Below are 115,343 nucleotides of genomic sequence, written 5' to 3' on the forward strand. Positions count from 1 at the left end.
TCCCGTCTTACAGGAAATGAGATATCGCCGTGGGGGGGATTTATCCGGCGGGCAACAACAACAACTGGCGATTGGCCGAGCACTGGCTTGCCAACCTCGCTTGCTTATTCTTGATGAACCAACAGAGGGAATTCAACCCTCTGTGATTAAGGAAATAGGGTTAGTCATCAAGAAATTGGCAGCTCAGGGAGATATGGCTATCTTATTGGTAGAGCAATTTTATGATTTTGCCGCAGAACTGGCGGATAACTATTTAGTCATGTCCCGAGGCAAAATTATCCAGCGTGGACAGGGCACTGATATGGAGCTTGATAGTGTCCGTGGGCTGGTTGCTATTTAAGTTATCTTATGGCAATTGAGTGTCTTCAATTGGCAGTGACTCAGATGCCCCCCATTCAGCCCAAGAGCCATCATACAAAGAGACTGAAGATGCATTTACTGCCGCCAGCCCCAGAGCAACCACCGCGGCAGTAACCCCTGAGCCGCAACTGGTAATGATGGGTTTGGTTAAGTCCACACCTTGGGCCATAAAAATACTTGTCAGTGCTTGTTGTGATTTCAGATTGCCATTTTCGACCATGCTCCCCCAAGGGATATTAATACTGCCGGGGATTCGGCCCAAGCGCAGCCCAGGTCGAGGCTCTGGTTGTTGTGCTTTAAATCGACCTATTGGGCGCGCGTCTAAAATCTGTACTTCGCTGTCGCCAAGCAAAGCTAAAACTTGATCTACACTTTTGACCGCAGTCGCATCGAATGTTGTGTTGAAAATTTGTAGCGTTGGTCTTGCAGGCCCACTTTCTAACGCCAATCCGGCTTGTTGCCAGCTACTGATACCACCCGCCAATATGCGCACATCTTTTGCACCAAATGTACGGAACGTCCACCAAACCCTTGGCGCAGAAAATAAATTACCGTCATCATAAATGACTATAGTCTGCTGCTCATTCACTCCTAATTGACCTGCCATTTCACTGAATACCTCAGGGGATGGCAACATATGAGGTAAGTTTGTGCTGTGGTCTGCTACTGCATCAATATCAAAGAAAACCGCGCCGGGAATATGCCCTTGCTCAAACTCAGCCCGAATATCCCTCTTCGGTATCAACCCCGGAGGTGACATTCTGGCATCCAGAATAACGATATTGGCATCATTAATATGAGCTGCCAGCCATTGTGGTGTTACCAGAAAAGGTGAGTTCATAACAAATTACCTATCCAAATTATAAAGGGGCCGCTTCGTGAGCGCTTCATCGTGGTAATCACTATATAGCGAAATCACCGCATTGAAACCTAGAGTTGTCAGTGATGCGTAATGCTTCGCAAATTATGAAATTTAAGATTCATTTTGTTTCATTAAAAAATAAAATGATTCATTAATTCAATATTGTATTTTGGTTTTGTGAAGTAAATAGTTAGTTTTACACTGCATCTATGCAAGTTTCATCAAGCAAGCAACATTATTCGTAGCGCCTCGCAAAAAGAGATTTTCATTCTGATAATGACTTGAGCATGAAATTTTTATTTCGTATAACTATTGACCAGCAAGGTTCTGAATTGGGACTTTATCTTCAACAGACAAGGGGAATAGAATGCAAAAAGTTCGAGTTGGGCTTATTGGTACTGGTTATATTGGCCGTTGTCATGCCATTGCTTACGCGCAGGTCGCGACTGTTTTTCCTTTAAAAGGGCGACCAGTATTAGAAATGCTGGCAGAAGTCACACCAGAATTGGCTCAACAACGCGCTGCTGAATTTGGTTTTTTCCGTTTCACTGCTAATTGGCGAGAACTGGTTGCTGACCCAGATATTGATGTAGTGGATATATGTGCGCCAAACTTCTTACATAAGGAAATGGCACTTGCTGCTATTAGTCATGGTAAGCATGTTTATTCAGAAAAACCATTAGCTCTTAATGCCGCAGATGCTAAAGAAATGGTTGAGGCCGCGAGAGCAAAAGGCGTAAAAACATTGGTAGGGTTCAATTATATGAAGAACCCGACAAGCCAGTTGGCACGTGAAATTATTGCCAATGGAGAGATTGGTGATGTTGTGCATTTTTACGGAACGCACAATGAAGATTATCTGGCTGACCCACAAACCCCATTAGATTGGCATTGTACTAAGGCGCAGGCAGGGCTAGGAGCATTAGGGGATTTAGCTGCACATATTGTAAATATGGCTCATTATTTAGTTGGCGATATTACTAATGTGTGTGGCGATATGCAGACAGTCATAAAGCAACGACCTGACCCGCAAAACCCCTCATTATTACGTCCAGTAGAAAATGAGGATCAGGCCAGTGCACTGGTGCGTTTTGCCAATGGAGCCATGGGAACAATAGAGACATCACGTATTGCTTGTGGCCGTAAAATGGGGCTGACATATGTGGTCACTGGCACCAAAGGTACCATCAGTTATTCTCAAGAGCGCATGGCGGAATTACAGCTCTATTGCCATGATGATCCTCAGTCCAGACAAGGGTTTAAAACACTACTTACCGGGCCTAAACATCCTGACTATGCTGCTTTTTGTGTGAGCGCAGGGCACGGAATTGGCTTTAATGATCAAAAAACGGTCGAGATCCGTGATTTAATTAACGGAATTGCCGCAGGAGATCGCATGTGGCCAGATTTTGAAGAAGGCTGGAAAGTCTCGAAGGTATTGGATGCTATCGCTGTTTCAGCTCAAGAACAATGTTGGCGAGAGGTTTAAATAGTCAATTCTTTGATAGGGATAACTCGTTAAGTTAGTGAACTGCTTTATTCAACAGTATTGTCTAAATTATGCCAAGCATGAGTTTTACGTATTCTGGCTGCTAATACGGAATCTAATTACCGCGGCCGCGCTCGAGGCTGTTTTTTTCTTAGCAAGCAGCAACGAGTGCAGATAAAACAGCTATCTCGCACTTGGGCATGGCAGCTTTAGCTGAATTAGTGCTCCATTGGGTAGATAACTATGGCATTTCAGCCGTTTTCAGCGTTTTGGTTGTTAGCTACCCTGCGCAGTCTCTTCATCATTGAATAATGTCTGTATGGGCATCGCATCTGCTATTTCTAAACCTCAATTAATATCTGGTTCATCATGATTTATCTGCCCCGACTTGTGATGGTTCGCGGCAGACTTATCTGAAAAATAGTGTTCAAGAGCCGCATCGCCGCGGATACTTTGTAATGAACGGCTATACTTTACGACTTGAAGCATTGGTTTTTATCGCCTTAGAAATAGAAATTCATCTTGTTTTCTATAGTCAAAGTTATCCTCTGTGGGATAGAGGGGCATGAGATGACTGCCATGGCAGTCAGTGCTCTGGCTTAATATCTAATTAGTGTAAAAAACCACGGTGTTATTTGTAGCCGTAAAATGTATGAACTTTTTGCGCGCACCTACAATGCACTGTTGTTATATACAGCAACTTGTGTAATCTTAATAGCATCTGTTGTTAGTTGAGTTGTTTTGAAACACTTAGCTATCATGTGCTTATCTATAAAGTTGATAGGTTGGCTAATTAGCTCTATTGTAAATAATATATTTAATATCAATTAGTTATTTTTATTGTTTTGGGCTAAATCTAAAAAGGTTACTGATTCGTTATGGTTGTTGAGTTGCTGCTTTACTGACAGGCGTGTTTTAAGACATTAACGATTTAACTTTCTCTAACCCTTATATACATAGAGGTAAACATGGCAATAACCTTAAGCCGTAGCCGGATTTTTGTGTTGTCCGCAGTGATGCTGGCTGCATCTGGTGGTGTATCTCAAGCGGCGGATAGCGTTCGTGTTGGCTCAAAAATTGATACTGAAGGCTCCTTGTTGGGCAATATTATTGTGCAAGTTCTGGATGCCAATGGCATTAAAACCACAAATAAATCACAGTTGGGTGCGACCAAAGTCGTGCGCGGTGCTATCACAGCTGGCGAGATTGATATTTATCCTGAATATACCGGTAATGGGGCCTTTTTCTTCTCAGATGAAAAAGATCCCGCCTGGAGGGATGCCAAAGCGGGTTATGAAAAAGTAAAAGCACTGGATTATGAGAAAAATAAGCTGGTCTGGCTTTCTCCCGCCCCAGCAAATAATACCTGGACGATTGCGGTTCGTCAGGACTTAGCAAAAGCGAATAATTTGAAAACGCTAGATGATTTAGGCCGGTGGATTAACGCCGGTGGAAAATTCAAATTAGCGGCTTCTGCCGAGTTTATTGAACGCCCTGATGCATTACCTGCCTTTCAGCAAGCATATGGTTTTAAATTAAATCAGGATCAATTGTTATCATTGGCGGGCGGTGACACTGCGGTAACAATAAAAGCTGCAGCAGAGCAAACCTCAGGTGTTAATGGTGCTATGGCTTATGGTACTGATGGCCCAGTGGCTGCTTTGGGGCTACAAACGCTGGAAGACACTAAAGGTGTACAGCCTATTTACGCGCCAACCCCGATAATCCGCGAAGCCACTCTTAAGGAATATCCCAACATACCTGATTTACTTAATCCCGTATTTGCCACACTCGACGGCCCAACGTTACAAAAACTGAATGCGCGTATTTCAGTTGAAGGGCAGGATGCGAAAAAAGTCGCAGCCAATTACCTGAAAGAGAAAGGTTTCATTAAAGGATAACGATGGGTAGGGATATCGCTATTACTATCTCTTTTACCTCGGCATTAAATAAGAAAGTAATAGATTATGATGACAAAGCATACTTGCCATGGAGATGGATTTTTATGGCTATAAAAAATAGGGTTTTGCTAGCATTGACTATTCTGTTGGTTTTATCTGCTATAGGACTTTCTTTTATTAGCCATGCGCCTAATCGGTTGATTTCAGGACAGGGAGTCTCCCTATTTTCATTAATAACAGGGCCGGTTTGGTGGAGCTTAGTTCCTATACTGATGTTGTTTGCCTTTGTTTTTTGTAAACAAAATGCGTTGGTGTGTTGGTCTACGGTTTTAGTCGCCGAAACGTTATTTTTTGCTCTGCTATTACTGGCAGGTACAGCAGCAACACAATTTTCTGGCGGCGAAGAAAGCCTCGCGCGCACTTCACTCGACGGCGGATTCTGGCTGATGAGTGGGCTGAGTATATTGATTGCTGTTGATAGCATGTCCCGTGTCATCGTGAATCCAGTTTGGCGCGGTTTGGCTAATATTTTGCTGGCTCTTCCTGTTGTGATATTGCTGGCAACTGGGCAACTTGATCATTTGTCTTTGATGAAAGAGTATATTAATCGGCAAGATGTGTTTGAAGATGCATTATGGCAACACCTGCAGATCCTATTCACAACCTTGATACCCGCTGTCGGTCTGGGCATCCCCCTCGGTATATTTTGTTTTCGCTCTCCTCGTTTTCAAGGCGCTATTTTTTCAACATTGAATATTATTCAAACCATTCCCTCGATTGCCTTGTTTGGTCTGTTAATTGCGCCTTTGGCCGGGTTGGCAGCGGTTATTCCGTGGCTGGCAGAGCACGGCATCAGTGGTATTGGGTTGGCTCCGGCGATTGTCGCATTAGTGCTTTATGCTTTATTACCCTTAGTACGCAATGTGGTTGCTGGGTTAGAGGCTGTACCTGATAGCGTTGTAGAGTCGGCCCGAGGTATGGGGATGACCCGCAGCCAGCTATTTTTTCGGGTACAAGTCCCGATTGCTATGCCACTTATCTTATCGGGTATTCGCATTATTGCGGTACAAACAGTGGGCTTGGCCGTGGTAGCCGCACTGATTGGTGCGGGTGGATTGGGCGCGATTGTATTTCAAGGCCTACTTAGCAGCGCATTGGATTTAGTTCTGTTGGGTGTGATACCTGTGATAATAATGGCGGTAGTCGTTGATTCGCTATTTAAATTCATCGTTATTTTTATGGATACTTCACATCGATGATTCATTTCCATCAAGTAAGTAAATATTTTGCCGGTAAACGAGCAGTAGACAACCTTACGCTACAGATTGCGAAAGGAGAATTTACTGTATTGATTGGGACTTCAGGGTCAGGGAAGTCGACCACACTAAAAATGATTAATCGGCTTATTGAACATGATGAAGGAAAGATTCATTTTGCTGGGGAGGAAATCCGTAACTATAAACCTGAAGATTTACGACGGCGGATGGGTTATGCCATCCAGTCTATTGGTCTGTTCCCTCACTGGACGGTGGAGCGTAATATTGCCACGGTGCCACAATTACTGAAATGGCCTAAAGAGCGTATCCGTCTGCGGGTTACTGAGCTGCTGGAGTTGTTGCACCTGGATCCAGAACAATTCCGGCATCGTTACCCTCATCAACTCTCTGGTGGGCAACAACAGCGGGTCGGTGTCGCGCGAGCTTTAGCGGCAGATCCTGAAGTGCTGTTAATGGATGAGCCATTTGGGGCGCTAGATCCCGTAACGCGCTCGGCATTGCAATTTGAAATCACCCGTATTCATCAATTGTCTGGCCGGACTATCGTGCTGGTTACTCACGATATTGATGAGGCTTTAAGTCTGGCTGATCGCATAGTTTTAATGGATGAGGGAAGGGTGATACAGCAAGGCACGCCCCTTGAAATGCTAACTCAGCCAGCTAATGATTTTGTTCGCGATTTCTTTGGCCGCAGTGATCTGGGTATTAAGTTGTTATCCCTTGGGCTGGCTTCACAACGTGTCCGGCGCGGTGAAACGTTGGTTGGCCCATCAATATTGGGTACAACCAGCCTGCGCGAGGCACTCTCTTTGTTTGTGTCTTGCAAGACCGATAAATTGCTGGTTACCGACGAGAATGGGCAACCATTGGGTGTGCTTTATTTTGCGGATTTAATTGCGGATGCAGCTAAGGGGGGGGAATGAAACCTGCTGCAACCAAAGCCCAACAGATAAAACATACGTCTAGAGTGACATCCGGCCTACTGCACGTTTTAAAAGACCCTCTCTACTGGGCATTGCTATTATTGCTAGGTTTGGTTTTTGGCATGACCTCCTTGCATAACTTATTCTCGGTATTATTTCCTGAACTTGATAGGCCCATTTATGTTCAGGATACATTTTTATCATTGGTAGTTTCCCATGTATTACTGGTGCTAATTTCCAGTATTATCGCCGTTTTTATTGGTGTAAGTGCGGGTATTGCAGTAACGCGTCCGGCCGGGAAAGAGTTTAGATCGGTAGTAGAAACGGTTGTTGCTATGGGGCAGACTTTTCCACCTGTCGCCGTGCTTGCTATCGCCGTACCAGTAATGGGGTTTAGTGAGAAACCGGCCATTATTGCTTTGGTGCTCTACGGTTTATTACCTATTTTACAGGGAACGATCACCGGTATTGAATCTGTATCCCAAGATATCCGTGAAGTGGCACAAGGTGTGGGAATGAGTGCCTGGCAAATTTTATGCCGGGTTGAGTTGCCGTTAGCTGCACCAGTGATTGTTGCGGGTATCCGGACATCGGTCATTATTAATATTGGTACTGCTGCTATTGCTTCCACTGTGGGCACAAAAACCTTGGGTTCTCCAATAATTATTGGGCTAAGTGGTTTTAATACGGCTTATGTTATTCAGGGGGCTGTGGTGGTTGCCTTGCTGGCGATTATTACTGATATGATTTTTACCCGTTGGAATCGGCGATTATCACGTTGGCGAGAATTACAATCCTTCCCTTTAGCTAAGTAATCACAACTGTTACTTTGGATTTATGCTGCTTTTCATAGTAAAACGCTATGAGCTGAGCCATTAGGCTGCCAAAGAGCGTTTGGTTTAAGTTTTAGCCGACTTTCATGCAGAGGTTTTGCTCTTACTTTTTTGTTGCCCCCGCCGCTCATAACTTTTTTGAACGGGTCAGGGGCTGTACCGGTATTTTTGCAGCAGCAGTGTCAGGATAAATGTGTGCTTATGGTGATTCCTGACCATTGTTGGACAAGCCCTCAGGGCCAATATCAGACATTGGGGTAGATTCTGTGGCTGGTGTTTCATATGGCGTGGTTGAACGGGTATAGATATTCAGCCCGGCAAGAAAAACACCGCCTAACGAACTCAGAGCCATTACCGCAATCAGGATAATGAGTGCTTTTTTCAGCATAGTTTTTTTCACTTTTTATCAAAACAGCAAGAATTATAGCCCGTTCATTCAATGAAACAACTATGTTGCATTCTTGCTGTGCAGGTATTAACGAGATTTAAACAGAAATTTCCCCAAAGTGACCAATACTACTGCAGAAACTATGATGGCTAACGCCCACCATTCAGTAGTCGATAAACTTTCACCGGCAAAGCCAATACCCAGTAAAACTGCAACAACCGGATTGACATAGGCATAGCTGGTTGCTACTGCAGGGCGAACATTTTTCAACAAAAACATATAAGCGCTGATAGCGAGCATAGAACCGAAAATTATCAAATACAGTAACGAAAGAATTCCTCCCATAGTCGGCATTTGGTTCAGCTCTTCGCCGCTAATGGTACTGGCTAGCAATAAGACGACCCCGGCAACCAACATTTGGGCTGCGCCAGACATCGCCCCACTAGGCAGAGCCAAACGCGAACTCCAGACTGATCCGAATGCCCAACTGGCTGAAGCTACCAATATCAGCAGTGCTCCCAGTGGATTGCCTAATAAGTTACTGCCGGTGTTGAGTAATATGATACCCACCAACCCGAGAGCAATTCCCGACCATTCCAGTTTAGTGTTACGCATTCCCCATAACATGCTGAAACACAAAGTGAATAGTGGAACAGTTGCCACCATCACAGCTGCAATTCCAGAGGGAACATGCTGGTGTTCTGCAATGGTAACCAGCCCATTACCGATAGCTAATAATAAAATGCCTATGGCACTGGCTCCCATCCATTGCCGTAAAGTTGGCAACGCATGACCACGAATAGCTAAAAAGCTGAATAATAATATGCCAGCAATCAAGTAACGTAATCCGGCCATCATCAAGGGAGGCCAGCTTTCGACCCCAATGCGAATGACCAAATAGGTTGAACCCCAGACGAAATATAAGGTGAAAAGTGAACCGATCAACAACCACAGATTACGACTATTTTGCTTGAGCATAATTATTCAATTGGCAAGGAACAGTAAAATAGGGATGTATCAGTAAACATGAGAATAGTGATCCTTAGCAAAGTTTTTTATCATTTTTTTGCGTTTTAATTTTTCGTCTAAATTTTGCGCTAAAACAGAGGGTTATTCTTGTTGGTGGCAATGATTAGCTTAATGAATAGTGACTAAAACTGCCCTTATTATGAAAGCACAAAAGGTTTTAGACATGATGCATAAAACCAGCAGCACCATTGAGCCAATATTTCGGATTATTAGGCATTACAGTTGGCTTTATTCGCAGAAACTGGGGGCATAGCCATTACTGCATAAAAAGAAAGCCAGGAGTTGTCTCCCGGCAAAGTGATAATTATAAAACTAATAAAATTCACAAATCACGATGAAGCATTTAAACAATGAGGAAAATACCGATACAGCGCTTTTAGAACTGATAAACCAAACCGACAGCAACAACGTTGTCTGTATTCAGTTTTAACTTGTTATCGTCGTTAAGCTGATTGATTTTATAGTCCACATAGGTAGACATATTTTTATTGAAGTAATAGTAAGTGCCAATGTCAATATATTTTACCAAATCAGCATCACCGATCCCTTCAATATCTTTACCTTTTGATTGAATATAAGCCAAAGAAGGTTTCAAACCGAAATCGAACAAGTATTGTGCTACTAACTCAACGTTTTGAGTTTTATTTGCGAATCCACTCACGCTGGTTGACACATTATTAATAACCGCAGTGCCAGAAATTGGGGTCATATTACGCGTCTCGGCATAAGTTGCACCTAAATAGACACCGTTATCATCATATTTCAGGCCAGTCGTCCAGGCATCGGCTTTATCACCTTTACCAAAAGCACTGTTTTTCTGAGCGGTGGTGCGGTTAGATGAAGCATAGGCGGCACCGACACTGACACCGGCACCAATCAAGTAGCTGGAAGATAAACCAAAACCGTCGCCATTCTGTTTGGCTATATCTGCACGGCCATTATTGGTGTCGGATTCGCTGCCATTCTTGCCTTGATATTGCAGGGAGAATTTCAGACCATCAACCAAACCGAAGAAATCTGTGTTGCGATAAGTTGCAACGCCAGTTGTACGGCCAGTCATAAAGTTATCCGTTCTGGTATAGCTGTCATTACCGAATTCCGGCAACATATCAGTCCAGGCGGCGATATCATATAACACACCGTAATTACGGCCGTAATCGATTGAGCCTAATTTCCCATAACGTAAACCTGCAAACGCCAAGCGTGTTTTATTGTCTTTTGTTTCTTGGCTTTCAGCGTAGTTAGCCGCAATGTTATATTCCCATTGACCGTAACCGCTCAATTGGTCAGTGATTTGGGTTACACCTTTAAAACCAAATCGGACGTAAGATTTATCGCCATCGCTTTTATTATTATCAGAGAAGTAACGCAACCCTTTTACTTTTCCATATAAATCGAGTTTATTGCCATCTTTGTTGTAAATTTCTGCTGCATGTGACGTGGTGGCAACTAATAAAGCGGGTATCAAGATTGCCAGAATATTGCGTTTCATATTTTTTGCCCTGTTTATCTTATTTAAAAAGACGCGAGTCGTAGATTTCTTTGCTGTATTCAATATCTGTCTGAATTCGTCCAGCGCAGAATTTTTACCGCATCTGTGTGATATATTTATGACAAATAATAAATAACTGCGATATTCGGTAAATTTCATTTTAAGGTTATTGGCGCCAGCAAGTGTTTTCGGCTATGCCAAGGGTGCTTTCGGGCTGACGGGAGCCTTGTGGTGTGGGACAATAGGGCAACATTCAGTTTAGATAAGATATGCATGGCGTTGTCCCCAGCAGTAAAAACACAAATTAGTCAGTGGTATAAGGCGCTTTCGCAGCAGATCCCAGATTTTATTTCTCGGGCGCCACAGCGCCAGATGATAGCTGAAGTGGCGAAAACCCTGGCCGGTGATGCAGGCCGTCATTTGGCGATTGAGGCACCGACCGGTGTTGGCAAAACGCTGTCTTATCTGATCCCCGGAATTGCGATAAGTCGCGCAGAAAGCAAGCCGTTGGTGGTGAGCACCGCGAATGTGGCACTACAGGATCAGATTTACAGCAAAGATTTACCGCTACTAAAGAAGATTATTCCCGATCTTAAATTCACCGGTGCCTTTGGGCGCGGGCGGTATGTTTGTCCGCGTAATTTGGCGGCGATGTGCACGGATGTCTCTGGGCAAGGGGATTTATCACTGTTTCTCGGCGATGAGCTGGCACCTGCCAATGGTGAGGAACAGGCGACATGTCTGGCGCTGTCTAAGTCGTTGAATAGCCATGTTTGGGACGGGTTGCGAGACCATCATCAGTTATCACTCAGTGATAGTTTATGGGCCAAGTTGAGTACGGATAAAGCCAATTGTCTGGGGCGTAATTGCCATTATTTTCGGGAATGTCCGTTTTTTATTGCCCGCAAAGAGATAGAAACTGCTGATGTGGTGGTCGCCAACCATGCATTGGTAATGGCCGCATTAGAAACTGAATCTGTGCTCCCTAATCCAAAAGATCTGCTGTTGGTATTGGATGAAGGCCATCATTTACCTGATGTGGCGCGCGATGCTTTGGAAATTGAAGGTGAGATCACCGCCGTTTTTGCCAATATGCAATTGGATATGATTGTGCGGCTGGTGGATCAATGTATGGTGCAATATCGGCCTAAAAACCCACCGGGTTTAGCTAATCCAGAGCGCTTGAAAGACCATTGTGAGCAGTTGCGTGAGCTGATGCTGAGTGTCGAACAGCACGTCAGCCAATACTTACCCACTGATGGCAGCCCCGCAGTGCACCGCTTTGAAATGGGGGCGTTGCCGGGCAATTTGACAGAAGATTGCACCAAATTATTCAAGCTGACCGATGCTTTGCGCGGTTTAGCCGAGTTTGTCCTGAATGATTTGAGCGAACAAACAGGTAAGCACGATATTGTGCGGCTACATCGTGCGATTATCCAAATGAGCCGAACTTTGGGCTATCTGGAGGCTATGAGTAAACTGTGGCGGTTGGCGGCATTGGAAAAAGCCTCGAATGCGCCAATTTCCAAATGGATAACCCGTGATTATCGCGAGAACCAAACACATCTTTATTTCCACTGTGTGGGAATACGGGTCAGTGATCAGTTGGATAAAATGCTGTGGCGCAAAGTCCCCCATGTGATTGTGACATCAGCCACCTTGCGCTCCCTTAATAGTTTTGCTCGCTTACAAGAACTCAGTGGATTGAGTGAAAAAGCCGGTGACAGGTTTGAATCATTATCATCGCCGTTTAATCATATCGAGCAAGGAAAGTTGATTATTCCCAAGATGCGCCATGAGCCGACTATGGCACATGAAGCCGAGCATCTGGCTGAAATGGCACAGTTTTTCCGCGCGCAACAGGCCAGCGGGCGGCATAAAGGTATGCTAATTTTGTTTAGCAGCCATCGGGCGATGCAAACTTTCCTCAGCCATGTTACGGATCTGCGTTTGATGCTGTTGGTTCAAGGGGATCAACCGCGCTATCGGTTGGTCGAGGAGCATCGCAAGCGGGTGAGTAAAGGGACGGCCAGTGTTTTGATTGGCTTGCAATCTTTTGCCGAAGGGCTGGATTTGAAAGGCGAATTGCTGACCCAAGTACATATCCACAAAATTTCGTTTCCACCTATCGACAGCCCGGTGATCCTGACTGAAGGTGAATGGCTGAAATCATTAAAGCGCTATCCATTTGAAGTTCAAAGTTTACCAAGTGCTTCATTTAACTTGATTCAGCAGGTTGGGCGGTTGATCCGCAGTAATCAATGTCATGGTGAAATTGTTATTTATGACCGGCGTTTATTAACCAAAGGTTATGGTTCGAGGTTGTTGGCTGCCTTGCCGGTGTTCCCAATTGAGCAACCGGAAATGCCAGAGGGCGTGATTATTCCTGCCGCAGTTGCCAAAACACCGGCTAAGTCAGGGGCGAAGAAAGGGCGGCGGAAACGGGCTACTTTATAATGGTATTTGGGTGATAATTCATACCTTTAATTCCCCCGAAATAACGAATAATCGATAAAAATAACTGTTTAATCTGTAATCTTTCCCAATGGGGATAAATCCAGTGACTAAGCTTAAATAAGCCGCTGGTGAGCTGAACCTAACAAGTCAAGCCTGGCAGTACCGCCGGTGTAATTTGCTGGTTATTAGTTAGCGGCAACGTTGACTGTTATCGACATCTTTAGCGGGCGGGGTGAGGCAGTATGAAACAGCTAATGGCAGAGTTTATCGGCACTTTTTGGCTGGTGTTAGGCGGGTGTGGCAGTGCGGTGTTGGCGGCCATGTACCCGGTGGCAGGGATTGGTTTTCTCGGTGTGGCGTTGGCTTTCGGGCTAACTGTGGTCACGATGGCTTATGCATTGGGGCATATCTCTGGTGCGCATTTTAACCCCGCAGTTTCTCTTGGTTTATGGGTGGGGGGGCGTTTTTCCGGTGCACAATTGATTCCGTATATTGCGGCTCAGGTACTTGGCGGATTAGCCGGGGCGGCGATTTTGTACTTAATCGCCAGTGGTAAAGCCGGTTTTGACGTGAGTGCCGGGTTCGCCAGTAATGGTTTTGGTGTGCATTCTCCAGGGGGATATAGCTTACAAGCAGTATTAGTTGCAGAAGTGGTTTTAACTATGGGATTCGTGATGGTTATTATGGGGGCGACGGATAAAAATGCATACCCGGCAGCCGCCCCACTGGCTATTGGGCTGTGTCTAACGCTAATTCACTTAATCAGTATTCCGGTGGACAATACGTCGGTCAATCCTGCGCGCAGTACCGGGGTGGCTATTTTTGCTGGCGGTATTGCCTTGCAGCAATTATGGGTATTCTGGCTGGCCCCGTTGGTCGGGGGGGCATTAGGCGGCGCTATCTACCGCATCTTGTTTAGCCCGCCGGAAGAAGTAAAACCTCAAGAGTGATAGACAGGGCGCTGCTGCGATTCATACTCAGCAGCGCCCTGTTTCCCCGCCAGCATCTTTCTCCGCGACTTATTTATTCGTCAATTTGGTTCTTTTTCCCTATTGTTGTCCATCATCAGATGGTGGCTGTTATTCATCCACAGCCCCGATGGAGTGGCTCTCAACTGACTTTTTCATTTGCCGCGATGCCAATTTTTCGGGCATAGCTATCACTATCAATGATAAAGTTTAAGAAATATTCAGCCTGATTTATCTTTACCGAATTCGGACAGGGGAAATACCGCACCATGGATTACAGCAAAATTATTAAAGAGATTGGCCGTGGTAAAAATCATGCCCGTGATTTGAGCCAGGAGACCGCCTATGAACTGTATAAAGCCATGCTCGCGGGGCAAGTACCGGCGCTGGAGTTGGGCGGCATCCTGATTGCGTTTCGTATTAAAGGTGAATCTGAGCAGGAAATTCTGGGTTTTTATCAGGCAATGCAAGAACAAATTATGCCCTTGCGCGCGCCGCAGGGCCGCCCCATGCCGGTAGTTATTCCCAGCTACAATGGGGCTCGCAAGCAAGCTAACCTCACGCCATTATTAGCATTGTTGCTTGCACGCCTTGGTTTGCCGGTGGTGGTGCACGGTGTAACAGAAGATAGCAGCCGGGTAACCAGCGCCGAGATTTTCCAACAGCTCAATATCCCTTGGTCACTCAATTCGGCAGAGGCGCAACAGCGCCTGAATAATGGATTGCCGGTATTTATTCCAGTATCGGCATTATCTGCTCAATTAGAGGGGCAATTGCAGCAACGCTGGCGTATGGGAGTGAGAAATAGCAGCCATACACTGGCAAAGCTGGCAACTCCCTTTATTGATGACCACGCATTGCGTCTGGCCAGCGTTTCTCATCCTGAATATATGCAAAAAGTGGGCGGTTTCTTCCAGGCGATCCATGCTCCGGCGCTATTGCAGCAAGGCACGGAAGGAGAGGTTTATGCCAATCCATTACGCTGCCCACCAATTCACTATATTAATGGTGGTGAGCAGAAAATCTTGTTGGATCGCCCAACAGAGCCCGCGGAGCTTAATTTGCCAGCATCAAAAGATGCCGCCATCACCGCCGCCTGGATTGAAGGTTGCCTGGCAGGCGAACTGCCTATCCCCGAGTCTATCCAAAAACAACTGGCATGTTGTTTGGTTGCGGTCGGGCAGGCGGATACTGTCGAACAAGCCCTGCAACAGATAAAAATCGCCTGATTTTGTGCTATCTGACAGTGCTAGACTGAGAAAAGGTTATAACTTTTCTTACTCGAATATTGCTGAAAAGGAACATTATGCAACAGGCTTTGAACTACTTGACTGCTCTGAACAAGGATTATCTGGCTGTCCATCAAGCCAAAGAAGATCTTTTCTGGCAGAACTACATGGGGTTGGGTAGTGATGATGTTACGCAGCAATTTTCCGCAGCAGAAACGGCTTATAAACGTTTTATCGCCCAAAGTCATCGATTAAAAGAGCTGCGCGACCTGATTAATACCTTGGAAAATCAACCTGCTACCACGGAACATGATGCATTGGTACATGGTTTACAGGGCTGGTATCGTTTTTTTGATTGTAATGCGATTGAAGATCCCAACACTCAAGTTTTGCTTGATGAAATTATTGCTGCTGAATCAGATCTTTATCAGCGGCGTAAAGCCTTTACTCTGACACATTTAAATGCGGCCGGTGAGCGGGTTCCTGCTTCGCTGGGCGAGCTGTTGACCAACCAAAGCACTAATGAAAATGCAGAGTGTCGCCACAGTTCGCATCTGGCATTGCGCGAGCTGGAGCAATGGTTGTTACACAATGGATTGCCGGAATTAATTAATTTACGTAATCGATTTGCCCGAAAAATGGGTTACCGCAATTACTTTGATTACAAAGTGAATAAAACCGAGCGGATGACGCCCGAACAGCTGTTCGCTATTTTAGACAGTTTCGAAGAACAGACCCGAGTGGCTAATCAACGCAGTTTACAGCAATTAGTCACAGAAAAAGGCCCAGAAGCTCTGGAGCCCTGGAATATTCGCTATGCCAGTAGTGGGGATGTTACCCGCCAATTAGATCCTTATTTCCCTTTTGCCGAATCACTTGATCGCTGGGTTAATAGCTTTAAACGGCTACATATTGGTTTTCGCGGCGCGCAGATGAATTTAGACTTGCTGGTGCGGCCAGGAAAATATGAAAATGGTTTTATGCACGGCCCCGTCCCGGCTTTTATTGACCAAGGGAAATGGATACCGGCGCGGATAAACTTCACTAGTTTGGCTAAACCAGACCAGGTTGGGAGTGGGGCTTCGGGGTTAAATACGTTATTTCATGAAGGTGGTCATGCCGCGCATTTTGCCAACATTGTCCAGAATTCGCCTTGTTTCTCTCAGGAATTTCCACCTACATCAATGGCTTATGCCGAAACACAATCTATGTTTTGCGATAGCCTGCTTGATGATGCCGACTGGCTAAAGCGCTATGCTAAAAATAACCAAGGTGCGGCTGTTCCTGATACTTTGATTCAAGAAAGTATTCAGGCGCGGCAACCGATGCGGGCATTTAATGAGCGGCACATATTATTAGTCCCCTATTTTGAATGGCAGCTTTATCAATGGGATGACGAGCAACGCACGCCACAGGCTATTACTCAATTGGCCAGAGATATTGAGCTAAAAATTCTGGGAGTCAGTGGTAGCCCGCGGCCAACATTGGCCATTCCTCATTTACTGTCGATGGAGTCAGCCTGTTCTTATCAGGGCTATTTACTGGCACTGATGGCGGTTGAGCAGACGCGCGCCTTCTTCCTCAATCGTGATGGTTACTTGACCGATAACCCAGCAATTGGCCCGGATTTGGCACAACATTATTGGCGACCCGGCAACAGCGTCAGCCATGATGAGACACTGCGCAGCCTGACAGGAGAAGGTTTCAATCCTGATTATCTGGCAAAAGTCTGTAATCAAACCGTGGATGAAGCTTGGCGTGAGGCTCAGCAAAAAATTGAACAGGCCGCTATACGCCCGCAACTGCCAGCTGATTTCGACTTAAATGTTACTCTGCGAATAGTAGATGGAAATAAATTGCTGGCTGACAATCAGCAGGGTGATGAGGCGATGTGCCGCGCATTTGCCAGGGCAATAAACGCGCTGCTTGAATAAGTGTGAGTTTGGTATTTTGTCAGCAAAAAAAGCCCATCAAGCACTGATTAACACAGTACTGATGGGCTTTTTCTTTTGCAGCAGTGATGCGGGCAGTATAGCGATGTGAATACCGCTAACACTGCTGTAAATGCAAGGATAACAAGCCGATTAGTTATAAATAACCGCAGTGCCATGCATCAAGTTATTCCCAGTTGCTGAGGTGATGGTGAAGGCTTTAGCACCCGCAGCATCTGCTTTTTCGGCCAGTTGCGCTTTCAAGCTGCTCAGGTCAGTTACCCCGCTGACAGAGACCACGCCAACTTGTTCTAATTTTGCGGCGTCTTGGCTGTTAACGTATTCTGCGGCAAAGCTACCGAAAGACAGTGTAGAGAGGGCAATAACTGCAACGAAATTTTTGATGTTTTTCATGATGTATTCCTATTCGGTTTTAAGGTTGAAAGGGTGTTTCCTTTCGATAAGACCCATAGTACGCCATTGTTGAAACTTTAAAACCGGATAGAACTGAGCTAGTAATTCAAAATATTTGAACGATTATTTCCGGGGCTGAGTCCCCTCTGGTCGCTGTAAGTCAAAGCGTAAATCATCAGAGACCTGGTAATAAGCAGTAGGGCCGCCACCACGTAAAATGGGTTGTGCCGCCATCGCTTGATAAATTCCCTCTGCATTTATTAATTCATTACTAATATGTACTGCAATTACTTCGCCTAGCACTAGCCAGTTATCAATAGTTGCTCCGTCAGCATTTGTTAGCTGGATGCATTGCGTCAGTTTACATTCAAAATTTACCGGGCTTTCTGCCACACAATCGACATCGACACGACGGCCCGCTCTGGGGGTTAAACCCGCAAACAGGAATTCATCGTGCTCCGGTGGCAGGGTAGCTGAACTGTTATTCATGGCCATCGCTAATGGGCGAGTTGCCAAATTCCAGACAAATTCGCCAGTCTCGGAGATATTAGCGACGCTATCCTTCCAGCCACTGCTGGAAAAACCAATAATAGGTGGGCGGTCACTAAAGCAATTAAAGAAACTATAAGGTGCGAGATTACGTTGGCCTGCACTATTTACAGAAGATATCCACCCGATAGGGCGTGGGCCAATAATTGATTTCAGAGGATCATGAGCCAGACCATGGCCCGCAGCGGGTTCGTAGTAATAATAATTTTCAGTACTCATACATTCCTACCATTGCACTATGGTTAGATGAGGCCAGAACGCGCTATTCCGTCAGCTATTCTGGCTAAAAATAAATGGGCTAGCGGCGAGCAGTCTCTTTAGCCACTCGCCCGCTGAAGGCTAATTTATGCTATCTTACGCGCCAGAAAATGCCTACCAGAGAGTCAGTACGATGGAAAACAAAAAAGTATTCCCGAAAGAAAAAAGTGGATTGCACCCTAGAAACCGTCATCGCTCGCGTTATGATTTTGATGCTCTTTCAGTGAGTTGCCCTGAATTAATCCCTTTCTTGGCACCGACCGCCTACGGTGATATTTCTATCGATTTTGCTGATCCTTTGGCAGTGAAAATGTTGAACAAGGCATTGTTAAAACATTTTTATGGCATCGAATATTGGGATATTCCCGCTGACTTCCTCTGCCCACCTATTCCCGGGCGTGCGGATTATGTGCACCATTTGGCCGATTTATTAGCTAGTTGCAATGGTGGCGTTATCCCGCAGGGAAAAAATATAGCGGTGCTGGATATTGGTGTTGGTGCTAACTGTATATACCCGATTATTGGTCAGCGCGAATACGGCTGGCGTTTCACCGGAACAGACATTGACTCGCAAGCACTCAGCGCGGCGAAAATGGTTGTCTCCATGAACCCCACTCTGAAAAATACGTTGCGATTGAAACAGCAAAAAGATCCTCAAGCTATATTTGAGGGTATTCTGGCGGTGAATGAACGCTACGATGCCACATTATGTAATCCTCCGTTTCATGGTTCCGCCGAAGAAGCCGCAGCCACTACCCGCCGCAAGCTACATAAGCTGGGTAAAGGTGAAGTTGCCGCTAAGCCGGTGCAAAATTTTGGTGGCAAAAACAGTGAGTTGTGGTGCGATGGGGGTGAAGAGGGTTTTGTCAGCCGCATGGTGGCGGAAAGCGCAACCAAGGCACAAAACTGTTTCTGGTTTACGGCTTTGATTTCCAAGAAGACCACATTACCGGCAATATACCATGCTCTGCGTTATGCCAATGCAGTTGAAGTTCGCACCATTGATATGGCGCAAGGTCAAAAAGTGAGCCGTTTTGTCGCCTGGACATTCCTCACACCAGAACAGCAGGCTGCCTGGGTGGCTGAACGCTGGTAATTTTTCTGATTGTTATTTTGAGCAGTATTTGATCAAATACAGATTAAATACTGCTATTCACATCATTTCCTACTGTTACAATCAAATAACCTTTATTTTTGTATTGTTTTTTCCAATGTTACATTCTATTAAATGCTGATTTTTTAAAAAAATAATTTATAAAGCACTATTTTTTTGTTACTCAAAGACCTTACTGTCAATTATTGTACTTTGGTCTACTATTATTAGATAAATATTATCTCAGTATTATTTTCAACAAAAGATATTTTTATATTACTTGGTGCCCATTGCTTTCTATTTAATTAATTCATCGTTACGGGTGAACAGCAAAACACAAAAGCAGTATTTTTTATTGTTGCCTTTGTATTTTAGCGTATGTAAAAAAATACTAATAATCTTATTCCCAATTTTCCTTTCCTTCAAAGGACTCGCACATATGAAATTAAACCTCTGGCCCTCTCAGGCACTCTGGCGTTCAGAAATGGCGGCCATAGACAACGCCGTCCCAATGATTATGTTCAAGCCCGACGGGACGGTAGTACAAGCTAATAAACTGTTTTTACAAGCAATGGGTTACGAATCTGAGGAGGTGACAGGCAAACATCACAGCCTATTTTGCAGTCCACAATATGTCGCTACCGAGGCTTATCGCAAGCACTGGCAGCGGCTAAATGCCGGGCGTGCGATAACGGATAATATTAAACGAGTCCGTAAAGATGGCAGCATAATTTGGTTGCAAGGCACCTATACGCCAGTATTTGATAAGTATGGCAAGGTAATCGAAATTATTAAAATTGCCAGTGATGTTACTGAGCGTATTTTACAATCTCAGGAACACCAAAGTTTGTTGAACGCACTCAATCGTTCAATGGGTCTTATTACATTTACTCCGCAAGGGATTATTTTGGATGCTAATGACAATTTACTTAATTTAATTGGTTATTCACTGGCAGATATTCAGAATAAATCCCATCAAATACTCTGTACGCCCGAATTTTCCCAATCTGACGAATATCGACAACATTGGCAGCGGTTAGCCAGGGGAGAGTTTATTATTGGCCGGTTTGAGCGAGTTAATCGCCGTGGCGAGCGGGTATGGTTGGAGGCCAGCTATAACCCCATTATAGATGATGATGGCAAGGTGTTGAAAGTGGTTAAAATTGCACAAGACATCACCCAACTCATGCTGCAGCAAGAGCATGAGGAAAACCTTTTCCGGAATGTTCATGATTTATCTTTAAATACCGACCGCTCAGCATCGCAAGGAGCCGCTATTGTTCAACAAGCGGTTCGTGGCATGCAAGAAGTTGAATTAATCGCCCGCGAGACCTCTGACGTGGTCAGTAATTTGGGGCGTTGTTCGCAGGAAATTGGCACTATCGTTGAGGCCATCCGCAAAATATCATCGCAAACTAACCTATTGGCGATTAATGCTTCAATTGAAGCGGCTCATGCTGGCGAGCATGGTAGAGGTTTTTCTGTGGTAGCCAGTGAAGTTCGGTTATTGGCAGAGCAATCGCGTAAAGCAGCGATTGAAATTGAGCAAATGACCAAAACTATTCAAAGTGGTGTGACCGCCGCAATCAAAGGGATGGGGACTTGTGTCCAGCAGGCGGGCGGTGGCGTAACACTCACTCAAGATGCCGGTGACGTTATTAATCAGGTCAATATTGGTATGCAAGATGTGGTGAAATTGATGGCTGAATTTGCTCAAGCAAAAAATCAGCAGGTATTAATGTGAGTAAATCGCTGAAATGATGTTTTATGCTACATTTTTATAAAGCCATCAGGCGGTTATCAATACAGATATCCGCCTGATGAATTTTAAGTGCTATCAGGAAACGTGCTGCAAGAATTCCCGTAACCGGTCGCTTGGTGGATTTGAAATTAAGGTGTCAGGGTCACCATCTTGCGCCACTCGGCCTTTATCAATAAAGATCAGGCGCGACGCCACTTTTTGCGCGAAGCCAACTTCATGGGTCACGATAACCATGGTCATGCCTTCCTCGGCTAAATCTTTCATTACCGTCAAGACTTCATGGCGCAATTCTGGATCCAGTGCAGATGTTGGCTCATCAAACAACATTAGCTTAGGTTTTACCGCCAATGCACGGGCGATAGCTACACGCTGCTGCTGACCACCAGAAAGTTCTGCCGGATAATGATGTGCGCGCTCTTCCAGACCCACTTTCGTTAATAAGTCCATTGCGAGTTTATTGGCTGCTTCCTTCGATGCCCCACGCACTCGAATTGGGCCAAAAGCCACGTTTTCCAGTGCAGTGAGATGTGGAAACAGATAAAACTGCTGGAACACCATGCCCGCTTCCTGGCGGATCAGGCGTTCATCGACTTTCGGGTCATTAACATCCAGGCCATCGACAATCAGTTGACCACTGGTAATCACTTCCAGCTTATTGATACAACGCAGCAGGGTAGATTTACCCGAGCCGGAAGGGCCAATAATAACCACCACTTCTCCCTTGGTGATATTCAGATTGATGTCGTGGAGCACCTGGGTTTTACCAAAGTGTTTGGAGACGTTTTTGAATTCAATCATATTATTTTCAGTTTTCTTTCTAACCGGCGCAGAACGAAGCTCAGAGCTAAGGTGATAATCAGGTAGATAACCGCAACTGCACTCCATATTTCCATGGCGCGGAAGTTACCGGCAATAATTTCCTGACCTTGACGAGTCAGTTCGGCTACGCCAATCACGATAAACAGTGAGGTGTCTTTGATGCTAACAATCCATTGGTTACCTAATGGTGGCAACATGCGGCGCAGGGCCAATGGCGCAATCACGTAACGTAAGGTATCGCGTTTGGATAAACCCAGTGCCAGACCTGCTTCACGGAACCCATTATGAATTGAGAGCACCGCACCGCGAGTGATTTCCGCGATATAAGCACCGGAGTTAATCATGATGGTCACGACAGCGGCTGAGAAGGGGTCGATGCGCATCGGCATCATCATCGGCAAGGCAAAATAGATAAACATCACCTGCACCACAATTGGCGTGCCACGGATCAACTCAATAAACACTAATGCAATATTTCTACTTAGCCAACCGCCATAGGCGCGGGCAAAACCTGCTGTAACCCCAATAATCAGGCCGCCAAGCAACCCTAGAACCGAAATCCATAGGGTTAACTTGGCGCCTTCAAGCAGGATTGGGATGGCGGGCCAAATAGCGCTCCATTCAAACTGCATGGATAATCTCCTGGTCTAAAAACGGCAAAAATTAATTACTTAGGTTCTACACCGAACCATTTTTTATAAATTGCAGCATAAGTGCCGTCTTCTTTCAGGGATTTCAGGGCTGCGTTAACTTTTTCGCGCAGGTCACTGCCTTGCGGGAATGCAACACCGTATTGCTGAGCTTTAATGGAGTCGCCAACGGCTTTGAACTGACCATTGCCGGCTGTTTTGATGAAGTACAGGATGTTTGGTGTGTCATGCAAAACCGCATCAGCACGGCCAGTACCTAACTCCAGATAGGCGTTGTCGATATTTGGGAATTGGCGCAGGTCTTTGGTTTTGATGTTAGCTTTAGCATAATCAACTGAGCCAGTGCCGCTTTTCACTGCCAGCACTTTGCCAGCCAGGTCAGCTTCGCCTTTGATGTCATTATTATCAGCTTTTACCATGACCAGCAGGCCGCTGTTGTAATAGCCATCAGAGAAATCAACCGCTTTTTTACGTTCGTCGGTGATAGTGATGCCAGCTAATGCCAGGTCAACGTTTTTAGTTTGCAGCGCAGGAATGATGCCACTGAAATCCATTGGTTTCAGGGTGTATTTCAGATCCAGTTTCTTCGCGATGGCATCCCATAAATCGATATCGAATCCGACATATTTATCCCCTTGTTTGAACTCAAAAGGAACGAAAGCGGTATCTGTAGCAACAATCAGTTCTTTTTCTGCGGCGTGGGAGCTAACGGCAAAGGCCAGCGCAAGTGCGGCCAATGAAACTTTGACAAGTGACTTCATAAGTGGGAGTTCCTTTGTGCTTTTGTGGATATACCCTGTGTTCTTGATATTGCAGTCAATTTGCAGTGCCAATAGCGAGGGGCATGAAGATCCATTTTTATATATCAGAGTGCAATATGAAAAGATCGTGCCAGAAATGCAAGCTATTTAAAAACAAGGATTTTATTTAAATCAATTTGCAAACAAATACTTAGCTGGCACTAACTGCACCGAAATGACTCACCAAAAAGGTGCGCGAATATCATTTTGGTGCAATTAGTCTATTGTTTACTTATTATTAACTTGTTAGTCAATAACAAACAATAGACAATCAACACTAATGTAACAATATTGTTAACTGCATCGGATTTTTGTTTGAAAAGAGTGCAGAAGGGGCTATCTGAGTTGACTATCTTTACTGCCACGGCGGTTATACCCAGCATGCGTTGCCAGATGTTTATCTAATTCCTGCTGGCAGGCCAGACAAGTTTTTACACCCGCCAGCGCGTTGCGACGTGCTTCGGGAATGATTTTTCCGCACTCCAGACAATATATCTCACTGACACCTGTGCCAAGAGCTTGCCGAGCACGTTGGACTGCGTCTTCCAGAGTGGAGTCAATTTGATCTTGTACTGCGCCGTCTCCGGCCCATCCACTTGCCATATGACCTCCGGGAACAGAGCCGGAGAACCGGCCCTGTCTATTCGTCATAGTTCAATAAGCAGCGTTTTGGCTGTTATCACTCAATCCAAGTTATTGAATTGATTTAGTTACCAGTTAAATGCAACAGGAAATCTATTGGCTAAACTGTGTTAATTACTCAAGATTAGCTTCGATAAACCACAGGAATTTATCCAGGTCACGCGATGCGGCAGTGAACATATCTGCGCTGGCTTCATCATCGACTTCGGTTATTGCTTTACGCAGGAAATTCGCAACCACCCCGTAGCGATCTCCTAACTCTTTCAAGTGTTCTTGCACACTATGAATATGGGTTGGATAGCTCTTCAATGGGGTTTTCTCAGTAACCAGCTGCGTAGTACCGAGCGCAACCCCACCTAATTGTACGGCGCGTTCTGCAAAGGTATCTAAGTGATCATTAATAGCGGTGCGGAAGCCATCTAGCATTTCATGGACCGCGATAAAGTTAGCACCGCGCATATTCCAGTGAGCTTGTTTGGTGATAAGTGACAGATCGATAAACTGAATAACCAGTTGGTTTAATAGCTTTATTGTAAGCGCTTTAGTATGTTCATCAACATCATTACGTGTGTAGATCAGTTCGGAAGATTTTGCTTTTACCAGTTTTGCTGTACTCATAATAGGTATCCCTTTATTGAGTTGATTGCTAATTTCTTCACCGCAATAAGTATAACAAAGATATTTAATTTTGCAGGTTAGAAAATACCTATTAATTAAATAGGTTATTGCAGGTGATGTTTATAAATGTAATTTATTATTTCCTAATGAAATTAATGTTTTTTATTTGTTTTTGCTAATTGATAATAACTATCACTGTGATTTATATGTTTTTTTATTTAAATATTCTTAATGTTATATTTAAGGGGGGCTTTATGTTGCAGAAAAATAATGCCGAGTCATTATTTTAACCGGCATTATCTGGGGGCTACTGTGGTGCTCGGGCCACAATAAATAGCCGCGGAAATGCCAGTACGCGCCGGCCATCAATTTGTGGCGGATATGCTTCTTCAATAATTTTTAAATAATCTTGTAGAAAATTCAATCTGATAGCGCCAGAGAGTGGCTCAAGGAATGGCCGTAAACCTGTTGCGCGCAGCCAGTCGACTATGGCTTGTGCTGAGGGCATTGGGTGGTAATAAGTTGTGCGCCAAATATCGACTTGTTCAGCGAGAGGCGCTAACAAATCATAATACTGATTTGCAGTGAGGACTTTTGCCCGTACCGCTCCAGCTTCTGCTAGCGTTTGTTGCCACGGGCCATTCTCAGCGACTGCCTGCATCGCTCTATGACTAGGTTCCGCCAGATTATCGGGCATTTGAACAGCAAGAACGCCATTGGGGGCGAGTTTAGCAAATAAGCTTGGGAAGAGTTGCTGGTGGTCAGTTAGCCACTGGAGTGATGCATTGGCATAAATAAGATCTTGCGGCTCAGAAGGTTGCCACTGATGGATATCTGCTTCGAGGAACTCGCAGTCAGGTAGGCGCTGCTGCGCACTGAGTAACATGGCTCTCGAATTATCAACCCCGACCAACTGAGCATGGGGAAATCGCTGGCGCAGCAATTGAGTGGAATTACCCGGCCCACAGCCTAAATCACTGATACGCTGTGGTGTTGCAATAGCAATATGTGTCAGTAGGTCATTAGCAGGGCGGGTACGTTCGGCTTCAAATTGGCGGTATAAATCAGGATCCCAGTCTTGCATGCATGGCCTCCGGCGGAAAAAAACGGAATAATATAGCTGAGTAACTGCCGCTCTCTTTCCTGCAAAATTAATGAATAAATTGTTTCATGACTCACTGAATAATATCCTCAAGTTCAGTGAGATGCTGCACCCAGTATAGTCGGATTTTATTTAAGCATCAGGACAGCGGCCATAATGTCGGTCACTGCATTTTTTTGCCGTCTGTGAAATAACAGGATTGGCGTTGATAAATTGAAGCAAGCTTGAGGAATATACCGGGCTATTAGGGTTGATAAGGTTCCAGCGCGCGATGCATAACATAGGCATCCACATAACCGAGTTGGCTATGGTTAAATGCTTTTGGCAGGGTAGCTATGATGGTAAAACCTAATTTTTGCCACAGTGCAATGGCCAAAGTATTGGTGCTGACCACAAAGTTAAATTGCATTGCCCGGTAACCAAAACATGTCGCCTGTTCAATACAATGCAGCCCAAGTGCTTTCCCTATCCCCAGACCACGAGCTTGGCTATCAACCATAAATGATGCATTTGCCACATGCGAGCCGAGGCCGCGTTGGTTATCGATTAACTTATACATACCGACAATCCGTTGCTGATGTAGCGCGACAAAGCAGCGAACGCCGACACCAAACCAGTAGTCATAGGCATCTTGCTCAGGTGTGTCTGGAGTGAACACGTAAGTATCACCACCGCGGATCACCGCTTGGAATAATGGCCAGATCTCGGCAAAGTCTTCGCGGGTCGCAACTCTGATTTCCATTTAGGGTTCCTTTCAAGCCACAGTATCAATTTTGGGTTTAGGTCTAATGGTGAGAGTCGCCCCGATAGAGGCAATAATAATGGATACCAGCGCCAGCCATTGAATTAATGTCAGATGTTCATTTAAGAATATCAGCCCAGAAATTGCTGCCAATGCGGGTTCTAAACTCATCAATGTTCCGAAAGTTCGCGTGGGAAGACGAGTCAGAGCCACCATCTCAAGAGAGTAGGGTAATGCAGTAGACAAAATGGCAACCGCCAAAGCAACGGGTAAAATAGCCGGGTCAAATAGCGCCAAACCATTATAAGCTACACCAATTGGGCAGAAAACCAGCGCGGCAATCAGCGAGCCAATTGCTACCGTGCCCGGCCCATGGTCTCCTCCGGCTTTTTGGCCTGAAACAATATAAATAGCCCAGCAGACCCCAGCACCCAGTGCACAAGCGGCCCCAAATAAATCAATGCTGCCGATATTATTTCCCAGCGGTAATAGGAACCATAGCCCCAAAACGGCCAATCCGACCCAGATAAAATCTACCGGGCGGCGTGAAGAGAGCATGGCTAATGCCAAGGGGCCGGTAAACTCCAGGGCGACGGCAATACCTAATGGCACGGTTTTTAATGACAGATAAAACAGAAAATTCATTCCACCCAATGTCACCCCATAAATAAGCAGAGGTAAACGACTGCCTGCTGCAAATCGCATCCGCCAGGGTTTAAAAATAATAAACAATATTAACGTGCCAATGCCAAGGCGCAGTGAGGTTATTCCTTGGGCACCGACCAGCGGGAATAGGCTTTTTGCTAGTGAAGCGCCACTTTGTATGGAGATCATGGCGATCACGAGTAAGAAAATGGGTAATAGCGGAAGTGAATGTTTGGATGAAGGAGACAAAGACATCCTGTAGCGCCTCAAATAAAGTATTGGATGACAATCTTCGCCAGTGTAAATGAAATGTCAGTGAAGTGTATGAAAATCACCAAAGGTGGAGGTGAAGAAGCGAAAAAATAATTATTTTTTCTGAGGTGCTGTTTTTTAACGCTATTTATGTCGCTAATTTAAGCACTAAAACTAAGAATAATCCGGAATGGCTTTTAGTGATGGGTGTCACGAAATAGAGTAATATAGCGGAAAATCGTAAGCGTATTAGTAGGATAGAAGATGCTTGAAATTACTTGTTACACCAAATAAATGGTTAGACAATCATTATCAGGCAGAGTTTCTAACTGTTTATTGTTATAATTTCATGGTGTTTTTTGCTTTACCTAAAAATTTGCGTTTTTCGAGGTGGTTATGAATAAAATTACATGTCTTTCAGCTGTAGCAGCTTGTGTATTAGCAGTGACTGCAGGTTCAGCTTTTGCAGGTCAAAGCACCGTTTCTGGTGGTTATGCCCAGAGCGATTACCAAGGTGTAGCTAACAAATCTTCAGGTTTCAACCTGAAATACCGTTACGAGTGGAGTGATTCTCAACTGGGTTACATCACTTCTTTCACTCATACTGAAAAAAGCAGCTTCGGTGACAGCGCGTCTGTTTACAACAAAGCACAATACAACGCAATCACTGCGGGCCCTGCTTATCGTATCAATGATTGGGCTAGCGTTTATGGCCTGGTCGGTGTGGGTTATGGCCGTTTCAGCCAGAACTTCCCAGCTTCTGCTGGCGACAAAAATAACACCAACGATTACGGTTTCACTTACGGCGCGGGTATGCAGTTTAACCCAATGCAAAATGTTGCCTTGGACGTTTCTTACGAACAGAGCCGCATCCGTAACGTAGATGTTGGCACTTGGGTTGCTGGCGTTGGTTACACTTTCTAAGCAACAGCTTAGCAAAATCAGCAATCACCTTTAATAGTGACATGCTGTGCTTAATAGAATCCGCCCTCGGGCGGATTTTTTTGTTTATAAACTTTGGGTTTAAACAAGACACCAGAATTATTGGTTTAGAGTCTGGCACTGTCAGCCTGTGAGGAAAGACTAAAAATTATCTAACCGCATTTGCAGCATCTGTAATTAAATCAATGATCTGTTGCGGGTGTGAGATATGAGAGGCATGGCTGGAGGGCAGTTCAATCACTTTCTGCGCCTGAATTCGTTCGGCAAATTCGCGTTGCGTTTCAACTGGCAACATTCTGTCTTCTGTCGAAATCTGATACCAACAAGGTTTCACCCGCCAAGCTGGCTGAGATGATTTATCTGTAAAAGCGCGCGCCGCCAAGGGTTTTTGCACTACAGCCATGACTAACGCCTCATTTTCATCGATATCCTGACAGAGATTTTCATGAAACTTCTCAGTGTCGAACCACAGAAAATTATTATCATCTGGGCGAATATAAGCGGCACCAGCAGCTTTACGTAATGCAAAAATACTCGATAAGCTTTCACCAGAATCAGGTGCAAAGGCGGCGAGATAAACCATCCCAACAACATTCTGTAAGTGCCCGACCTGAGTAATTACCATGCCACCATAGGAATGACCGACCAACAATGTTGGGCCATATAATGTAGTTGTCAGTTTAATGGTGTTTTCAACATCATCTGCTAGTGATGTCAGCGGGTTCTGTACAGCAATAACTCGATGCCCCAAAGCATGTAGGGAGGGAATAATATGCCGCCATTGAGAGCCATCAGCCCAAGCACCGTGTACTAATACAATATTAAGTTTTGCTGCCATATTTCCCCCAGAACGGGTATCAAGCCGTGCATAGTATCTGTCTACTAAAACGATATTATTGACTAATAACAACTTCTACTCATTTACCATGCTTGATGATAAATTTTTAATTAAAACAGTATGTTGTTAAATTTAAATAAACTTTTATTCGATTTAAAGTATAAACCTCTGATAGCGGATAGCTTTAAGATAAATACGAAAAACAGGGTATTTAACTGTGCTATTGGCAAGATAAGAAACCACTTATAAAGCAGCTGATTTAAATAAGTAAAAACAAGTAATTAAGCCATTTTTATATTCTTAGGTTAGTGCATAACTTACTGGTAAAAATGGAATAACATGACACACTACTAATAGCGTTGATTTACTTTTACTTCTTTATCGTGGTTAACATATTAAACTAAATAAAAAACAGATCGTAATAAAACAATAGGTTGCATTAAAAATAGGTTGTAATTATGACAACAATTAGTGAGCAGGTAGCCCCTATGCTGCATGATACTAAGCTAGAACAGCAGATTTTAAAGCGTTCGATTTTTTGCACTTTGTTTATTGCCGTTATGGGGATCATTTTTGGTATTGCTTGCGGCTCAATGTCGATTATTTTCGATGGCATGTTTTCTGCTTTAGATGCGGGGATGTGCAGCTTATCTTTATTGGTGTCACGGCTACTGGGTCAACCTAATAGCCGGCGTTTTCAATATGGTTTTTGGCATGTAGAACCCTTAGTTTTGGCCTTCAATGGCAGTTTATTGGCTTTCCTTTGTCTCTATGCTTTTGTTAATGCGATTAAAGGAATTATTGATGGTGGTCGGGAACTGGAGCTAGGTTGGGCGATTATTTATACATTGGTCGTGAGTGTTTTCTGTTTTACTCTCTTCTTAAAACAACGTCGTTTAAATAAACGTGTCAAATCTGAATTGATTGCGCTGGATACCAAAAGCTGGTTGATGTCAGCCTGCATAAGTGCCGCTTTATTAGTGGCTTTTTTATTGTCGTGGAGTATGGAAGGCACCCGTTATGAGCATTTGACGGTTTATACTGACCCTGCTGTATTAGCCTTGCTAACCCTGATATTAATTCCAGTGCCGATAAAAACAGTAATAGCGGCTATCCGCGAAGTATTACAGATGACGCCAGACACACTGGATACGTCGATGGAAAAATTAATGGACAAGATGATGGATAAATACCATTTTGTGGATTATTCACATTACGCAACTCGAATTGGCCGTGGTTTATTTGTTGAAATTCATGTTGTTATTCCACCAGAAATGGAAAACAGTGGCGTATCCTATTTTGACCAAATACGTGATGAAATATCCCTGGCTATCGGCGAGTCAGGCCCGCATCGCTGGTTAACAATTTCTTTTACCCGCAATGCTAAGTGGTTGTAAATTAACCAATGAATTCAAGATTATTTGACATTAACTAACCGGGGTAATAACAAGATGATTGCTAAACGCCAAATAAAACTTAACCCTCTTGGTGCACCGCCAATATTTAATACAGCCACTAAAGTAGCGCTGAGCGATAGCACTATTGCGGCTCGGAAAGCTAAAGTTATCAGTAATATGATTCAGGCTGAGATGGATTATTTACTTGTTTATGCCGATAAAGAACATGGTGGCAATTTTGAGTATCTGGCGGGCTTTATTCCCCGATTTGAAGAAGCAGCTTTGGTATTGCATGTCTCAGGGGAAATATATTTATTATTGGGTAATGAGAATTTAAAATTATCGCAATACGCTCGAGTCAACAATACCGCGATTCATGTTCCCTATTTCTCTCTGCCCAATCAACCGATGGAAAACACTAAGACGCTAGCTGAATTATTGGTTGATACCGGGATTCAACAGGCCAAAAAGTTAGGCGTAGCAGGGTGGAAATTGTTCACTAGTCAGCTGGACGATAATAACCAGTTATTTGATATTCCCTATTTTCTTTTGGATGCCATTAAAAAATCTGTTTCGCCAATAACCCCGATTATTAATGCAACAAGATTATTTATTGGTAGTGATACTGCGGCCAGGGTGACGAACAATGCTAATGAAGTCGCACATTATGAATATGGCGCTAATCTGGCTTCTAATTGTATGCTCAAAGCATTGGCTGCCATAGACGTGGGTATCACAGAAAAACAACTCGGAAGTTATCTGACAGAGGGCGGGCAGCCGAATACGGTGGTGATAATTGCTGCGACCGGCGATCGTTTTGAACAAGCTAATTTGTATCCGGGGGATAAAAGGGTACAACTTGGCGATAAGATATCATTAACTACTGGATTTAAAGGTGGCCTGAGTAGTCGAGCTGGTTATGCCGTCCATCATGCGGATGAACTGCCGGTTGGACAAAGAGATTACCTTGATAAAGTCGCTATTCCTTATTACACCACGGTAGTGGCCTGGCTGGAAAATATCCGCATCGGCATGGCGGGTAAAGAAATGTATGAATTAGTTGAAGCCGTGTTTCCTAAAGCGCAATACCATTGGTCGTTAAATCCGGGTCATTTAGTTGCTGATGAAGAGTGGTTATGTTCGCCTATTTATTCTGCTTCAGAAGAAAAAATTCGCAGCGGGATGTTATTCCAAATTGATATTATTCCTTCGGTAAAAGGATATGCTGGTGTAAGTGCGGAGGACGGTATTGCGCTGGCTGACCAACAGCTACGTGATGAGCTTGCAACTCATTACCCAGAGGTTTGGCAAAGAATACAAAAACGTCGTGATTACCTCAGTAAAATATTGAATATCCACCTTAGTGAAGAAATCTTACCCATGTCTAATACTGTTGGTTATCTGCGGCCTTTCTTGTTAGATAAACACCATGCATTGCAATGCATCACTGACTCGGCACACTAAAATTTCAAGCATTTGTATTTTATATCATGGGGGCTATTTAGCCCCTTTAGCTTGCCTTCGGCCTTGCGATTGCTCGAACCGATGGTCAGATTTACCTCCCTGCTGAGATTTCATGCAAACTGAAGGCGATACTCTGGCCATCTTGTGGCATAATGCGCGCCGAATCACATTTTCTAGTATTCTTGAATATCCCTATTCAGTAATCAAATCGAGAGCGAGCTCTGTGCTAAGTACTAACAATATCACCATGCAATTCGGCAGCAAGCCGCTGTTTGAAAACATTTCAGTAAAATTCGGTGGCGGTAACCGCTATGGCCTGATCGGCGCTAATGGTTGTGGTAAATCCACATTCATGAAAATCCTTGGTGGTGATCTGGTGCCAAGCGGCGGTAACGTATTCCTTGACCCGAATGAGCGCTTGGGTAAGTTGCGTCAGGATCAATTCGCCTTTGAAAACAACACAGTGCTGGACACCGTTATTATGGGTCACGGCGAACTGTGGGAAGTAAAAGAAGAGCGCGACCGCATTTATGGCATGGCCGAGATGAGCGAAGATGACGGCTATAAAGTAGCTGATCTGGAAGTTGCCTACGGTGAGATGGATGGTTACAGCGCAGAAGCCCGTGCCGGTGAATTGCTACTGGGTGTGGGTATTCCTGTTGAGCAACATTATGGCCTGATGAGCGAAATTGCTCCCGGCTTTAAATTGCGTGTATTGCTGGCGCAAGCTTTGTTCTCAGATCCAGAAATTCTGTTACTTGACGAACCAACCAACAACCTGGATATCGATACTATCCGTTGGTTAGAACAAGTTCTGAATGAACGTAATAGTACCATGATCATTATTTCCCATGACCGTCACTTCCTGAACATGGTGTGCACCCACATGGCGGATCTGGATTACGGCGAATTACGTGTTTATCCAGGTAACTATGACGAATATATGACTGCGGCGACCCAAGCCCGTGATCGTCTGTTATCGGATAACGCGAAGAAGAAAGCCCAGATTTCTGAGCTGCAATCCTTTGTAAGCCGCTTTAGCGCCAATGCCTCTAAATCCAAGCAGGCAACTTCGCGCGCACGCCAAATTGATAAAATTCAGCTTGATGAAGTGAAGGCCTCCAGCCGCCAGAACCCGTTTATCCGCTTTGATCAGGATAAAAAGTTATTCCGTAATGCGCTGGAAGTTGAACTGCTGACTAAAGGTTTTGATGACGGCCCATTGTTTAAAAAGCTGGATCTTCGCCTGGAAGTTGGTGAAAAAGTGGCAATCCTTGGGCCAAACGGTATTGGTAAATCTACCTTACTGAAAACGTTGGTAGGGGATTATGAGCCAGATAGCGGCACAGTAAAATGGTCTGAAAACAGTAAGATTGGTTACTACGCGCAGGATCACGCCAGCGATTTTGAAATCGATTTGACCGTATTTGACTGGATGAGTCAGTGGAAACAGGAAAAAGATGACGAGCAGGCTGTGCGCAGCGTGTTAGGCCGTTTACTGTTTAGCCAAGATGACATTAAAAAGAAAGTTAAGGTGCTGTCTGGTGGTGAGAAAGGGCGGATGTTGTTTGGTAAGCTGATGATGCAGCGCCCTAACATTCTGGTAATGGATGAGCCAACTAACCACTTAGATATGGAATCCATCGAAGCGCTTAACATGGCATTGGAAATGTACGAAGGCACGTTAATCTTTGTTTCCCATGACCGTGAGTTCGTTAGCTCCCTGGCGACCCGAGTGATTGAAATGACACCGAAAAAACTGATCGACTTTACCGGTAACTACGAAGATTATCTGCGTAGCCAGGGTATTCAGTCCTGATTGAGTGTCAATAAGGAAAGATAGACTGCTGGCAAAGTTGGTTGGCGGGGAAATGTGCCAGATGGGTGTCACGGCGTAAGCACTCGGTGTACCCATCGACACAGTCGCCCCGGCTGACTCGGCGCTGATAATGTCGGTTTGTCTCAATTAAAGCTGATGCATTGCATCAGCTTTTTTTATGTCGATTATTCGCTAAATCTTGCTGCAAACCTCACAGTTAGCATCCTTTGTCAGTTTCAGACTACGAAACTCTGCCGTCATGGCGTCGTACATCAACACACGACCTGATATGACCTGACCATATTCAGCCAGTAACTTTATGGCTTCCATTGCTTGTAAATTGCCAATAATACCTACCAATGGGGCCATTACGCCGGCTTCAACGCAACTTAGGGCATTGTCACCAAATAACCGGCTAAGACAACGATAACAGGGCTTATCTTCCTGATATGTAAAGACACTGACTTGGCCTTCCATGCGGATTGCTGCACCAGAAACCAGTGGTTTATGCTGTGCATAACAGAGGCGGTTAAGTTGTTCACGGCTGGCGACATTATCAGTGCAATCCAACACTAATTGATGTTCAGCGATTGCAACAGAGAGTTGTTCATCATCTAACTGAGTATCAATGAGTTCCAGTTTCAGGCTGGGGTTCATCTCTGACAATGTCAGTGCCGCAGAGGCTACTTTAGACATACCGATACGGCTATCACGGTGCAGAATCTGTCTTTGTAGGTTGGAAAGAGAAACCGTATCAAAATCCAGCAGTGTAAGATGGCCTACACCTGCCACCGCCAGATATTGTGCTGCTGCGCACCCAAGGCCGCCTAATCCGACAATTAATACCTTAGCTGCATTTAGTTTTTCCTGACCATCAAAGTCAAAACCGCGCAGGACGATTTGCCGGTTATAACGCAGGGTTTGTTCATCCGAAAGTTCAGGTAACATATTAGGTTCTCAGTAATTTATTGTTAAATGATTCGCTAGCTCAATAATTCATTAAATAACTCAATTTCAACGGTTTCACCGACCGCTACCGAACCACGTTCCCGTTCAAGGACAATAAAGCAGTTGCCCTGGCTGAAGGAGCTGAAAACATGAGAACCTTGATGGCCGGTGGTGTGAACTTCCAGTTCACCTGTGGCATTGGTAGAAAAAATCCCGCGTTGAAAATCCAAACGGCCCGGTGTTTTCTTCAATTTTGTCGCCGCTTTGGCCCGCAAACGTAATGGTGGATGCCAGGTCGAATGGCCGGAAAGTTTGGCAATAAGCGGCTGTACCAACTGATAGAATGTCAGTGCTGCAGAGACTGGGTTGCCGGGCAAACCGCAGAACCAGGCACTTGCCAATTTGCCAAAAGCAAAAGGCTTACCCGGTTTTATGGCTAATTTCCAGAAACCGACATTCCCTAACTCATCCAACATCTGTTTGGTGTAATCAGCTTCACCCACAGATACCCCGCCACTGCTAATAACTAAGTCAGCTGCGGCGTTCGCGGTTTCAAATGCCTGACGCAATTTCTCCTGGTCATCAGGGATGACACCAAGATCAATAATTTGGCAGCCTAATTTTTGCAGCATCAAGCGCACCGCAAAGCGGTTAGTATCGTAAATCTGGCCTTCTCCTAGCGGCTGCCCGACGGGCTGTAATTCATCACCAGTTGAGAAAATTGCGACCTTTAAGGCACGGAAAACACTAATTTCTGCAATACCTAATGATGCCAATAGTGGCAACTGCGCAGCGCCTAGTTTTACTCCTGCAGGGAAAACAGCAGCCTCTTGTTGGATATCTTCGCCGGCTAATCGGATATTCTGACCCACATGAACATGGCCACTAAATATGACACCTTGTTCATTTACCGTCGCTTGCTCTTGCATGATAACTGCGTCTGCGCCGTCTGGAATTGGGGCGCCGGTCATTATCCGAATACAGGTATTGGCAGGCCAGGTGCCTTTAAAAGGTGCGCCGGCAAAAGCCTTACCCGCCACCGGTAAGGGAATTGTGCTGTTAAACTCATGACTGCGTACAGCATAACCGTCCATAGCTGAGTTGGCGAAAGGGGGAACTGCAATTGGAGAGGTAATTGCTCTGGCTGTGATACGCCCCGCAGCATCAGTGAGTGCAATAGTTTCTGTGGCCTGTAATGGCGTGACCTGTGACAGCATTTTAGTCAGTGCTTGTTCCAGAGAGAATAAATCTGAGGTATTACAGTGATCCATACTGAACTCCGTGGGCTGAGAGCACTGCCGCCAGAAGCTATAACTGGTGCAGGGCTACCTATCAAGAAAGAGAACCATTATGGCAGAGATTACTAAGCGGGTGAATTGACTGGAGGCAAAGAGAACCCATACTGATACTATCTTGCGCTGAAGTATTCTTTTTATTAGCAGTTACCTGCATCAGGCGAACGAGGAGGGGATATGGATTACCATAAAATTCTGAAGTTTTGGTTTAGTGAGATAGACTCGGCGTTGTGGTTCAAAAAGGACGAGGATTTTGATGCTCAGCTACGTCAGCAGTTTGGTTCTGTTTGGCAAGCGGCGTCGAAGGGCGAACTGGCACATTGGCGGCAGAATATTGAAGGGCGCTTGGCCGAAATTCTAATACTAGATCAATTCAGCCGGAATTTATTCCGCGATTTGCCTATGTCTTTTTCATGTGATGGCATGGCATTAGTGCTGGCACAAGAAGCGGTAAGTCGCGGTCAGGTAGGGCAGCTATCTGAGATACAACGTGGTTTTCTCTATTTACCTTTCATGCATTCAGAATCTGCATTGATTCATCAGCAAGCATTGGCGCTCTATACCGAGTTGGGCAATGAAATTCAGTTGGATTATGAGCTGCGGCATAAAGCAATAATTGATCGCTTTGGCCGGTATCCGCACCGCAACGTTATTCTTGGGCGAGTATCCAGTGCAGAGGAACAGGCATTCCTATTACAGCCAGGATCTGCATTTTAGGTCGTTAAGACAAAATAAAAGTATAAATACTAACTGGTATGTCGCTATTTATTAATGAGCGGCATACTGATGATTATTTGTCCATCCCTGTGATTTATTCCACGCGGTTTATAGAATAAAACCTCAGATAAAAAGATGCGCAGTAAAATAATCCTGGTGGTTCTACAGAGCCCTGAAAGAATTGCCGAGCTTATATTATAGTATTGAACTTTGCTACAAACAGTGTCGCTATTGTCAGTGCTAAAAAGCTTTTCTAGCTTTAATTTACTGTTGTCTCGGCTGTCTATGCTCCATTTTGTCAGCTTCTAACCCTCTACTAGTGAGTTGCCATGCGGCGGAATGTCATCATCAGAAGTCAGGATGCTAGGTGTTAGATATATGATGTTGGATGGTCGCGAGTAATTTCCCTGTCCCACAACATATATCATTATACCCTTCAGTATGCCTGCGATTAATGACTCTGTCATGGGGGCAACCACCATGACAAATAGAAAACCATCGGCAATTATGCATTTTTTTAGTTGCCGCTTTTTCCTCATTAATAGCTTGTTGATTATGTGATGACCGTGCGAGAAGATCAGCTAAATCAGTATGCAATAATGAGCCATAAATGCTGTCTTTATCACCAACATATTTATCGCAAGGGGATATATCGCCATTGGGTTCTAGGGTGATGATTTCTTGTGAACAATTTCCCGACCAATAACAGGCTGCTGGTTTATTTGCCGGGTTTTTTAGAACCTTAATAAAATCGTCAAAAACAGCAATATGTATTTTTTCTTGATAACCCTTGACCCAAATAGTAAACAATACTGAGAGGAAATTAATGAATTCGGCATAACTGATAAAGCTATTACCAATATACTCCCCTTTAAGCAAGCGATTATCTGGAACTATATTAAGAAATTCAATGCTAGATAAATCAATTGAAATAAAATAGTCGAGCATTTCTTTCATATCAGTTTGATACACCTCTCTGTCAACAACAATGAGGGCACCATACAAAATGTTGTGTTGGCGAAGCTTTTTTATTCCTCTTGCAACACGATCAGAGGTTCCTTTGCCACGGTAATCTACTCTCCGTTTATCATTCACACTAGGGACTCCATCAAGACTAATCCCAACATTAAGGCCAATACCTTGAATGAACGTTAACCACTCATCTGAAATATTAACTAAGTTTGATTGCATGGTATTAGTTATAAATTGCGCTGGTCGTTTAAATTGTTGCTGTAACCAAATAAGCTTTTTAAAAAAGGCGGGTTTTAAAAGTGTTATTTCTCCTCCATGCCATACAAACTCAAATCTGTTTACGTTAGGTATTGCAAGGATTTTTCGTACAGTATGAACTAATGTATGAAATGAAACTGTCTGATTGGGGCCTTCAGCCCATGAATGACAATAAGTGCAACGGAGGTTACATAAACGGGTCGCCTTCAATACAATAACCAATTTATCTGCTTTAATCGCTTGAGCTGAAATAGTTTTCTTTATTTCTTCATTGTATATATCCAATTCATCATTATCTAATAATTGTTCTGCTGGGATTTTTCCAATAAGATAAGCGGATAGGGTTTTATATTCGCAGCTATCTAGCTTTTCTAAGCTTTGGATGTTCACGTCATTGATACTAATACAGTCAATATTTCTTACCGGTATTATATCTCTCATAATACACTCCTTAATTTAAGTGAAGTTACCATCCTTCATGTTTATTACTCTATTTCCGTAAGTCGATGCTTCATCTGAATGGGTTACCATAATAATCGTTGTGCCTTTTTCATTTATAACTTTTAATTGCTGAAGTACCGCATGAGCATTTTTACTGTCTAAATTTCCAGTAGGCTCATCAGCTAAGAGTAATGCAGGTTTTGCAACCATAGCTCGAGCTATAGCTACTCGTTGTTGTTGACCACCCGAAAGTTGTATCGGTTTGTGCTCTTTTCGGTTATTGATATCGAAGAGAGCCAAAACTTGATTCACTCGTTCAATTCGTTCTTTTTTACCAACGCCACGATATTTAAGCGGCAATGCAATGTTATCAAAGACAGATAAATGTGGAATTAGGTTAAATGATTGAAATATATACCCTATCAGTGCTCTCCTAAGAGATATTTTTTGTGAATAACTCAAACTAGTAATATCGTTTCCGTCGAGAGTCAAAGAACCACGGTCCAGTTTATCAAACATACCAATAATATTAAGTAGTGTTGATTTACCCGAGCCTGATGGCCCCATAATTGAAACAAAGTCACCTTTTTGTACAGAAAAACTGAGATTATTCAAAACCAGCGTTTTTACTGTTTTGGTGGCATAGCATTTTTCTGCATTTTGTATATTTAGCATGTTATTTGAACTCAATGATATCATATTCATTATTATTGGCATCCGGAGGCATCACAATTTTCTGTCCAGCCTTTAATCCTAAGATGATTTCTGTTTTCGTGTTACTTCTACGTTTTACTTCAACTTTCGTCTTTATGGCTTGATCACTTTCTGTTTGATAAACATAGATAAAATTATTCCTATTATTATCTGAAACAATACTATCTGAAGGCACGAGTAATATATCTTCATTGTCTTCTTGTAATAATATCCTAATCTCAATCGACTGGCCTCTTTTTAGATGAGAAATACTTTCCTTGCCAGGAATTAGTTTTGCTTTAAATTTTCCGTTCTCAATAATAGTGGATACTGACTCAATAAGTAGTGGAATGTCTTGACCATTTATTTGTGACATTATATTGCTTTGTGGTTTTATTTTATCGAGATAATATTCACTTAAATAAACATTGAAATAATATGATTGCAAGTTATCTATTATTGCAATTTTTTCACCAGGTTTTATTTGTTGGCCCAACTCAATATCCAAAACAGATAACGTTCCAGTAATAGGTGCAGTTATCACTAACTGATCCAGACCATCCTCGATCATTTTCATCATATTCTCAAGTAATGATATGGATTTATCTATATTTATAAATTGTGATGGCAATGATTTTTTATTTTTATTATTATGATCTTGCAATATATCCATTTTTATTTTCCAGTTTTTAAGCATACCAATTTGATACTCTAATTCTGATTTTGCAATCATCGATTTTTTATCAAGCTGCTGATGTCGTGCTAAGTCTTTAGAAAATTTCGCTATCTGATGTTCAGCTTCCTGTAAATTAATTTTTGTATCACGATTATCTTGATCCAATTGCATTTTAATATTACGAAGATTATTTGTTTTCTCAGCAATATTAGCTATTCGGGATGTTGCCTCCAACATAAAGTCATAATTTGATAGGTTAGCAATAACATCGCCTTTGACTACAGTATCAAATGCTTTTTTGGTAATACCAATAACTTTTCCTCCACGCTCGCTTGATATAATGACACTTTTCTGAGGTACAGCTATTGCTCGGGTGATCAATAATTCCTGATAAGCTTCTGGATGTATAGTGTGAAAAATAGCCTCATCTCGTGAAATAACTAAAGTATGTTGTGTTGTGGATAAGTAATAAATTGAGTAAAGACCGGCAATAATAAAAAGCAACACACAAAAAATGATTAGTTTGGCACTTTTATTTATAGATTTTTTTTCTTCAATTCTTATATCCATAATTTTATTTGTTTTTCCTGACATTAAACATATTGCTATTTAAAATAAGTGTGGTGCTCATAATGAAAACTATACTTAAAATGAAGCTAAGGAGAGCGCAAGTGGCATAGAGATAAGATGTCCCACTAACCAAACTAAACTGATCCAGCCAGTGATGTAATAACCAAAAACTTATAGGGAGAGATATTATTGCTGCTATAAATATAGGTGTTAAGTTTTGTTGTATAAAGAAAATAGTGTTTGTATAAATAGAGCCGCCAATGGATTCCATTATTTTTAATGTTTTATCGAGTCGTTTTGTTTCTGAACTCCCAACTATTATGGTGCTTATCATTATTAATATTATTGAAATTAAAGTGACCAAGTTGATAGTTTTTTTTATTAAATTATTATTATTGAAGTGTTCTTTATGTAAATTATCAACTAACTTTATTGTTTCAGAGTTTATATTATAATATTTTAATGTTTTCTCAACATCTTCCAGATCCCGAATGTCATTTAGTTTCACTGCCGCAAAGCGCTGACTATCATCTTGAATAAAAATAAGTAATGGGGATGGGGTGGTTTCGCGATCTGCAAGATAAAAATCATCAACTATTTGTAGAACCCTTACTGCTTGCTGTGAACCATTGTTGTTAATATAGAATAAATTGTTCAGAACTTGATCGTTGGAATGCAGTCCCATTAGAGTTGCAAAAGACTTAGTAGCAATCGCATGGTGAATATTGGTGTTGTCACTAGGTAATACCAAGTTTTCGCTGCCAGCAATTGTTGTTATTCCCCAGACTTTAAAAAAGTGCTTATTTACATTAAGTGTATTTACCGTCACTAACTTGTCTTTTTCTTGTTGGTTATGATGAAATACTGACATGTTACTTCTCGACATGTCAAAAGGCTGCCAACTGCTCATCGCGATATTCCCTGCGCCAACTATTCCCTTTAATTTATCTTGTAATGCATTGATTGATGTTTGAGACTTCAATTCATCATTTAGTACAAATGTCACAAGGTTTTCTTTTTCATAACCAAAGTCATAGTTTTGCATAAAACGCATTTGGGTCATTACTCCTGCCCATAAGTAAATAATGATTCCGGCAACAATTATTTGTAAGCAAAATAGGGTGCCATGTATTTTTTGAGTGTGGGACTGTTGAGCATAAAGACTGTTGTAGGAAGTGCTGTTAGAGGGTGAAAGCGTAAGTAAAAATAAAAGATGAGCAAGTAAAATTGCAACGTAAGTCGCTGTTAATGTAATAGAGAATGCGGTTAAGAAGTTATCATCACCTTGAATAAGGATGAGTTCTCTAACATCTTCTGAAAATTGTATTAATGATAGTAAAATAAATAGCACGAATAAAAGCATGAAAATAGTTTGTAATGTTGCGATAAAAAATGATTCTACAACCAATTGATAATAAGAAGCACCAACGGCCTTCTTTATATAAAAGCTATTTTTTTTGTTTGAATTTATTACGTTGTTGATATTAAAGAAGTTCATAGTTGTAGTTAAAAAAACAAACAGGCCAGCAGCATATAAAATATTTAAATATGCTGATGAAATAACAGTGCTCATTTCATCAGGCAATGCATTATCATAATGTATATCAGTAATATTCCTTGTTGATAATTTGATAAATTCTTCAGGGCTGAAGGGCGCTCCTGGGAGCTGAGGCGCATACTGGCTAATATGAGAATTCAATTGTTCGGAACTGAGTGTTATACCGGGTTCCATCGTGATAAATACATAGGCGTGTGTATCATACCAATCATGTCTTTTATCATGATAGCCTGCTATGACTTCAGGCGCTAATGCGATAATTGCATTGGTTTTAAAACGACTTGATTTATTGAAATCAACTACTTCCTTAATGATAAATTGTCCTTTATCTCCTAATGTGATTATTTTTCCTTGTGGTGTATCCAGCTGAAGGTATTGGCGATTAAACTCAGGAGTAATAATGATTTCATTTTGTGCGAGATGCGTCACTTTTTGCTGGAAAAGATTTAAGGAATTTAAAAAATCTGCGCTAACGGCAAAAATATCTACATTTGAATAGGTTTTATCGTTGCTCTGTAATCGAGTGACAATACGGAAGATAGAATCAACACGCTTAATATTTTCATCATTCTCTAATACAGAAATAAGCGGCAAAGGAACTTGAGCTGACTTGACTTGATCACCATTGGGCAAGTTAAACAGAGTTTCTATTCGATAAATATCTTGATGGTTTTCATGCTGAGTTTCAATACGATAATCAGTTAAATAAAGGAGTAACACCAGGAATGATGAGATTAATCCAATGGCTGTTACTATTATTGCTAACAAGCTTGATATTGGACTAAGTTTTAAATCATTGAAAAATTCACCTGTCAGCATATAAGAATGTCTCACTTATTAATAGAATCTATTTGTATTATTATTTGTTGGCTACTGTTTCGTTACTCTATCAATATTGAAATTAATTACATTATTTCATGCTGCTATATTGAGTTTTCACAGGGTGACTATTGGGATTAAGATACTAACTTAAGTACCTTAATCCATTACTATCAAAAAATTATTAATGAGTTGTATTATTGTTGTGTGAAGCTTTTTGACCAGTTCCATGCGGTTATTTTATTGTTAACTTCACTGTTCTTTAAGTTTTCTATTTCATTATTATTTATAGTAAGAGCATTGTTTTTAAATGATTCATCTAATGATCCTAACTTAGTTAACAAGGCCATTATATTAGAAGGGATTATTTCCCCATCAGGGTTGCGTGATGTATATATATAATTATCCATTTTAATTATTCCTTTTAGAGGTTATTAATTGTTGCTCAGTGTTGAGCCACTTATTTGTAATTCTTTTTTAAAAAAATATCAATGTTTTTTACAGAGGGAATTTTTAAGATACTTATTTTCTCTTATTATTTTATAGATTAAAGATAAATGAAATTGTAACTTAAATAATTATATATTCTCTTTCAAATAAAAAGCCCCTGACGGGGCTGATATTATGGCTTATTCAACTCGATTTCGTCTCTATGGGTGCAAATACTCCGCATGGAAACGTAAGTGGTCTTCAATAAAGGTCGCTATGGTAAAATAGCTATGATCATAACCTGGTTGAATACGTAGAGTTAGCGGCCAGTCACGTTGGCGTGCTAATTCGGCGAGTTTTGCCGGTTGTAACTGGTCGGCCAGGAACTGATCACCATCACCCTGATCAACTAATATGGGCAGTGGATTTTGCGCATTAGCCAGTAAATGGCAGCTATCATATTGCAGCCATTGGCTTTCGTCTGCCCCCAAATACGCACTAAAAGCTTTGCGGCCCCAAGGTACCTGACAGGGGTTTACTATCGGCGCAAAAGCGGAGGCAGACTTATACTGCTGCGGGTTGCGCAGTGCCAACATCAGCGCGCCATGGCCGCCCATAGAGTGGCCACAGATAGATTGACGGGCGCTAACACTGAAATGCTGGCGGATCAGTGCGGGTAATTCTTGGCTGATATAATCGTACATGCGGAAATGTTCAGACCACGGCGCTTGGGTAGCATTGAGGTAAAAACCTGCACCTTGCCCCAAATCATAGCCATCATCATTCGGAACGTCATCGCCACGCGGGCTGGTATCCGGCATAACTAAAACCAGCCCTAACTCTGCGGCAATCCGCTGTGCGCCCGCTTTTAATGTGAAGTTTTCATCATTACACGTCAGCCCCGACAACCAGTAAAGCACGGGAGGCGGATTATCATCCCGTGGGGGGGGCAGATAGATGCTGAAGGTCATATTGCAATTCAGGCTGCTGGCGGTATGGCGGTAGCGTTGCTGCCATCCACCAAACATCCGGTGCTCTTCGAGAAGTTCAAGTGACGTATTCATGCGTTGTCTGCCTCCTTACTTTATTTTTTTTGTAGCGAATGATTTTGTGACGATTGATCGAAATGGATCACCGAGCGAATGGATTTGCCTTCATGCATCAAATCAAAAGCTTCATTGATTTGATCTAAGCTCATGGTATGAGTAATGAAATCATTTAAGGCGAACTTGCCATCCAGATATTGCTGCACAATACCCGGTAATTCTGAACGACCTTTTACCCCACCAAAGGCAGAACCACGCCAAACTCGGCCAGTCACTAATTGGAATGGACGGGTTGAGATTTCTTCACCCGCCCCTGCAACACCAATAATCACGGATTCGCCCCAGCCTTTATGGCAGCATTCTAATGCTGAGCGCATGACATTGACGTTACCAATACATTCAAATGAGAAATCCACGCCACCATCGGTCAGCTCGACAATCACATCCTGGATAGGTTTATCATAATCTTTCGGATTGATCAGGTCAGTCGCGCCCAGTTTGCGGGCCAGCTCGAATTTGCTGGTATTCAGGTCGATGCCGATAATGCGGCCCGCACCAGCCATTTGTGCGCCAATAACGGCAGACAATCCAATACCGCCCAGGCCAAAGATAGCCACGGTATCGCCAGGTTTTACTTTAGCGGTATTGATAACCGCGCCCATACCGGTGGTCACACCGCAACCCAATAGACAGACTTCTTCTAATGGGGCTTCTTTATTGATTTTTGCCAGTGATATTTCCGGCACGACGGTCAATTCAGAAAACGTTGAGGTGCCCATGTAGTGGAAAATAGGCTGGCCATTTTTAGAGAAGCGGGTGGTGCCATCGGGCATCAAGCCTTTACCTTGGGTGCTGCGAATGGCTTGGCACAAGTTGGTTTTACCTGAGCGGCAGAATTTACATTCACCACATTCTGGCGTGTACAGCGGGATCACGTGATCGCCCACCGCAACACTGGTTACACCTTCACCAATAGCTTCTACGATCCCACCGCCTTCATGGCCGAGGATCGCCGGGAATACACCTTCAGGATCTTTGCCCGACAAGGTGTAGGCGTCAGTGTGGCAAACCCCACTGGCGACAATCCGCACCAGCACTTCGCCTTTTTGTGGTGGCATCAAATCAACTTCTTCGACGGATAGTGGCTGGTTTGGCCCCCATGCGACTGCGGCGCGGGTTTTAATCATCTCCATGGTGTTGCTCCTATAGCTTCTGCGTGATGAGTGTTATATAAATATATTCTTTATGTATCAAATATGTTTCATCTAATTATTTCAGATAACAGCTAATGATACTTGTATAGATTATGACCTGAAAATAGGGTTCTGCCTGGCCAATCACGGAGTTTCAATTTGCTCAATTATCAACTCTTTGAGTGCGCGGACATTGGGGCTAAAGGCGTCTTTACGCCAAATAAGCCAAGTGGCGGTATCGGCAATTTCGGGTGGTAGTTGATGGACTTGCACCCGTTCGTGGCCGGGTAACAGGGCCAATACTGAATGCGGGATGAGCGCCAATCCGGCACCGCTGGCAACACAGGCCAGCATGGCATGGTAAGACTGGATTTCCATGATATGCCCGGGTAACACCCCGGCTTGACGGAACCAACTTTCCAGCCGCAGTCGGTATGAACAACTGGCGCGAAAGGCAAACAGGGTTTCATCCACGGCATCACGGGCTTGCACAATAGGGGGGTGATTCAGACTGGAAATAATCACCAGTTGTTCGTCGAATGAGCGGCAACCGTGGAGTTCATCATGCTGTACCGGGCCATCGACCAATGCTGTAGCCAGGGTACCGGCACGCACTTGTTCAATGATTTCACCGGAGGTGCCGGTGGTCAGTGATAAAGAAACCTTAGGATAGCGCTGATGATAAGCCGCCAACAGGCTGGGCAGGCGAGTTGCTGCGGTACTTTCCATTGAGCCGAGCGGGAAGTTACCCGCCGGTTCACCGGCATGAGTAATTCGCATGGCTTCTTCGCTCAATGCCAGAATTCGGTTGGCGTAGCAGAGAAAATTATGCCCCATTGGGGACAGGCGCAGGCGCTGTTTCTCACGGATAAACAGGTCTGCCCCCAGCTCGATTTCAAGCTGACGTAGACGCGTCGTCAAGTTTGAAGGGACGCGGTGCATTTGCTCCGCTGCACGGGCTACAGAACCAGTTTGTGCCACACAGCAAAACATACGCAGCTGGGTCAGATCCATAAGCGTTCTCTTTTCGTGATTAACTTAATGAGTATTATTCATTTTTTGTGATTCTAATGCTCAGGCATGATATTGGCAACTTTCTTTTAACCGACTGGCAGTGCGATTCACTGACAGGGCTATGGATGGGCAGGGCAAATGGCATTAAGAATTGCATTAAGTGGTTTTCTGGCATTAGTGGTGGCGATGGGAATTGGGCGTTTTGCCTTCACCCCACAAGTGCCGCTTATGATTGCAGAGCACCAATTCACACTGACGGGCGCGGGGCTGGTTGCGGCTTTTAATTATCTCGGTTATCTATTTGGTGCCTTTGATGCCATGCGCGCTAGTCGTCATGTCGAGCGCCGTTTATGGCTGGGATTGTGGGGGGCGGTAACCCTAACACTGCTGTCGGCGGTTGTTGATGGGCCGTGGTGGCATGGAGTGGTGCGTTTTGCGATTGGTTGGGCCAGCGGCTGGTCGATGGTGTTAATTGCGGCCTGGACTAATGAACGTCTGGCGCATTTTGGCCGCCCAGCACTGAGTGCCGCCGTTTTTGCTGGGCCGGGCGCGGGGATATTCATTAGCGGAATGCTAGCTGTGCTGATCCATAGCTATGGGTTATCAGCTGCGCAAGCCTGGCTGGTATATGGTGTATTGGCACTGATTATCATTGCCGCTATTAGTATTAATTTACCTCGTAATGGGGAGCTGCATCGCCCACATATTGTTGCGGTTCCATTGATACTCACGCCAGCACTGAAGCGTTTGGTGTGGAGCTACAGTCTGGCTGGATTTGGTTATATCTTACCCGCCACCTTTTTATCGCAAATGGCGACGTCCCGCTTCCCAGAAAGTCTGTTTGCCCAGTTTGTCTGGCCGGTTTTTGGTGGCGCGGCGGTCATAGGAATTATCATTGGCATCCTGACTCGTCATGGTATGACGTCGCAAACACGATTAGCACTGACATTGTGGGTGCAAGCATTGGGCGTGCTCTGTGCCGAATGGGTGCCGGGGGTGAGTGGCTTGGCATTAGGCGCATTACTGACAGGCGGCGGTTTCCTCAGTGTGGTTCAGCTTTCTTTGCAGCATGGCCGCGAACTGGCACCAGAACATACCCGCTATATGGCCGGTTTGCTAACTACTGGTTATGCTATCGGGCAGTTGATTGGCCCAATCTTATCCGCAATATCAACGGCTTTGACTCATCGTCTGGAGCCGGCACTGTATGTGGCTGTCATTGCACTGATTATTGCCGGCGGCTTAGTGATTAACACCCCAGCCCGTGGTCGGGAAGCCGTCAATAGTTGAATGCGGGCAAATCACTGTTGGTGATGTATCTATTTCATCATGATAGAAAGAACAGTGAGAGATGAATAACAATCACTGGATAATCATTTTGCTCTCAACTAAAGTGGGGAGCAAAATCTGAACGTGATCTACATCATGTTTATCGCGCTCGGATACGGACGCCTGTTGGAGAAAAGAATGTCATCGCTGAGTAAAGAAGCAGAGCTGGTTCATGAAGCATTGCTGGCCCGTGGCCTTGAAACCCCATTGCGCAAACAAGAATTAGATGCCGAAACGCGCAAGACTCGGATCCAGGAACATATGACGCAAGTCATGCAATTGTTGAATCTTGATTTGTCTGACGATAGTCTGGCAGACACGCCAAGACGAATTGCCAAGATGTATGTTGATGAGATTTTCTCCGGGCTGGATTATGAAAATTTCCCCAAAATCACCTTGATAGAAAATAAAATGAAGGTTGATGAAATGGTTACGGTGCGAGATATCACCCTGACTAGCACCTGCGAACATCATTTTGTGACTATCGATGGTAAAGCGACAGTGGCTTATATTCCGAAAGATAGCGTGATTGGTTTATCTAAAATTAACCGTATCGTGCAGTTTTTCGCCCAGCGCCCACAAGTGCAAGAGCGGCTAACACAGCAAATTTTGCTGGCGTTGCAGACCTTGCTGGGAACTAATAATGTCGCGGTTTCTATTGATGCAGTGCATTACTGTGTTAAAGCACGGGGTATTCGTGATGCCACCAGTGCAACCACCACCACATCATTAGGCGGGTTATTCAAATCCAGCCAAAATACCCGTCAGGAATTCTTGCGCGCAGTTCGTCATAATAGCTAACGCCACTAGGGTTCATTAGCCTTTTGCCAGAGTGGGTGTCAATGGATGCCCCTATACAGGATGTCGGGTATGCGTCAACGCATCGCAACGCTAGACAGTGCGCGAGGTCTGGCCATTCTTGGCATTCTTCTGCTCAATATAAGTGCCTTTGGTTTGCCAAAGGCGGCTTACCTTAACCCCGCCTATCTTGGTCTACCCTCGGTGTCTGATACCTGGACATGGGCCATTCTTGATATCGTCGCGCAAGCAAAGTTTCTGTCTATTTTTGCCATTTTGTTTGGTGCTGGCCTTGAGCTGCTGCTAAAACGGGGCAAAGGCTGGATTCGAGCGCGGCTTTCTCTGTTGTTATTATTGGGACTCATTCACGGCATTTTCTTCTGGGATGGCGACATTCTTCTGGCTTATGGTTTGATTGGGTTGGTGTGCTGGCGCATGATCCGTGATGCGAAAGATGCCAGCAGTTTATTGCGCACCGGTGCGGTGATGTATTTACTGGGTGTTGCGGTATTACTGTTGCTGGGGTTTATTACCAATGGGGAGCCGGGGCGCTTCTGGCAACCGGGGCCTGCTGATCTGCAATACGAACAATTCTGGAAATTACAGGGGGGGATAGAGGCCTGGAAAAACCGGCTGGATCTATTGTCATCCAATTTGATTGCTATCGGCGCGCAATACGGCTGGGAACTGGCGGGCTCGATGTTATTTGGTGCCGGATTAATGCGTTGCGGATGGCTGCGCGGCACTTTCAGTTTGCGCCATTACCGGCTACTGGCTGCTTGTTTGATACCGCTTTCATTAGTTATCCAAATACCCGGGGTAGCAATGCAATGGCTGGTCGGGTGGGATTACCGCTGGACGGGCTTTTTGCTGCAAGTGCCTCGTGAGTTAGGCGCGCCATTACAGTCTGTCGGGTATCTGGCCCTGTTGTATGGCTTTTGGCCGAGTATATCGCGCTGGCGTGTCAGCCATTGGTTAGCACAGGTGGGCCGCATGGCTCTGAGTAATTATCTCTTGCAGACATTGCTATGCACTTTGCTGTTCTATCATTTTGGTTTATACCAACAACTCGATCGCCTGCAATTATTAGCTATCGTCCCCTTAGTCTGGTTATGTAATATTCTTTTCTCCTTGTTTTGGCTGCATTATTTTCCCCAAGGGCCAGTAGAATGGCTCTGGCGGAAATTAACTGCTTATACTTGCGGTCAATCGTTACAACCTCGCAACACTAAGCTTTGAATCGGTCGGTAAAGCAGCAATGAGTGAGTGGTTGCAAAATTGTATGTAAACGTTTTCTTTCTTGTGACGCATTTCACGTGGCGATTTCAACAAACTGGGTAGGATAGGCCATCTGCCGTGCCAGGTTGTTTTCAATAACTTGTTTCACTAAGTTGTTTTCAACTGATGCACGGTGACTTATTGATTCACAGGATAAGGTCATGGCCACTCTGCATTCAGCTGGAAACACTATTACCATTCGCGATGTGGCCTCACGGGCAGGCGTTTCGCTGGCTACTGTCTCCAGAGTTCTTAATAACAGCGCGTCTATCCGGCCAGAAACGCGAGCCGCAGTGCTGAAAGCCGTGTCAGAACTGGGCTACCGCCCGAATGCTAATGCGCAGGCGCTGGCCACCCAAAGCAGTGATACTGTGGGCGTGGTGGTCATGGATGTCGCGGATCCCTTTTTTGGTGCACTGGTGAAAGCGGTAGACACTGTCGCTCAACGTCATCAAAAATATCTGTTAATTGGCAATAGTTATCATCAGGCAGATAAGGAACGTAATGCCATCGAGGTGTTGCTGCGCCAGCGGTGCAATGCATTAGTTGTTCATGCTAAGGCCTTGAGTGATAGTGAGTTAATTTCTTTTTTAGACCAAGTTCCGGGCATGGTTTTGATTAATAGGATTATTCCTGGGTTTGAGCATCGTTGTGTAGGATTAGACAATGTTAGCGGTGCGCAAATGGCGTGTCGCTTGCTTCTCAAACAAGGCCATCAGCGCATTGGTTTCCTCGGTTCAAATCACCCCATTGATGATGTTATGCAGCGCCAAACCGGTTATCTAAATGCCCTTGAGGGCGCAGGTATCACTGCGCCTGATAGTTGGCGCGCGTATAGCACGCCAGATTTAGCGGGAGGAGAGCGGGCGATGATTGACTTGTTAGGGCGCAATTTGCAACTCAGTGCCGTGTTTGCTTATAACGACTCAATGGCTGCTGGTGCACTGGCAGTATTGAAAGAGAACGGCATCAATGTACCTGAGCAGTTTTCGCTGGTGGGCTTTGATGATATCCCGATAGCACGTTATACCAGCCCAAAATTAACCACAGTGCGTTATCCCATTGTTTCTATGGCAACTTTGGCCACGGAGCTGGCCCTTGAGGGGGCCAGACGTGTGCCAGACCCTCATGCTGCTTATTGTTTTCAACCCACACTGGTTCCGCGACATTCAGTCGCAATTTGTGGTGTCGCTCACTAGTTCGGGATTTATTCTTGTGTAACCGTTTTCAATCTGTGAGAAAATTCACAGATTCTTAACAACGGGCCGTCTATGCTCTAGTTGTTTTCTACCTGAATTTACTCATGTGTCATCGGTTACCAAATAAAAAAATACCAGGTAACGGGTTTTTGAATAGCAATTTACAAATGCGAGTTCCGCAGACGACGAGTTTGTAAATGACATATTTTTTTGATGATTCAGGCAGTTTTTCGGAGTGGAGTGTGCTCAAGGACGATAGAAATTCAGTGTCAGTTGCTTTAAACGATGGGGCATTCTCACGTAAAGGCGATGGTGTTATCACCCTGTACTACCCTACATAAACCCGGAGATATAAATGAATAAGAAGGTTTTCACATTAGCGACTCTGGTTGCCAGCATGATGTTCGGCGCGGCGGCTCAAGCTGATACCCGTATTGGTGTCACTATTTATAAATATGATGACAACTTCATGTCCGTGGTGCGTAAAGCCATCGAGAAAGATGCTAAAGCATCTCCTGATGTTACCTTACTGATGAACGACTCCCAAAATGACCAATCCAAGCAAAACGATCAAATTGACGTGTTGCTGGCTAAAGGCGTAAAAGCCCTGGCAATTAACTTGGTTGACCCAGCAGCAGCGCCGGTTGTGATTGATAAAGCCCGTGCAAATGATGTTCCAATTGTCTTCTATAACAAAGAACCTTCACGTAAAGCGCTGGACAGCTATGACAAAGCTTATTATGTCGGAACTGATTCCAAAGAATCGGGTGTAATTCAGGGTGAGTTGATTGCTAAACATTGGCAAGCCAATCCAGCTTGGGATCTGAACAAAGATGGCAAAATTCAATTTGTGCTGCTGAAAGGCGAGCCAGGTCATCCAGATGCTGAAGCTCGTACCACTTATGTTATTAAGACTCTGAATGAAAAAGGCCTGCCAACTCAACAATTGCAGTTAGATACCGCAATGTGGGATACCGCACAGGCTAAAGATAAGATGGATGCTTGGTTATCTGGCCCTAACGCTAACAAAATTGAAGTGATTATTGCTAACAATGATGCGATGGCAATGGGCGCGGTCGAAGCATTGAAAGCGCATAACAAATCCAGTATTCCAGTATTTGGTGTCGATGCCTTACCAGAAGCTTTGGCGATGGTGAAATCAGGTCAAATGGCCGGTACTGTTCTGAACGATGCGAACAATCAGGCAAAAGCGACCTTTGATCTGGCGAAAAACCTGGCTGCGGGTAAACCTGCCGCTGAAGGGACTAACTGGAAAATCGAGAACAAAATCGTACGTATTCCGTATGTAGGTGTTGATAAAGATAACTTGGCTAATTTTACCAAGTAATCGCCAACATCTGAGATAAATACCCTGGGTAATATACCAAGGGTTGGGAATTAACTATTATCCTTCTGGCCCCGATACCGGGTAACCAGCATCGGGGCGGAAGGTTTTTTGCATGAATCCTTATTTTAGAGCGTGTGCTGAACTGTTGAGATAATAAACATCTTGCAGATAAGTCGCGATTCTTAGCCAGGTATAACTATGGCCGATATTAATACAGCACAACCTCGCGAGTGGTTGCTGGAAATGAGTAATGTGAATAAATCATTTCCGGGCGTAAAGGCGTTAGATAACGTAAATCTTAAAGTGCGACCAAATTCTATCCATGCATTAATGGGCGAAAATGGTGCAGGTAAGTCAACGCTATTAAAATGTCTGTTTGGTATCTATAAAAAAGACTCCGGAAGCATTCTATTTCTGGGGCAAGAAATAGAGTTTAAAAGTTCTAAGGAAGCATTAGAACATGGCGTCTCTATGGTACATCAGGAATTAAACCTGGTATTGCAACGTACCGTAATGGATAACATGTGGTTAGGCCGTTACCCAACTAAAGGTTTCTTTGTCGATCAAGATAAAATGTACAAAGATACCAAAGCTATCTTTGATGAATTAGATATTGAGATTGATCCGCGCGATAAAGTAGCTACTTTATCCGTATCTCAAATGCAGATGATCGAAATTGCCAAAGCATTCTCTTATAATGCCAAAATAGTCATTATGGATGAGCCAACTTCTTCATTAACAGAGAAAGAAGTTAATCATCTATTTACGATAATTCGTAAATTAAAAGAACGTGGCTGCGGTATTGTTTATATCTCTCATAAGATGGAAGAGATATTCCAGCTATGTGATGAAATTACTATTTTACGTGATGGTCAGTGGATAACCACTCAGCCTTTGGAAGGGCTGACGATGGATCAGATAATCTCAATGATGGTTGGGCGTTCGCTGAGCCAGCGCTTCCCTGATCGTATCAACACACCAGGTGAAGTCATTCTGGAAGTGAAGAATCTGACCTCACTGCGCCAGCCATCTATCCGTGATGTATCCTTTGATTTACATAAAGGCGAGATATTGGGGATTGCAGGATTGGTGGGCGCTAAGCGAACCGATATTGTTGAAACCTTATTTGGCATCCGTGAAAAAGTTTCTGGCACCATTAAATTACACGGTAAGAGTATTAATAACCACAGCGCCAATGAAGCCATTAATCATGGTTTTGCCCTAGTAACAGAAGAGCGGCGTTCAACCGGGATTTATGCTTATCTCGATGTTGGTTTTAATTCTCTTATCTCAAATATCCGCAATTATAAAAATAAATTTGGACTGCTGGATAATACGCGTATGAAGAGCGATACCCAATGGGTTATCGATGCCATGCGGGTAAAAACGCCGGGTCACCGTACCAGTATTGGCTCACTATCCGGCGGTAATCAGCAGAAAGTTATTATTGGCCGTTGGCTACTGACTCAACCAGAAATATTAATGTTGGATGAACCGACACGAGGTATTGATGTCGGTGCTAAGTTTGAAATCTATCAGTTAATGACTGAACTAGCGAAGAAAGACAAAGGAATTATTATTATTTCCTCTGAAATGCCTGAGCTATTAGGGATCACTGACAGAATTTTGGTAATGAGTAATGGTCAGGTTGCGGGAATTGTTGACACAAAACATACCACGCAGAATGAAATATTACGTCTTGCATCCTTGTATCTCTAATCTAGTCGAAGGTTCTTATTATGAATGCGTTAAATAAGAAAAGCATGCTCACTTACCTTAAAGAGAGCGGGATTTATGTAGTATTATTTGTCTTACTAGCAATCATTATTGTCAAGGATCCGACATTTTTAAGTCTAATGAACTTAAGTAATATTCTGACCCAATCTTCTGTGCGTATTATTATCGCATTGGGTGTGGCGGGCCTGATTGTTACCCAAGGGACTGACCTGTCAGCTGGTCGCCAGGTCGGTTTGGCTGCGGTAGTAGCGGCAACTATGCTGCAAGCTATGGATAACGTTAATAAAGTTTTCCCAGATTTGCATACTGTTCCCATTCCGGTAGTTATTTTAACTGTTTGCTTAATTGGCGCAGTTATCGGTTTGGTTAACGGCATTATCATTGCTTACCTAAATGTGACGCCATTTATTACCACATTGGGCACGATGATTATTGTTTACGGGATTAACTCCCTGTATTACGACTATGTTGGTGCATCGCCAATTGCAGGTTTTGACCCGGCGTTTTCAACCTTTGCCCAAGGTTTCTTGCGGTTTGGTGATTTCAAACTGTCCTACATTACCTTCTATGCTTTGATTGCTATCGGCTTTGTTTGGGTGTTGTGGAACAAAACGCGTTTTGGTAAGAATATCTTCGCGATTGGTGGCAACCCTGAAGCGGCCAAAGTGTCCGGCGTGAATGTGCCACTAAACTTAATCATGATTTATGCTTTGTCTGGTGTGTTCTATGCATTCGGCGGGATGTTGGAAGCAGGCCGTATCGGTAGTGCCACAAATAACCTCGGCTTTATGTATGAGTTAGATGCAATTGCTGCCTGTGTGGTGGGCGGGGTGTCCTTCAGTGGTGGTGTGGGTACTGTTATCGGTGTTGTGACCGGTGTCATTATCTTTACTGTGATTAACTACGGCCTGACTTATATTGGTGTAAACCCTTACTGGCAATATATTATCAAGGGCGCGATCATTATCTTTGCGGTAGCACTGGATTCACTGAAATACGCGAAGAAAAAATAATTTGTTCGTGTTGGTCGGTATAGTGGTAAGTGCTAAGTGAGCAGTAGGTAATTAGCAATACACATCAAAAGGAAAGCCAGACCGGGGATAACCTGGCTGGCTTTTTTATTATTTCTGTCAATATCATCAATGTCATTTCGTCATAATTGTCGACCTCTACCACTCTAATAACTCAGTGGGCTGGATGACGTAAATAAATAATCCAATAGGTCAGACCCACCAATAACCCGCCACCAATAATATTACCCATGGTCACAGGGATAAGATTATCGATTATAAAATTAGACATTGTCAGCGAAGGGAATTGCTCTGGAGTGGCATTAATAGAATGCCAGAATTCAGGAGATGCAAAATTGCGGATCACAATAGCGAGTGGGATCAAAAACATATTGGCAATACTGTGCTCAAACCCACTGGCGACAAACATACCAATAGGCAATAACATCACCACTATTTTATCTGTCAGAGTATGGCCAGAATAGCTCATCCATACTGCCAGACAGACCATCAGATTAGCCAGAATCCCTAAGCACACGGCTTCTATAAATGTATGATGTAATTTGTGATCAGCTGTTTGCAGCACATTTAAACCCCATAAACCATTTGCGGCAGTATGCTGACCGGCAAACCAAATTAGAGCTACAAAAAACAGCGCCCCAATTAAGTTACCAAAGTAGACGTTGATCCAATTACAGATTAATTGCCACCAACTGATCTTGCCACTGGCTTTTGCCACCACTATGAGCACTGTGGAGGTGAATAAATCAGCACCACAAACAATCACCAGAATCAGACCCAAGGAAAAGCATAGTCCGCCAACTAGCTTTGCCAGCCCGAATGCGACGCCAGCAGTGCCGGTGGTAGCTGTAATATAGAAGACAAAAGCAATAGAGATAAAAACACCTGCCGTCATCGCTAAATAAAAGGTTGTTGCCGGGTTTTTAGTGGCTTTATATATACCAATTTTCTCTGCAAGTTTTGCCATATCAACCGGAAGTCGCAGATCAAAGGGATTTTCAATACTCATTGATAACTCCTTGTTGCTTATTTTATTGTTGAATAGAGGGGAAAGATGAACATTAAATAATTAATTTTCTGACAGATGTTTCATGCATTTTTCATACCATTCACTCAGGGCTATTTTTCATTGTTAATGTTCTGTCAACTATAAAGTGATAGACTCAATATGTGGGGGTAACTCTCATATCGTTATGTAATACTTTATATAATGATAAGTATCTGGCGAGCATTAAACTAATAGGTGTGACAGTGTGTAACACCATATTTATTTGATATTGGTGGGAATGAGACGTGATTTCACCCGGAAAGATTAAGAAGTGAATCTGCATAAAATAGTTTGTTAATCCAGATCAAGCTTATTGCGGGTTAATATATATTTTTTCATATCAATACCTTAAATTAGGTATCGTCCATTTTTTGGGCTTAATTATTTTGGGTATATATGGATAGCGCAAAAAAATTACCCCGTCCCACATTGGCTCAAGTTTGGCAAGATACCTTGTTCGGCGTTTCGAAAAAGTTATTATTGCTACGAGATATAGCCGATCTAGTTAATGAACTCAGGAAACTGTCTTTTTCTGTTGTCCGTTTTCAACGTGTTAATTTATTACTGCTTAACCCGCTGTATAACCAAATGACACTTTATACTCATGATGAAGTGACTGATGTGGTAACGGGTCAGCAAAATATCCTGTTTGCCGAGGGCCCCGGAGGGGTTGCCTGGCAGCAACATATCCCTTTGCAAACTGATAGCCACCGTATGAAAAGGGAGTTTTTTACTGTTTGCCATTTAGCACCTTACCAGCAATTGCATTCTGGCTGCCATTTTCCCTTAGGCCACAATAATCATTGGTTGGGCTGTGTTGAGTTTATTAAAACCGATAACAGCGAATTTGATGAACAAACAATGGCTTTTTTAGGATTACTGGCAGAGGTTGTGGCCATTGCAGTTGATAATATTACTGAAATAAATCGGGCATATTCTGAACGCGAGCAATTACGTTTTGAACGGGATCACTTTCGGATATTAGTGGATGTCACCAACACGGTTATTTCTAAACTGGAACTGGATGTATTAGCGGCGGAAGTCTCAAAAGAAATACACCGTTTTTTCAATATTGATTACATTAGTCTGGCATTGTGCGGCACTCATAATGACAAAAATAAACTGAATGTTTTTTCTTCCCGTTACCAGACGGGTAAAGCGGTGTTGCACCAGCAGGAATGGGTTGATATGACCGGCACATTAGCCGGACAAGTGTTACATAGCCGGGAATTATTGCTGGTTAATCTGGCGAATATTTCACTGTTGGCTCCTGATGATAAGCAACTGGCAAATATGCTGGATGAGGGTTTGCAGATAGTTTGTTTGTTACCGCTATTTTTCGGTCATAAGATGCTGGGAGTATTAAAGTTAGCACAATGTCGCAGTGATATATTCACCGACAATAATCTCAAACTGTTACGGCAAATCGCCGCTCGAATTGCAATCGCAGTCGACAATGCCTTGGCTTACAATGAAATTACCCGTCTGAAAGATTCTCTAGTAAATGAAAATCTCTATCTCACAGATCAAATTATTCATAATGAAGAGTTTGGCGAGATAATAGGTCACAGTGCAGGAATTAAAGCGGTATTAGAGCAGGTTGAGATGGTGGCCTCCAGTGATTGCACTGTGTTGATTCTCGGTGAAACCGGCACCGGTAAAGAGTTAATTGCCCGCGCTATTCATAATTTGAGTACCCGTAAGAATAAGCGCATGGTCAAAATGAACTGTGCCGCTATCCCCTCCGGATTAATGGAAAGTGACCTGTTTGGTCATGAGAAGGGGGCTTATACTGGCGCGGCATCACAACGTATTGGTCGTTTTGAAATGGCGGATAATGGCACGTTATTTCTTGATGAAGTCGGGGATATTCCTCTTGAACTGCAACCGAAACTCTTGCGGGTATTACAAGAGCGGGAAATAGAGCGGTTGGGGGGCAGCAAAATTATCCCGGTAGATGTTCGGCTGATCGCGGCCACTAACCGGGATTTAAAATCGATGATGGTGAATCGGGAGTACCGCAGTGATCTGTATTATCGGCTCAATGTTTTTCCGATTGTTATACCGCCACTGCGCGAACGGCCTGAAGATATTCCTTTGCTGGTAAAATTCTTCACTCAGAAAATAGCCAAACGGATGAACCGCACCATAGATACTATTCCGAGCGAGACTTTGCGTTTGCTTAGCCGTTTACCTTGGCCGGGTAATATTCGTGAGTTGGAGAATGTGATTGAGCGGGCGGTGATCCTCACGCGCGGCACCACGTTAAATTTACAGTTACAAGAGCTGGAATATCATTTGTCGCCACTTGATGTTGCGAAACCGACGCAGGAAAGAGCCATCCACAAACCTTTATTACCAGAGAGTGAAGAGCCGGAGTTTTCAGAATCTGAGCGAGCACAAATTATTCGGATATTACGTGAAACTAATGGCGTAGTTGCTGGCCCTAAAGGTGCTGCGATTAAATTGGGACTCAAACGCACCACTTTATTATCCCGCATGCAACGGCTCGGAATATCCGTAAAAAGTATCGAAGATGAAGATAGTTTGATGTAACACAATAATGAGATGTTGGGGCCAGTGACTTGCAGTTAAGTAAAGACTTTGTCCTCAGGAAGTGTTGTGAATAAAGCCATTCTGGGCGCGGGTATACCCAGAATGGCAAAGCACAGTAGCCGTTAATTTATCAATTAACTTCGGCTTCTCTACGTAACCGTGCTTTCAACTGGCTATATTCTTGCTGCACATAATTTTCTGCCCAACCCTGATCCGCAATGGCCTCCAGTTTCACTGCACAATATTTATATTCCGGCGTCTTGGAAATGGGATCCAAATGGTCAAGTGTTAATTCATTACAGGCACCAATCCACCACTGATAAGTCATATATACCGCACCGACATTAATGCGCTCACTGACTGATACCCGTGTGATAACTTTGCCACGCCGTGATTCAACCCAGACCAATTGCTGATCCTGCAAGTGCATGTTATCTGCATCCTGTGGGCTTATTTGCACATAGCCGGGTTCATCGGCCAATGTTTGTAATGCCGAACAGTTACCGGTCATTGAGCGGCAGGAATAGTGGCCGACTTCACGAACGGTACACAGCACCAGCGGATATTCATCATCCACCTGTTCCATTGGCGCGCGCCATTCACTGGCAAATAACAACCCTTTGCCCCCGGGACGGTCAAATTTATTGCCAGCATATAACCACGGGGTTCCGGGGCTATCCTCAGTGGTGCATGGCCACGGAATATAGCCTAAGCCAGCCATTTTCTCGTAGGTCGCGCCGTAGTAGAGCGGGCAGAGTTTGCGCAATTCATCCCAAATTTCTTTGGTATTGTTATATTTCATTGGGTAGCCGAGGGCGGTTGCCATCAGACTGATAATTTCCCAATCCGGCTTCACATCCCCTTGTGCATCAACCGCTTTTTCAAACCGTTGGAAACCACGATCGGCGGCAGAATAGACGCCTTCATGTTCGCCCCATGAGGTTGCCGGGAAAATCACATCAGCCTCGGCGGCGGTTTTGGTCATGAAAATATCCTGCACAATCAGCAATTCCAGCTCGCTGAAGGCTTCGCGCATCATGGAAAGATCCGGTTCAGTTTGCAGCGGATCTTCGCCCATAACGTAGTTGGCTTTGATTTTGCCTGCTTTAATTTGGTGCGGAACATCCGTCAGGGAGTAGCCAATTTTTCCAGATAACGCCGGGACACCCCAAGCTTTGGCAAACTTTTCTAGTGTTGCGGGGTCGGTAACGGCTTGATAACCGGGATACATATTGGGCAATGCTCCCATATCACAAGCACCTTGCACGTTATTTTGTCCACGAACTGGGCCGACGCCCACATTCGGGCGACCAAGGTTACCCGTCAGCAATGCCAATCCTGATAATCCCTTAACGACATCAACCCCCTGACCCCATTGGGTAACCCCCATGCCCCATAAAATGGTGGCAGAAGGTGCTGCGGCATAGATGCGCATTGCTTCACGGATGGTTTGTGCTGGCAGGCCGGTAATGCTTTCGACATATTCTGGTGTGTATTTGGCGACAATTTCGCGATATTCGTCAAACCCTTCGGTATAGCGAGATACATAATCTTTATCGTATAACTCTTCGCTGATTAGCACGTTAGCAAATGCATTGACTAACGCCATATTTGAGCCATTTTTTAATGGCAGCCAGAGATCAGCAATTCGTGCAGTTTCAATATGGCGCGGATCGCAAACAATCACTTTAGCGCCTTTTTCTTTGGCTTTGAGAATGCGCCGAGCCACGATGGGGTGGGAGTCGGCGGCATTATAGCCAAAGACTAAAATGCATTTGGTATCTTCAATCTCGCAGATAGAATTGCTCATCGCGCCGTTGCCCAGGGTGACTTGCAACCCAGCGACGGATGGGCCGTGACAGACTCGCGCGCAGCAGTCAATATTGTTGCTGCCGGTGACCGCGCGGGCAAATTTTTGCATCACATAGTTGGTTTCATTGCCCGGCCCGCGGGAAGAGCCGGTGTGCATAATGGCTTCCGCGCCATATTTTTCTTTAATTGCCCGCAACTTGCTACTGGCGAACTCGATAGCTTCATCCCAGGACACGGCTTCCAGCTTGCCACCTTTCTGACGGCGGATCATCGGCTGCTTTAAGCGCGGTGTCAGCAGCTTAGTGTCATTGAGAAAATCCCAGCCATAATAGCCTTTTAGGCATAATTCGCCCTGATTAGTGACGCCATTCGCCCCTTCAGCGCCGACAACTTTGCCATTTTCGACCAGTAAATTGATTTTGCAGCCGGAGCCGCAATATGGGCAGACAGTTAATGCTTTATACATTTTTTAATCCCCTTGGCTTTGGAGGCTGGCTAAAAGTTCATCTCGCTGGCTTCATCCAGCGCGGCGCGCAGCTGTTTTTTGCGGAGCATGGCTTGCAGGGTATCGCGGCCCATCATATGCAGCGCCTTGGTTGGGCAAACTGAGATACAAGCCGGGCCTGCGGCACGTCCTTCGCATAAATCACATTTCTGTGCTTCGGCTTTCAGACAAAAGCCCTGCGAGAGGCCGTTGAACATGACCTCGACCTGTTTGGTCACCACATTCATGGCTCCGTATGGGCAGGCAACAACACAGGTTTTGCAGCCAATACATTTTTCTTGCAGCACCTGGATACTGTCTGCGGCCCGAACAATCGCGCCGTTCGGACAAACATTGGCGCAAGGCGCATCCTCACAGTGACGACACATAATGGTGGTACTGACATTCAGCCCTTTGACCACTTTTAACCGAGGGGCAAAATTGGTCTTGGTCAGGGCCTCCAGCTTGCCGCCATTATGTGCCAGCACACAGGCAACCTCACAGGTGCGGCAACCAATGCACTTTTTTGGATCTGCAATTATGAACCGGTTCATTGCTTATTCTCCTTACCCTTCATTTTTCAAGTTGCAGGTATGTTGGCTGCATTTGCTCACCCGAATCACTGGCCTGTTTTTTGGCATGAGATAAAGAAGCTCATTAGGTTGATGACACATCGGCATTATCAGCATCCAGTCAGCCGGGGCGACGGCTCCGAGGGCTTAAGCCGTTACGGCACCTTTCCCTTCTAATCAAGGTTGTCAGCAGTTTGAGAACATTGATAATTTCTTGATTTACCGCCTTACTGCACCATGCAATCTATTGGTTATTAACTGGCATTCAGGCAGCTTCACTGTCGGGTGAGCGAAACTGACATATTGCCCTTAATGTTACATTCACCCACATATTGCATGGTTTATGCCAAGTTGAGGTGAAGCGGCTAAAATGAGATAAACGTATTGTTTTATAATGACTTAATGGCTGTTTCTGTGTGAGGTTTTGCAGAGGGAAACTGTCGGCAGGTGTGACGTCGGCAAATTTGACGACGCCACGCCGTCACTCAATTACAGGTGGCTAAAACCGCCGTCACCCTGCCAGAGTGGCAATTGCTGATAGAGTGTTTCCACCGCTTGCTTGACGATATCGGTCATCGGGAAGTAAAACGCCACCAAGGTAGGTTGGATACCGACGAAGATAACTTCGCGGATATCTTCTTTAAGCTGGTCAATAAGAAAGTTGAGTGGCAAATTATGGGTGCTCATGATGAACATCTCGGCAATTCGCTCTGGGTCAATAATACGAATCTCCCCCGGCGGCAGTTCCATATCGGCGGCATCAACAATAATCAGGCGGGTCGGTTGCAGGGCTCGAATGCGATGAACCACATTTTCGGGGGCTGAACCGCCGTCAATCACTTGCCAATCAACCAAGGGTTGCTGGGCCATGCGCTCAGCCAACAGCGGGCCTGCGCCATCATCGCCCATCATGCTATTGCCGACGGTTAATACCAGGTTAGTGGCGGAGTTTGAGTTGAGTTTGGTACTTTGTAAGTTCATAAGCGGCGTTTCACCATTAAGTAAATTGCCGGTTCCTGCTCAATATCGTACAGGGTTTGCAGCAGTTGTTGGCTCCACGGCTGGTGCAATGAACCTGAGTCTTGCGCCAATGGGGCAAAGGCTTGGGCCAGTAATTGGGTATGTGTGCTGTCGATAGTTATCTCACCAAATTTCAGCAGACCGGCCATCTTACGGCGCGCTTCCCCGGCGGGGAGTTGGCTAAACCACAGTTCATACTCCGCCAGCGGGCATTCCATGATAGCTTTCAGGCAATCAATCACCCCGACATGGTGGCCGATAGCCAGTGAGTAATACATGACTTGCTGTGCCTGCTCCGGCATGTCTTCGTCACTGTCGAGGAACTTCTGGTTCAGCGCATAAAAAACCACTTTAGCGGGCATTAATTCGGCCTCCCGCCAATTGCCGTTGGGCGATGTGTTGCAAGTTGGCGAATATCTCACTTAGCCGTGGGTCATCTTGCTGTTTAAGGTAGCTCTGGCAGCGCTGTTCCAATTCCTGCAAAGGTTGATTGACCAGCAATGACAAAAAACTGTCAGTGATTTCTCTTCCTTGACGATAACCGGCCATCCGGCGGGCTTCGCGCTCTAATAATACCCGCAGATTTAGCGGCGCATCGGGGTGAATTAATGCCACTTTCTCGCCAGCAACCTCATGACTTTCTTCACCTTTCAGTTTTTGTTCCAGCAATCCCAGCGCCACTGCAAAGCCATAAATCGTGGCCGCAGGAGTAGGAGGGCAACCGGGAATGTAAACATCAATCGGCACAATGGTGTCACTGCCGCCCCAAACACAATACAGGTCGTGGAAGATGCCACCGCCGCAGCCACAAGCTCCATAAGAGACACAAATCTTGGGATCAGGTGCAGATTCATAGGCGCGCAGGGCGGGGGTGCGCATGGCGCGGGTCACCGCACCAGTGAACAGTAAGATGTCGGCGTGGCGCGGTGAGGCGACCACCTTGATGCCAAATCGCTCGGTATCAAATACCGGCGTAATTGAAGAGAAAATCTCGATTTCACAGCCGTTACAGCCGCCACAATCCACTCGGTAAACATAAGCCGAGCGTTTGATATCTTTCAATAATGTACTTTTTAACTGTGCGATAGCCGGGTCAAGGGCGACCGGTTGGCTGACATGATGCCCCCAGGCCGGTTTTAATGAATCTGGCTGGCTCATAATGTGCTCTCCCCATTCGGGTTTTTATGCGCGATGGTATTGTTATTAATGGGAATGTTATTAATAGAAATGTTATTAATTTGAATATTGGTTTTAAGTGCCACATTGTCATGACCCGCAATATTCTGTTTGCGTTTGCATGCCGGGCAGGTTTCAAAGTGGGGCCGCTGTTGCTCAATTTCCTGCGCGCTCATGCCGGAATGCACCAGTAGCGCCATGACATAATCCACTTCTTTCTTCGGCGCAAAGGGCTGGTGGCACTGCTGACAATGGGCGAGGGTAAAGTTAGCTCGTTGATATAAATCAGCTTTACTGAACACCGCCAACTCAAATTCTTGTGATAAGACAATGGCGCGGGTGGGGCAAACCTCTTCGCAGCGACCACAGAAAATGCAACGCCCAAGAAAGAGCTGCCATTGACGAGTGCTATTGGCAATGTCGGTTTCCATTGTCAGGGCATTGGCGGGGCAGGCCATGGTGCAGGCGCCACAAGCAATGCATTGTTCGGCATCATATTGTGGTTTGCCACGAAACCCGGCGCTGACTTCAAGCGGCTTAAACGGGTATTTCACCGTGGTATCGCCGACTTTCAGGATGGTTTTAAACAGTTTTAACATTTCTCATCCCTCTATTTGAGCGGCGAATGGGTGCGCTCGATGCCATAACGTTCGATTTCTTTGTACGGCACGGTGACGGATTTCTGCTTGCGCACATCGACCAAAGTGACGCGGTCGGTGCAGGAATAACAGGGATCGAGGCTGCCGATAATCAGTGGCGCATCAGACACGGTATTGCCGCGCAACATGTAACGCAGCACCGGCCAATTGGCGTAAGTGGCAGCACGACAGCGCCAGCGGAACAATTTTTGATTGTCGCCCGTCATGCTCCAGTGAACATCTTCGCCACGCGGCGCTTCGGAGAACCCGAGGGCAAACTTGTAGGGCTGATAATGGATTTTTTCTTCCAGCAATGGCCCGCCGGGCATATGGTTCAGCCCATATTCAATCATTACCAGCGAGTCAAAAAATTCGCGCACACGCACCAACAGGCGGGAGTGGACGTCACAGCCATCCAGACTAAATAATTCTTTTGGGACATTGGCATAGTTGGCATAAGGGTGGTCGTGGCGCATATCGCGGGCAAAACCACTGGCACGGATCATCGGGCCGACCGGGCTGAAATCTCGAGCAATTTTGCGATCCAACAGGCCAACACCGACAGTCCGCTGCTCGATATTGGCGGTGCTCATCAGCATATCTACCAATTCGCCAATATCTGCGCGCATCTCGGCTACCAGTTGCAGTGTTTTGAGGCGGTCGGCTTTCAGGATATCGCGGCGCACCCCGCCAATCAGATTCAAACCATAGGTTTTACGCGCGCCGGTAAGCAGTTCGGCAATGGTCATGGCTTTCTCGCGCACACGGAAAAACTGCATAAAACCGGTATCAAAACCGACAAAATGGCAGGATAGGCCGATATTGAGCAGGTGGCTGTGTAACCGCTCCACCTCCAGCAAAATGGTGCGGATCATCTGCGCCCTGGGCGGCACGATAATCCCCAGCGCATTCTCAATCGACGAGGTATAGGCCACGCTGTGGGTAAAACCACAAATGCCGCAAATGCGGTCTGAGAGGAAAGTCACGTCGTTGTAGCCCATGCGGGTTTCAGCCAGTTTTTCCATGCCGCGATGAACATAAAATAAGCGGTAATCGGCATCGATAATATCTTCGCCGTCGACAAACAGCCGGAAGTGGCCCGGCTCATCGGAGGTAATATGCATCGGGCCGATAGGTACCACCCGGCTGCTGCTGCCGGCTTCGTTTTCAAACTGATAAGTTTCAGTCGCACTGGTCGGGGTTGGGCGCTGGCGATAATCCATAGTATCTTTGCGCAGCGGATATAGGTCATCTGGCCAATCATCGGGCAGCACTAAGCGGCGCTCATCTGGCAGGCCGATAGGTTGCAAGCCATACATATCGCGCACTTCGCGCTCGCCCCACACCGCTGCCGGGACTCTGGGGGTGACCGACGGAAACTCGGGCCGCTCAGGGCTGATGAGCGCTTTAACAATTACCCAGCATTTGTCGCCATACTGCTTACCGGTATCAATGCCATATTGTTCGCGGCCTTCCATCGACAGCACATAATAAATAGCAAAATAACCATTCAAACTGCGCTCATCATTGCCGAATAACACCGATAACCAACCGCCTTGCTGATAATAAAGATGCTCAACTACCTCTGGCAGGCTGTTTAATTTGATAGTAATGGTCAGTTGGTCGGGTGTTTGCCACTCTTCATCAAGGATGGCCGCCGGAAATTGTTCACGTAAGCGGGCGACATAAGCGGCACCCAGCTTTGTGCCGCCGTGTGGCTGACTTGAAATTGTCGGGCCTGAAACTGAATTAGGCGTTTCGTGAGTCACGTTACATCTCCTGACGTGTCGGGGCGGATGGCAGAGCAGCATGCAGTTCTGCGCCGGAAAGTGTGGATGGCACCGGGGATTTTTCGGGTGTCGCGGACAAATGCTCCCACGGCAAAATAAAGGGCTGTGCCTCTGGGGCATTGCTGTCGCTATTAAGAACAATTTGCGCCGCATCAGTCAGCAAGCGGGTCACCGACGAAGGGATATGCACCCCGAGCAACAGCATTAACAGCAGTAATATGGCCATCGGCGCGGTGGTCAGTATTCCCAGTTCGCCTTTGCTGACCGCCTCGGGTGGGGTGCCCAGCACCGTGCTGGCGACCATGCGCACCAACCCTGCCAGCACCAGTGTTAACAGCAATAGCAGCACAATGACTAAGGCGATATGGCCGGATTTGATGGCGGCGGCAACCACCATAAACTCGCTGATAAACACATTAAAAGGCGGCATACCCGCCAGCGCCAGCGCGCCCCCGGCAAACATTACTGCGGTGAGGGGAGCAACACGGATAATGCCTTTTATCGCGCCCATATCCCGCGTGCCATATTTCAACAGCACATTACCGGAACCACAGAACAGCAAGGTTTTTGCCAGACTGTGATTCAAGGTATGGAACAGGGCCGCTAACACACCCAGCGGGCCACCAATCCCCAGTGCCACGGCAATTAAGCCCATATTTTCCACACTGGAATAGGCCAGCAGGCGTTTCATATCGCGCTGCGCCAGAATAAAGAAGGCGGAGACGGCAACCGACATCATGCCGAAAACCAACAACAACATTTGCGGGAAATGCGGGCCGATGGCGGCACTGATAATGATGTAATAGCGGATAATCACCAGCAGCGCGCAATTAAGTAATACTGCGGATAACAAGGCGCTGGTAGGGCTGGGGGCCTCACTGTGGGCATCTGGCAGCCAGGAATGCATTGGGAACAGGCCCGTTTTGGTGCCAAAGCCAATCAGGATAAAGACAAAGGCCAGGTGCATCAGTGTTGGGTCGAGTTCTTTGGCGTGTTCAGCTACCACTGTCCAGAAAATGGCACTGCCCGGGTCAGACAGCACATTCGCTGCATTGGCATAGACCAGCACCGTGCCATACAAGCCGAATGCCACCCCGACAGTACAAATAATAATGTACTTCCAGGCCGCTTCCAGTGATGAGCGCTGACCATATAACCCCACCAAAAAGGCAGAGCTTAAGGTGGTGGCTTCAATGCCAACCCACATCAAAATCAAATTATTGCTGGTGACCACCAACAGCATGGTGAATAAGAACAGATGGAAAAATCCGTAATAATTACACAAGGTGCTGACAGTGATTTCGCCGTTGTTGACTTCATGGCGCATATAACCCAGGGAATAGAGGCCGGTGATAAAGCCAATTATGCCCAGAATGGCGAGGAACAATGCGCTGAGGCTATCAATATGCAGCCAGTTATGGGCAGCCAGAATATCGCCGCCCAGCGCGACTCGGCAAACCACGGTCAATGCCACCACCAGTAGCAAGGTGATACCGGTAAAATGTACCCAGGTGGTTGCCATGCGAGCCGCACGGCCCAAGGACCGGCAAGCAAAGGCCAACAGCGAGGCTATCAGAGGTATCGCCAGCAGTAACCACAGCAGGTCAGTATTACTCATTTCATTACCCCTTTAGCGCCGTCAGTTGTTTAACATCCAGCGTGTGCAGCGTGCGATAAATCTTGCGCGCCATCAGCGTCATCACAATCACTGCGAAAATGGCATCAGTGGCAATGCCAATCTCAACCAATTCTGGTGCGCGGAAAGCCAGCAGCGCCAACATCAAGTGAGCGCCATTTTCCATCAGGCAATAACCGAAGATGTTTTTCAGAATATTGCGCTGGGTGACAATACACAGCAGGCCAATCAGGAAATGCCCGAGTGACACCGCCAGTGCGGGTTTCAGCTCACTGACCATAGGTAGCTGCACCGGCTCCACCACGAAGTAGCTCAGTAAAATGATGATGGCGGCGATGAAAATCAGACTGGCAGTGCCAATCACGCCGCCATTAGCCTTGGGGTCTTCCATCTGGCGAAATGCGCGATACATAATCCACGGCACCAGCACCACCTTGGTAATAAAGGCGGTTAGCGACCACAGATACAGCTCGTGGGCGTGTAAGGTTTCGGCTAATACCAGGAAAATCAGTACCAAGACCAAGGATTGCAAGGCATAAAACAGGGCTGAAGTTGCCGGCTTCTTCACGATGATGACCAGCAGCGAGGTAATGATAAGCAGTCCTGCAAGATTGTTGACGACCATAGTGTTGACAAACAGTGTTCCGGTCATTTTTTACTCCCTTATCCGAGCCAGGCGACGGCAATAAAGCTGGAACACACTGACATGAACACCAGAATTACCAGCACGCCCTGCATTGCTAAAGGCAGGGGCTTAGCACTGGCGACGGCTTCTGATGGCTTACCGGGCACGGTTTGCCCAAACCAGTACAGGAACCAGCCGAAACTGGCGACTGACTCAAGTAATGCCAGCACCAGCAGCGGGATAAGCAGCCAATGTTCATGAGACAGTGAAAAACCTGCAGCAAAAATAGGGAACTTGCTAAAGAAGCCATTGAATGGTGGCACCCCAGTGATGGCCAGAGCGGCGACACAGAATCCCACCCCCAGTAGCGGCATTTTCCCCATAATGCCTTTGAGTTTGGGCAACATGCGGGTTCCGCAGCTGTAGCTCAATGCACCGGCGACCAGGAAGAACAGGCTCTTGGCGAAGGCGTGGTTGAAGATGTAGGCAATGCCGCCCTCAAAGGCCAATTTTGAACCATAGATAGCCAGCGACAGGGCGAAGAAAATGTAAGACAGCTGAGTGATGGTGGAGTAGGCCAGCAGCCGCTTCATGTCTTTTTGCGGTAAGTACATAAAGAAACCATAAATCAGCGTGATAACTGCCATTATCATCCCCACAGTGCCGATAATCTGTGGGACATCGCCAGCGGAGTAAATGGCGCGAGCAAAGATATAAACCCCGACTTTAACCATCGAGGCCGCATGGAGATAGGCACTGACGGGCGTCGGGGCTTCCATTGCGTCTGGCAACCAGATATGCAGCGGCAACTGGGCCGATTTCCCCCAGGCCGCAAACAGGATGCCGCCGAACACGATGATTTTAGTGGTGTTATCCAGCTGCGCCAGCGCGGTCAGGGCAAAGGTGCCGGTATTGACCAGCAACACCGCCGCCGCCAGATACAGGCCGATGGCGGCAACATGGGTGACCAGCAAGGCCTTTAGTGCCGAACGCAGTGACTTTTGGCTCTGGTAGTAACCAATCAATCCCCACGAACAGCCGCCGGTGATTTCAAAGAAGAACAACTGACCCAGTAGGGTGGATGACAATACCAGCCCAGCCATTGCGCCGATGAATACCAATAACAGCGCATAGTAGCGGTTAGTGCCTTCATGTGGATGCTCGCGGTTCCCTAATGTCAGATAACCGGTGGAGTAGATGCTCACCAGCAGGCCGAGGAATACCACGGCAAAGACAATCAAGGTGCTGATGCGGTCAATTGTCAGGCCGAACAGCGCCATATCACCGTAATGAATTAGATCAAAAGTGACATCGATTTTTCCGCCACTTAGGTAGATATAAGCCAGCAGCACAGTGCCGAGTGTTGCCAATAGCGCAAAGAAAGTACAAGACCATTTCGCCATCTGCTGCGGTAAACAGGCCGTCAGGATGGCACCGGCAAACGGCAGCAGAATGGTCGCCAAGGCTATGTTTTCGTTCATAAGAGCCATGTTCTCCATGATGGGTTTATTAGCTCCCTAAAGACCGGTGAGATAGAAAACCAGAGATAAGGCGGCGACGCCAAACCCTAGCCAGGTAACACGGGAGGTCAACAGGAAGCGCCCACGAGCGATGCTATTCTCGACCACGGAGGCGAGGACAAATATCACCACCAATTTGATAACACAGGCCACCATTGCCCAGAGCAGGCCCGGCCCGCTGAGTACCGCCAGCTTGCCGAAAGGGATAAACACGCCGAGGAACAGCTGCGCCACCACCACCTGTTTGAGGCTAATTCCCCATTTGACCAAGCCCAGTGCGGCCCCGGAATATTCAGTCAGCGGCCCCTCTTGTAGCTCTTGTTCAGCTTCGGCGACATCAAACGGGATTTTGCCCATTTCGATAAATACCGCGAAACCGCAGGCCAATAGCGCCAGACCTGTTGCCGTCGGTGATTGCCAGTGCCCCTGTGCCAGCACCGTGCTGATGGTGCCAATATTGGTAGAGCCGGCAATCAGCCCAACCACCAGCAGTGACAGGATTAATGTGGGTTCGACCAACACGCCAAGGGTTAACTCGCGGCTGGCACCGATACCGGCGAAAATGCTGCCGCTATCCAGACCCGCCAGAGAGAAGAAGAAGCGGAACAGCGCGAACAGGTAGAGCAGGGCGATTAAGTCACCAGCCACCCCAAAAGGGGACGCCAGAGTAAAAATCGGCAATGTCATGGCAATCAACAACATGCTGCCCAGTAATACATAGGGCATCAGGCGAAAAATAATTCCGGCATTGGCGGGAGCCACATCTTGCCGTTTCAGCAATTTGACTAAATCCCGATATTCTTGCAGCACTCCCGGCCCACGGCGGGAGTGCATTCGGGCTTTCACCATGCGCGAGATCCCCGCCATCAGCGGTGCCAGCGCCAGCATAAACAGCGCCTGCCCAATGGCGAAGGCAATCATAGAGACCGTCGGCATATCAATAGTTGGCATTGCTCGTCTCCTTAAATAGCCGCGATGATAAGCAGGGTTACCAGTGCGGCGACCACATACAGACAGTAGAGGCGGAAATCACCCTGTTGCAGCCATTGAATACGCTGGCTGAGCCATTGGATTACGCGGATAAGTGGGGCGACAACCTGCTCATCCCATACCGGTTCCGCTCGGCTCGCGCCGCTGATTGACTGCTCCAGCACTCGCTGCATCAGCGGGGCGGGATCCAGTGTTTTACGCACACGATAGAGTGGGGCAAACATCGCCCGCAGTGGCTGAGTAAAGCCACCAGCAGACACGGTCATGGCTTGTTCATAGGCATAGCCGCAGGCCCAAGGGTCTCCGCCATGTCGAAATGCCAAACGGCGGCCCTTATAGAGGCGGGTGATCAGTAAAATCACCAGTGGCAGGATGAGCAAACCGAAGAAGATATAAAGGGTGGACAGCATCGCCTGAGAACTGTGTTGCGGGAACAATATCGCCCCTTGCGCCACTTGTAAGCTGGGTGCGGGTACCGCAGTTATCAGGCTGGACGCAACACCGGCAATCACCGGTGCCACATGGGTTGCGCCTATTCCCAATGCCAGACACAGTAATGCCAGCAGCAACATGGCTGCCGTCATGGGCCAGGGCACTTCCCGCGCCAGAGCGGCTTTTTCTGTGCGCGGCAGGCCGCAGAAACTGAGGCCGTAGACTTTCACAAAGCACATGGCCGCCAGCGCACCGGTGATGGCCAGCATCACAATGGCAATAGGCCCGGCCAGACGAATAATAAAGCCGCCGTCCTTGGTCATGGTAAACAGCGATTGATAGGTAAACCATTCACTGACAAAGCCATTGAAGGGCGGTAGGGCTGAAATCGCCATACATCCCACCAGAAACGCCAGTGCGGTGTAAGGCATCATTCTTGCCAGTCCGCCCATTTTTTCCATATCTTTGGTATGAATGCGGTAAATCACTGCACCGGCACCAAGGAACAATAGCCCCTTAAAGACCGCGTGGTTAAGCAGGTGGTAGAGCGCACCCAGCAGGCCAAGCGCCGCTAACACCGGCTGATGGCTGGCAATACCTATCATGCCGACACCAACGCCCATCAGGATAATGCCAATGTTTTCAACAGTATGGTAGGCCAGTAGCCGCTTGATATCGTGCTCTGCCAGTGCATACAACACGCCCAGCACTGACGACACTGCGCCAAAGCCCAGCACCACCACGCCCCACCACAATTGGTTGGCACCCAGCAGATCAATTCCCACTTTGATAATGCCAAAGATGCCGATTTTCACCATCACCCCCGACATCAGGGCAGACGCATGAGATGGGGCGGCCGGGTGCGCCCGTGGCAACCACCCGTGTAGCGGTAGCATTCCGGCTTTGGCCCCAAAGCCAAAGAAAGCCAATAAGAAAATAATCGAGGCCATGATAGGTTGCGGGCTAGCCTGCCGGAAGGCGGCAAATTCCAAACTGCCGCTTTGGCGATACAGCAGGAAGAATGCAATCATAATCAGCACTGAACCGGCATGGGCAATCAGGAAGTAGAGCAGGCCAGCGCTGATGGCATCGTCGTCTTGATCGGAAATCACCAGGAAGTAGGAGGCCAGCGACATCATTTCGAAGAAAATAATAAAGTAGAAAGCGTTATCCACCACCACCAGCGCGACCATTGAGGCGATGAACAGATTCATAAAGACCCCCATTCCCCATGCCCCGCGCCCTTTGTACTCCTGTACATAAGCCAGTGAGTACAGCGCAGTTATCACCACCAGCAATGAAATAACCATCAGCATAAACGCCGCTAAGGGATCGAGGCGCACACTGAAAGCCGCGAAGGGGAATGGCCCGGCGGTGACATAGGTAATCACACCGCCACCCAGTAAGGTTGGGGCGGCAGCAAACAGACCGACAATGCCACCCAACATGGCCGCCAGTCCGGCGGCATAAATCGCCACTGTTTCGCGCCGTGCCAGCAGCAGGGAAAGCAATGCCCCCACCAGATAGAGCAGTAAAGAGATCCACAATAACGCCAGAGAATTCATCATCTTTTCTGCTCCTGGTGAGAGAGGGCGGGCGGGATATCCGGCGTCATAAAGGGCAGGTCGTTGGCAAACCCACTGGCGGCGGCGAGGCGTTTCGCTCGATTCGCCTGTTCAATGCTGTTTTCGTCTATCAGCATCAAGGCGTGGGTCGGGCAGACCCGCACACATTCCGGCCCTTGTGGTAGGAAATGGCATAAATCGCATTTCACCGCGATCGTGCGCACACCCGCATTCCAGGCAAGAAACGGGTTCATATTGGCGGGGCTGAATGGCACATCGGACAGTTCCGCCATCGGAATATATTCAGGGAAAGTTTCAGGGACAGCTAATGGCTTACTGCCGGCAGGGGTGATTGCGCCAAACGGGCAGGCGATACCACAGAGCTTGCAGCCGATACAGGTGGTTTCATCCAATTCAACGGCGTTATTTGTTAGCGTGATGGCATTGACTGGGCAAACCCGTGCGCACCACGCATCCTCGCAGTGACGACAGAGAATAGGCGCGGTAACTGTGGTATTACGCATCACAGTTAATCTGGGATGCTCTTGTAAACCCTCGGCTTTATGCACCTGGCTGCAAGCAGCCATGCAGGTATTGCATCCAATACAAAGCCTCGGCTCCGCAATCACAAAGCGGTTCATAGCCATACCCTCCGGGACAAAAAGCTGGTGACAGTCAGGCTGATAGAAATCATTTCCCAGCTCCAAAGCATATTCTGTGCCAGCACTGTGACCTTGGATGCAAAAGAGCGCGCAAAGCCCACCCATAGGGCATTAGGCCGATGGCAGAAAAACCGACGAGATCTAAAAGGCAGTAAAAACAGAGGGATTGCGGTGATTAAGTGTCGACATTAGTGACGAAATCGCCCTCTGGCGGTGACACTTCGACAGTGATGACTTCGCGCCAGCATTGGTTGTAAGTTCAGCCTATTTAATGGTGTTATTTATCAGTGGGTTAATCTGCATTTAAACTGAGTGGCAATGGCGGTATTGCTGGCATCTTCTTTGCATTCATTATTGTTGATAGAGAGTCATTGAGAGCAACCAAGGAGAACCGCCATGCATGAGATAACCTTATGCCAAAACGCGATTGCCATGATGGAACAGCAAGCCCGACAACACGGCGCGCAGAGGATAACCGGCGTTTGGCTAGAAACCGGTGCATTTTCTTGTGTCGAACCGCAGGCATTAGAATTCTGTTTTGAATTGGTGTGCCGTGGCACGTTGGCGCAAGGCTGTGTGTTACATCTTAGTCAACAGCAGTCGCAGGTGTGGTGCCATGATTGCCAACAGCCGGTCACATTGCTGAGTAATAAAGTGACCCGCTGCCCATTGTGTGCCGGAAGCCATTTACGTATTGGTGCGGCTGATGATGGTGTGATGATTAAACGGCTGGAGGTGGAATGAATTTACCTTTTTTATCCCCCACGACCGCAGGAGTCGGACTATGTGCATAGGCATACCGGGGCAAATTGTCGCGTTGGATGAGACTCAACCAGGTACTGCCTGGGTGGATGTCTGTGGTGTGCGGCGCTCGGTCAATATTATGCTGGTGGCAGCAGATAAGCCGGCCAGTTTGGCCTTGCTCGGTCATTGGGTGTTGGTGCACGTGGGGTTTGCCATGAGCAGATTGGATGAAGATGAAGCGCTGGAAACCTTACAGTTATTACAAGAAATGGGCGAAGTTGAGAGTGATGTCCGAGGATTTTTGGGGCAAGAAGGTTAGCAGGCCCTAGTTCTCTCCCGTGCAGGCGAGAAATATCGTAGCGTCGCCATTTCTTTCGGCTCATCTGACCTTCAGTGGTTGTCGGCCATAGGTCTGATTGCGCTTAACCTCAAAGGCCAATTCAAGGTGAAAATGTATTAAATATCAAAAGCTAATGTAATATCATGGTGCTGGTGCTGGTGCTGGTGCTGGTGCTGGTGCTGGTGCTGGAGTTTTTTGTTTTTCTGCGGCCAACCGGTGTTCTAGCTCGACCAGTTGCTCAGGTGAAACCGCGGGGTAGCCTTGGGCATCCTCGGGGATGACGTGTACCGCCGGAATAGGAATAAGTGGCCCAAGGAAGCGCGGTTCACTTTTCAAAACGTAAAGATCAGACAGCGCGCCGAGGCGGGCGAAAATCTCGCGTACCCGGACATTAAGCATGTTTTTCGGTGACGGCACGGCAAAGCATTGAGCTTGAATGCCCATATGCATGGCAATAAATAATGCCCGCTCGCAATGGAAACGCTGAGTAATGATAATAAAATCATTGGTATCAAACACTTTTCTGGTTCGCACAATCGAATCCAAAGTGCGAAAACCGGCGTAATCGAGCACAATATCAGCGGGTGCAACACCAGCAGCTATCAAATCCCGGCGCATGGTCATAGGTTCGTTATAACTTTGCAGGGCATTGTCACCACTCAGCAGTAAATAGCTGACTTTCCCACTGTTATAAGCATTGATAGCGCCCTGGATCCGGTATTGATAAAACTGATTAATACCGCCAGTCCGATAATATTTGGCGGTACCCAAGACCACACCGACCTGTCGATGCGGCAAGCCTTGCAGCTCATCATAAATAAAGGGGGCTGTTTTCCAGCTAATCCAGCGATCAAGCGCAATAGCTGAAACCACCAGCAACCCTGCGATGGCAATTAAGCTAATAATCAGGCGTTTCCACATTCTCTGGCCTTCGAAGCATTCAACTCACTGGTATGGTAGCAAGGCTACTGTACCTGCCCATGCTGCGCAAGTTATACCCTTCGTCCTTGTCGTTACAGTGTTGTTGGCTGCATTCGCGCACCCGAATCACTGACTGGAGTCAGCTCAGCGGGATTTATTTTTTTTGAATATTTATGGGCAGATTAACCGGCCCATATCTATGTACAGGCCGGATAATATTTAGAACGAAGTGCGTTTATAGCTACGGTATTGTGGTTGCCAATAGTTACGCTCAATAGCTTTAGCTAAGGCTTCTTCAGAAGTCACAATGGCGACGCCTTGCAGTTGCGCTGCTTTAGCGACCTGCATCGCAATGGCCTTTGATACGGACTGAATATCGTCAATGTTGGGTAGCAATGCACCCTCGCCATTATGTGCCAGTGGCGAACATGCAGCTAATGCACGGCTGGCGGCCATCAACATGCCGTCGGTCACGCGTTTGGCACCGGATGCCAATACCCCTAAACCAATACCGGGGAAGATATACGAGTTATTACATTGAGCAATCGGATACAGTTTGTCTTTATAATTGACCGGCGGGAATGGGCTGCCGGTGGCGACTAATGCTGCGCCATTCGTCCAGTTGATAATATCCTCTGGTCGGGCTTCCACCCGTGATGTTGGGTTAGACAGCGGCATTACAATGGGGCGCGCGCAGTGCTGGTGCATTTCGCGGATCAGTTCTTCAGTAAACAGCCCCGGTTGGCCTGAAACGCCAATCAGCACGGTAGGTTTAGCGTTACGAACCACATCCAGCAGTGAGATGGCGTCACTGGCCAGATTCCAGCTTTGCAGCGCATCACTTTTTTGTACTAATTTGCTCTGGAATTCCAACAGGTTAGGCAGCTTGTCAGTTAACAGGCCGAAGCGGTCGACCATAAATACCCGCGCGCGCGCCTGGCTTTCACTCAAACCTTCTGAAATCATCTGCGCAATGATTTGTTCCGCAATACCGCAACCCGCAGATCCGGCCCCGAGGAAAGTGACCGTCTGGTCGCGCAGTTGGCTACCCGCGGCATGGCTGGCGGCAATCAGGCTGCCCAGAGTGACTGCGGCAGTCCCTTGAATATCATCATTGAAACAGCACAACTCATCACGGTAGCGATTGAGCAGCGGTGTGGCATTGTTTTGAGCAAAATCTTCAAACTGCAACAGCACATTCGGCCAGCGACGTTTTACCGCCTGAATGAATTCATCAACAAAAGCATAATATTCATCACCGGAAATACGTGGGTGACGCCAGCCCATATACAGCGGGTCATTTAGCCGTTGCGGGTTGTTGGTACCGACATCCAAAACGACAGGCAATGTATAAGCCGGGCTGATACCACCGCAGGCGGTATACAACGACAGTTTACCGATGGGAATACCCATGCCGCCAATCCCTTGGTCGCCCAGACCAAGAATACGCTCACCGTCCGTCACCACGATGACTTTGACGTTTTGCTTGGTGGCGTTTTGCAGCATGTCGTCAATGTGTTCACGGTTCGGATAAGAGATAAATAGCCCGCGTGCCCGGCGATAAATATCCGAGAAATGCTCACAAGCTTCGCCCACTGTCGGGGTGTAAATTATCGGCATCATCTCACTGAGATGGGCTTCCAGCAGGCGATAAAACAGAGTTTCATTGGTATCTTGAATATTGCGCAGATAAATGTGTTTATCGTCGTCGTTTTTGAAATCCTGATACTGGCGGTAAGCTCGCTCAGCCTGTTCTTCGATGGTTTCAACCGCTTCTGGCAATAAACCGTGCAAATTGAAATGGCTACGTTCATCAATGGTAAACGCACTGCCTTTGTTCAATAGCGGGAATTCTAACAGGATGGGGCCAGCGTAGGGGATATACAGGGGGCGCTTACTTTCGTATTCAAGTTCCATGAGTTTCACTCTTAAACGTTATAAAGTCGTTGCCCCTGATCCTAAAAGATAAGAAAAATATGTACAGCTTTTGTTAGTTAAATATGTCGGCGAGCGGTAAAAGTGTGAAGCACGATAATAACCGGGGTTAGCCATGTAACCCCAGTTTCAGCTTTTTTAATTAAAAAGTGACCCGTTTTACCTCTGTACAGCCAAGTGCTGCCAGAGTGGCTTGGGTTGCATCCCACTGACTGAGTATGGATTTACTGCCTTCAACCAAGACTGCGCGGCGAATCGCGCCACAATCTTTGCCAGACAGATTGGTCAGAATTAATGCCGCTTGCAGTGGTGGCAAACTCGGGTTAAATGCCGCATTTTCAGCATAACGGCCGGTATAAATCGCTCCGTCAGCCGTCTCTAGGGCAACACCGCTGTGGGAAAGGCTATAAGGCGCATGACTTTGGTTGGCAGCCATAAGTGCGGCTTGAGTCAGGGCATCGGTTGGCTCAACCTGGTAGCCGTGATCAACCGCGTCCATCAGCCGGGCGGTGATATCCAAGTCTTTCGGGCCGAAAGCATCTGGCAGATATTTTTCCAGTGTTGAAGCAGGGCGGCCTGGTAGATGAATATGTAAGTCAGTTCCGCTATTGAGTTCATTCATAAACTGGCGGCAATGGCCACAGGGCGTGTAATTGACGGTAATTGAAACCAACTGGGATTCGCCACGTAACCAGGCATGTGTCACGGCGCATTGCTCGGCGTGGATGGTTTGTTGCAGCGGCGCGCCACCAAACTCCATATTGGCACCAAAATAGAGATTGCCGCTGATACCTCTGGCGATGGCGCCGACGTTAAAATGGGAGATTGGCGTCAAGGCGCAAACCGCAGCCAAAGGCAATAACGCAAATGCCAAGGCATCATCATCTAACCCACTAATATCTTTCACTTTTTTTACTTGCTCTGCTGTCAGCATGGCAGGGAAATCGTTTGCGCTCAAAATAAATTCAAGAGCAGACTGCAGTGAGGTGGGAAGCTGTGCCCAAGGGGCTTGAAAACGTGCTTGCATAAGGTTATCTCCAATAGGAACGGGAAACTATTCTAGGCAGCTTGATGCCTTCTTGGTGTGATCTGAGTCCCGTTTTATATGAAATTTGTGCAAGTAAAATCCCAAATGAGAGATGTATCTCAAATTTATTCTGCGGTAATGGCGATATCAGCCAAACAAATGCAGCAGAACCGGGAACAAGAAGGGGGCCAGCAATGAGGTAATAATCCCACAGATAACCAGCGCCAGAGAGCTGAACGCGCCTTCTTGATAGTCCAGTTCGGCACAGCGGGCGGTGCCCAGAGCATGTGAGGCCGTACCCATTGACAAACCACGTGCAGCTTTAGTTTTAATATTTAATAAATTCAGTAGGCTGTGACCAAAAACGGCCCCCAGAATACCCACGAAAATAACACATACCGCACTGATGGCGGGCAAGCCATGAATGGATTCCGCGACCGCCATCGCAATAGGTGTGGTGACCGATTTAGGCAATACTGAGGCGGCAATTTCTGGGGTTGCCCCCATCCACAATGCCACGGCAGTGCCGGTCACCATGGCAGTAACACTGCCTATAAAACAAATAGTTATGATGGATTTCCAGCGAGCGCGAATTTGATGTAGCTGCTCATAGAGCGGGAAAGCTAATGCGACTACCGCAGGTTGCAGCAGGTCATTAAGTATTTTGCTGCCAGCAAAATAGTTGGCATAGGGCATATGCGTAACCAGCAGCAATGGAATGATAACGACCATTGATATCAATAATGGGTTGAGCAAGGGCATTTTCAGCCAGCGTGCCAAGCGGCGTGCACTGAAGAAGACAATTAATGTCAGTGGCAGTGACCACCATAAGTTGCTGATCATTTGCCCTCCTTGGTATCACTTGGGGCATCGGCCACTTTAGGTTCACGGTGGACATAATTAGAACTGTACGCCACCACCAACATCACAATCAGGGTGCTGATAAAGCAGGACACGACGATCGGCCCAAACTGTTTGGTCAGTTGATCATAATATTGCATCACGCCAACACCGATAGGAACAAACAACAGTGCCATATAGCGGATAAGCAGCTGGCAGCTGGGTTTTACCCACTTAGAGGGCAAAATTTGTGAGGCGAGCAGAGCAAATAGAATCAACATGCCGATAATGCTGCCCGGAATGGTGATGGGCAACAACAAGGCCACAGCCTTACCGGCCCATAAACACAGATAAATTATGGCGAAAGCCCGCAAATACTGCCAGCAAAGTGACGTCACGTTGCGCATAAAGAGAGTCCTGAGTTACGGAATGCATTCATCATACAATTAACTTTGGTTATGTGCTAGCGATCACATTATGAATAATGATCCCATCACCTTTCAAGCTGTGAGGGCGTTGGCAGCACTTTGGCCAATTGATAGCCGCGATAAAAAAACAGCAGCCCCAGCAGCGCCGCAATAATCAGCATATAAAACATCATCTGTGGTGCCGTGTAGGCTAATAAAAAACCACAGAGCACGGGGTTAGCGGCCCCACCGAGCTGACCGAGATTTTGTACTCCATAGTAACTGCCTTTGAGATTTGCTGGAGCAATAAAATCGATAAATAAGTATTCGACGGGGATAACAATAATTTCGCCCAATGAGAAAATCGCCATTGCCAGCATCCACATTGGGATTGAGTCCTGAGCGGCCATAAACCCGAATAAACCAATAATGAAGAATAAGGTGCCCAGCATTAACCAGCGCATTAAGTTCTGTTGATTCATGCGGCGGCTTAATAGGTATTGCAGCGTAATCACAATCAGCGCATTGACCGTCATCACCGCCCCAATGACCTGATAGGCGAACTGAGCATCGGAAACTGTAATCAGATATTGGGATAAATAACCGGAGAATTGGCCAAAGACAATGGCACTTAGCATGCTACCGACGGTGAAATAAATTAGCCGTTTATCGTGTCGCAAAATACGGAATGTTTGGCGAAAGTCGGGGACTGACTCGGTTAAGGTTTGTTCAGCGACCGACATATCCGCGCTGTCTACCCGGAATTTCAAAATAATGGCAACTAATAGCGCTAATAAGCCCGAGATAATAAAAGGAACTTGTGGGCCGAACCCCACCACCAATACCCCCAGCGCCGGGCCGAGCGCCCAACCGACATTAACTAGCGTGTAGTTAGCTGAAAAGGCTTTGATACGTTCATTGACCGGCAGCCAGTCAGCAAAACAGGCTTTAATGGCAATGCCATACACCGAATATGCCGAGTGCAGCAGTGCCAGGATCAAAATTACCCACGCCGGGTGTTCAACCCAGGGCAGTGTGAAAAAGGTGACCGAAAATAAACTGATAGCCAACAGAATTAACTGCTTTTTATTAAATTTATCAACCAGATAACCGCCATAAAGGCTGGTGAAAATACCCAGTGCCAAACTTGCCCCCAGCACTAGCCCAACTTTATCAGGCGCGAGTCGGAAGTGCTCCGCCAAGTAGATAGTGATAAAGGGCAGGGTTACAGCTCGCCCAATGGTCAGAATCAATGATGCAATCAGCAGATTGGTAACACGCGCTGGAAATCCTTTCATGGCATTTTCTTATTGTTGATGATGTTGGTAATAAGGTTTTTCACTTTTAACTTTGAGTTTATGTGTTTGTTTTTTAATCAAAACAATGGCTCTCACAGCTTAATGACAAAGTGGCTCAGCCAAATACAGTAGACTATTACGAGGATAAAGAGAGGGGGGGCGAGGAAATATTTTTGCCCACAGCAGGTAGACCTGCTGTGAGTTGCGACTTAACCCAAATATTCAATGATAGACAGGCCAGCATTATAATCGGTGCTGTAGATAATCCCTTGAGCATCGACAAACACATCACAGGACTGAATAATTTGCGGCCGTCCGGGCCGTTTATCCATCATTTTTTCTGGTGCAGCGGGCACTAAAGCCCCGGTTTCCTTGGGCTGATAGGGGTTGCTGATATCATAGGCCCGCACCCCGGCGTTTTGGTATGTCGCAAAAATGAGTGATGAGCTGATAAAACTGCCGGGCCGATTTTCATGCAGATTATGCGGGCCAAAGTGTGCGCCTTTTTTCACATAATCCTGCTCATCAGGAACCGGGAATGTCGAAATACTCACCGGATTGCTGGGGTCGCGAATATCAAACACCCAAATATGTTTTTCACCATCTTCTTGATTATCCAGCACGGCTTCATCCAGCACTACCAATAAGTCGCGGTCGGGCAGGGGGAGCGCGGTGTGAGTGCCTCCGCCAAATGGGGGGCTCCAGTTGCGGTGACTTATCAATTTGGGCTCATTGCGATTACTGACGTCCAACAGGGTCAGCCCGCCATCACGCCAACTGCCATAAGCCGTGTCACCACTGACAATGGCATGATGCAGTGCATAGCGTTTGCCTTCTGGCCAGTTGGGTTGTTCGCCGGCGGCGGTATGCATGCCCGGTAGCGCATAGCGGCCCGCGACTTGAGGTTTTTGCGGGTCAGCCAGGTCAATGGTCAGGAAGATATAATCACTGTAGCCGTCCAGTAGCGCCGAAACATAGGCCCAGCGCCCGCCGACATACCAGATGCGGTGGATACCAATGCCATCCAGCGGCAGGAAGCTTATCTCGCGCGGTTTGTCTGGCGTCGAAATATCAAAAATACGTAAACCCGCACTCCAACTGCGGCTTTCCTGACGGCTACTGAGCGTTTGTGCCACCGAGCGGGTGTAATACACTTTTTCTTCGGCAAAACTGGCATCAGCAAACAGGTCACGGGCATTAATCACCAACAACAGGTCGTCGTGGGCCTGTAAATGCACATTCCAGGTATTGGGCGGTGCGGCGATAAACCCCACCGGTTGTGGTTTTTTTGCATCCCGGACATCAATAATTGAGACGCCCTGCGACACCATATGGCCGATGTAAGCATAGCCACGGTGCACCATGACTTGCACTCCGTCGGATTTCCCACCTTGCGAACTATGCCCAATCAGCCGCATATTGCGGCTGTATTCTGGGGGCGGCAAGTATCCTTGCGTTGCCATCTATTTCACTCCAAATCAATTGGCCGCATTGGCCTTTACGGGGTCATTACTGAGCATTTTTTGCCGCAAGTGTCGCAAACCAAGGGGAGTTAAAATCATCTGACTGGCCCCAGCCGGGAATGATTTTACTCAAACCCGCTACGTTGACAGGGCCGGGTTGGCTGGCCAGCAAGGCTTGTGGAATGGATGCCGCCTGGAATTCATAACTGGCAGGGGTGGTTTCACCGGCAATTTTCTTAGCGATCAGTCGCAAATTTACCGCGCCAATGAGTTTAGGGTCAACGGCAACACTGACTTTCCACGGGCTATTGGCCTCACGCATCAGCTGCAAATCCTGATTCGAGATATCAATGCTGTACAGTTTGATCTCCGTGCGGCCATTTTCCTGTAAGGCTTTATAAGCACCTTGGGTAAAGGCATCCCAGGTACCCCAGATGGCGTCGATTTTCCCTTTTGGATATTTCGCCAATACCGCGCCCACTTTGTTTGCCGTATCGCCTTGAACATCAGAAGAAACCGCGCCGATAGATTCGAGTTCAGTAATACCTGGATTTTGTTTTAACAGTGCCTGATAAGCGGCCTGGCGGCGTTCCATTGGGGGGAAACCTGCCACCCAGAGCTTGATGATATTGGCTTTACCATTGAAATCTTTGACTAACTGGCCGAAGGATTCATTGGTTAGAGAGGCGTCATCCTGCTGAGTCACTGTCAGACCGGGAATATCGCCCTGAATGGCGGTATCAAATACCGATACTGCAATGCCGCTGTCGGTGATGCGTTTTACCAACTCAGTTGAGTAAGGATCACGCCCCTGAGACAGAATAATGCCGTCGTATTTTTGGCTAATGGCTTGGTTGACGAAGTCCTGAAAACGCGCGTCATCGCCATTACTCAAGAACGTATCCACTTTGAACCCGAGCTTTTTCCCTTCTTTCAACACACCGGACAAAAACTGTGTGGTGTTGTCATCGGAGCCCAAATTACGGATGACTGCAATTTTAATTTGCCCTTGGTGCTGGGCAATCGCTGCTGGAATTGGCGCTATTGTGGCGGTGTTTGCGGCGAATACCGGCAGTGTTGTCAAGAGGCTCAGGGCCAGTAAAGGGGAAGCAATCTTTTTCATCCGGAACTCCGTCATGGTGTCGAGTAGGTTTGCAATCTGTATTGTTGTTATCGTTTTTATAGCTATCTTTGTGTCTAGACGTCTATCTGTCCATGTGCAACATCATAACCATAACTATTTTGATAAGGAATTAACTTTGTTATGAATTTTTGGACTGCGTTATATCTTTTAGTTTGGATAGAGCAAATAAGCAGCAAAAGGCGCAGAGGGAGTTATTATAATGGCAGCAATAGGGCGAATAACCCTTTACTAGCAATGGTTTTATATGAGGAGATAATGATGGCCATATTATTTATATGACAATTAATAACTGTAATATTTGTTTTGTTACCTTCCTCAGTGCTGATAGTCTAAATAGAATCAAAAAGAAAAGTTAATAGTTAGCTATCCTCTGGCTGGTATAACCTGTTGTATTTTTTAAGGTTAATGATATTTAAAGGATTAAAGTCACTATGGGTAAAGTTAGCAACCTATACAAATTTAGAAAGGAAAATACTGATATGGCACAGGCGAATTTAGATTATGTAATCAAGGGTGCCATTAGAGAGAGTGAAAGTTATACTTATATGTCCCGTGGTGAGTTTGCTTTTATATTTTTTCGTTATTCATTGGCGTTGCTGGCGATTATTTTCTTGATGGAAATAGTATTCCCAGATTTAATTGACGAAGTTTTATCTTTGTCAGTCACCTCTATTTTTATTGTGCTTTCATTAGTTATGTTATTACCCAGTTCATATCGTCTGGCCAACCAGCAGCTAAGCCCATATTTATTGGTTTTTCACCTGCTGCCATTGGGCTGTGCCTTGTTGCCGGCTACATTCACTTTACCAATAATAGGTTTGTTTTTACTTTATCTTATATCTATCAATGTGTTTGATATAAAGCCACCGGCTTGCGAGCGCAGAAAACAATTGGCCTCTGCCTTACCTGATGAATATCCCTTTGGACTCACCTTAGCTTGTTTCAGCTTACTCTATATCAGTTTCTTTCTGTTGTTTGAGTTGGATGATGCCATTATTTGTTTAATGCTGGTGGGGTGGCTGTTCTTTTTGCTGGCTAAATGGCATTGGCCGGTTGTGATATTGAATGTTCTGGGTGTGGCTGGTATGTTTTGGTTTTTCTCTTCTGGATTTTTAGAGGTTAAACACCATAAGAATATTATTATTAATGCACTGATTAAAATTTCACTTTTGGATAATATTTTGTTCCTTATTTTCTCATTCAGCTTATTTATTAATATGCTTTATTGGTTGGAGGCTTGGCAACGCGAGCGACATTCTCAACCCCATAAAGAATAAAATCATTGCGATAGGTGACGTTTAGACAATAAAAAATGCCGGCCAAGTTAACCCTGACCGGCATGTTAGTCATGACGTTTACTTCACTTGCATACCCGGTTTAGCGCCATTATCTGGGCTTAGCAGGAAGATATCATTACCACCAGGGCCTGCGGCCATCACCATGCCTTCAGAAATGCCGAAGCGCATTTTGCGCGGAGCCAGGTTGGCAACCATCACCGTCAAACGGCCTTCCAATACTTTAGGGTCAGGATATGCCGAGCGGATACCAGAGAAGACCTGACGGGTTTCACCGCCAAGATCCAGTTTCAGTTTCAATAACTTATCTGAACCTTCGACAAAATCTGCTTGTTGAATCAATGCAATGCGCATATCCACTTTAGCAAAATCATCAAAGTTGATGGTTTCCTGAATCGGGTCGTCAGCTAATGGGCCGGTCGCTATAACGGCGGCTGCCATATCTTCTTTAGAAGAGGCCACCATGTCATTAACCTTGTCCAAATCAATACGGTTAAACAGTGCCTTAAAGGTATTGATCTGATGACTTAACAGCGGTTGCTCAATGCTATCCCATGTCAATTCAGTATTAAGGAAAGCCTCAGTACGTTCTGTCAGTGCGGGTAACACCGGTTTGAGATAAGTCATTAGCACGCGGAACAGGTTAATACCCATCGAGCAAATGGCTTGCAAATCGGCATCACGGCCCTCTGCTTTGGCCACTACCCAAGGTGCCTGCTCATCAACATAGCGGTTGGCGATATCTGCCAATGCCATGATTTCACGAATGGCTTTGCTTGATTCGCGGTTGCTGTAGGCATCAGCAATGCTGACGGCAGCATCGGTAAAGGTCTTATACAGCTCAGGGTCAGCCAGTTGGTCGGCTAACTTGCCGTCAAAACGTTTGCTGATAAAACCGGCATTACGGGAAGCCAGATTCACCACTTTATTGACGATATCGGCGTTAACGCGTTGGACGAAATCTTCCAGATTCAAGTCGATATCATCAATGCGCGAAGAGAGCTTAGCGGCATAGTAATAACGCAGGCAATCAGCATCCAAATGTTTCAGGTAAGTGCCCGCTTTAATAAAGGTGCCGCGGGATTTCGACATTTTTGCGCCGTTTACCGTCACATAACCATGAACAAATAAGTTGGTTGGCTTGCGGAATTGACTGCCTTCCAGCATGGCCGGCCAGAACAAACTGTGGAAGTAAACAATATCTTTACCAATGAAATGATAAAGATCGGTTGTGGAGCCTTCACGCCAGAATTCGTCAAAATCTAAATCGTCACGTTTGTCACACAGGTTTTTAAATGCGCCCATGTAGCCAATTGGCGCGTCCAGCCAAACATAGAAATATTTACCTGGCGCATCCGGGATTTCAAAGCCGAAGTAGGGCGCATCACGGGAGATATCCCACTGTTGCAGACCTGATTCAAACCATTCCTGCATTTTATTCGCAACTTGTTCCTGCAATGCACCAGATCGAGTCCAGGCTTGCAGCATATCGCTGAATGCGGGTAGGTCGAAGAAGAAGTGCTCAGATTCACGCAGCACCGGTGTAGCACCGGAAACCGCAGATTTTGGATCGATAAGTTCCGTCGGGCTGTAGGTTGCGCCACAGACTTCACAGTTATCGCCATATTGATCTGGCGCTTTACACTTCGGACAGGTGCCTTTGACAAAACGGTCGGGCAGGAACATGCCTTTCTCAGGATCATACAGCTGAGAAATAGTGCGATTCTTGATATAGCCGTTAGCCTTCAGGCGGCCATATATCAGGCTCGACAGTTCACGGTTTTCATCACTGTGGGTGGAGTGATAGTTATCATAACTGATAGCGAAACCGGCGAAATCCTGTTGGTGCTCCTGGCTCATTTCGGCAATCATTTGCTCCGGTTCGATACCCAGTTGCTGAGCTTTCAGCATGATAGGGGTGCCGTGGGCATCATCTGCACAGATAAAATGAACCTGGTTGCCGCGCATTCGCTGGAAACGGACCCAGATGTCTGCCTGGATGTGCTCGAGCATGTGGCCGAGATGAATAGAACCGTTAGCGTATGGTAGCGCGCACGTCACCAATATTTTTTTCGCGACTTGAGCCATAGTGGGAAATTGCTTTCTTTATTTTGGTTAAAGGGTCTTTGATGTTAACCGATAAGCGGGTTTGCCGCTAGGGTAAGGCTGGCTGTTGGCTGTCTTAAGTCATAACCCATCAATTTTAGTCATTTTTTAGTACATTTCGTTATTAGTCTTCGGGGTTATGTGGTCTGTTTTAGCTTTCTCCTTAATTCGGCGCACACAGGTCTTGATGAGTTCTGGTACACTGTATTGTAGGTTAATAATGATAAATTAAAGGAGCTGGGATGAACCCAAAATCCCCCGAGCAGACCACTGCTGACCTGCTACAATCACAAATTTCCAAGGTTCTTGTCGCCTTTAAACACCCAACCTTGCAAAAGGATCTCAGCGCCTTGCGCGCTATTCATCACTGCGCTTTATTAGATAATGTGCTGCACATTGAGCTAGTGATGCCTTTTGCTTGGCAGTTTGGCTTTGAGATCCTAAAAGAATCAGTTAGCGACGAGTTACTGGCAGTGACCGGTGCCAAGGCCATTGATTGGAAGCTTTCTCATAATATTACTACGTTGAAACGCGCTAACGACCAGCCGGGCGTGAAAGGCGTGCGCAATATTCTGGCGGTCAGTTCCGGTAAAGGTGGGGTTGGGAAATCCAGCACTGCTGTTAACCTGGCACTGGCTCTGGCAGAGGGCGGCGCAAAAGTTGGCATTTTGGATGCTGATATTTATGGCCCTTCTATTCCCAACATGCTGGGAACTGTGAATCAGAAGCCAACCTCGCCAGATGGCCAGCATATGGCGCCTATCATGGCTCATGGGATAGCCACTAACTCGATTGGTTATTTGGTCACAGAAGAAAATGCAATGGTGTGGCGTGGCCCTATGGCCAGTAAAGCCTTGATGCAGATGCTGCAAGATACCTTATGGCCGGACTTGGATTATCTGGTGGTCGATATGCCACCGGGCACAGGGGATATCCAGTTGACGCTGTCGCAGAATATTCCGGTTACTGGTGCATTAGTGGTGACAACGCCGCAGGACATCGCACTGATTGATGCCATGAAAGGCATTGTCATGTTCCAGAAAGTCCATGTGCCCGTACTGGGTGTGGTTGAAAATATGAGCGCGCACATTTGCAGTAATTGCGGCCATTTGGAACCTATCTTTGGCACTGGCGGGGCTGAGAAACTGGCGCAGAAATACCACTGTAAGTTACTGGGGCAAATCCCATTGCATATTTCGCTGCGTGAAGACCTCGACCGTGGTGAACCTACTGTAGTAAGCCATCCTGATAGCGAGTTTACTGACATGTACCGCCAACTGGCATCCAATGTTGCGGCGGAAATGTACTGGCAGGGGGATGCTATTCCGACCGAAATTTCATTCCGCGCGGTGTAACAACGTTTCATTTGTACTTAAAGCCCTGGGAGTTGCACAGCTACACTGCTGCAACTCCCAGAATACCTGTCTTACCCAAAATAGTGATTCGGGTGAGCCAGAGTAGCCAACGCCGCTGTAACTTCAAGAATGCAGGTATTACCCAAAATAATTGGAGTGACAGGTAGGCGGCAAACGAATAAATCCCGATGAGCTGACACCGGTCAGTGATTCGGGTGAGTGAGAGTAGCCAACGCCGCTGTAACTTCAAGAATGCAGGGTATAGCGCTGGCATCAGGCTGGCTAACTCCTTATAATTGGCGCGCTCGAAGCACCTTGTGTGCTTCGTCTCCCTTCACACTTAGTAATCAGGTCTTTAATTTTATGACTGACAAAGCACACCAGTGCGTCATTATCGGGATAGCGGGCGCCTCAGCCTCCGGAAAAAGTCTTATTGCCAGTACGTTGTATCGTGAATTGCGTGAACAGGTTGGTGACGAACATATTGGCGTTATTCCTGAGGATGGTTATTACAAAGACCAGAGTCATCTGTCGATGGAAGAACGGGTCAAAACCAACTATGACCACCCTAGCGCCATGGACCACAATTTATTACTGGAACATCTGCAATCCCTGAAAGCGGGTAACTCTATTGAATTGCCGCTTTACAGTTATACTGAGCACACACGTAAAAAAGAAACCGTCCATTTAGAGCCAAAGAAAGTGATTATTCTAGAGGGGATCTTGCTGCTGACCGACATCCGTCTGCGCCAAGAGATGAATTTCTCAATCTTTGTTGATACTCCGTTAGATATCTGTTTGATGCGCCGGATGAAACGTGATGTGAATGAACGTGGTCGCTCAATGGATTCCGTCATGGTTCAATACCAGAAAACTGTGCGCCCAATGTTTCTGCAATTTATCGAACCTTCCAAACAATACGCTGACATTATTGTTCCACGTGGCGGTAAGAACCGCATTGCGATCGATATTCTAAAAGCGAAAATCAGTCAGTTCTTTGAGTAATCTTCGTCTGGATCTTTGCTGCTTAATATGGCAGCTTTCATAATATGTAAGCTGCAACATACGAATTTTAATGGGGATTTAAGCAATGAGACTGTGCGATCGTGACATAGAAGCTTGGCTGGATAGCGGTAAATTGGGAATAGATCCTCGCCCGCCAGTAGAACGAATCAATGGTGCGACAGTCGATATTCGCTTAGGCAATAAATTCCGTGTTTTCAGTGGGCACACTGCCGGATTCATTGACTTAAGCGGCCCGAAAGATGAAGTCAGTAAAGCACTGGATCGGGTTATGAGTGATGAAATCATTCTGCCTGAAGGTGAAGCTTTCTTTCTACATCCAGCAGAGCTGGCACTGGCTGTGACGTTGGAATCGGTTACTATCCCTGATGATCTGGTCGGCTGGCTTGACGGGCGTTCCTCTTTGGCTCGCCTTGGGTTGATGGTGCATGTGACAGCCCACCGCATTGATCCCGGCTGGCAAGGCAGGATTGTGCTGGAGTTCTATAATTCAGGTAAGTTGCCGCTGGCACTGCGCCCTGGGATGTTAATTGGTGCATTGAGTTTTGAGCCACTCTCTGGCCCTGCGGCGCGCCCTTATAATAGCCGTCAGGATGCAAAATATCGCGGCCAGCAAGGCGCTGTAGCCAGTCGCATAGATAAAGACTAGCCATTTTCATCGCTGAGATTTTAGCCTGTTTGGACAAGAGGAAGTCATGAGACGATTACTAACGACGTTAATTATCCTGCTCGTTGTATTAGTTGCGGGTATGAGCGCATTGGTATTGCTAGTAAATCCTAATGACTTTCGTGGCTACATGGTCAAACAGGTAGAGAAGAAAAGTGGTTATCATCTGCAACTTGAAGGTGATTTACGTTGGCATGTTTGGCCGCAACTCAGCATTATTGCTGGCCGAACGGCGCTGACTGCTCCCGGTGCCGCAACCCCGGTGCTCAGTGCTGAAAATATGCGCCTGGATGTCAAACTATGGCCGTTGCTGTCACATCAGTTGGATATAAAACAGGTGATGCTGAAAGGCGCGGTTATCCGCTTAACGCCAGAAAGCGAATCTCAACAGCGAGCTGATGCCCCGGTAGCACCCAGTGGAAATACGCCTGTTGATGAACACCGCGCCTGGAAGCTTGATATCAATAAAGTTCAGGTTGTCGACAGCTTATTAGTTTGGCAACGGACAGATAATGACCAAGTCAATGTTCGGGATATTAATCTTGAACTTAAGCAAGATGATCAACGGCAAGTGCATATTACCGTTGCCAGCCGTATTAATCGTAATCAACGCGATATTTCTTTCTCTATGGTTGCGGATGCGGATATGCGCCATTACCCCCGCCAATTTAGTGCGAGTATCAGCCAGTTTACTTATAAAGTAGAGGGCGCGGATATTCCTGTTGGTGGTGTGAGCGGGGAAGGAACATTACAGGCCAGCTACCAAGATGATATTAAGCAATTATTGTTAAATCAGTTGAGTTTCACTGCCAATGATAATCAGTTAACGGGGAGTGCCAAAGCCACTCTGGGCGATATACCTGACTATGACATCAATCTGGCGGCTGATAATCTCAATCTGGATACTATCTTCGGTTGGGAACCTAAAAGCACGGCTAATAGCAAAGACAATGTCAAGCAGCCCGCCGTGACTGCGCCGGTTATTGCTATTCAGGCGGATGATGATGTCGGGCAGGACTTGCAGTCGTTACGTGATTTTACGGCGCAACTGGCACTTACTGCGAGCAATCTGGTTTATCGAGGCATACAAGTCAGTCAGCTGAATTTACAGGCATCAAATCAGCGGGGTGATATACAGATTAGCCGCTTAACGGGTAATGCCTTAGACGGTGATTTTTCGCTGCCGGGGTCGTTGGATGTCTCGGGTAAAAAAGTACTGACAGCCATTAATCCAGTGATAAATCATATGGAACTGGGGCCGGTCTTGCAGGCCGCGGGTCTTCCTCCGATGATGACAGGCAAATTCTCTATGACGGCGCAACTCTCTGGTGATGGCCTGAATGTGGATGCATTCAATCGCCGCTGGAAAGGGGTAGCACAATTCAGCATGAATGATTCGCGGCTGCAAGGGCTAAATATTCAACAGCTTATCCAGCAGGCAGTGGCGCGCAGCTCCAGCGATGTTAAAGGCCAGGATAGGTATGAGCGCTACACTGAGGTTAAGCAACTCCAAACGAATTTGACTCTAAGCAAAGGTAAGATAAATGTCAGCAGCCTTAAGGCTGATTCAGAACTGATTGCTATTAACGGTAATGGGGAACTCAACTTACTCCAACAGCAATGTGATATGAATTTGTCCGTGCGAGTCATGGGGGGCTGGAGTGGCCAGGATAGCTTGGTTAAGCTGTTGCAAGACACGAATATCCCACTGCGTATTTATGGCCCATGGACGCAACTCAGTTATCAATTGGATGTTGAGCAGCTTTTGCGTAATGAATTGCAGCAGCGCGCTAAAAAAGCCCTACGCGACTGGGCTGAACGTAATGAAGAAAATCGGGCACGTAAAGATCTTAATAAGTTGATTGATAAGCTTTAATCCTAATCAACCCTCTCCCGATAAGCCGAGTGGTTTATCGGGTATAATACTTTTCTGTTTGTTACCTTCCTGTTGTTATTTTGTTCGTCAATCTCGCCGTTTTAAACATAAAATCCTACCAGCTGCTCACAAACTGCTATTTGTTTCTAAAATATCTGCGAATCGTTGATGGATGTCATAAACTCGCCACTGTACTTTGGGCAGAGTGCAGAGCGATTTCTGTATTTTAATAAAAAAATCTTAATACAACATTCAGCAACAAATGAGTATGCCCAAGAAATTGAAGTGGGAGGTTTAGGTTAATTCTTCTGCGGCTTCAAAGACGAAGGAAATATTCGGTGAGAGAGGGTTTATGTTAGATCTTTTGATAGGGATTGTAGTGGCCATTGGTGTAGGCCGCTATATTATTAAAGGTTATTCGGCTACTGGTGTATTGATGGTGGGTGGTTTACTGCTGTTAATTATCAGTGCCTTGCTGGGGAAAAATATATTACCTGCCAGTGCAACATCAACCGGTTGGCGAGCAACGGATATTGTCGAGTATGTCAAAATCCTGCTGATGAGCCGTGGTGGTGATCTTGGCATGATGATCATGATGTTATGTGGCTTTGCAGCTTATATGACACATATCGGTGCAAATGATGTAGTGGTCAAGATTGCATCCAAACCACTGCAAATGATCAATTCCCCTTATTTACTGATGGTCGCGGCTTATATCGTTGCCTGTCTGATGTCTTTGGCGGTTTCATCGGCAACCGGCTTAGGTGTGTTATTGATGGCGACATTGTTCCCTGTAATGGTTAATGTCGGGATCAGTCGTGGGGCAGCCGCGGCTATTTGTGCATCACCGGCAGCAATTATTCTTGCGCCTACTTCTGGCGATGTTGTACTGGCGGCACAAGCTTCTGAAATGCCATTAGTTGATTTTGCCTTTAAAACGACGTTACCTATTTCTATTGCAGCTATTGTCTGCATGGCAATTGCTCACTTTTTTTGGCAGCGCTACCTAGATAATAAAAGCCAAGAAAAACATGAGATGATGGATGTAAACGACATCACCACCAATGCGCCAAGTTTTTATGCCATTTTACCCTTCACGCCCATTATTGGGGTGTTGATATTTGATGGTAAATGGGGGCCAGAATTGCACATCATCTCGGTGTTGGTTATTTGTATGCTGATTGCCGCAGTGATTGAATTTTTGCGTAGTTTTAATGCTAAAACGGTATTTGCCGGTCTGGAAGTGGCTTATCGTGGAATGGCCGATGCATTTGCGACCGTGGTTATGTTATTGGTGGCGGCGGGTATATTTGCACAAGGGCTGAGTACTGTTGGATTTATCAGCGGTTTGATTGGATTAGCACAATCCTTTGGCACCGGTGGCCTGATTATGATGCTGGTATTGGTCGTCATTACGATGCTGGCGGCGATGACAACCGGTTCGGGCAATGCTCCGTTTTATGCGTTTGTGGAGCTGATTCCAAAATTAGCGGCTCAAATGGGGATAAATCCAGCCTATCTGGTTATTCCAATGCTACAAGCATCCAATTTGGGGCGGACTTTATCTCCGGTTTCGGGGGTAGTCGTTGCTGTTGCGGGGATGGCAAAAATCTCACCCTTTGAAGTGGTGAAACGCACCTCAGTACCGGTACTGGTTGGGTTAGTTGTGGTGATTGTGGCCACCGAGCTTTTGGTGCCTTCGCACTTATAATATTCACATAAGTTAACAAAAAAACCGGGTGCGATGGGCTACCCGGTTTTTTTATTTCTACCTGTTTAAGCTATTTTGAGGGTTAATTACTCAAACTTCATAATCAGGGTCTGGCACATTCAGCGGGGTTATTTTCACCTTCAAAATACGATGGCTACTGACTTCCAGCGGCTCAAACAGATAGTCACCAATCTTCAGTTGCTCGCCCACTTTAGGGATCCGCTGAGTATATTCCATTAAGAGCCCGGCCAAGGTGTGATATTCACGTTTATCATGAATAGGGAGAGGCAGGTAAAGCACTAAATCTTCCAGTGGCATATAGCCGTTCGCAATCCAGCAACCGTCTTCCGTTTGCTGAATATCATGGCGGGCATCCAGTTCCTCACCCGCCACGGGGAGATTTCCTGCAATAGTTTCCATCACATCCGTCAGGGTAACCACCCCTTCGATGGAGCCAAACTCGTCGACCACAAAGGCAAAATGTGTTTGTGCTTGACGGAATTGTTCAAGAGCCATCAACAGTGAAACTTGCTCAGGAAAAATCAGAGGCTGGCGAACCAGCGCCCGCAAGTCGAGTTTTTCTCCCGCCAATTGCTGTCGCAACAAATCAATTACATGAATCACACCCAAAGGTTCATCAGTCGAACTATCCTCTGTGACGACAATTCGGGTATGCAGATTCTTGGTCAACAGTTGAGCCAGTCTCTCTGGTGGGTCATTAAGGTCAAGATATTCAACATCATGGCGTGAAGTCATGATGCTACTGACCGTGCGCTGTGCCAGTCCTAATACCCGCTCAATCATTCGGCGTTCCTGCTCGTTGAACACTTCTTGGCCTACACTGGTATTATCTGCGATCAGATTGGCGGTACGGTTATCCAATTCGGCTTCTTCATGTTTGCCACTCAACATCCGCAGGACAGCTTCAGCAGTTCTTTCTCGTAATGGCCGAACCGTCGACAGGAAGCGGCGGCGATTGAATTGCGCAAACTGATTTAGCGACTCAATAATTACTGAGAAACCAATTGCGGCATAGAGATAACCTTTAGGGATATGATAGCCGAAGCCCTCCGCGACTAAGCTAAAGCCAATCATTAGCAAGAAGCTTAAGCACAGAATGACAATGGTTGGGTGCGCATTTACAAAGCGGGTCAATGGTTTGCTGGCAAGCAGCATCAGGCCAATAGCAATACAGACCGCAGCCATCATGACTGCAAGGTGGTCAACCATGCCGACGGCAGTAATCACTGAGTCGAGGGAGAAAATGGCATCCAGCACCACAATTTGTGCTACTACCGGCCAGAAACGCGCGGTTTTGCGTTGTTGGTTCTGCTGATGATCTTTACCTTCAAGCCGCTCATTGAGCTCCATGGTGGCTTTAAACAGCAGGAATACCCCGCCAACCAGCATAATCAAATCACGGGCACTGAATGGGTGCCCCGCAAGGGTAACAAAAGGCGCAGTTAATGTTGCGAGCCAAGAGATGCATGCCAACAGCACCAGGCGCATCAATAATGCACAAAGAAGCCCCGTTACTCTTGCTTTATCCCGCAGATGACGGGGTAATTTTTCCGCCAAAATGGCAATAAATATTAGGTTGTCGATGCCTAACACAATTTCGAGCACAACTAGCGTTGCCAGCCCTGCCCAAATAGTAGGATCTGCGATCCATTCCATATATCCAATTTCACCTTTTATTTCTGCGGCTTATACTGCCAAAACAAATAATGAGCGTATAACGTAAATTTTTCAAATTCAAATATAAGAGATTATTGATAAAACATACCCGCAATAGGGGTGTGAACAATAAAATGAAAACCTGTAACATATTGAAACTAAATCGTAATTTTGATAATAAAACCTCTAACATGTCAATGCAACTAACAGATGTTTCCTAGTCAAATTTAATGCGATATGATAGATAATAAGTAGAAATAATTATATGAGTATAATTTGCTCAATAGAATCATACATCTATAATTAAGCAACGCCCTCAATATGCTGCAAATATGACCATATAGCCTTTGGTAGCTGTAAAGCCAAGAGCGGTAGCGTTGTCAAATCAGACAATTAATAATGCTGATAATTATTTCAGATGGAATAATTATTGTTCTCATTTGAAGTGTGAAACTTCTAGTACGTAACTTTTAGTGATTAAGGATATATGATGTTACTTCCGGTGATTATGGCTGGTGGAACGGGTAGTCGTCTATGGCCAATGTCAAGAGAACTTTATCCCAAGCAATTTCTGCGCTTACACGGGGTAAGTTCGATGCTACAAGAGACAGTAAATCGGCTGGAGGGCATTTCTGTCAGAGAGCCAGTTGTCATTTGTAATGAGGAACATCGTTTCTTAGTTGCTGAACAGTTACGACAAATAAATAAACTTTCACACAACATAATATTAGAACCTGTTGGACGTAACACCGCTCCTGCTATTGCATTAGCTGCATTAAACGCTATCTCCCAAGGCGACGACCCTATCATGTTGGTATTGGCCGCGGATCATATCATTAATGATTGCAACGCTTTCCACCAAGCCATCACCGATGCTATTCCGTTTGCTAAAAAAGACAGTCTGGTTACTTTTGGTATTGTTCCGACCGGCCCAGAAACAGGTTATGGCTACATACAACGTGGTGAAACCACAGTTAATGATGCTTCTGAAGCTTTCAAAGTACAGCGCTTTGTTGAAAAACCTGATTTAAAAACAGCCGAGCAATATATTAGTTCTGGTGAATATTATTGGAACAGCGGCATGTTTATGTTTCGTGCTAAGCGATATATCCAAGAGTTGGAGAAGTTTAGACCCGATATTCTTGAAGCTTGCAAAGCCGCCATGAAAGATTCAGATTCAGACAAAGACTTTATTACCATTGATAAAGATAAATTTAGTGTTTGTCCTGATGAGTCAATAGATTATGCCGTAATGGAACAAACCAGTAATGCGGTAGTAGTACCGCTAGATGCTGGGTGGAGTGATGTCGGTTCTTGGTCTGCTCTTTGGGATGTCAGCAATAAAGATAAATCAGGAAATGCCGTTACCGGCGATACATTCCTGCATGATACACAGAATTGTTATATTAATACTGATGAGAAATTAGTTGCCGCCGTGGGGGTAGATAACTTAGTTATCGTCAGCACAAAAGACGCAGTATTAGTGGTCGATAAATCGAAAGTACAAGACGTTAAAAAAATCGTTGAGCACCTGAAACAAACTAAACGTAGCGAGTATCGCCGCCACAGAGAAACTTATCGTCCTTGGGGGCGTTGCGATATTGTTGTTAATGAACAACGTTTTAATGTTAACCGCATTACCGTTAAGCCGGGTGGCGCTTTCTCTATGCAGATGCATCATCATCGGGCAGAGCATTGGATTGTATTATCAGGTACAGCCAAAGTAACCATTGCGGATAAAACGTTTTTAATAACTGAAAACCAATCTACTTTTATTCCTATTGGCTCACTTCATATGTTAGAAAATCCAGGAAAAATCCCACTTGAACTTATTGAAGTTCAATCAGGCTCTTATCTGGGCGATGACGATATTATCAGAATTAAAGACCATTATGGCCGTTGCTGATTTAGAGGAAACAATGAAGACCTTAACTTGTTTTAAAGCTTATGATATCCGCGGCCAATTAGGTTCAGAATTGAATGAAGATATTGCTTACCGTATTGGTCGAGCTTTTGGTGAATATTTGAAACCAAAAACCATTGTCGTTGGTGGTGATGTTCGGTTAACCAGCGAATCATTAAAAATGGCTTTGGCCGAAGGGTTAATGGACGCTGGCAGTGACGTCTTGGATATTGGTTTAAGTGGAACAGAAGAAATTTATTTCGCTACTTTTCACCTAGGTGTTGATGGTGGCATTGAAGTAACTGCTAGCCATAATCCAATGGATTACAATGGCATGAAGTTGGTTCGGGAAAATGCCAAGCCGATTAGTGGTGATACCGGCTTGCGTGATATCCAAAGACTGGCTGAAGAAAATGATTTCGCAGTACCAGATCAAAGCAAGAAAGGAAGTTATAAAAAGATCTCGATACTTAATGAATACATTGATCATTTAATGGGTTATATCGATTTCAAAAACTTTACCCGTCCACTGAAACTTGCAATAAACTCCGGTAATGGTGCTGCTGGGCATGTTATTGATGAAATTGAAAAACGTTTCAAGGCTGCACAGCTTCCTATTGAGTTTATAAAAATTCACCACCATCCTGATGGCAATTTCCCTAATGGGATCCCTAATCCTCTATTACCCGAATGCAGGGCTGATACTGAAAAAGTAGTTAGCGAAACAAGTGCAGATATGGGTATTGCGTTTGATGGTGACTTTGACCGCTGCTTCTTATTTGATGAGAATGCACAGTTTATTGAGGGCTATTATATTGTAGGTCTCCTGGGCGAAGCTTTCTTGCAGAAAGAGAAAGGTGCAAAAATAATTCATGACCCAAGGTTAACCTGGAACACGATTGATATCATTTCTAAGGCAGGCGGCATTCCTATTATGTCCAAAACTGGACATGCCTTTATTAAGGAAAGGATGCGCAAAGAAGATGCAATATACGGCGGTGAAATGAGTGCTCACCATTACTTCCGTGATTTTGCATACTGCGATAGTGGGATGATCCCTTGGTTACTGGTTGCTGAATTACTTTGTGTTAAAAATATGTCCTTAAGCCAATTAGTTGGCGATCGGATGCGTGCATTCCCGGCGTCTGGTGAGATTAATCGGAAACTGGTTGATGCTAAAAGTTGCATTGCTAAAATTAGGGCTATTTACGAACCTGATGCGGTTAATGTTGATTTCACTGATGGCATCAGTATTGAGTACAGCGACTGGCGTTTTAACCTAAGAACCTCTAATACAGAGCCAGTAGTTCGCTTAAATGTTGAGTCGGTAGGGAATAGTATGTTAATGGATAAAAAGACAAAAGAAATTCTAGAATTGTTGGCAGGGGAATAACCGTGAAAGATATGCTATTGGCGATTTATCGCTATAGAGGGTTTATTCTTGGTAGTGTAAAACGGGAGTTCCAAGCAAAGTATCAGAAAAGTATGCTGGGTGCTACTTGGCTTGTTTTACAGCCACTGTCAATGATTCTAGTATACACTTTAGTTTTTTCTCAGGTAATGAAAGCTCGCTTACCAGGTGATGCAGGGACATTTTCCTACAGCATATATCTATGTATCGGTATTATTACATGGGGGCTTTTTGCTGAGATAGTAGGGCGAGGACAGAATGTTTTTATTGAAAATGCGGGTTTATTGAAAAAGCTAAATTTCCCTAAGATATGCTTACCCATTATTGTCGTATTGTCCGCACTTATTAATTTTATTATTATATTTTCATTGTTTGTTGTTTTTTTGATTGTAACTGGTAATTTCCATCCTATTTCTATAATAGCCTTAATTATACCTCTTGTAATTCAAGTGTTATTTGCAACAGGGCTTGGCATTTCTCTAGGCGTAATAAACGTATTCTTTAGAGATGTTGGTCAATTTGTAACAGTGCTACTTCAGTTTTGGTTTTGGTTCACTCCTATTGTCTATGTAATGAGTACCTTACCAAAAGGAGCACAATCCTTATTAAGGTTTAATCCTATGGCTGTCTTAGTTGATAATTATCAACAAATAATTATAAAGCAGCATATGCCCAATTGGTCTGCATTATGGCCTGTAGCGACAATAGCTGTTTTCCTCTGTATTTTGGGTATGTATCTATTTAGAAAACATTCAGCAGATATGGTGGATGAATTGTAATGGGAAGCATCACTGTCACTAATATAGGTAAAGCCTACAAAAAGTACCCTTCACGTTTTGGTCGATTGATTGAATGGATATCACCAGTAAAAATAATACGACATACCTTAACATGGGTTCTCCGGGATATTAGTTTCACTGTTAAGCCGGGCGAGGCTATAGGATTAATAGGTATTAATGGTGCGGGGAAGAGTACTTTACTAAAACTGATTACTGGAACGGCTCATCCAACGACAGGTTCAATCAAGTTAACTGGTCGTGTTGCGGCATTACTTGAGTTGGGGATTGGTTTTCACCCTGACTTTTCTGGCAGGCAGAATGTATATATGTCTGGACAACTCTTAGGTCTGTCGGTTGGAGAAATTGAACGATTGATGCCAGAGATAGAAGTATTTGCTGAGATCGGAGAGTATATCGATCAACCAGTACGGGTATATTCCAGTGGTATGCAAATGCGCCTTGCTTTTAGTGTGGCTACAGCGATAAGGCCGGATATCCTTATTGTCGATGAAGCATTATCAGTAGGTGATGCCTATTTCCAGCATAAAAGTTTTGAAAGAATTCGAGAGTATCGTAAGCAAGGTACTACATTACTACTTGTTTCACACGATAAAGCGGCAATTCAATCCATTTGTGATAGGGCTATTCTGCTAAATGCAGGGACTATTTTAATGGAAGGGAAACCCGAAGCCGTGATGGATTATTATAATGCTATGCTAGCCGCGAAGGATACTTCTTCAGTTAAACAAACAGAAAGCCCAGATGGTTTAATACAAACAGTATCAGGTTCTGGGGATGCATCCATAATAGATATTGGCCTTTATAATATTGAAGGTGTAAGAACTGAGGTTTTTAATGTTGGTGAGCTAGCAAATTTATGTATTAAAGTTGGTATTGCATCAGATATTCCAGAAATAGTATTGGGATATATGATAAAAGATCGTTTAGGGCAAGTGATATATGGGACTAACACCTATCATTTGGATAAAGAAATTAAGAGTTTAACAAGCGGGCAAATAATATCGTTTAATTTCTCATTTCCAATGAATCTAGGCGAAGGCAGTTATTCTATAGCCGTTGCATTACATGAGCAAGATACTCATCTTCATAAGAATTATGAATGGCGAGATTTGGCCCTGATATTTGATATAATAAATATAGACAAAACATCTTTTGTAGGTGTTTCATGGTTAGAACCAGAGGTTAATTACATTTATGAAAGATAGTTTTTATAGTGAATTTGAAAAAAAATACCGTGGTTCAAGAGAATTAATCAAATCTCGATTGGTAGCTTACCGTGATTTTTATCTACCACTAGCCGAAATCTATCCAAATAGTAACACCTGCGATCTGGGGTGTGGGAGAGGAGAATGGCTTGAATTACTTAATGAGGCAGGCTTTAAGACTGAAGGGATAGATTTAGATGAAGGAATGCTTTCTTATTGTCGTGATCTAAATCTTAATGTCCGACAACAAGATGTAATCCAGTATTTACAGAGCTTAGATGATAACTCCGTTTCATTAGTTTCATCTTTTCATCTTGTAGAACATATAGGTTTTGAAAATGTGAAGCTGCTTGTCCAAGAGGCATTACGTATACTCAAGCCTGGCGGATTGTTAATTATTGAAACACCAAATTGTGAAAATATAATTGTTAGTACCAATACTTTTTATTTAGACCCAACTCACGTTATGCCAATACCAAACAAACTACTTAGTTTTCTGACTAATTATTTTGGATTTAAACGCAGTAAAGTTATAAGGCTTCAGGGACGAACTGATGTAACGACTCCAGAGTCACTTCAATTGATAGATATTTTCACAGTTGTAGGACAGGACTATGGTTTAGTTGCACAAAAAGATGGTCCAAAAGAGATTCTTAATAAATTTGATAATATATATAATAAAGAATTTGGTTCTGACCTTGATATGGCTATAAATAAGTTCAGCATGCATCTTAACCATGCATTTAAGATGCGAGATGATAAAATAAATGAACTTTCCCTTCGATCAATAAATGAGAAAAATGCATTAGAATTGAAGCTGATGGAGAGTCATGAACAAATAAAAGCGATATACTCAAGTGCTTCTTGGAAAATAACAGCACCACTTAGATTTCTGAAGAAAGCAGTAATATTTATTTTACCTTCAACATTGATTCAGCAGAGTAAAAAAATAATTAAATCAGGAATTAAGAAGGTTATTTATTTTATTTCACAGCGACCTAATCTAAGAAGAAAAATAGTATTTATAACGAAAAAACTCAGGCTCTATCCAAAATTAAAAAGTATTTATTATCGCCTTAATATGAAATCTAGCTCAACTATAAAGCGTATATCCCAACAGGGAAGTGAACTGTTGTCTCCTCGCGCAAATGAAATTTACACACAACTTCTTAAGAGAAAAAAATAATAAAGATTCAATGAATATATAAAATTGAGTTTTATTATATTGCTTACAATTCTGTCGTTTAAATTTAATTATAGTTAAGAATAATAAGGTAGATATTAATGCGTATAGCAATTGATATGCAAGGAGTTCAGGTTTTAGGCCCAGAGAATGAAAAATCTTTGGAAATAATAAATATCATAAAGAAAGTTATAAAATCATCTAAAGATGATACTGTAATATTAGTATTGAATGGAATGCTATCTGATTCTATATCATTCATTCGTGACGAATTTTATGGTTTTTTATCACAAGATAAGATTAAAGTGTGGGACTCTTTAATTAAAGAGGATGGGGAAGAAAAAGAAGTCAGAAATGAATTAGCTTGTAATATTAGAGAGTTATTTATTTTAAATTTGAATGTTGATGTGTTATTAATAACTTCTTTCTTTGAGGGATTTGATGACAATGCTGTAACCCGCATCAATAAATCCGCATTAAATATACCTACTGCAGTTCTACTAGCTAACGAGTTAAATTATAACATTTATTCTAGTCAAGAATATAAAAAATGGTTTCAAACAAAGAAAGAAAATCTGTTAAGCGCTGATGTTATTTTTAAGTCTGAAAATTTTATATATCATGATTCATTCTCTAAAGAAGAAATTGATACAATAAACATTGTAGAGTTATTGCTGACATCCCATCTAGAGTCAGCAATAATCATTTGTGATAATTTAAGATCTTTGTTTTATGAAAATAATAAATTAAAAGTTGAGGGGCCAATAAAAAACTTGCGTCTTGCTTATATTTCACCCTTACCACCAGATAGGTGTGGGATAAGCGATTATAGCGCTGAGCTTTTACCTGAATTGGCTCGTTATTACTCTATTGATGTTGTTTATGAACAGTCTGAAGAGATTACTGACCCTTGGGTTTTATCTAACTGCACTATTTTAAATAGCGATGAATTCCGTAATAACCATGAAAATTATGATAGAGTTTTATACCATTTTGGTAACTCTCCTTTTCATGTGCATATGATTCCATTACTTATGGAGATCCCCGGGGTTATTGTATTACATGATTTTTTCATCCCTGATTTGATATTGAATTTAAGCCTAACTATTAATAATAATCCTTATGGTTTGGTTTCTGAAATATTGTACTCACATGGTTGGTCTGCAGTTATAGAATATTATCGAAATAGTGATAATAATGATTTCATGAGAAATTACCCATGTAATTTGAGAGTCTTGCAAAAGGCTCTAGGTGTCATTTACCATTCGGATGTTTCAAAGCGTTTAGTATCATTTTATTATGGTTCTGATACATCAAATGATTGGTTCTCGATTCCTCTTTTAAGAACTACGGCTAATAATGATTATATTAATAAATCTATTTCTCGTGATAAATTAGATATTCGAGATAATGAGTTTGTAGTTTGTAGCTTCGGATTTTTAGGCTTACATAAACTCAATCACAGATTATTAAATGCTTGGTTAGCATCTCCAATGGCTAATGATTCTTCGTGTAGATTGGTTTTTGTAGGAGAAAGTCTGGATCAAGATTACAATCTTGCCCTCGAAAAAATAATTAACAGAAATGATAGAGTTAGTATTACAGGCTGGACAGATCAAACTGCATATAAATTATGGCTATCTTCAGCTGATGTCTGTGTTCAATTACGTGATTTATCACGTGGTGAGACATCTGCAGCTGTGCTTGATTGTTTAAATTATGGTGTGGCAACAATTGTAAATGCTAATGGTTCAATGGCTGATTTACCTGATAATGTTGTGTGGAAGTTACCTGAAAAATTTTCTGATGAAGAACTTATAGAAGCTTTGACCGTATTATATAGAGATAAAAAAGCTCGAGATGAATTAGGTCGTTCAGGTTCGGAATTGTTACATACACAACATACTCCAGTGAAATGTGCAGAAAAGTATATGCATGCGATTGAGAGTTCTTATAAAACAGAAACTGCAAATTTATGTGATTTAATCAAGAAGATAATTCAAAAACCACAGTTACTTACTAATAAATTAGTTCCTGATGTTGCAACAGTTCTGGCCCGAAATTTCCCACCTAAACCACGCCATAAACAGTTATTAGTAGATGTGTCTGCACTCGTAATTGTTGATTTAAGAACTGGAATACAAAGAGTTGTTCGTGCACTTTTAAAGCAATTTATTTCAAATCCGCCAGATGGATATGTGGTGGATGCTATCTATGCCTCTGCTGGTAAGCCAGGATATAGATATGCTCGTAAGTTTACCTGCGAATTACTAGGAATACCGGATGACTTTGTGAATGACGAAGTTGTAGATGTCTGGAGTGATGATCTTTTTTTAGGTCTCGATTTCAATTCTGGCATTGTGTTTGAACAACAAAACTCTTTAAAAGAATGGTATGATAGAGGCGTAAAAATATATTTCATGGTATATGATATTTTACCCGTTTTACAGCCAAACGTTTTTCCGGAGAATGAAAGTGCTTTATTTCATCGTTGGCTGAATATAATTACAGAATTTACTGGTGTCGTGTGTATTTCAGAAACAGTAAGTAAAGAGTTGCGGTGCTGGATTCAAAAAAATAAAGTTGAAAAAATAAAAGGATTTGATATAAACTGGTTCCATCTAGGCGCTGATTTGAATAATTCTTGCCCTTCCCAGGGAATGCCTAAACATTCTAGTTTTATTCTAACCCAATTAGGATTACGTAAATCATTTTTAACAGTTAGTACAATAGAACCACGCAAAGGACATTCTCAAACACTCGCTGCATTTGAATTACTTTGGAATAAAGGGATAGATATAAATTTAGTTATTGTAGGCAAGCAAGGTTGGATGGTTGAAACGTTTATAAAGAAATTACATTCTCACCCAGAATTTAATAAACGATTATTCTGGCTTGAAGGTATTAGCGATGAATTTCTCGAAAACATATATAAAAAATGTGATTGCTTAATATCTGCTAGCCAAGGTGAGGGGTTTGGTTTGCCCCTTATTGAGGCAGCACAACATAACTTGCCTATAATAGCGCGAGATATTCCTGTTTTTAGAGAGGTCGCTGATGATAATGCGTTGTATTTTTCAGGACTAGATCCTGATGATTTAGCAATTGTAATACAGGACTGGCTCGTACTTTATGATATGAACAAAATACCCAACTCGAATAAAATTAAGTGGCAAACGTGGGAACAGAGCGCGCAACAGTTGTTAGATGTTCTAATTACGGAAAACGAACAACTAGTGAATAGTTAAATAAATTGAATGTGGATAATTTTATGAATATGAAAACTGCAATTATTACAGGTATTACTGGCCAAGATGGTGCATATCTTGCGGAATTGTTACTTGAGAAGGGCTATAAAGTTTATGGGACCTATCGTCGTACCAGTTCTGTTAACTTCTGGCGTATTGAAGAGTTAGGTATTGATAAACATCCTAATCTACATTTGGTTGAATACGATCTCACCGATCTTTCGGCTAGTATTCGCTTGTTGCAAACCACCGAAGCAACCGAAGTATATAATTTAGCGGCTCAAAGTTTTGTTGGTGTTTCTTTTGACCAACCAGCAACAACGGCAGAAATTACGGGCCTTGGTCCGTTGAACTTATTAGAAGCTATTCGTATCGTTAATACGAAAATTCGTTTTTACCAAGCTTCTACTTCCGAAATGTTTGGTAAAGTTCAGGCAATACCTCAAATTGAAGAAACGCCATTTTATCCTCGTAGCCCTTATGGCGTAGCTAAATTGTACGCGCACTGGATGACGATAAATTATCGTGAAAGTTACGGGATTTTCGGTTGTAGCGGTATCCTCTTTAATCACGAATCGCCATTGCGCGGACGCGAATTTGTTACCCGTAAAATTACAGACTCAGTCGCAAAAATTAAATTAGGTAAATTGGATATTCTTGAATTAGGGAATATGGATGCCAAACGCGATTGGGGCTTTGCTAAAGAATATGTAGAAGGTATGTGGCGTATGCTGCAAGCCGATGTGCCTGATACTTTTGTTCTGGCAACAAACCGTACAGAAACTGTCCGTGATTTTGTCTCGATGGCATTTAAAGCTGCTGGTTTTAATTTGCGTTTTGAAGGTAAAGATGAAAATGAAGTTGGGATTGATACAGCAACTGGGAAAACTTTAGTTAAAGTTAATCCTAAGTTCTATCGCCCAGCAGAAGTTGAACTGTTGATTGGTAACCCACAAAAAGCGAAAGACGTGTTGGGATGGGAACCAAAAACGACTTTAGAAGAACTCTGTCAGATGATGGTAGAAGAAGACCTTCGTCGTAATAAGCAAGGTTTCTCATTCTAATGACAATGAATGGCAAGCGTGCCCTGATCACCGGTATTCAGGGATTTACCGGCCATTATATGGCAGCGGAACTATCCGCTGCCGGTTACCGGGTATTCGGTTTAGGTTCTCAGCCTTTAGATAATCCAGATTATTTTCAAGTAGATTTACTTGATGTCGCGGGGCTGAATTCAGCTATCGAGCAAGTGAAACCTAACCTTGTTGTCCACTTGGCAGCAATTGCTTTCGTGGGCCATGGTGATGCTGCCGCTTTTTATGATGTAAACGTTGTCGGCACCCGAAATTTATTGGCTGCCTTGAGCAATGTTGCTGAAAATATTGAAGCTGTGTTGCTTGCCAGCAGTGCTAATGTCTATGGTAATACGCAAGAAGGCATGCTGAGTGAAACTGCTGCAGTTAATCCGGCAAATGATTATGCTGTTAGTAAATTAGCTATGGAATATATGGCCAAACTTTGGTCAGAAAAATTACCAATTATTATTGCCCGCCCTTTCAATTATACTGGTGTAGGGCAATCCGATAATTTCCTATTGCCAAAAATAGTTTCTCATTTTAAGCGTAAAGCGGATGAAATCGAACTGGGTAATTTGGATGTATGGCGTGATTTTACTGATGTCAGAGCCCTGGTAAAAGCTTATTTAGGGTTATTGATGGCAAAACCTGTAGGTGAAACCATTAATGTTTGTTCTGGCAGGACTTATTCATTACGTGAAGTGGTTGCTCTATGTGAGAAAATAACCTCACATAAGCTAATTATTCGTGTTAACCCTGCTTTCGTCCGAGCCAATGAAGTCAAATCGTTATGTGGTGACTCTAGAAAATTACAAAGTATTGTTGAAGGATGGAATACACCACCATTGGAAGAGACATTACGTTGGATGCTGGAAGATAAATAATGAAAGTAGTATTTGGCACTGATTCTATTAAATATCCGTTAACGGGTATTGGTCGGTACACATATGAACTGGCTAAGGAGTTAGAAAGAAGCTCTGATATCTCAGAGCTTCTTTTTTTAAATGGCAGGAGAGTATCACAATCAATTCCTGAATTGGCTCTTAAAGAAGAGCAAAATGCTAAAGTTAGAAATTTTGTAAAAAATAGTCTATTCCTTAGCGAGTTATATCGGTATGTATCTCCATGGTTAAAAAAAATAGCTCTACATAATTATAATGATTTTATCTTTCATAGCCCAAATTTCTATTTACCACCTAAGGTAGACAGAGCTGTTGCTACTTTTCATGATCTTTCAATTTACACATGGCCCCAATGTCATCCCGAAAATCGTGTTCGTTATATGAGGAAAGAGTTATTATTAACCTTGAAACGAGCTAAGGTTTTAATTACAGATTCTGATTTTACACGTACCGAATTGGCAGAGTATTTCGATTATCCTATCGAAAAAATTGTAACAGCGCCATTAGCCAGTAGTGGTGATTTTTATCCTCGGAATTATTCTACCCTACAGAGTTTAATGACCAAACTAGGATTAACCGCAGGACAGTACACGTTATTTACTGGCACCATTGAACCAAGAAAGAATATTACAACGTTACTTGATGCTTATGAAAGACTGCCTTTAGATCTTCGCTCGCGTTTTCCACTGGTGATCTGCGGTTTTTCAGGTTGGAACAGTGAGTCTATACATCGTAGATTTGAGTTGGCTACGCAACAAGGCTGGTTATTATATCTTGGTTACCTAAGTGCAGAAGAGCTGCCTTTGCTTTTCTCCGGGGCGAGAACGTTCTTATTTCCTTCATTATATGAAGGATTTGGGTTGCCGGTTCTTGAAGCTATGGCATCGGGTGTTCCGGTTGTTTGCTCTAATGCTGCTTCATTACCCGAGGTGTTAGGTGATTCGGGTTTAATGTGCGATGCGCTGGATGTCGATGGGTTGAGGTCTGCGATTATACAGAGCCTGGAAGATGAAAATTGGCGAAATAAAGCAATAGAGATGGGCCTCATCAGAGTAGGAACATTCTCATGGCAGCGATGCGCTCAAGAAACAATTAAAGCCTACCAGCAGGTATTATAATATAATGTTAAAAGTATTACATTTTTATAAAACGTATTACCCCGATTCTTTTGGTGGTATAGAGCAGGTTATTTTTCAATTATGTGAAAGTGGGGCGAAGAAAGGCATTGACTCAACTGTTCTTTCTTTAAGTAAACGAGGTAATGTTCATAATAAAAAAATAGGGTCGCACACAACATATTGCTCCCCAATCAATATTGATGTGGCCTCAACACCTTTTTCTTTCCAAGCTTTAAAAACTTTTAAAAAGCTGGCTCAGCAGGCCGATATTATTCATTATCATTTTCCATTCCCATTTATGGATATGGTTCATTTTATATCGGGCATAAAAAAACCTACAGTCGTAAGCTACCATTCTGATATCGTAAAACAGAAGAATATATTAAAAATATATACTCCGTTAATGAATCGATTCCTTGGTGATGTGACTCGAATTGTTGCCGCTTCACCGAATTATGTGGCAACCAGTGTAACGCTGAAAAAGTTCGCACATAAGGTCAGTGTTATTCCCTATGGTCTTGATGAGGCGTCCTATCCTACGCCAACTTCAGAGCGCCTGAAATTTTGGCAGGATAAGTTTGGCCCTCGTTTTTTCCTGTTTATTGGCGCTTTTCGGTATTATAAAGGTTTGCATATTCTTATTGATGCAGCTAAGAATTCATCATATCCCATTGTTATTGTAGGTGCTGGCCCTATTGAGTCAGAATTAAAATCTCAAGTCGAAGATCTCAATATTCAGAATGTCTTTTTCCTCGGAGCTGTCTCTGATGAAGATAAAACTGCACTATTGTCTCTTTGTTATGCTGTGGTTTTCCCCTCTCATCTACGATCTGAAGCTTTTGGTATTACCTTATTAGAAGGTGCCATGTATGGCAAACCGCTTATATCGAGTGAAATAGGTACAGGGACAACATTTATTAATATTGATCAGCAAACTGGCTTGGTTGTACCACCATCAGATCCTATCGCATTGAGATCCGCAATGGATCAATTATGGGATGATGTAGAGTTAGCCGAAGAGTTTGGTTGCAATGCGCGAAATCGTTTCTTGGAGCATTTTACATCGGAGAAAATGGCATCAAGTTATATTGATTTATATAATGAAATAGTTAGTAAGTGACATTTCATTTTTATATTTTATTGAAATTATAAGATTGTTATTTCAAATGGTGTAGTATTCATTCGATTCTTTTGATGGTTACACAATATGAAATATTTACTGATATTTTAAGAATGTAATCAGGAACATTCTGATGTAAGCTTTGGTACTATAAAATAATAATAAATAATACCAGATTGTTCCGCTAAGCTTATAAATTAATTCTTCCGCATTTAACTGTTTAAAGTTGAAGAGGTCATATCAATGAAATGTTTGAAAGCAGTCATTCCTGTTGCCGGGCTAGGCACTCGTATGTTGCCAGCTACCAAGGCAATTCCGAAAGAAATGCTGCCAGTGGTAGATAAACCCCTAATTCAATATATTGTGAATGAGTGCGTTGCGGCTGGGGTCAAAGAGATTGTGCTGGTAAGCCATTCATCCAAGAATGCAATAGAAAACCATTTCGATACCTCATTTGAATTGGAAGCGGCACTGGAATCTCGGGTTAAACGGCAGTTATTAAAAGAAATTAAAAATATTTGCCCACCTGACGTTACTATTATGCAAGTACGTCAAGGGCATGCCAAAGGTTTGGGTCACGCAGTACTCTGTGCTCAGCCTATGGTCGGTGATAACCCGTTTATTGTGCTGCTGCCGGATGTTTTACTTGATGATTCAACTGCAGATTTGTCTAAAGAAAACCTTGCCAAGATGATTCAGCGTTTTGAAGATACTGGGCGTAGCCAGATTATGGTTGAGCCAGTCCCAAAAGCCGATGTATCTAAGTATGGTATTGCTGATTGCGGACATGTCGATTTAGCACCGGGTGAGAGTACCCTGATGACTGCTGTGGTTGAGAAACCTTCAGTCGACGAGGCGCCGTCTAACCTTGCTGTCGTTGGGCGCTATGTGTTGTCAAAAGATATTTGGCCACTGCTGAAGAAAACCCCACGGGGTGCCGGCGATGAAATTCAACTTACTGATGCTATTGCGATGTTAATGGAGCAAGAACCTGTAGAAGCTTTCCATATGACAGGTAAATCTCATGATTGCGGCGATAAATTAGGCTATATGAAAGCCTTTGTGACCTATGGCGTTCGCCATAGCACCGAGGGCGAAAAATTTACTGCCTGGCTGAAACAGCAAATCAGCTAATGTCGAGCTCTCGGCGAGAGATAAAATGATTTTTAATTCACATAAGAAATCAGTAGGTTAATTATGACCAAATTGAAAGCAGTAATCCCCGTTGCTGGTCTGGGCATGAGAATGCTTCCCGCCACGAAAGCCATTCCTAAAGAAATGCTGCCTATTGTTGATAAACCTTTAATCCAATATGTGGTTAATGAATGTGTTGCTGCCGGGATTAAAGAAATTATCTTGATAACTCATTCGTCAAAGAATGCAGTAGAAAACCATTTCGATACCTCTTATGAGCTGGAAGCTATGCTCGAGGCGCGTGTTAAACGCCAGTTATTGGAAGAGGTTCAATCTATCTGCCCACCGGGTGTGACTATCATGCATATTCGCCAAGGGCATACTGAGGGATTGGGCCATGCGGTATTATGTGCCAAGCCACTGGTTGGGGATGAGCCATTCGCGGTATTGCTGCCGGATGTTCTTATTGATGATGCGAAATCAGATTTAACGCGAGATAATCTTGCTCAATTGGTCAAACGTTTCGAAGAGACGGGGACTAGCCAGGTATTGGTACATTCGGTCGAACCAGAAACCTTATCGAATTACTCGGTAATATCTTGTGAGCAATCTGAATTAGCCCCCGGCGAGAGTAGCCGGATTAAAGCGATGGTCGAGAAACCGCAAAGTCCGGTTGATCTGCAATCTAATTTATCTGCTGTTGGGCGCTATGTTTTGTCTGCTGACATTTGGCCGTTGTTGGAAAAAACGCAGCCAGGCGCTTGGGGCCGAATTCAACTGACCGATGCCATTGATGCATTGGCAGCGAAAGAACCCGTTGATGCCGTCGCTTTAACTGGGCAATCATACCATTGCGGTGAAAAACTGGGTTATATGCAAGCTTACGTCGCTTATGGTTTACGCCACCCCAAACAGGGGGCTGAATTTAAAGCTTGGCTGAAGGACTTTTTGGCGTAAGCCGGGTCAGCATCAAGGAAAAGCAATCTATGTGATTGCTTTTTTTTATTCAAATTAGCTCAGAACCGCTATGCACTTCGATAAAGCAAACCATTGCGGGCAGCAACTGGTCAGTTGTGCTATCTATCGCACCAATCACTACCCAGCTGACATAATCCTGAGTTAACATGTTTCCCACATCAAAAACCTGTTGGCCACAAGGCCGATAACAGGTGTCATCCTTCAGACAGGAGTTTTTTAATGTCCAAACAACAGATAGGCGTTGTCGGTATGGCGGTGATGGGCCGTAACCTGGCGCTCAACATCGAAAGTCGTGGTTATTCCGTCTCTATCTTTAACCGTTCTTCAGACAAAACCGACGAAGTAGTTGCTGAGAACCCAGGTAAAAATCTGGTGCCGAGCTATACCGTTGAAGAGTTCGTTGATTCACTGGAAAAACCGCGTCGCATCCTGCTGATGGTGAAAGCGGGTGAAGCTACTGATAAAACTATCGCTTCACTGACACCACATCTTGATAAAGGTGACATTCTGATTGATGGTGGCAATACCTACTACAAAGACACCATCCGTCGTAATCGTGAACTTTCTGCGCAAGGTTTTAACTTTATCGGTACCGGTGTTTCCGGTGGCGAAGAGGGCGCATTAAAAGGCCCTTCCATCATGCCTGGTGGTCAGAAAGAAGCTTACGAACTGGTTGCGCCAATTCTTGAGAAGATTGCTGCACGTGCCGACGATGGTGAAGCATGTGTTGCTTATATCGGTGCTGATGGTGCTGGTCACTACGTGAAAATGGTTCACAACGGTATTGAATACGGTGACATGCAGTTGATTGCAGAAGCTTATTCTCTGTTGAAACAGTCTCTGGGCCTGAGCAACGAAGAACTGGCAAGCACCTTTGCCGAGTGGAACAAAGGTGAGCTGAACAGCTACCTTATCGATATCACCAAAGATATTTTCACCAAGAAAGATGAAGCCGGCAAATATCTGGTTGACGTCATCTTGGATGAAGCGGCTAACAAAGGCACGGGTAAGTGGACGAGCCAAAGTTCCCTGGATTTGGGCGAGCCATTAACACTTATCACTGAATCTGTGTTTGCGCGCTATTTATCTTCTCTGAAAGACCAGCGTGTTGCGGCATCTAAAGTGCTGACTGGCCCTAAAGTTCAGCCTTTCGCGGGTGATAAAGCTGAATTTATCGAGAAAATCCGTCGTGCATTGTATCTGGGTAAAATTGTTTCTTATGCACAGGGCTTCTCTCAGCTGAAAGCGGCCTCTGACGAGAATAATTGGGATCTACATTACGGTGAAATCGCTAAGATTTTCCGTGCCGGTTGCATTATTCGTGCTCAGTTCCTGCAAAAAATTACTGATGCATATGCAGAAAAACCGGATATTGCTAACCTGTTGCTGGCACCATACTTCAAGCAAATTGCTGATGAATATCAGCAAGCACTGCGTGATGTTGTGTCTTACGCGGTTCAAAATGGTATCCCAACACCTACATTCTCTGCTGCGATTAACTACTATGATAGCTATCGCTCAGCCGTGTTGCCTGCGAACCTGATTCAGGCGCAACGCGATTATTTCGGCGCGCATACCTACAAACGTACGGATAAAGAAGGTGTGTTCCACACTGAGTGGATGGAGTAATCCATTTCTCAGTTTGTGAGCTAGACTTGGCATTCGCTGATTTTAAAGGTTTATCTCAATAAAAAACGCCCCCGATGATAAGTTGGGGGCGTTTTTCTTTTATCAGCCAGAGGCTAGCAATGAGAAGATTACTTCTCGTGGCGCTCCCGCAGGCGACCAATCACTTTACTCAGATCCAAATCCTGATCTTGTAATAACACCAACAGGTGATACATCAAATCTGATGCTTCGTTGGTTAACTCTTCGCGATCGTTTACGGTTGCAGCAAGGGCGGTTTCTACGCCTTCCTCACCCACTTTCTGTGCGATTCGTTTTGTGCCGCTGGCGTACAGTTTGGCCGTGTAAGAACTGGCTGGATCTGCCGATTTACGTGATGCCAATAACTGCTCTAACTGATAGAGGAAACCCCAGTCGCTGGCCGCAGGTGCAAAGCAACTGTTGCTGCCTAAATGACATGTTGGGCCAACAGGGTTTGCCAGGATCAACAGAGTATCATTGTCACAGTCAGGATAGATATTTACGACATTCAGGACATGACCTGAACTTTCGCCTTTGGTCCACAAACGCTGTTTAGTGCGAGAGAAAAAGGTCACTTTGCCGGTTTCTTCCGTCACCGCCAGTGCTTCCTTATTCATATAGCCCATCATCAGAACTTCACCAGAAACGGCATGCTGAACGATAGCTGGCATTAGATTGTCGACTTTTTCCCAATCCAGTTGGTCAATTTGTTGTTTGCTTAACACACTCTTATCTCCACGCCTTGTTCAGACAAATACTTTTTCAATTCGCCGATATTAATGATTTGCTTATGAAACACTGATGCCGCTAGTGCGCCATCGACATCGGTATCACGAAATGCTTCCAGGAAGTGCTCCGGTGTACCGGCACCGCCAGAGGCTATCAATGGCACATGGCAGATGGCGCGCATTTGTTTCAACTGACGCAAATCATAGCCGTTACGCACGCCATCCTGATTCATCATATTCAATACAATTTCACCCGCGCCCCGTAATTGGACTTCTTTTATCCAATCTTCAGTCTGCCAGGTGGTGGCTTTAGTGCGCTTTTCATCACCGGTAAACTGATAAACCTGATAACTGTCACTTTCTTCGTCATACCAAGTATCAATACCTACCACGATGCATTGTACGCCATAGCGGTCAGCCAGACGGGTAATTAACGTCGGATCGGCCAGAGCAGGTGAGTTGATAGAGATTTTATCTGCACCGAAGGTCAGAATCTGGCCGGCATCTTCGACACTCTTAATTCCACCGGCAACACAGAAAGGAATATCAATCACTTCTGCGACGCGCGACACCCAGCTTTTATCGACAACTCGCCCATCGGAGGAGGCGGTAATATCGTAAAATACCAGCTCATCTGCGCCTTCCTGCGCATAGCGTTGAGCCAAGGGGACGATGTCACCAATGATTTCATGATTGCGGAACTGGACGCCTTTAACGACCTGGCCGTCTTTTACATCCAGACAAGGAATTATACGTTTTGCCAGCATGCAATCGCCTCCTTCACGTTAAATTTGCCGTCCAATAGTGCACGTCCAACAATCACACCTTGCACGCCACTGCCGCGTAAACGGGCGATATCATCCAGACAACCAATACCACCGGAGGCCTGAAATGCCACTTGTGGATATCGTTGGCATACTTCCTGATATAACTCGACATTCGAGCCGCTCAAGGTGCCATCACGGGAAATATCGGTACAAAGTACATGTTTAAGGCCAAATGGCAGAAATTGTTCGACAACCTGCTCTAATGTGGCATCGGAGTTTTCCTGCCAGCCACTGATGGCAACTTGTTTGCGGCCCGCATCATTAATACGAACATCCAGCGCTAACACTATGGCTTCTGCACCATAGCGTTCGAACCATTTTTGCACCATTTCTGGTTGTTTAACGGCAGTTGAGCCCACAACCACGCGGGTGGCACCCGCCTCCAGTAAGGCGATAACATCCTGCTCATTGCGG

General features: G+C 44.9%; 100 protein-coding genes and 1 pseudogene (2 of these 101 only partly in view). 46 read left to right on the forward strand and 55 right to left on the reverse strand.

Translation table 11 applies throughout. The features are described from left to right. Window positions 1-340, forward strand: the final stretch of a protein-coding gene (gene urtE / locus YROHD0001_RS14625; protein ID WP_004713428.1) for an urea ABC transporter ATP-binding subunit UrtE. 359 nt of this gene lie to the left of the window's left edge; 340 of the gene's 699 nt are visible here — the last part of the coding sequence; the start codon falls outside the window, past its left edge; its stop codon occupies window positions 338-340. A 6-nt stretch (window positions 341-346) separates the two neighbouring features. Here urtE and sseA read toward each other — a convergent pair whose 3' ends face one another. Further along, window positions 347-1,201: a 3-mercaptopyruvate sulfurtransferase gene (gene sseA / locus YROHD0001_RS14620; protein WP_004713429.1), complete on the reverse strand. Its 855-nt coding sequence runs from the start codon at window positions 1,199-1,201 to the stop codon at window positions 347-349. Window positions 1,202-1,589: 388 nt separating this feature from the next. Here sseA and YROHD0001_RS14615 point away from each other — a divergent pair, with 388 nt between their 5' ends. From YROHD0001_RS14615 to YROHD0001_RS14595, 5 genes are all read left to right on the forward strand, one after another. Continuing rightward, a complete protein-coding gene (locus YROHD0001_RS14615) occupies window positions 1,590-2,711 on the forward strand; it encodes a Gfo/Idh/MocA family protein (RefSeq protein ID WP_004713430.1) in 1,122 nt (373 codons plus the stop codon). 968 nt (window positions 2,712-3,679) lie between these two features. Then, complete coding sequence (osmF, locus tag YROHD0001_RS14610; protein ID WP_004713433.1) at window positions 3,680-4,612, forward strand: glycine betaine ABC transporter substrate-binding protein OsmF; 933 nt, start codon at window positions 3,680-3,682, stop codon at window positions 4,610-4,612. 104 nt (window positions 4,613-4,716) lie between these two features. After that, the gene (locus YROHD0001_RS14605) at window positions 4,717-5,871 is read left to right on the forward strand and encodes an ABC transporter permease (protein WP_032816188.1); all 1,155 of its coding nucleotides are present in this window, start codon (window positions 4,717-4,719) and stop codon (window positions 5,869-5,871) included. After that, window positions 5,868-6,812, forward strand: a complete 945-nt coding sequence (locus YROHD0001_RS14600; protein WP_032816098.1) for an ABC transporter ATP-binding protein — start codon at window positions 5,868-5,870, stop codon at window positions 6,810-6,812. The genes YROHD0001_RS14605 and YROHD0001_RS14600 overlap by 4 nt, the downstream gene beginning before the upstream one ends. Next, on the forward strand, window positions 6,809-7,627 hold the full coding sequence (locus YROHD0001_RS14595) for an ABC transporter permease (RefSeq protein ID WP_042542341.1): 819 nt from the start codon (window positions 6,809-6,811) through the stop codon (window positions 7,625-7,627). The genes YROHD0001_RS14600 and YROHD0001_RS14595 overlap by 4 nt, the downstream gene beginning before the upstream one ends. A gap of 217 nt (window positions 7,628-7,844) precedes the next feature. Here YROHD0001_RS14595 and YROHD0001_RS14590 read toward each other — a convergent pair whose 3' ends face one another. From YROHD0001_RS14590 to ompF2, 3 genes are all read right to left on the reverse strand, one after another. Beyond that, window positions 7,845-8,033 (reverse strand): hypothetical protein, encoded by a 189-nt coding sequence (locus tag YROHD0001_RS14590; protein ID WP_032816100.1) that lies wholly within the window; start codon window positions 8,031-8,033, stop codon window positions 7,845-7,847. A gap of 87 nt (window positions 8,034-8,120) precedes the next feature. Then, window positions 8,121-9,011 (reverse strand): drug/metabolite exporter YedA, encoded by an 891-nt coding sequence (gene yedA, locus YROHD0001_RS14585; protein ID WP_004713439.1) that lies wholly within the window; start codon window positions 9,009-9,011, stop codon window positions 8,121-8,123. A gap of 427 nt (window positions 9,012-9,438) precedes the next feature. Then, window positions 9,439-10,554 carry a porin OmpF2 gene (gene ompF2 / locus YROHD0001_RS14580; RefSeq protein ID WP_004713441.1) on the reverse strand — a complete coding sequence of 372 codons (1,116 nt, stop codon included), beginning with the start codon at window positions 10,552-10,554 and terminating at the stop codon, window positions 9,439-9,441. A gap of 273 nt (window positions 10,555-10,827) precedes the next feature. On the opposite strand from ompF2, the gene dinG reads away from it, so the two are divergent. From dinG to YROHD0001_RS14560, 4 genes are all read left to right on the forward strand, one after another. Next, window positions 10,828-13,011 (forward strand): ATP-dependent DNA helicase DinG, encoded by a 2,184-nt coding sequence (gene dinG / locus YROHD0001_RS14575; protein ID WP_004713442.1) that lies wholly within the window; start codon window positions 10,828-10,830, stop codon window positions 13,009-13,011. A 242-nt stretch (window positions 13,012-13,253) separates the two neighbouring features. Further along, window positions 13,254-13,961: an aquaporin Z gene (aqpZ, locus tag YROHD0001_RS14570; protein WP_004713443.1), complete on the forward strand. Its 708-nt coding sequence runs from the start codon at window positions 13,254-13,256 to the stop codon at window positions 13,959-13,961. A gap of 287 nt (window positions 13,962-14,248) precedes the next feature. Next, window positions 14,249-15,208: a DNA-binding protein YbiB gene (gene ybiB, locus YROHD0001_RS14565; protein WP_004713444.1), complete on the forward strand. Its 960-nt coding sequence runs from the start codon at window positions 14,249-14,251 to the stop codon at window positions 15,206-15,208. Between the two features lie 77 nt (window positions 15,209-15,285). After that, window positions 15,286-17,142: a M3 family metallopeptidase gene (locus tag YROHD0001_RS14560; protein WP_004713446.1), complete on the forward strand. Its 1,857-nt coding sequence runs from the start codon at window positions 15,286-15,288 to the stop codon at window positions 17,140-17,142. Between the two features lie 19 nt (window positions 17,143-17,161). On the opposite strand, the pseudogene YROHD0001_RS20925 reads toward YROHD0001_RS14560, so the two are convergent. The 3 genes and pseudogenes from YROHD0001_RS20925 to YROHD0001_RS14550 form a co-directional block, all read right to left on the reverse strand. After that, a pseudogene (locus YROHD0001_RS20925) lies at window positions 17,162-17,233 on the reverse strand (zinc-finger domain-containing protein); the annotation flags it as partial. Window positions 17,234-17,292: 59 nt separating this feature from the next. Further along, on the reverse strand, window positions 17,293-17,553 hold the full coding sequence (bhsA, locus tag YROHD0001_RS14555; protein WP_004713447.1) for a multiple stress resistance protein BhsA: 261 nt from the start codon (window positions 17,551-17,553) through the stop codon (window positions 17,293-17,295). A gap of 123 nt (window positions 17,554-17,676) precedes the next feature. Further along, entirely contained in the window at window positions 17,677-18,321 is a 645-nt protein-coding gene (locus YROHD0001_RS14550; RefSeq protein WP_004713448.1) for a flavin reductase family protein, read from the reverse strand. Window positions 18,322-18,493: 172 nt separating this feature from the next. Here YROHD0001_RS14550 and rlmF point away from each other — a divergent pair, with 172 nt between their 5' ends. After that, window positions 18,494-19,456 carry a 23S rRNA (adenine(1618)-N(6))-methyltransferase RlmF gene (gene rlmF / locus YROHD0001_RS14545; RefSeq protein ID WP_167335094.1) on the forward strand — a complete coding sequence of 321 codons (963 nt, stop codon included), beginning with the start codon at window positions 18,494-18,496 and terminating at the stop codon, window positions 19,454-19,456. Between the two features lie 436 nt (window positions 19,457-19,892). After that, window positions 19,893-21,197, forward strand: a complete 1,305-nt coding sequence (locus YROHD0001_RS14540; RefSeq protein WP_004713450.1) for a methyl-accepting chemotaxis protein — start codon at window positions 19,893-19,895, stop codon at window positions 21,195-21,197. 93 nt (window positions 21,198-21,290) lie between these two features. On the opposite strand, the gene glnQ is transcribed toward YROHD0001_RS14540, so the two are convergent. From glnQ to rhtA, 8 genes are all read right to left on the reverse strand, one after another. Continuing rightward, window positions 21,291-22,013: a glutamine ABC transporter ATP-binding protein GlnQ gene (glnQ, locus tag YROHD0001_RS14535; RefSeq protein WP_032816102.1), complete on the reverse strand. Its 723-nt coding sequence runs from the start codon at window positions 22,011-22,013 to the stop codon at window positions 21,291-21,293. Beyond that, window positions 22,010-22,666, reverse strand: a complete 657-nt coding sequence (gene glnP, locus YROHD0001_RS14530) for a glutamine ABC transporter permease GlnP (RefSeq protein WP_004713452.1) — start codon at window positions 22,664-22,666, stop codon at window positions 22,010-22,012. The genes glnQ and glnP overlap by 4 nt, the downstream gene beginning before the upstream one ends. Before the next feature lie 35 nt (window positions 22,667-22,701). Then, a complete protein-coding gene (gene glnH / locus YROHD0001_RS14525; RefSeq protein ID WP_004713453.1) occupies window positions 22,702-23,445 on the reverse strand; it encodes a glutamine ABC transporter substrate-binding protein GlnH in 744 nt (247 codons plus the stop codon). A 375-nt stretch (window positions 23,446-23,820) separates the two neighbouring features. After that, on the reverse strand, window positions 23,821-24,087 hold the full coding sequence (locus YROHD0001_RS14520) for a DksA/TraR family C4-type zinc finger protein (protein ID WP_004713455.1): 267 nt from the start codon (window positions 24,085-24,087) through the stop codon (window positions 23,821-23,823). A 153-nt stretch (window positions 24,088-24,240) separates the two neighbouring features. Next, window positions 24,241-24,744 carry a DNA starvation/stationary phase protection protein Dps gene (gene dps / locus YROHD0001_RS14515; RefSeq protein WP_004713457.1) on the reverse strand — a complete coding sequence of 168 codons (504 nt, stop codon included), beginning with the start codon at window positions 24,742-24,744 and terminating at the stop codon, window positions 24,241-24,243. A 307-nt stretch (window positions 24,745-25,051) separates the two neighbouring features. Next, on the reverse strand, window positions 25,052-25,828 hold the full coding sequence (tam, locus tag YROHD0001_RS14510; RefSeq protein WP_004713458.1) for a trans-aconitate 2-methyltransferase: 777 nt from the start codon (window positions 25,826-25,828) through the stop codon (window positions 25,052-25,054). A gap of 262 nt (window positions 25,829-26,090) precedes the next feature. Further along, window positions 26,091-26,588, reverse strand: a complete 498-nt coding sequence (locus YROHD0001_RS14505) for a GNAT family N-acetyltransferase (RefSeq protein WP_004713460.1) — start codon at window positions 26,586-26,588, stop codon at window positions 26,091-26,093. A 12-nt stretch (window positions 26,589-26,600) separates the two neighbouring features. Next, window positions 26,601-27,488: a threonine/homoserine exporter RhtA gene (rhtA, locus tag YROHD0001_RS14500; protein ID WP_032816104.1), complete on the reverse strand. Its 888-nt coding sequence runs from the start codon at window positions 27,486-27,488 to the stop codon at window positions 26,601-26,603. Window positions 27,489-27,881: 393 nt separating this feature from the next. On the opposite strand from rhtA, the gene ompX reads away from it, so the two are divergent. Continuing rightward, a complete protein-coding gene (gene ompX, locus YROHD0001_RS14495) occupies window positions 27,882-28,409 on the forward strand; it encodes an outer membrane protein OmpX (protein ID WP_004713463.1) in 528 nt (175 codons plus the stop codon). Window positions 28,410-28,575: 166 nt separating this feature from the next. On the opposite strand, the gene YROHD0001_RS14490 is transcribed toward ompX, so the two are convergent. Beyond that, entirely contained in the window at window positions 28,576-29,265 is a 690-nt protein-coding gene (locus tag YROHD0001_RS14490; protein ID WP_032816106.1) for an alpha/beta hydrolase, read from the reverse strand. A 458-nt stretch (window positions 29,266-29,723) separates the two neighbouring features. On the opposite strand from YROHD0001_RS14490, the gene YROHD0001_RS14485 reads away from it, so the two are divergent. The 3 genes from YROHD0001_RS14485 (at window position 29,724) to YROHD0001_RS14475 (ending at window position 33,945) form a co-directional block, all read left to right on the forward strand. Continuing rightward, window positions 29,724-30,662: a cation diffusion facilitator family transporter gene (locus YROHD0001_RS14485; RefSeq protein ID WP_032816107.1), complete on the forward strand. Its 939-nt coding sequence runs from the start codon at window positions 29,724-29,726 to the stop codon at window positions 30,660-30,662. 54 nt (window positions 30,663-30,716) lie between these two features. Continuing rightward, window positions 30,717-32,126: a M24 family metallopeptidase gene (locus tag YROHD0001_RS14480; RefSeq protein ID WP_004713467.1), complete on the forward strand. Its 1,410-nt coding sequence runs from the start codon at window positions 30,717-30,719 to the stop codon at window positions 32,124-32,126. 223 nt (window positions 32,127-32,349) lie between these two features. After that, window positions 32,350-33,945 carry an ABC-F family ATPase gene (locus YROHD0001_RS14475; RefSeq protein WP_071817864.1) on the forward strand — a complete coding sequence of 532 codons (1,596 nt, stop codon included), beginning with the start codon at window positions 32,350-32,352 and terminating at the stop codon, window positions 33,943-33,945. A gap of 192 nt (window positions 33,946-34,137) precedes the next feature. Here the strand turns inward: YROHD0001_RS14475 and moeB are convergent, their stop codons facing one another. Both moeB and moeA read right to left on the reverse strand, forming a co-directional pair. Continuing rightward, complete coding sequence (gene moeB, locus YROHD0001_RS14470) at window positions 34,138-34,893, reverse strand: molybdopterin-synthase adenylyltransferase MoeB (RefSeq protein WP_004713469.1); 756 nt, start codon at window positions 34,891-34,893, stop codon at window positions 34,138-34,140. A gap of 35 nt (window positions 34,894-34,928) precedes the next feature. After that, on the reverse strand, window positions 34,929-36,164 hold the full coding sequence (moeA, locus tag YROHD0001_RS14465; protein ID WP_004713470.1) for a molybdopterin molybdotransferase MoeA: 1,236 nt from the start codon (window positions 36,162-36,164) through the stop codon (window positions 34,929-34,931). Window positions 36,165-36,365: 201 nt separating this feature from the next. Here moeA and YROHD0001_RS14460 point away from each other — a divergent pair, with 201 nt between their 5' ends. Then, window positions 36,366-36,905 carry a DUF924 family protein gene (locus YROHD0001_RS14460; RefSeq protein ID WP_004713471.1) on the forward strand — a complete coding sequence of 180 codons (540 nt, stop codon included), beginning with the start codon at window positions 36,366-36,368 and terminating at the stop codon, window positions 36,903-36,905. A 363-nt stretch (window positions 36,906-37,268) separates the two neighbouring features. Here YROHD0001_RS14460 and darE read toward each other — a convergent pair whose 3' ends face one another. The 8 genes from darE to ptrR all read right to left on the reverse strand — a co-directional run bounded on the left by darE (window position 37,269) and on the right by ptrR (window position 46,574). After that, window positions 37,269-38,576, reverse strand: coding sequence for a darobactin maturation radical SAM/SPASM protein DarE (gene darE, locus YROHD0001_RS14455; RefSeq protein ID WP_004713472.1), 1,308 nt, complete (start codon window positions 38,574-38,576; stop codon window positions 37,269-37,271). 15 nt (window positions 38,577-38,591) lie between these two features. Further along, a complete protein-coding gene (darD, locus tag YROHD0001_RS14450) occupies window positions 38,592-39,251 on the reverse strand; it encodes a darobactin export ABC transporter ATP-binding protein (protein WP_004713473.1) in 660 nt (219 codons plus the stop codon). Between the two features lies 1 nt (window position 39,252). After that, on the reverse strand, window positions 39,253-40,515 hold the full coding sequence (darC, locus tag YROHD0001_RS14445) for a darobactin export ABC transporter periplasmic adaptor subunit (RefSeq protein WP_004713474.1): 1,263 nt from the start codon (window positions 40,513-40,515) through the stop codon (window positions 39,253-39,255). Window positions 40,516-40,519: 4 nt separating this feature from the next. Then, the gene (darB, locus tag YROHD0001_RS14440; RefSeq protein WP_004713475.1) at window positions 40,520-42,892 is read right to left on the reverse strand and encodes a darobactin export ABC transporter permease subunit; all 2,373 of its coding nucleotides are present in this window, start codon (window positions 42,890-42,892) and stop codon (window positions 40,520-40,522) included. A 197-nt stretch (window positions 42,893-43,089) separates the two neighbouring features. After that, window positions 43,090-43,242, reverse strand: coding sequence for a darobactin family peptide antibiotic (gene darA / locus YROHD0001_RS20400; RefSeq protein ID WP_282645133.1), 153 nt, complete (start codon window positions 43,240-43,242; stop codon window positions 43,090-43,092). A gap of 300 nt (window positions 43,243-43,542) precedes the next feature. Continuing rightward, entirely contained in the window at window positions 43,543-44,385 is an 843-nt protein-coding gene (fghA, locus tag YROHD0001_RS14435; RefSeq protein ID WP_032816111.1) for an S-formylglutathione hydrolase, read from the reverse strand. Between the two features lie 20 nt (window positions 44,386-44,405). Beyond that, window positions 44,406-45,560: an S-(hydroxymethyl)glutathione dehydrogenase/class III alcohol dehydrogenase gene (locus tag YROHD0001_RS14430; RefSeq protein WP_004713480.1), complete on the reverse strand. Its 1,155-nt coding sequence runs from the start codon at window positions 45,558-45,560 to the stop codon at window positions 44,406-44,408. 144 nt (window positions 45,561-45,704) lie between these two features. Continuing rightward, entirely contained in the window at window positions 45,705-46,574 is an 870-nt protein-coding gene (gene ptrR, locus YROHD0001_RS14425) for a putrescine utilization regulator PtrR (RefSeq protein ID WP_004713481.1), read from the reverse strand. 138 nt (window positions 46,575-46,712) lie between these two features. Here ptrR and YROHD0001_RS14420 point away from each other — a divergent pair, with 138 nt between their 5' ends. The 7 genes from YROHD0001_RS14420 (at window position 46,713) to mglC (ending at window position 55,276) form a co-directional block, all read left to right on the forward strand. Further along, complete coding sequence (locus tag YROHD0001_RS14420) at window positions 46,713-47,864, forward strand: YbfB/YjiJ family MFS transporter (RefSeq protein ID WP_004713482.1); 1,152 nt, start codon at window positions 46,713-46,715, stop codon at window positions 47,862-47,864. Between the two features lie 177 nt (window positions 47,865-48,041). Then, window positions 48,042-48,704: a GTP cyclohydrolase I FolE gene (folE, locus tag YROHD0001_RS14415; RefSeq protein WP_025377748.1), complete on the forward strand. Its 663-nt coding sequence runs from the start codon at window positions 48,042-48,044 to the stop codon at window positions 48,702-48,704. 69 nt (window positions 48,705-48,773) lie between these two features. Next, on the forward strand, window positions 48,774-49,940 hold the full coding sequence (gene yeiB / locus YROHD0001_RS14410; protein WP_004713484.1) for a DUF418 domain-containing protein YeiB: 1,167 nt from the start codon (window positions 48,774-48,776) through the stop codon (window positions 49,938-49,940). Window positions 49,941-50,140: 200 nt separating this feature from the next. Then, complete coding sequence (gene galS / locus YROHD0001_RS14405; protein ID WP_004713485.1) at window positions 50,141-51,178, forward strand: HTH-type transcriptional regulator GalS; 1,038 nt, start codon at window positions 50,141-50,143, stop codon at window positions 51,176-51,178. Between the two features lie 355 nt (window positions 51,179-51,533). Beyond that, on the forward strand, window positions 51,534-52,526 hold the full coding sequence (gene mglB, locus YROHD0001_RS14400; RefSeq protein WP_004713487.1) for a galactose/glucose ABC transporter substrate-binding protein MglB: 993 nt from the start codon (window positions 51,534-51,536) through the stop codon (window positions 52,524-52,526). A 198-nt stretch (window positions 52,527-52,724) separates the two neighbouring features. After that, the gene (gene mglA / locus YROHD0001_RS14395) at window positions 52,725-54,245 is read left to right on the forward strand and encodes a galactose/methyl galactoside ABC transporter ATP-binding protein MglA (RefSeq protein ID WP_004713488.1); all 1,521 of its coding nucleotides are present in this window, start codon (window positions 52,725-52,727) and stop codon (window positions 54,243-54,245) included. 20 nt (window positions 54,246-54,265) lie between these two features. After that, window positions 54,266-55,276 (forward strand): galactose/methyl galactoside ABC transporter permease MglC, encoded by a 1,011-nt coding sequence (gene mglC / locus YROHD0001_RS14390; RefSeq protein WP_004713489.1) that lies wholly within the window; start codon window positions 54,266-54,268, stop codon window positions 55,274-55,276. Between the two features lie 172 nt (window positions 55,277-55,448). Here the strand turns inward: mglC and focA are convergent, their stop codons facing one another. Further along, the gene (gene focA / locus YROHD0001_RS14385; RefSeq protein ID WP_004713490.1) at window positions 55,449-56,303 is read right to left on the reverse strand and encodes a formate transporter FocA; all 855 of its coding nucleotides are present in this window, start codon (window positions 56,301-56,303) and stop codon (window positions 55,449-55,451) included. Between the two features lie 435 nt (window positions 56,304-56,738). On the opposite strand from focA, the gene flhA reads away from it, so the two are divergent. Further along, window positions 56,739-58,898: a formate hydrogenlyase transcriptional activator FlhA gene (gene flhA / locus YROHD0001_RS14380; RefSeq protein ID WP_004713491.1), complete on the forward strand. Its 2,160-nt coding sequence runs from the start codon at window positions 56,739-56,741 to the stop codon at window positions 58,896-58,898. Window positions 58,899-59,028: 130 nt separating this feature from the next. On the opposite strand, the gene fdhF is transcribed toward flhA, so the two are convergent. The 13 genes from fdhF to YROHD0001_RS0117320 all read right to left on the reverse strand — a co-directional run bounded on the left by fdhF (window position 59,029) and on the right by YROHD0001_RS0117320 (window position 73,799). Next, window positions 59,029-61,176 (reverse strand): formate dehydrogenase subunit alpha, encoded by a 2,148-nt coding sequence (fdhF, locus tag YROHD0001_RS14375; protein WP_004713492.1) that lies wholly within the window; start codon window positions 61,174-61,176, stop codon window positions 59,029-59,031. Window positions 61,177-61,205: 29 nt separating this feature from the next. After that, window positions 61,206-61,748, reverse strand: a complete 543-nt coding sequence (locus YROHD0001_RS14370; RefSeq protein WP_004713493.1) for a 4Fe-4S dicluster domain-containing protein — start codon at window positions 61,746-61,748, stop codon at window positions 61,206-61,208. Between the two features lie 507 nt (window positions 61,749-62,255). Then, window positions 62,256-62,678 (reverse strand): hydrogenase maturation peptidase HycI, encoded by a 423-nt coding sequence (hycI, locus tag YROHD0001_RS14365; protein ID WP_004713496.1) that lies wholly within the window; start codon window positions 62,676-62,678, stop codon window positions 62,256-62,258. Between the two features lie 65 nt (window positions 62,679-62,743). Next, window positions 62,744-63,148, reverse strand: a complete 405-nt coding sequence (locus YROHD0001_RS14360) for a formate hydrogenlyase maturation HycH family protein (protein ID WP_032816113.1) — start codon at window positions 63,146-63,148, stop codon at window positions 62,744-62,746. After that, window positions 63,138-63,944 carry an NADH-quinone oxidoreductase subunit B family protein gene (locus YROHD0001_RS14355; protein WP_032816115.1) on the reverse strand — a complete coding sequence of 269 codons (807 nt, stop codon included), beginning with the start codon at window positions 63,942-63,944 and terminating at the stop codon, window positions 63,138-63,140. The genes YROHD0001_RS14360 and YROHD0001_RS14355 overlap by 11 nt, the downstream gene beginning before the upstream one ends. Then, complete coding sequence (hyfH, locus tag YROHD0001_RS14350; RefSeq protein ID WP_004713499.1) at window positions 63,941-64,561, reverse strand: hydrogenase 4 subunit H; 621 nt, start codon at window positions 64,559-64,561, stop codon at window positions 63,941-63,943. The genes YROHD0001_RS14355 and hyfH overlap by 4 nt, the downstream gene beginning before the upstream one ends. An 11-nt stretch (window positions 64,562-64,572) precedes the next feature. Further along, complete coding sequence (locus YROHD0001_RS14345) at window positions 64,573-66,369, reverse strand: hydrogenase large subunit (RefSeq protein WP_004713500.1); 1,797 nt, start codon at window positions 66,367-66,369, stop codon at window positions 64,573-64,575. Window position 66,370: 1 nt separating this feature from the next. After that, the gene (locus tag YROHD0001_RS14340) at window positions 66,371-68,008 is read right to left on the reverse strand and encodes a hydrogenase 4 subunit F (protein ID WP_004713502.1); all 1,638 of its coding nucleotides are present in this window, start codon (window positions 68,006-68,008) and stop codon (window positions 66,371-66,373) included. Window positions 68,009-68,012: 4 nt separating this feature from the next. After that, window positions 68,013-68,678 carry a hydrogenase 4 membrane subunit gene (gene hyfE, locus YROHD0001_RS14335; RefSeq protein ID WP_004713503.1) on the reverse strand — a complete coding sequence of 222 codons (666 nt, stop codon included), beginning with the start codon at window positions 68,676-68,678 and terminating at the stop codon, window positions 68,013-68,015. An 11-nt stretch (window positions 68,679-68,689) separates the two neighbouring features. Further along, window positions 68,690-70,132 carry a hydrogenase 4 subunit D gene (locus YROHD0001_RS14330; RefSeq protein WP_004713504.1) on the reverse strand — a complete coding sequence of 481 codons (1,443 nt, stop codon included), beginning with the start codon at window positions 70,130-70,132 and terminating at the stop codon, window positions 68,690-68,692. A gap of 36 nt (window positions 70,133-70,168) precedes the next feature. Beyond that, window positions 70,169-71,122 carry a respiratory chain complex I subunit 1 family protein gene (locus YROHD0001_RS14325; protein ID WP_004713505.1) on the reverse strand — a complete coding sequence of 318 codons (954 nt, stop codon included), beginning with the start codon at window positions 71,120-71,122 and terminating at the stop codon, window positions 70,169-70,171. Window positions 71,123-71,133: 11 nt separating this feature from the next. Continuing rightward, a complete protein-coding gene (hyfB, locus tag YROHD0001_RS14320) occupies window positions 71,134-73,161 on the reverse strand; it encodes a hydrogenase 4 subunit B (protein ID WP_072100693.1) in 2,028 nt (675 codons plus the stop codon). Further along, window positions 73,158-73,799 (reverse strand): 4Fe-4S dicluster domain-containing protein, encoded by a 642-nt coding sequence (locus YROHD0001_RS0117320; RefSeq protein WP_032816192.1) that lies wholly within the window; start codon window positions 73,797-73,799, stop codon window positions 73,158-73,160. The genes hyfB and YROHD0001_RS0117320 overlap by 4 nt, the downstream gene beginning before the upstream one ends. Window positions 73,800-74,216: 417 nt before the next feature. On the opposite strand from YROHD0001_RS0117320, the gene hypA reads away from it, so the two are divergent. Together hypA and YROHD0001_RS14310 are read left to right on the forward strand one after the other, a co-directional pair. Further along, a complete protein-coding gene (gene hypA, locus YROHD0001_RS14315) occupies window positions 74,217-74,564 on the forward strand; it encodes a hydrogenase maturation nickel metallochaperone HypA (protein WP_004713507.1) in 348 nt (115 codons plus the stop codon). A 40-nt stretch (window positions 74,565-74,604) separates the two neighbouring features. Beyond that, window positions 74,605-74,883 (forward strand): HypC/HybG/HupF family hydrogenase formation chaperone, encoded by a 279-nt coding sequence (locus YROHD0001_RS14310; protein WP_004713508.1) that lies wholly within the window; start codon window positions 74,605-74,607, stop codon window positions 74,881-74,883. Window positions 74,884-75,045: 162 nt separating this feature from the next. Here YROHD0001_RS14310 and sanA read toward each other — a convergent pair whose 3' ends face one another. From sanA to YROHD0001_RS14270, 8 genes are all read right to left on the reverse strand, one after another. Continuing rightward, window positions 75,046-75,825 carry an outer membrane permeability protein SanA gene (sanA, locus tag YROHD0001_RS14305; RefSeq protein ID WP_004713509.1) on the reverse strand — a complete coding sequence of 260 codons (780 nt, stop codon included), beginning with the start codon at window positions 75,823-75,825 and terminating at the stop codon, window positions 75,046-75,048. Window positions 75,826-76,044: 219 nt separating this feature from the next. Continuing rightward, window positions 76,045-77,742 (reverse strand): NAD-dependent malic enzyme, encoded by a 1,698-nt coding sequence (locus YROHD0001_RS14300; protein ID WP_004713510.1) that lies wholly within the window; start codon window positions 77,740-77,742, stop codon window positions 76,045-76,047. A 160-nt stretch (window positions 77,743-77,902) separates the two neighbouring features. After that, window positions 77,903-78,787 (reverse strand): cytidine deaminase, encoded by an 885-nt coding sequence (cdd, locus tag YROHD0001_RS14295; protein WP_004713511.1) that lies wholly within the window; start codon window positions 78,785-78,787, stop codon window positions 77,903-77,905. 147 nt (window positions 78,788-78,934) lie between these two features. Next, window positions 78,935-79,630, reverse strand: coding sequence for a CidB/LrgB family autolysis modulator (locus YROHD0001_RS14290; RefSeq protein WP_032816120.1), 696 nt, complete (start codon window positions 79,628-79,630; stop codon window positions 78,935-78,937). Then, complete coding sequence (locus YROHD0001_RS14285) at window positions 79,627-80,034, reverse strand: CidA/LrgA family protein (protein ID WP_004713513.1); 408 nt, start codon at window positions 80,032-80,034, stop codon at window positions 79,627-79,629. Before YROHD0001_RS14285 ends, YROHD0001_RS14290 begins: the two co-directional genes overlap by 4 nt. A gap of 86 nt (window positions 80,035-80,120) precedes the next feature. After that, window positions 80,121-81,332 (reverse strand): MFS transporter, encoded by a 1,212-nt coding sequence (locus YROHD0001_RS14280; protein WP_004713514.1) that lies wholly within the window; start codon window positions 81,330-81,332, stop codon window positions 80,121-80,123. A gap of 209 nt (window positions 81,333-81,541) precedes the next feature. After that, entirely contained in the window at window positions 81,542-82,795 is a 1,254-nt protein-coding gene (locus YROHD0001_RS14275; protein WP_004713517.1) for an LVIVD repeat-containing protein, read from the reverse strand. 46 nt (window positions 82,796-82,841) lie between these two features. After that, a complete protein-coding gene (locus YROHD0001_RS14270; RefSeq protein ID WP_004713518.1) occupies window positions 82,842-83,918 on the reverse strand; it encodes a sugar ABC transporter substrate-binding protein in 1,077 nt (358 codons plus the stop codon). A gap of 452 nt (window positions 83,919-84,370) precedes the next feature. On the opposite strand from YROHD0001_RS14270, the gene YROHD0001_RS14265 reads away from it, so the two are divergent. Next, a complete protein-coding gene (locus YROHD0001_RS14265) occupies window positions 84,371-85,216 on the forward strand; it encodes a hypothetical protein (protein WP_086023424.1) in 846 nt (281 codons plus the stop codon). A 78-nt stretch (window positions 85,217-85,294) separates the two neighbouring features. Here YROHD0001_RS14265 and metG read toward each other — a convergent pair whose 3' ends face one another. Continuing rightward, a complete protein-coding gene (gene metG / locus YROHD0001_RS14260; RefSeq protein WP_032816124.1) occupies window positions 85,295-87,322 on the reverse strand; it encodes a methionine--tRNA ligase in 2,028 nt (675 codons plus the stop codon). A 260-nt stretch (window positions 87,323-87,582) separates the two neighbouring features. On the opposite strand from metG, the gene apbC reads away from it, so the two are divergent. Next, complete coding sequence (apbC, locus tag YROHD0001_RS14255) at window positions 87,583-88,695, forward strand: iron-sulfur cluster carrier protein ApbC (protein ID WP_004713523.1); 1,113 nt, start codon at window positions 87,583-87,585, stop codon at window positions 88,693-88,695. Between the two features lie 40 nt (window positions 88,696-88,735). On the opposite strand, the gene YROHD0001_RS0117325 is transcribed toward apbC, so the two are convergent. Continuing rightward, window positions 88,736-88,969 carry a hypothetical protein gene (locus YROHD0001_RS0117325; protein ID WP_032816126.1) on the reverse strand — a complete coding sequence of 78 codons (234 nt, stop codon included), beginning with the start codon at window positions 88,967-88,969 and terminating at the stop codon, window positions 88,736-88,738. 89 nt (window positions 88,970-89,058) lie between these two features. On the opposite strand from YROHD0001_RS0117325, the gene udk reads away from it, so the two are divergent. The 4 genes from udk to dcuC all read left to right on the forward strand — a co-directional run bounded on the left by udk (window position 89,059) and on the right by dcuC (window position 93,972). Then, complete coding sequence (gene udk, locus YROHD0001_RS14250; protein ID WP_004713525.1) at window positions 89,059-89,700, forward strand: uridine kinase; 642 nt, start codon at window positions 89,059-89,061, stop codon at window positions 89,698-89,700. 85 nt (window positions 89,701-89,785) lie between these two features. Then, a complete protein-coding gene (dcd, locus tag YROHD0001_RS14245; RefSeq protein WP_004713526.1) occupies window positions 89,786-90,367 on the forward strand; it encodes a dCTP deaminase in 582 nt (193 codons plus the stop codon). Between the two features lie 46 nt (window positions 90,368-90,413). Beyond that, window positions 90,414-92,261, forward strand: a complete 1,848-nt coding sequence (gene asmA / locus YROHD0001_RS14240) for an outer membrane assembly protein AsmA (RefSeq protein WP_032816127.1) — start codon at window positions 90,414-90,416, stop codon at window positions 92,259-92,261. A 352-nt stretch (window positions 92,262-92,613) separates the two neighbouring features. Then, window positions 92,614-93,972: an anaerobic C4-dicarboxylate transporter DcuC gene (gene dcuC, locus YROHD0001_RS14235; RefSeq protein ID WP_032816128.1), complete on the forward strand. Its 1,359-nt coding sequence runs from the start codon at window positions 92,614-92,616 to the stop codon at window positions 93,970-93,972. Window positions 93,973-94,062: 90 nt separating this feature from the next. On the opposite strand, the gene YROHD0001_RS14230 is transcribed toward dcuC, so the two are convergent. Further along, on the reverse strand, window positions 94,063-95,649 hold the full coding sequence (locus YROHD0001_RS14230) for a TerC family protein (protein WP_032816131.1): 1,587 nt from the start codon (window positions 95,647-95,649) through the stop codon (window positions 94,063-94,065). A gap of 490 nt (window positions 95,650-96,139) precedes the next feature. Between YROHD0001_RS14230 and YROHD0001_RS14225 the strand changes: the two genes are divergently transcribed. The 12 genes from YROHD0001_RS14225 to galU (YROHD0001_RS14185) all read left to right on the forward strand — a co-directional run bounded on the left by YROHD0001_RS14225 (window position 96,140) and on the right by galU (YROHD0001_RS14185) (window position 111,706). After that, on the forward strand, window positions 96,140-97,555 hold the full coding sequence (locus YROHD0001_RS14225) for a mannose-1-phosphate guanylyltransferase/mannose-6-phosphate isomerase (RefSeq protein ID WP_032816133.1): 1,416 nt from the start codon (window positions 96,140-96,142) through the stop codon (window positions 97,553-97,555). 13 nt (window positions 97,556-97,568) lie between these two features. Beyond that, complete coding sequence (gene cpsG / locus YROHD0001_RS14220) at window positions 97,569-98,945, forward strand: phosphomannomutase CpsG (RefSeq protein WP_004713532.1); 1,377 nt, start codon at window positions 97,569-97,571, stop codon at window positions 98,943-98,945. An 11-nt stretch (window positions 98,946-98,956) separates the two neighbouring features. After that, window positions 98,957-99,742, forward strand: coding sequence for an ABC transporter permease (locus tag YROHD0001_RS0117330; protein WP_032816195.1), 786 nt, complete (start codon window positions 98,957-98,959; stop codon window positions 99,740-99,742). Continuing rightward, a complete protein-coding gene (locus tag YROHD0001_RS14215) occupies window positions 99,742-100,968 on the forward strand; it encodes an ABC transporter ATP-binding protein (protein WP_004713533.1) in 1,227 nt (408 codons plus the stop codon). Before YROHD0001_RS0117330 ends, YROHD0001_RS14215 begins: the two co-directional genes overlap by 1 nt. Continuing rightward, window positions 100,958-102,154: a class I SAM-dependent methyltransferase gene (locus tag YROHD0001_RS19440; RefSeq protein WP_144404248.1), complete on the forward strand. Its 1,197-nt coding sequence runs from the start codon at window positions 100,958-100,960 to the stop codon at window positions 102,152-102,154. Before YROHD0001_RS14215 ends, YROHD0001_RS19440 begins: the two co-directional genes overlap by 11 nt. 98 nt (window positions 102,155-102,252) lie before the next feature. After that, window positions 102,253-105,399 (forward strand): glycosyltransferase, encoded by a 3,147-nt coding sequence (locus YROHD0001_RS14210; RefSeq protein ID WP_004713535.1) that lies wholly within the window; start codon window positions 102,253-102,255, stop codon window positions 105,397-105,399. A gap of 29 nt (window positions 105,400-105,428) precedes the next feature. Then, window positions 105,429-106,463, forward strand: a complete 1,035-nt coding sequence (gmd, locus tag YROHD0001_RS14205; protein WP_032816198.1) for a GDP-mannose 4,6-dehydratase — start codon at window positions 105,429-105,431, stop codon at window positions 106,461-106,463. Continuing rightward, window positions 106,463-107,359, forward strand: a complete 897-nt coding sequence (locus YROHD0001_RS0117340; RefSeq protein ID WP_032816136.1) for a GDP-mannose 4,6-dehydratase — start codon at window positions 106,463-106,465, stop codon at window positions 107,357-107,359. Before gmd ends, YROHD0001_RS0117340 begins: the two co-directional genes overlap by 1 nt. After that, window positions 107,359-108,495, forward strand: a complete 1,137-nt coding sequence (locus tag YROHD0001_RS14200) for a glycosyltransferase family 4 protein (RefSeq protein WP_004713537.1) — start codon at window positions 107,359-107,361, stop codon at window positions 108,493-108,495. Before YROHD0001_RS0117340 ends, YROHD0001_RS14200 begins: the two co-directional genes overlap by 1 nt. Before the next feature lie 4 nt (window positions 108,496-108,499). After that, window positions 108,500-109,615: a glycosyltransferase family 4 protein gene (locus YROHD0001_RS14195; RefSeq protein ID WP_004713538.1), complete on the forward strand. Its 1,116-nt coding sequence runs from the start codon at window positions 108,500-108,502 to the stop codon at window positions 109,613-109,615. A gap of 243 nt (window positions 109,616-109,858) precedes the next feature. Continuing rightward, entirely contained in the window at window positions 109,859-110,749 is an 891-nt protein-coding gene (gene galU / locus YROHD0001_RS14190) for a UTP--glucose-1-phosphate uridylyltransferase GalU (protein WP_004713539.1), read from the forward strand. Window positions 110,750-110,812: 63 nt separating this feature from the next. Then, the gene (gene galU, locus YROHD0001_RS14185; protein ID WP_004713540.1) at window positions 110,813-111,706 is read left to right on the forward strand and encodes a UTP--glucose-1-phosphate uridylyltransferase GalU; all 894 of its coding nucleotides are present in this window, start codon (window positions 110,813-110,815) and stop codon (window positions 111,704-111,706) included. Window positions 111,707-111,755: 49 nt separating this feature from the next. On the opposite strand, the gene YROHD0001_RS20820 is transcribed toward galU (YROHD0001_RS14185), so the two are convergent. After that, entirely contained in the window at window positions 111,756-111,884 is a 129-nt protein-coding gene (locus tag YROHD0001_RS20820; RefSeq protein WP_261368883.1) for a hypothetical protein, read from the reverse strand. 62 nt (window positions 111,885-111,946) lie between these two features. Between YROHD0001_RS20820 and gndA the strand changes: the two genes are divergently transcribed. Beyond that, window positions 111,947-113,356 (forward strand): NADP-dependent phosphogluconate dehydrogenase, encoded by a 1,410-nt coding sequence (gene gndA, locus YROHD0001_RS14180; protein WP_004713542.1) that lies wholly within the window; start codon window positions 111,947-111,949, stop codon window positions 113,354-113,356. A gap of 128 nt (window positions 113,357-113,484) precedes the next feature. Here gndA and hisIE read toward each other — a convergent pair whose 3' ends face one another. The 3 genes in view from hisIE to hisA are tightly spaced (each overlapping or abutting the next) and all read right to left on the reverse strand, a layout consistent with a single transcriptional unit that may run on beyond the window. Then, window positions 113,485-114,099, reverse strand: a complete 615-nt coding sequence (gene hisIE / locus YROHD0001_RS14175; RefSeq protein WP_032816139.1) for a bifunctional phosphoribosyl-AMP cyclohydrolase/phosphoribosyl-ATP diphosphatase HisIE — start codon at window positions 114,097-114,099, stop codon at window positions 113,485-113,487. Beyond that, window positions 114,093-114,869 carry an imidazole glycerol phosphate synthase subunit HisF gene (gene hisF, locus YROHD0001_RS14170; protein WP_032816140.1) on the reverse strand — a complete coding sequence of 259 codons (777 nt, stop codon included), beginning with the start codon at window positions 114,867-114,869 and terminating at the stop codon, window positions 114,093-114,095. Before hisF ends, hisIE begins: the two co-directional genes overlap by 7 nt. Then, on the reverse strand, window positions 114,851-115,343 hold the 3' portion of the coding sequence (hisA, locus tag YROHD0001_RS14165; protein ID WP_004713545.1) for a 1-(5-phosphoribosyl)-5-[(5-phosphoribosylamino)methylideneamino]imidazole-4-carboxamide isomerase. Its footprint extends 245 nt past the window's final position; 493 of the gene's 738 nt are visible here — the last part of the coding sequence; its start codon lies beyond the right edge, outside the window; it ends in the stop codon at window positions 114,851-114,853. The genes hisF and hisA overlap by 19 nt, the downstream gene beginning before the upstream one ends.

It is taken from the genome of Yersinia rohdei ATCC 43380 (assembly GCF_000173775.1).
Classification (GTDB): Bacteria; Pseudomonadota; Gammaproteobacteria; order Enterobacterales; family Enterobacteriaceae; genus Yersinia; species Yersinia rohdei.

Excerpts from the sequence above, each read along its gene's own strand:
- YROHD0001_RS14215 (WP_004713533.1), top strand. The coding sequence starts at position 99,742 with ATGGGAAGCATCACTGTCACTAATATAGGTAAAGCCTACAAAAAGTAC.
- YROHD0001_RS14280 (WP_004713514.1), bottom strand. The coding sequence starts at position 81,332 with ATGAAAGGATTTCCAGCGCGTGTTACCAATCTGCTGATTGCATCATTG.
- cpsG (WP_004713532.1), top strand. The coding sequence starts at position 97,569 with ATGAAGACCTTAACTTGTTTTAAAGCTTATGATATCCGCGGCCAATTA.
- aqpZ (WP_004713443.1), top strand. The coding sequence starts at position 13,254 with ATGAAACAGCTAATGGCAGAGTTTATCGGCACTTTTTGGCTGGTGTTA.
- metG (WP_032816124.1), bottom strand. The coding sequence starts at position 87,322 with ATGGCTCAAGTCGCGAAAAAAATATTGGTGACGTGCGCGCTACCATAC.
- yeiB (WP_004713484.1), top strand. The coding sequence starts at position 48,774 with ATGCGTCAACGCATCGCAACGCTAGACAGTGCGCGAGGTCTGGCCATT.
- dps (WP_004713457.1), bottom strand. The coding sequence starts at position 24,744 with ATGAGTACAGCAAAACTGGTAAAAGCAAAATCTTCCGAACTGATCTAC.
- YROHD0001_RS14540 (WP_004713450.1), top strand. The coding sequence starts at position 19,893 with ATGAAATTAAACCTCTGGCCCTCTCAGGCACTCTGGCGTTCAGAAATG.
- YROHD0001_RS0117340 (WP_032816136.1), top strand. The coding sequence starts at position 106,463 with ATGACAATGAATGGCAAGCGTGCCCTGATCACCGGTATTCAGGGATTT.
- YROHD0001_RS14615 (WP_004713430.1), top strand. The coding sequence starts at position 1,590 with ATGCAAAAAGTTCGAGTTGGGCTTATTGGTACTGGTTATATTGGCCGT.
- dinG (WP_004713442.1), top strand. The coding sequence starts at position 10,828 with ATGGCGTTGTCCCCAGCAGTAAAAACACAAATTAGTCAGTGGTATAAG.
- YROHD0001_RS14600 (WP_032816098.1), top strand. The coding sequence starts at position 5,868 with ATGATTCATTTCCATCAAGTAAGTAAATATTTTGCCGGTAAACGAGCA.
- darB (WP_004713475.1), bottom strand. The coding sequence starts at position 42,892 with ATGCTGACAGGTGAATTTTTCAATGATTTAAAACTTAGTCCAATATCA.
- darD (WP_004713473.1), bottom strand. The coding sequence starts at position 39,251 with ATGCTAAATATACAAAATGCAGAAAAATGCTATGCCACCAAAACAGTA.
- galU (WP_004713540.1), top strand. The coding sequence starts at position 110,813 with ATGACCAAATTGAAAGCAGTAATCCCCGTTGCTGGTCTGGGCATGAGA.
- YROHD0001_RS14360 (WP_032816113.1), bottom strand. The coding sequence starts at position 63,148 with ATGCCCGCTAAAGTGGTTTTTTATGCGCTGAACCAGAAGTTCCTCGAC.
- rlmF (WP_167335094.1), top strand. The coding sequence starts at position 18,494 with ATGGAAAACAAAAAAGTATTCCCGAAAGAAAAAAGTGGATTGCACCCT.
- YROHD0001_RS14420 (WP_004713482.1), top strand. The coding sequence starts at position 46,713 with ATGGCATTAAGAATTGCATTAAGTGGTTTTCTGGCATTAGTGGTGGCG.
- ybiB (WP_004713444.1), top strand. The coding sequence starts at position 14,249 with ATGGATTACAGCAAAATTATTAAAGAGATTGGCCGTGGTAAAAATCAT.
- moeA (WP_004713470.1), bottom strand. The coding sequence starts at position 36,164 with ATGGATCACTGTAATACCTCAGATTTATTCTCTCTGGAACAAGCACTG.
- dcd (WP_004713526.1), top strand. The coding sequence starts at position 89,786 with ATGAGACTGTGCGATCGTGACATAGAAGCTTGGCTGGATAGCGGTAAA.
- ompX (WP_004713463.1), top strand. The coding sequence starts at position 27,882 with ATGAATAAAATTACATGTCTTTCAGCTGTAGCAGCTTGTGTATTAGCA.
- YROHD0001_RS0117320 (WP_032816192.1), bottom strand. The coding sequence starts at position 73,799 with ATGAACCGCTTTGTGATTGCGGAGCCGAGGCTTTGTATTGGATGCAAT.
- hycI (WP_004713496.1), bottom strand. The coding sequence starts at position 62,678 with ATGATGGGCGATGATGGCGCAGGCCCGCTGTTGGCTGAGCGCATGGCC.
- cdd (WP_004713511.1), bottom strand. The coding sequence starts at position 78,787 with ATGCAAGCACGTTTTCAAGCCCCTTGGGCACAGCTTCCCACCTCACTG.
- hypA (WP_004713507.1), top strand. The coding sequence starts at position 74,217 with ATGCATGAGATAACCTTATGCCAAAACGCGATTGCCATGATGGAACAG.
- YROHD0001_RS14310 (WP_004713508.1), top strand. The coding sequence starts at position 74,605 with ATGTGCATAGGCATACCGGGGCAAATTGTCGCGTTGGATGAGACTCAA.
- darE (WP_004713472.1), bottom strand. The coding sequence starts at position 38,576 with ATGAGAGATATAATACCGGTAAGAAATATTGACTGTATTAGTATCAAT.
- glnH (WP_004713453.1), bottom strand. The coding sequence starts at position 23,445 with ATGAAGTCACTTGTCAAAGTTTCATTGGCCGCACTTGCGCTGGCCTTT.
- rhtA (WP_032816104.1), bottom strand. The coding sequence starts at position 27,488 with ATGTCTTTGTCTCCTTCATCCAAACATTCACTTCCGCTATTACCCATT.
- glnQ (WP_032816102.1), bottom strand. The coding sequence starts at position 22,013 with ATGATTGAATTCAAAAACGTCTCCAAACACTTTGGTAAAACCCAGGTG.
- flhA (WP_004713491.1), top strand. The coding sequence starts at position 56,739 with ATGGATAGCGCAAAAAAATTACCCCGTCCCACATTGGCTCAAGTTTGG.
- folE (WP_025377748.1), top strand. The coding sequence starts at position 48,042 with ATGTCATCGCTGAGTAAAGAAGCAGAGCTGGTTCATGAAGCATTGCTG.
- mglA (WP_004713488.1), top strand. The coding sequence starts at position 52,725 with ATGGCCGATATTAATACAGCACAACCTCGCGAGTGGTTGCTGGAAATG.
- hisF (WP_032816140.1), bottom strand. The coding sequence starts at position 114,869 with ATGCTGGCAAAACGTATAATTCCTTGTCTGGATGTAAAAGACGGCCAG.
- YROHD0001_RS14430 (WP_004713480.1), bottom strand. The coding sequence starts at position 45,560 with ATGGAGATGATTAAAACCCGCGCCGCAGTCGCATGGGGGCCAAACCAG.
- YROHD0001_RS14230 (WP_032816131.1), bottom strand. The coding sequence starts at position 95,649 with ATGGAATGGATCGCAGATCCTACTATTTGGGCAGGGCTGGCAACGCTA.
- gmd (WP_032816198.1), top strand. The coding sequence starts at position 105,429 with ATGAAAACTGCAATTATTACAGGTATTACTGGCCAAGATGGTGCATAT.
- YROHD0001_RS14595 (WP_042542341.1), top strand. The coding sequence starts at position 6,809 with ATGAAACCTGCTGCAACCAAAGCCCAACAGATAAAACATACGTCTAGA.
- fdhF (WP_004713492.1), bottom strand. The coding sequence starts at position 61,176 with ATGTATAAAGCATTAACTGTCTGCCCATATTGCGGCTCCGGCTGCAAA.
- YROHD0001_RS0117325 (WP_032816126.1), bottom strand. The coding sequence starts at position 88,969 with ATGCCAGCGCTATACCCTGCATTCTTGAAGTTACAGCGGCGTTGGCTA.
- YROHD0001_RS14265 (WP_086023424.1), top strand. The coding sequence starts at position 84,371 with ATGGGTAAAGTTAGCAACCTATACAAATTTAGAAAGGAAAATACTGAT.
- YROHD0001_RS14270 (WP_004713518.1), bottom strand. The coding sequence starts at position 83,918 with ATGAAAAAGATTGCTTCCCCTTTACTGGCCCTGAGCCTCTTGACAACA.
- apbC (WP_004713523.1), top strand. The coding sequence starts at position 87,583 with ATGAACCCAAAATCCCCCGAGCAGACCACTGCTGACCTGCTACAATCA.
- YROHD0001_RS14275 (WP_004713517.1), bottom strand. The coding sequence starts at position 82,795 with ATGGCAACGCAAGGATACTTGCCGCCCCCAGAATACAGCCGCAATATG.
- YROHD0001_RS14290 (WP_032816120.1), bottom strand. The coding sequence starts at position 79,630 with ATGATCAGCAACTTATGGTGGTCACTGCCACTGACATTAATTGTCTTC.
- glnP (WP_004713452.1), bottom strand. The coding sequence starts at position 22,666 with ATGCAGTTTGAATGGAGCGCTATTTGGCCCGCCATCCCAATCCTGCTT.
- osmF (WP_004713433.1), top strand. The coding sequence starts at position 3,680 with ATGGCAATAACCTTAAGCCGTAGCCGGATTTTTGTGTTGTCCGCAGTG.
- hyfB (WP_072100693.1), bottom strand. The coding sequence starts at position 73,161 with ATGATGAATTCTCTGGCGTTATTGTGGATCTCTTTACTGCTCTATCTG.
- YROHD0001_RS14225 (WP_032816133.1), top strand. The coding sequence starts at position 96,140 with ATGTTACTTCCGGTGATTATGGCTGGTGGAACGGGTAGTCGTCTATGG.
- YROHD0001_RS14285 (WP_004713513.1), bottom strand. The coding sequence starts at position 80,034 with ATGCGCAACGTGACGTCACTTTGCTGGCAGTATTTGCGGGCTTTCGCC.
- YROHD0001_RS14355 (WP_032816115.1), bottom strand. The coding sequence starts at position 63,944 with ATGAGCCAGCCAGATTCATTAAAACCGGCCTGGGGGCATCATGTCAGC.
- udk (WP_004713525.1), top strand. The coding sequence starts at position 89,059 with ATGACTGACAAAGCACACCAGTGCGTCATTATCGGGATAGCGGGCGCC.
- galS (WP_004713485.1), top strand. The coding sequence starts at position 50,141 with ATGGCCACTCTGCATTCAGCTGGAAACACTATTACCATTCGCGATGTG.
- YROHD0001_RS14605 (WP_032816188.1), top strand. The coding sequence starts at position 4,717 with ATGGCTATAAAAAATAGGGTTTTGCTAGCATTGACTATTCTGTTGGTT.
- YROHD0001_RS14560 (WP_004713446.1), top strand. The coding sequence starts at position 15,286 with ATGCAACAGGCTTTGAACTACTTGACTGCTCTGAACAAGGATTATCTG.
- YROHD0001_RS14490 (WP_032816106.1), bottom strand. The coding sequence starts at position 29,265 with ATGGCAGCAAAACTTAATATTGTATTAGTACACGGTGCTTGGGCTGAT.
- YROHD0001_RS14485 (WP_032816107.1), top strand. The coding sequence starts at position 29,724 with ATGACAACAATTAGTGAGCAGGTAGCCCCTATGCTGCATGATACTAAG.
- darC (WP_004713474.1), bottom strand. The coding sequence starts at position 40,515 with ATGGATATAAGAATTGAAGAAAAAAAATCTATAAATAAAAGTGCCAAA.
- mglB (WP_004713487.1), top strand. The coding sequence starts at position 51,534 with ATGAATAAGAAGGTTTTCACATTAGCGACTCTGGTTGCCAGCATGATG.
- yedA (WP_004713439.1), bottom strand. The coding sequence starts at position 9,011 with ATGCTCAAGCAAAATAGTCGTAATCTGTGGTTGTTGATCGGTTCACTT.
- YROHD0001_RS14325 (WP_004713505.1), bottom strand. The coding sequence starts at position 71,122 with ATGCCAACTATTGATATGCCGACGGTCTCTATGATTGCCTTCGCCATT.
- YROHD0001_RS14520 (WP_004713455.1), bottom strand. The coding sequence starts at position 24,087 with ATGGCAAGTGGATGGGCCGGAGACGGCGCAGTACAAGATCAAATTGAC.
- hyfH (WP_004713499.1), bottom strand. The coding sequence starts at position 64,561 with ATGTTAAAACTGTTTAAAACCATCCTGAAAGTCGGCGATACCACGGTG.
- asmA (WP_032816127.1), top strand. The coding sequence starts at position 90,414 with ATGAGACGATTACTAACGACGTTAATTATCCTGCTCGTTGTATTAGTT.
- YROHD0001_RS14550 (WP_004713448.1), bottom strand. The coding sequence starts at position 18,321 with ATGAGTACTGAAAATTATTATTACTACGAACCCGCTGCGGGCCATGGT.
- gndA (WP_004713542.1), top strand. The coding sequence starts at position 111,947 with ATGTCCAAACAACAGATAGGCGTTGTCGGTATGGCGGTGATGGGCCGT.
- YROHD0001_RS14370 (WP_004713493.1), bottom strand. The coding sequence starts at position 61,748 with ATGAACCGGTTCATAATTGCAGATCCAAAAAAGTGCATTGGTTGCCGC.
- focA (WP_004713490.1), bottom strand. The coding sequence starts at position 56,303 with ATGAGTATTGAAAATCCCTTTGATCTGCGACTTCCGGTTGATATGGCA.
- dcuC (WP_032816128.1), top strand. The coding sequence starts at position 92,614 with ATGTTAGATCTTTTGATAGGGATTGTAGTGGCCATTGGTGTAGGCCGC.
- tam (WP_004713458.1), bottom strand. The coding sequence starts at position 25,828 with ATGCAAGACTGGGATCCTGATTTATACCGCCAATTTGAAGCCGAACGT.
- fghA (WP_032816111.1), bottom strand. The coding sequence starts at position 44,385 with ATGAATACGTCACTTGAACTTCTCGAAGAGCACCGGATGTTTGGTGGA.
- hyfE (WP_004713503.1), bottom strand. The coding sequence starts at position 68,678 with ATGACCGGAACACTGTTTGTCAACACTATGGTCGTCAACAATCTTGCA.
- ptrR (WP_004713481.1), bottom strand. The coding sequence starts at position 46,574 with ATGGATCTGACCCAGCTGCGTATGTTTTGCTGTGTGGCACAAACTGGT.
- YROHD0001_RS14480 (WP_004713467.1), top strand. The coding sequence starts at position 30,717 with ATGATTGCTAAACGCCAAATAAAACTTAACCCTCTTGGTGCACCGCCA.
- YROHD0001_RS14300 (WP_004713510.1), bottom strand. The coding sequence starts at position 77,742 with ATGGAACTTGAATACGAAAGTAAGCGCCCCCTGTATATCCCCTACGCT.
- YROHD0001_RS14590 (WP_032816100.1), bottom strand. The coding sequence starts at position 8,033 with ATGCTGAAAAAAGCACTCATTATCCTGATTGCGGTAATGGCTCTGAGT.
- YROHD0001_RS14330 (WP_004713504.1), bottom strand. The coding sequence starts at position 70,132 with ATGAACGAAAACATAGCCTTGGCGACCATTCTGCTGCCGTTTGCCGGT.
- galU (WP_004713539.1), top strand. The coding sequence starts at position 109,859 with ATGAAATGTTTGAAAGCAGTCATTCCTGTTGCCGGGCTAGGCACTCGT.
- YROHD0001_RS14340 (WP_004713502.1), bottom strand. The coding sequence starts at position 68,008 with ATGAGTAATACTGACCTGCTGTGGTTACTGCTGGCGATACCTCTGATA.
- sanA (WP_004713509.1), bottom strand. The coding sequence starts at position 75,825 with ATGTGGAAACGCCTGATTATTAGCTTAATTGCCATCGCAGGGTTGCTG.
- YROHD0001_RS14505 (WP_004713460.1), bottom strand. The coding sequence starts at position 26,588 with ATGGAAATCAGAGTTGCGACCCGCGAAGACTTTGCCGAGATCTGGCCA.
- YROHD0001_RS14210 (WP_004713535.1), top strand. The coding sequence starts at position 102,253 with ATGCGTATAGCAATTGATATGCAAGGAGTTCAGGTTTTAGGCCCAGAG.
- darA (WP_282645133.1), bottom strand. The coding sequence starts at position 43,242 with ATGGCCTTGTTAACTAAGTTAGGATCATTAGATGAATCATTTAAAAAC.
- YROHD0001_RS0117330 (WP_032816195.1), top strand. The coding sequence starts at position 98,957 with ATGCTATTGGCGATTTATCGCTATAGAGGGTTTATTCTTGGTAGTGTA.
- ompF2 (WP_004713441.1), bottom strand. The coding sequence starts at position 10,554 with ATGAAACGCAATATTCTGGCAATCTTGATACCCGCTTTATTAGTTGCC.
- bhsA (WP_004713447.1), bottom strand. The coding sequence starts at position 17,553 with ATGAAAAACATCAAAAATTTCGTTGCAGTTATTGCCCTCTCTACACTG.
- mglC (WP_004713489.1), top strand. The coding sequence starts at position 54,266 with ATGAATGCGTTAAATAAGAAAAGCATGCTCACTTACCTTAAAGAGAGC.
- YROHD0001_RS14460 (WP_004713471.1), top strand. The coding sequence starts at position 36,366 with ATGGATTACCATAAAATTCTGAAGTTTTGGTTTAGTGAGATAGACTCG.
- YROHD0001_RS14200 (WP_004713537.1), top strand. The coding sequence starts at position 107,359 with ATGAAAGTAGTATTTGGCACTGATTCTATTAAATATCCGTTAACGGGT.
- sseA (WP_004713429.1), bottom strand. The coding sequence starts at position 1,201 with ATGAACTCACCTTTTCTGGTAACACCACAATGGCTGGCAGCTCATATT.
- YROHD0001_RS14195 (WP_004713538.1), top strand. The coding sequence starts at position 108,500 with ATGTTAAAAGTATTACATTTTTATAAAACGTATTACCCCGATTCTTTT.
- moeB (WP_004713469.1), bottom strand. The coding sequence starts at position 34,893 with ATGTTACCTGAACTTTCGGATGAACAAACCCTGCGTTATAACCGGCAA.
- YROHD0001_RS19440 (WP_144404248.1), top strand. The coding sequence starts at position 100,958 with ATGAAAGATAGTTTTTATAGTGAATTTGAAAAAAAATACCGTGGTTCA.